At 37.7% G+C, this 111,708-nt stretch carries 102 protein-coding genes, 1 pseudogene, 1 riboswitch and 1 other annotated feature; of the genes and pseudogenes, 68 read left to right on the top strand and 35 right to left on the bottom strand.

Translation table 11 applies throughout. The features are described 5' to 3' along the window. Positions 1–301: 301 nt before the first annotated feature. From uxuA to KS419_RS18940, 14 genes and pseudogenes are all read left to right on the top strand, one after another. A complete protein-coding gene (gene uxuA / locus KS419_RS19005) occupies positions 302–1,387 on the top strand; it encodes a mannonate dehydratase (RefSeq protein WP_217067962.1) in 1,086 nt (361 codons plus the stop codon). Continuing rightward, on the top strand, positions 1,374–2,222 hold the full coding sequence (locus KS419_RS19000) for an SDR family oxidoreductase (protein WP_217067961.1): 849 nt from the start codon (positions 1,374–1,376) through the stop codon (positions 2,220–2,222). The genes uxuA and KS419_RS19000 overlap by 14 nt, the downstream gene beginning before the upstream one ends. Positions 2,223–2,317: 95 nt before the next feature. Next, the gene (locus tag KS419_RS18995) at positions 2,318–3,271 is read left to right on the top strand and encodes a sugar kinase (protein ID WP_217067960.1); all 954 of its coding nucleotides are present in this window, start codon (positions 2,318–2,320) and stop codon (positions 3,269–3,271) included. 42 nt (positions 3,272–3,313) lie between these two features. Continuing rightward, the gene (locus KS419_RS18990) at positions 3,314–3,952 is read left to right on the top strand and encodes a bifunctional 4-hydroxy-2-oxoglutarate aldolase/2-dehydro-3-deoxy-phosphogluconate aldolase (RefSeq protein ID WP_217067959.1); all 639 of its coding nucleotides are present in this window, start codon (positions 3,314–3,316) and stop codon (positions 3,950–3,952) included. 46 nt (positions 3,953–3,998) lie between these two features. After that, positions 3,999–5,411 carry a glucuronate isomerase gene (gene uxaC / locus KS419_RS18985; RefSeq protein ID WP_217067958.1) on the top strand — a complete coding sequence of 471 codons (1,413 nt, stop codon included), beginning with the start codon at positions 3,999–4,001 and terminating at the stop codon, positions 5,409–5,411. Between the two features lie 174 nt (positions 5,412–5,585). Continuing rightward, on the top strand, positions 5,586–5,915 hold the full coding sequence (locus KS419_RS18980) for a hypothetical protein (RefSeq protein ID WP_217067957.1): 330 nt from the start codon (positions 5,586–5,588) through the stop codon (positions 5,913–5,915). 341 nt (positions 5,916–6,256) lie between these two features. Further along, positions 6,257–6,844, top strand: a complete 588-nt coding sequence (locus KS419_RS18975) for a glycerol-3-phosphate responsive antiterminator (protein WP_246594276.1) — start codon at positions 6,257–6,259, stop codon at positions 6,842–6,844. A gap of 101 nt (positions 6,845–6,945) precedes the next feature. Further along, on the top strand, positions 6,946–7,416 hold the full coding sequence (locus tag KS419_RS18970; protein ID WP_217067956.1) for an MgtC/SapB family protein: 471 nt from the start codon (positions 6,946–6,948) through the stop codon (positions 7,414–7,416). Positions 7,417–7,598: 182 nt separating this feature from the next. Next, on the top strand, positions 7,599–8,297 hold the full coding sequence (locus tag KS419_RS18965; protein WP_217067955.1) for an HAD family hydrolase: 699 nt from the start codon (positions 7,599–7,601) through the stop codon (positions 8,295–8,297). A gap of 20 nt (positions 8,298–8,317) precedes the next feature. Next, positions 8,318–9,367 carry an aldose epimerase family protein gene (locus tag KS419_RS18960; RefSeq protein WP_217067954.1) on the top strand — a complete coding sequence of 350 codons (1,050 nt, stop codon included), beginning with the start codon at positions 8,318–8,320 and terminating at the stop codon, positions 9,365–9,367. 33 nt (positions 9,368–9,400) lie between these two features. Next, positions 9,401–9,827, top strand: a pseudogene (locus KS419_RS18955) (GntR family transcriptional regulator); the annotation flags it as partial. A gap of 497 nt (positions 9,828–10,324) precedes the next feature. Continuing rightward, positions 10,325–10,969, top strand: a complete 645-nt coding sequence (gene fsa / locus KS419_RS18950; protein WP_217067953.1) for a fructose-6-phosphate aldolase — start codon at positions 10,325–10,327, stop codon at positions 10,967–10,969. 22 nt (positions 10,970–10,991) lie between these two features. Continuing rightward, entirely contained in the window at positions 10,992–12,992 is a 2,001-nt protein-coding gene (tkt, locus tag KS419_RS18945; RefSeq protein WP_217067952.1) for a transketolase, read from the top strand. A gap of 160 nt (positions 12,993–13,152) precedes the next feature. Further along, entirely contained in the window at positions 13,153–14,433 is a 1,281-nt protein-coding gene (locus KS419_RS18940) for an ATP-binding protein (RefSeq protein WP_217067951.1), read from the top strand. A gap of 112 nt (positions 14,434–14,545) precedes the next feature. On the opposite strand, the gene KS419_RS18935 is transcribed toward KS419_RS18940, so the two are convergent. From KS419_RS18935 to glgB, 5 genes are all read right to left on the bottom strand, one after another. Next, entirely contained in the window at positions 14,546–16,969 is a 2,424-nt protein-coding gene (locus KS419_RS18935; RefSeq protein ID WP_343215093.1) for a glycogen/starch/alpha-glucan phosphorylase, read from the bottom strand. Between the two features lie 48 nt (positions 16,970–17,017). Beyond that, the gene (gene glgA, locus KS419_RS18930) at positions 17,018–18,442 is read right to left on the bottom strand and encodes a glycogen synthase GlgA (protein ID WP_217067950.1); all 1,425 of its coding nucleotides are present in this window, start codon (positions 18,440–18,442) and stop codon (positions 17,018–17,020) included. A 61-nt stretch (positions 18,443–18,503) separates the two neighbouring features. After that, positions 18,504–19,610, bottom strand: a complete 1,107-nt coding sequence (gene glgD, locus KS419_RS18925) for a glucose-1-phosphate adenylyltransferase subunit GlgD (RefSeq protein ID WP_217067949.1) — start codon at positions 19,608–19,610, stop codon at positions 18,504–18,506. Between the two features lie 84 nt (positions 19,611–19,694). Then, positions 19,695–20,837, bottom strand: coding sequence for a glucose-1-phosphate adenylyltransferase (locus tag KS419_RS18920; protein WP_217067948.1), 1,143 nt, complete (start codon positions 20,835–20,837; stop codon positions 19,695–19,697). 15 nt (positions 20,838–20,852) lie between these two features. Beyond that, the gene (gene glgB / locus KS419_RS18915; protein WP_217067947.1) at positions 20,853–22,754 is read right to left on the bottom strand and encodes a 1,4-alpha-glucan branching protein GlgB; all 1,902 of its coding nucleotides are present in this window, start codon (positions 22,752–22,754) and stop codon (positions 20,853–20,855) included. Positions 22,755–23,192: 438 nt separating this feature from the next. Here glgB and pulA point away from each other — a divergent pair, with 438 nt between their 5' ends. The 5 genes from pulA to KS419_RS18890 all read left to right on the top strand — a co-directional run bounded on the left by pulA (position 23,193) and on the right by KS419_RS18890 (position 31,280). Beyond that, a complete protein-coding gene (gene pulA / locus KS419_RS18910; protein ID WP_217067946.1) occupies positions 23,193–25,304 on the top strand; it encodes a type I pullulanase in 2,112 nt (703 codons plus the stop codon). A 341-nt stretch (positions 25,305–25,645) separates the two neighbouring features. After that, a complete protein-coding gene (locus KS419_RS18905) occupies positions 25,646–27,361 on the top strand; it encodes a PucR family transcriptional regulator (RefSeq protein ID WP_343215094.1) in 1,716 nt (571 codons plus the stop codon). A 186-nt stretch (positions 27,362–27,547) separates the two neighbouring features. Then, positions 27,548–28,756, top strand: coding sequence for a M24 family metallopeptidase (locus KS419_RS18900; protein WP_217067945.1), 1,209 nt, complete (start codon positions 27,548–27,550; stop codon positions 28,754–28,756). A gap of 15 nt (positions 28,757–28,771) precedes the next feature. Then, complete coding sequence (locus KS419_RS18895; protein ID WP_217067944.1) at positions 28,772–29,842, top strand: homoserine dehydrogenase; 1,071 nt, start codon at positions 28,772–28,774, stop codon at positions 29,840–29,842. Beyond that, positions 29,832–31,280: an aldehyde dehydrogenase family protein gene (locus tag KS419_RS18890; protein WP_217067943.1), complete on the top strand. Its 1,449-nt coding sequence runs from the start codon at positions 29,832–29,834 to the stop codon at positions 31,278–31,280. The genes KS419_RS18895 and KS419_RS18890 overlap by 11 nt, the downstream gene beginning before the upstream one ends. 113 nt (positions 31,281–31,393) lie before the next feature. Here KS419_RS18890 and thrB read toward each other — a convergent pair whose 3' ends face one another. The 3 genes from thrB to KS419_RS18875 are packed head-to-tail and all read right to left on the bottom strand — an operon-like array spanning position 31,394 to position 34,693. Continuing rightward, complete coding sequence (gene thrB, locus KS419_RS18885; RefSeq protein ID WP_217067942.1) at positions 31,394–32,341, bottom strand: homoserine kinase; 948 nt, start codon at positions 32,339–32,341, stop codon at positions 31,394–31,396. Further along, positions 32,331–33,398 (bottom strand): threonine synthase, encoded by a 1,068-nt coding sequence (gene thrC / locus KS419_RS18880; RefSeq protein ID WP_246594274.1) that lies wholly within the window; start codon positions 33,396–33,398, stop codon positions 32,331–32,333. Before thrC ends, thrB begins: the two co-directional genes overlap by 11 nt. Beyond that, complete coding sequence (locus tag KS419_RS18875; protein ID WP_217067941.1) at positions 33,395–34,693, bottom strand: homoserine dehydrogenase; 1,299 nt, start codon at positions 34,691–34,693, stop codon at positions 33,395–33,397. Before KS419_RS18875 ends, thrC begins: the two co-directional genes overlap by 4 nt. A 425-nt stretch (positions 34,694–35,118) precedes the next feature. Here KS419_RS18875 and KS419_RS18870 point away from each other — a divergent pair, with 425 nt between their 5' ends. Beyond that, the gene (locus KS419_RS18870; RefSeq protein WP_343215092.1) at positions 35,119–37,182 is read left to right on the top strand and encodes a cation:proton antiporter domain-containing protein; all 2,064 of its coding nucleotides are present in this window, start codon (positions 35,119–35,121) and stop codon (positions 37,180–37,182) included. A 233-nt stretch (positions 37,183–37,415) separates the two neighbouring features. Here KS419_RS18870 and KS419_RS18865 read toward each other — a convergent pair whose 3' ends face one another. Next, a complete protein-coding gene (locus tag KS419_RS18865; protein WP_343215091.1) occupies positions 37,416–38,276 on the bottom strand; it encodes a 5'-3' exonuclease in 861 nt (286 codons plus the stop codon). Positions 38,277–38,375: 99 nt separating this feature from the next. After that, positions 38,376–39,227, bottom strand: coding sequence for a DegV family protein (locus KS419_RS18860; protein WP_217067940.1), 852 nt, complete (start codon positions 39,225–39,227; stop codon positions 38,376–38,378). Between the two features lie 172 nt (positions 39,228–39,399). On the opposite strand from KS419_RS18860, the gene KS419_RS18855 reads away from it, so the two are divergent. Then, positions 39,400–39,693 carry a hypothetical protein gene (locus KS419_RS18855; RefSeq protein WP_217067939.1) on the top strand — a complete coding sequence of 98 codons (294 nt, stop codon included), beginning with the start codon at positions 39,400–39,402 and terminating at the stop codon, positions 39,691–39,693. 63 nt (positions 39,694–39,756) lie between these two features. Here KS419_RS18855 and KS419_RS18850 read toward each other — a convergent pair whose 3' ends face one another. Further along, complete coding sequence (locus KS419_RS18850; protein WP_217067938.1) at positions 39,757–40,608, bottom strand: DegV family protein; 852 nt, start codon at positions 40,606–40,608, stop codon at positions 39,757–39,759. A 264-nt stretch (positions 40,609–40,872) separates the two neighbouring features. Here KS419_RS18850 and KS419_RS18845 point away from each other — a divergent pair, with 264 nt between their 5' ends. After that, positions 40,873–41,745 (top strand): SDR family oxidoreductase, encoded by an 873-nt coding sequence (locus KS419_RS18845; protein ID WP_217067966.1) that lies wholly within the window; start codon positions 40,873–40,875, stop codon positions 41,743–41,745. Between the two features lie 69 nt (positions 41,746–41,814). Here KS419_RS18845 and KS419_RS18840 read toward each other — a convergent pair whose 3' ends face one another. Together KS419_RS18840 and KS419_RS18835 are read right to left on the bottom strand one after the other, a co-directional pair. Continuing rightward, positions 41,815–41,958 carry a hypothetical protein gene (locus tag KS419_RS18840; protein ID WP_217067937.1) on the bottom strand — a complete coding sequence of 48 codons (144 nt, stop codon included), beginning with the start codon at positions 41,956–41,958 and terminating at the stop codon, positions 41,815–41,817. A gap of 16 nt (positions 41,959–41,974) precedes the next feature. Then, a complete protein-coding gene (locus tag KS419_RS18835; RefSeq protein WP_217067936.1) occupies positions 41,975–43,111 on the bottom strand; it encodes a zinc-dependent alcohol dehydrogenase in 1,137 nt (378 codons plus the stop codon). A gap of 439 nt (positions 43,112–43,550) precedes the next feature. On the opposite strand from KS419_RS18835, the gene KS419_RS18830 reads away from it, so the two are divergent. The 5 genes from KS419_RS18830 (at position 43,551) to KS419_RS18810 (ending at position 49,458) form a co-directional block, all read left to right on the top strand. Then, on the top strand, positions 43,551–44,330 hold the full coding sequence (locus tag KS419_RS18830) for an alpha/beta fold hydrolase (protein ID WP_217067935.1): 780 nt from the start codon (positions 43,551–43,553) through the stop codon (positions 44,328–44,330). Continuing rightward, positions 44,327–45,907, top strand: coding sequence for a UDP-N-acetylmuramoyl-tripeptide--D-alanyl-D-alanine ligase (locus KS419_RS18825; RefSeq protein ID WP_217067934.1), 1,581 nt, complete (start codon positions 44,327–44,329; stop codon positions 45,905–45,907). The genes KS419_RS18830 and KS419_RS18825 overlap by 4 nt, the downstream gene beginning before the upstream one ends. A gap of 12 nt (positions 45,908–45,919) precedes the next feature. Then, entirely contained in the window at positions 45,920–47,116 is a 1,197-nt protein-coding gene (locus tag KS419_RS18820) for a D-alanine--D-alanine ligase family protein (RefSeq protein WP_217067933.1), read from the top strand. A 128-nt stretch (positions 47,117–47,244) separates the two neighbouring features. Then, entirely contained in the window at positions 47,245–48,399 is a 1,155-nt protein-coding gene (locus tag KS419_RS18815; protein ID WP_217067932.1) for a PQQ-dependent sugar dehydrogenase, read from the top strand. A gap of 123 nt (positions 48,400–48,522) precedes the next feature. After that, entirely contained in the window at positions 48,523–49,458 is a 936-nt protein-coding gene (locus tag KS419_RS18810) for a glycerophosphodiester phosphodiesterase family protein (RefSeq protein WP_217067931.1), read from the top strand. A 137-nt stretch (positions 49,459–49,595) separates the two neighbouring features. Here the strand turns inward: KS419_RS18810 and KS419_RS18805 are convergent, their stop codons facing one another. Beyond that, a complete protein-coding gene (locus KS419_RS18805; RefSeq protein WP_217067930.1) occupies positions 49,596–49,796 on the bottom strand; it encodes a class I SAM-dependent methyltransferase in 201 nt (66 codons plus the stop codon). Between the two features lie 162 nt (positions 49,797–49,958). Between KS419_RS18805 and KS419_RS18800 the strand changes: the two genes are divergently transcribed. Continuing rightward, positions 49,959–50,591 carry a hypothetical protein gene (locus KS419_RS18800; protein WP_217067929.1) on the top strand — a complete coding sequence of 211 codons (633 nt, stop codon included), beginning with the start codon at positions 49,959–49,961 and terminating at the stop codon, positions 50,589–50,591. Between the two features lie 58 nt (positions 50,592–50,649). On the opposite strand, the gene KS419_RS18795 is transcribed toward KS419_RS18800, so the two are convergent. After that, on the bottom strand, positions 50,650–51,426 hold the full coding sequence (locus KS419_RS18795; protein ID WP_217067928.1) for a hypothetical protein: 777 nt from the start codon (positions 51,424–51,426) through the stop codon (positions 50,650–50,652). Between the two features lie 362 nt (positions 51,427–51,788). On the opposite strand from KS419_RS18795, the gene KS419_RS18790 reads away from it, so the two are divergent. Then, entirely contained in the window at positions 51,789–52,046 is a 258-nt protein-coding gene (locus KS419_RS18790; protein ID WP_217067927.1) for a YuzF family protein, read from the top strand. Between the two features lie 83 nt (positions 52,047–52,129). Here the strand turns inward: KS419_RS18790 and KS419_RS18785 are convergent, their stop codons facing one another. Further along, positions 52,130–53,053 (bottom strand): polysaccharide deacetylase family protein, encoded by a 924-nt coding sequence (locus KS419_RS18785; RefSeq protein WP_217067926.1) that lies wholly within the window; start codon positions 53,051–53,053, stop codon positions 52,130–52,132. 274 nt (positions 53,054–53,327) lie between these two features. On the opposite strand from KS419_RS18785, the gene KS419_RS18780 reads away from it, so the two are divergent. From KS419_RS18780 to ytkD, 4 genes are all read left to right on the top strand, one after another. Continuing rightward, positions 53,328–54,122 (top strand): formate dehydrogenase accessory protein FdhE, encoded by a 795-nt coding sequence (locus KS419_RS18780; RefSeq protein ID WP_217067925.1) that lies wholly within the window; start codon positions 53,328–53,330, stop codon positions 54,120–54,122. After that, positions 54,119–54,745 (top strand): molybdenum cofactor guanylyltransferase, encoded by a 627-nt coding sequence (mobA, locus tag KS419_RS18775; RefSeq protein WP_217067924.1) that lies wholly within the window; start codon positions 54,119–54,121, stop codon positions 54,743–54,745. Before KS419_RS18780 ends, mobA begins: the two co-directional genes overlap by 4 nt. 12 nt (positions 54,746–54,757) lie before the next feature. Beyond that, positions 54,758–54,967, top strand: a complete 210-nt coding sequence (locus KS419_RS18770; protein ID WP_217067923.1) for a twin-arginine translocase TatA/TatE family subunit — start codon at positions 54,758–54,760, stop codon at positions 54,965–54,967. 158 nt (positions 54,968–55,125) lie between these two features. Beyond that, positions 55,126–55,629 (top strand): RNA deprotection pyrophosphohydrolase, encoded by a 504-nt coding sequence (ytkD, locus tag KS419_RS18765; protein ID WP_246594273.1) that lies wholly within the window; start codon positions 55,126–55,128, stop codon positions 55,627–55,629. 443 nt (positions 55,630–56,072) lie between these two features. On the opposite strand, the gene KS419_RS18760 is transcribed toward ytkD, so the two are convergent. The 3 genes from KS419_RS18760 to KS419_RS18750 are packed head-to-tail and all read right to left on the bottom strand — an operon-like array spanning position 56,073 to position 58,666. Beyond that, positions 56,073–56,882 carry an ABC transporter permease gene (locus KS419_RS18760; RefSeq protein ID WP_217067922.1) on the bottom strand — a complete coding sequence of 270 codons (810 nt, stop codon included), beginning with the start codon at positions 56,880–56,882 and terminating at the stop codon, positions 56,073–56,075. Next, positions 56,863–57,639, bottom strand: coding sequence for an ABC transporter ATP-binding protein (locus tag KS419_RS18755; RefSeq protein ID WP_217067921.1), 777 nt, complete (start codon positions 57,637–57,639; stop codon positions 56,863–56,865). The genes KS419_RS18760 and KS419_RS18755 overlap by 20 nt, the downstream gene beginning before the upstream one ends. A gap of 25 nt (positions 57,640–57,664) precedes the next feature. Continuing rightward, positions 57,665–58,666: an ABC transporter substrate-binding protein gene (locus KS419_RS18750; protein ID WP_217067920.1), complete on the bottom strand. Its 1,002-nt coding sequence runs from the start codon at positions 58,664–58,666 to the stop codon at positions 57,665–57,667. Positions 58,667–58,851: 185 nt separating this feature from the next. Between KS419_RS18750 and KS419_RS18745 the strand changes: the two genes are divergently transcribed. Further along, positions 58,852–59,169 (top strand): hypothetical protein, encoded by a 318-nt coding sequence (locus tag KS419_RS18745; RefSeq protein ID WP_217067919.1) that lies wholly within the window; start codon positions 58,852–58,854, stop codon positions 59,167–59,169. A 212-nt stretch (positions 59,170–59,381) separates the two neighbouring features. Here KS419_RS18745 and pckA read toward each other — a convergent pair whose 3' ends face one another. Beyond that, positions 59,382–60,971, bottom strand: a complete 1,590-nt coding sequence (gene pckA, locus KS419_RS18740; protein ID WP_217067918.1) for a phosphoenolpyruvate carboxykinase (ATP) — start codon at positions 60,969–60,971, stop codon at positions 59,382–59,384. A gap of 631 nt (positions 60,972–61,602) precedes the next feature. Beyond that, positions 61,603–61,718: riboswitch (SAM riboswitch) on the top strand. Between the two features lie 189 nt (positions 61,719–61,907). Here pckA and metK point away from each other — a divergent pair. Continuing rightward, positions 61,908–63,110 (top strand): methionine adenosyltransferase, encoded by a 1,203-nt coding sequence (metK, locus tag KS419_RS18735; protein WP_217067917.1) that lies wholly within the window; start codon positions 61,908–61,910, stop codon positions 63,108–63,110. 176 nt (positions 63,111–63,286) lie between these two features. On the opposite strand, the gene KS419_RS18730 is transcribed toward metK, so the two are convergent. Further along, positions 63,287–63,823, bottom strand: coding sequence for a gamma carbonic anhydrase (locus tag KS419_RS18730; RefSeq protein WP_217067916.1), 537 nt, complete (start codon positions 63,821–63,823; stop codon positions 63,287–63,289). A 128-nt stretch (positions 63,824–63,951) separates the two neighbouring features. On the opposite strand from KS419_RS18730, the gene KS419_RS18725 reads away from it, so the two are divergent. Both KS419_RS18725 and KS419_RS18720 read left to right on the top strand, forming a co-directional pair. Then, on the top strand, positions 63,952–64,764 hold the full coding sequence (locus tag KS419_RS18725; RefSeq protein WP_217067915.1) for an alpha/beta fold hydrolase: 813 nt from the start codon (positions 63,952–63,954) through the stop codon (positions 64,762–64,764). A 25-nt stretch (positions 64,765–64,789) separates the two neighbouring features. Beyond that, the gene (locus tag KS419_RS18720) at positions 64,790–65,860 is read left to right on the top strand and encodes a tetraprenyl-beta-curcumene synthase family protein (RefSeq protein WP_217067914.1); all 1,071 of its coding nucleotides are present in this window, start codon (positions 64,790–64,792) and stop codon (positions 65,858–65,860) included. Positions 65,861–65,906: 46 nt separating this feature from the next. On the opposite strand, the gene mnmM is transcribed toward KS419_RS18720, so the two are convergent. Genes mnmM through ltaE form a run of 3 tightly spaced genes read right to left on the bottom strand, consistent with a single transcriptional unit; the run spans position 65,907 to position 68,483 of the window. Further along, positions 65,907–66,482, bottom strand: a complete 576-nt coding sequence (gene mnmM, locus KS419_RS18715; RefSeq protein ID WP_217067913.1) for a tRNA 5-(aminomethyl)-2-thiouridylate-methyltransferase MnmM — start codon at positions 66,480–66,482, stop codon at positions 65,907–65,909. Between the two features lie 7 nt (positions 66,483–66,489). Then, a complete protein-coding gene (mnmL, locus tag KS419_RS18710) occupies positions 66,490–67,446 on the bottom strand; it encodes a tRNA modification radical SAM protein MnmL/YtqA (protein ID WP_217067912.1) in 957 nt (318 codons plus the stop codon). 14 nt (positions 67,447–67,460) lie between these two features. After that, entirely contained in the window at positions 67,461–68,483 is a 1,023-nt protein-coding gene (gene ltaE, locus KS419_RS18705; RefSeq protein WP_217067911.1) for a low-specificity L-threonine aldolase, read from the bottom strand. A gap of 235 nt (positions 68,484–68,718) precedes the next feature. Between ltaE and KS419_RS18700 the strand changes: the two genes are divergently transcribed. After that, the gene (locus KS419_RS18700; RefSeq protein ID WP_217067910.1) at positions 68,719–69,924 is read left to right on the top strand and encodes an MDR family MFS transporter; all 1,206 of its coding nucleotides are present in this window, start codon (positions 68,719–68,721) and stop codon (positions 69,922–69,924) included. A 112-nt stretch (positions 69,925–70,036) separates the two neighbouring features. Next, positions 70,037–70,256: a binding site (T-box leader), on the top strand. An 82-nt stretch (positions 70,257–70,338) separates the two neighbouring features. Then, a complete protein-coding gene (gene leuS / locus KS419_RS18695; protein WP_217067909.1) occupies positions 70,339–72,756 on the top strand; it encodes a leucine--tRNA ligase in 2,418 nt (805 codons plus the stop codon). A 203-nt stretch (positions 72,757–72,959) separates the two neighbouring features. On the opposite strand, the gene KS419_RS18690 is transcribed toward leuS, so the two are convergent. Further along, positions 72,960–74,234 (bottom strand): BaiN/RdsA family NAD(P)/FAD-dependent oxidoreductase, encoded by a 1,275-nt coding sequence (locus KS419_RS18690; RefSeq protein ID WP_217067908.1) that lies wholly within the window; start codon positions 74,232–74,234, stop codon positions 72,960–72,962. A 237-nt stretch (positions 74,235–74,471) separates the two neighbouring features. Here KS419_RS18690 and KS419_RS18685 point away from each other — a divergent pair, with 237 nt between their 5' ends. Beyond that, the gene (locus tag KS419_RS18685; RefSeq protein ID WP_217067907.1) at positions 74,472–75,305 is read left to right on the top strand and encodes an alpha/beta fold hydrolase; all 834 of its coding nucleotides are present in this window, start codon (positions 74,472–74,474) and stop codon (positions 75,303–75,305) included. Here the strand turns inward: KS419_RS18685 and KS419_RS18680 are convergent. Then, a complete protein-coding gene (locus KS419_RS18680; RefSeq protein WP_217067906.1) occupies positions 75,302–75,838 on the bottom strand; it encodes a phosphatase PAP2 family protein in 537 nt (178 codons plus the stop codon). The genes KS419_RS18685 and KS419_RS18680 overlap by 4 nt on opposite strands. Before the next feature lie 337 nt (positions 75,839–76,175). Here KS419_RS18680 and KS419_RS18675 point away from each other — a divergent pair, with 337 nt between their 5' ends. From KS419_RS18675 to KS419_RS18650, 6 genes are all read left to right on the top strand, one after another. Further along, positions 76,176–77,318, top strand: a complete 1,143-nt coding sequence (locus KS419_RS18675; protein ID WP_217067905.1) for a glycosyltransferase family 4 protein — start codon at positions 76,176–76,178, stop codon at positions 77,316–77,318. A 23-nt stretch (positions 77,319–77,341) separates the two neighbouring features. After that, entirely contained in the window at positions 77,342–78,481 is a 1,140-nt protein-coding gene (locus KS419_RS18670) for an MGDG synthase family glycosyltransferase (protein ID WP_217067904.1), read from the top strand. Between the two features lie 14 nt (positions 78,482–78,495). Continuing rightward, positions 78,496–79,449: a metal-dependent hydrolase gene (locus tag KS419_RS18665; RefSeq protein WP_217067903.1), complete on the top strand. Its 954-nt coding sequence runs from the start codon at positions 78,496–78,498 to the stop codon at positions 79,447–79,449. 196 nt (positions 79,450–79,645) lie between these two features. Further along, positions 79,646–80,335 (top strand): hypothetical protein, encoded by a 690-nt coding sequence (locus tag KS419_RS18660; protein WP_217067902.1) that lies wholly within the window; start codon positions 79,646–79,648, stop codon positions 80,333–80,335. Positions 80,336–80,545: 210 nt separating this feature from the next. Further along, positions 80,546–81,358 (top strand): pyrroline-5-carboxylate reductase, encoded by an 813-nt coding sequence (gene proC / locus KS419_RS18655; protein ID WP_246594270.1) that lies wholly within the window; start codon positions 80,546–80,548, stop codon positions 81,356–81,358. Between the two features lie 21 nt (positions 81,359–81,379). Then, positions 81,380–81,787 carry a secondary thiamine-phosphate synthase enzyme YjbQ gene (locus tag KS419_RS18650; protein ID WP_217067901.1) on the top strand — a complete coding sequence of 136 codons (408 nt, stop codon included), beginning with the start codon at positions 81,380–81,382 and terminating at the stop codon, positions 81,785–81,787. A 47-nt stretch (positions 81,788–81,834) separates the two neighbouring features. Here KS419_RS18650 and KS419_RS18645 read toward each other — a convergent pair whose 3' ends face one another. Next, positions 81,835–82,773, bottom strand: a complete 939-nt coding sequence (locus KS419_RS18645) for a DUF4349 domain-containing protein (RefSeq protein WP_217067900.1) — start codon at positions 82,771–82,773, stop codon at positions 81,835–81,837. Between the two features lie 385 nt (positions 82,774–83,158). On the opposite strand from KS419_RS18645, the gene KS419_RS18640 reads away from it, so the two are divergent. Beyond that, the gene (locus KS419_RS18640) at positions 83,159–84,808 is read left to right on the top strand and encodes a putative polysaccharide biosynthesis protein (protein ID WP_217067899.1); all 1,650 of its coding nucleotides are present in this window, start codon (positions 83,159–83,161) and stop codon (positions 84,806–84,808) included. Between the two features lie 242 nt (positions 84,809–85,050). Here the strand turns inward: KS419_RS18640 and KS419_RS18635 are convergent, their stop codons facing one another. Together KS419_RS18635 and KS419_RS18630 are read right to left on the bottom strand one after the other, a co-directional pair. After that, on the bottom strand, positions 85,051–85,362 hold the full coding sequence (locus tag KS419_RS18635) for a winged helix-turn-helix transcriptional regulator (protein ID WP_217067898.1): 312 nt from the start codon (positions 85,360–85,362) through the stop codon (positions 85,051–85,053). Between the two features lie 121 nt (positions 85,363–85,483). Further along, positions 85,484–86,569 (bottom strand): ATP-binding protein, encoded by a 1,086-nt coding sequence (locus KS419_RS18630; protein WP_217067897.1) that lies wholly within the window; start codon positions 86,567–86,569, stop codon positions 85,484–85,486. 278 nt (positions 86,570–86,847) lie between these two features. On the opposite strand from KS419_RS18630, the gene ftsW reads away from it, so the two are divergent. The 4 genes from ftsW (at position 86,848) to KS419_RS18610 (ending at position 90,756) form a co-directional block, all read left to right on the top strand. Continuing rightward, entirely contained in the window at positions 86,848–88,059 is a 1,212-nt protein-coding gene (ftsW, locus tag KS419_RS18625) for a putative lipid II flippase FtsW (RefSeq protein ID WP_343215090.1), read from the top strand. Positions 88,060–88,083: 24 nt separating this feature from the next. After that, the gene (locus KS419_RS18620; RefSeq protein ID WP_217067896.1) at positions 88,084–89,271 is read left to right on the top strand and encodes an FtsW/RodA/SpoVE family cell cycle protein; all 1,188 of its coding nucleotides are present in this window, start codon (positions 88,084–88,086) and stop codon (positions 89,269–89,271) included. Positions 89,272–89,369: 98 nt separating this feature from the next. Further along, positions 89,370–90,056, top strand: coding sequence for a hypothetical protein (locus tag KS419_RS18615; protein WP_217067895.1), 687 nt, complete (start codon positions 89,370–89,372; stop codon positions 90,054–90,056). After that, entirely contained in the window at positions 90,043–90,756 is a 714-nt protein-coding gene (locus KS419_RS18610) for a pseudouridine synthase (protein WP_217067894.1), read from the top strand. The genes KS419_RS18615 and KS419_RS18610 overlap by 14 nt, the downstream gene beginning before the upstream one ends. 47 nt (positions 90,757–90,803) lie before the next feature. Here KS419_RS18610 and KS419_RS18605 read toward each other — a convergent pair whose 3' ends face one another. Beyond that, positions 90,804–91,022 carry a DeoR family transcriptional regulator gene (locus tag KS419_RS18605; RefSeq protein ID WP_217067893.1) on the bottom strand — a complete coding sequence of 73 codons (219 nt, stop codon included), beginning with the start codon at positions 91,020–91,022 and terminating at the stop codon, positions 90,804–90,806. Between the two features lie 275 nt (positions 91,023–91,297). Between KS419_RS18605 and pepV the strand changes: the two genes are divergently transcribed. Next, the gene (gene pepV, locus KS419_RS18600) at positions 91,298–92,689 is read left to right on the top strand and encodes a dipeptidase PepV (RefSeq protein WP_217067892.1); all 1,392 of its coding nucleotides are present in this window, start codon (positions 91,298–91,300) and stop codon (positions 92,687–92,689) included. A gap of 44 nt (positions 92,690–92,733) precedes the next feature. Here the strand turns inward: pepV and cysK are convergent, their stop codons facing one another. Further along, positions 92,734–93,675: a cysteine synthase A gene (cysK, locus tag KS419_RS18595; protein WP_217067891.1), complete on the bottom strand. Its 942-nt coding sequence runs from the start codon at positions 93,673–93,675 to the stop codon at positions 92,734–92,736. A 127-nt stretch (positions 93,676–93,802) separates the two neighbouring features. On the opposite strand from cysK, the gene thpR reads away from it, so the two are divergent. The 3 genes from thpR (at position 93,803) to KS419_RS18580 (ending at position 96,287) form a co-directional block, all read left to right on the top strand. After that, positions 93,803–94,351, top strand: coding sequence for an RNA 2',3'-cyclic phosphodiesterase (thpR, locus tag KS419_RS18590; RefSeq protein WP_217067890.1), 549 nt, complete (start codon positions 93,803–93,805; stop codon positions 94,349–94,351). Positions 94,352–94,396: 45 nt separating this feature from the next. After that, a complete protein-coding gene (locus KS419_RS18585) occupies positions 94,397–95,290 on the top strand; it encodes an NERD domain-containing protein (protein WP_217067889.1) in 894 nt (297 codons plus the stop codon). A gap of 199 nt (positions 95,291–95,489) precedes the next feature. Next, entirely contained in the window at positions 95,490–96,287 is a 798-nt protein-coding gene (locus KS419_RS18580; protein ID WP_217067888.1) for a phosphotransferase family protein, read from the top strand. A gap of 254 nt (positions 96,288–96,541) precedes the next feature. Here the strand turns inward: KS419_RS18580 and KS419_RS18575 are convergent, their stop codons facing one another. Together KS419_RS18575 and KS419_RS18570 are read right to left on the bottom strand one after the other, a co-directional pair. Then, a complete protein-coding gene (locus KS419_RS18575; RefSeq protein ID WP_217067887.1) occupies positions 96,542–96,820 on the bottom strand; it encodes a YtzH-like family protein in 279 nt (92 codons plus the stop codon). A gap of 62 nt (positions 96,821–96,882) precedes the next feature. Beyond that, positions 96,883–97,206: a YtzH-like family protein gene (locus KS419_RS18570; protein WP_217067886.1), complete on the bottom strand. Its 324-nt coding sequence runs from the start codon at positions 97,204–97,206 to the stop codon at positions 96,883–96,885. Positions 97,207–97,386: 180 nt separating this feature from the next. Here KS419_RS18570 and trmB point away from each other — a divergent pair, with 180 nt between their 5' ends. Beyond that, positions 97,387–98,022, top strand: coding sequence for a tRNA (guanosine(46)-N7)-methyltransferase TrmB (trmB, locus tag KS419_RS18565; protein WP_217067885.1), 636 nt, complete (start codon positions 97,387–97,389; stop codon positions 98,020–98,022). 39 nt (positions 98,023–98,061) lie between these two features. Beyond that, a complete protein-coding gene (locus KS419_RS18560) occupies positions 98,062–98,913 on the top strand; it encodes a YtnP family quorum-quenching lactonase (RefSeq protein ID WP_217067884.1) in 852 nt (283 codons plus the stop codon). A 157-nt stretch (positions 98,914–99,070) separates the two neighbouring features. On the opposite strand, the gene KS419_RS18555 is transcribed toward KS419_RS18560, so the two are convergent. Then, complete coding sequence (locus KS419_RS18555; protein ID WP_217067883.1) at positions 99,071–99,394, bottom strand: PepSY domain-containing protein; 324 nt, start codon at positions 99,392–99,394, stop codon at positions 99,071–99,073. A gap of 347 nt (positions 99,395–99,741) precedes the next feature. Here KS419_RS18555 and KS419_RS18550 point away from each other — a divergent pair, with 347 nt between their 5' ends. Together KS419_RS18550 and KS419_RS18545 are read left to right on the top strand one after the other, a co-directional pair. Continuing rightward, positions 99,742–100,815: a M42 family metallopeptidase gene (locus KS419_RS18550; RefSeq protein WP_217067882.1), complete on the top strand. Its 1,074-nt coding sequence runs from the start codon at positions 99,742–99,744 to the stop codon at positions 100,813–100,815. A 65-nt stretch (positions 100,816–100,880) separates the two neighbouring features. Next, the gene (locus KS419_RS18545; protein WP_217067881.1) at positions 100,881–101,396 is read left to right on the top strand and encodes a DUF84 family protein; all 516 of its coding nucleotides are present in this window, start codon (positions 100,881–100,883) and stop codon (positions 101,394–101,396) included. A 97-nt stretch (positions 101,397–101,493) separates the two neighbouring features. Here the strand turns inward: KS419_RS18545 and KS419_RS18540 are convergent, their stop codons facing one another. Continuing rightward, positions 101,494–101,940 (bottom strand): YtoQ family protein, encoded by a 447-nt coding sequence (locus KS419_RS18540; protein WP_217067880.1) that lies wholly within the window; start codon positions 101,938–101,940, stop codon positions 101,494–101,496. Positions 101,941–102,110: 170 nt separating this feature from the next. Here KS419_RS18540 and KS419_RS18535 point away from each other — a divergent pair, with 170 nt between their 5' ends. From KS419_RS18535 to murC, 9 genes are all read left to right on the top strand, one after another. Then, entirely contained in the window at positions 102,111–102,629 is a 519-nt protein-coding gene (locus KS419_RS18535; RefSeq protein WP_217067879.1) for a ribonuclease H family protein, read from the top strand. A 78-nt stretch (positions 102,630–102,707) separates the two neighbouring features. Continuing rightward, positions 102,708–103,727: a PTS sugar transporter subunit IIC gene (locus KS419_RS18530; protein WP_217067878.1), complete on the top strand. Its 1,020-nt coding sequence runs from the start codon at positions 102,708–102,710 to the stop codon at positions 103,725–103,727. Between the two features lie 12 nt (positions 103,728–103,739). Beyond that, complete coding sequence (locus KS419_RS18525) at positions 103,740–104,060, top strand: thioredoxin family protein (RefSeq protein ID WP_217067877.1); 321 nt, start codon at positions 103,740–103,742, stop codon at positions 104,058–104,060. Between the two features lie 118 nt (positions 104,061–104,178). Further along, positions 104,179–104,997, top strand: coding sequence for a DUF1444 domain-containing protein (locus KS419_RS18520; RefSeq protein WP_343215089.1), 819 nt, complete (start codon positions 104,179–104,181; stop codon positions 104,995–104,997). A gap of 239 nt (positions 104,998–105,236) precedes the next feature. Then, entirely contained in the window at positions 105,237–107,435 is a 2,199-nt protein-coding gene (locus tag KS419_RS18515) for a DNA translocase FtsK (protein ID WP_217067875.1), read from the top strand. Positions 107,436–107,596: 161 nt separating this feature from the next. Beyond that, positions 107,597–107,785, top strand: a complete 189-nt coding sequence (locus KS419_RS18510; protein ID WP_217067874.1) for a hypothetical protein — start codon at positions 107,597–107,599, stop codon at positions 107,783–107,785. A 46-nt stretch (positions 107,786–107,831) separates the two neighbouring features. Then, positions 107,832–108,941 carry a nicotinate phosphoribosyltransferase gene (locus KS419_RS18505; protein ID WP_217067873.1) on the top strand — a complete coding sequence of 370 codons (1,110 nt, stop codon included), beginning with the start codon at positions 107,832–107,834 and terminating at the stop codon, positions 108,939–108,941. Positions 108,942–109,017: 76 nt separating this feature from the next. Beyond that, positions 109,018–109,674, top strand: a complete 657-nt coding sequence (locus tag KS419_RS18500; protein ID WP_217067872.1) for a hypothetical protein — start codon at positions 109,018–109,020, stop codon at positions 109,672–109,674. Positions 109,675–109,941: 267 nt separating this feature from the next. Next, positions 109,942–111,246 (top strand): UDP-N-acetylmuramate--L-alanine ligase, encoded by a 1,305-nt coding sequence (gene murC, locus KS419_RS18495; protein WP_217067871.1) that lies wholly within the window; start codon positions 109,942–109,944, stop codon positions 111,244–111,246. Positions 111,247–111,708 lie beyond the last annotated feature (462 nt).

Raw genomic sequence — 111,708 nt, 5'->3', positions numbered from 1 at the left:
GGTTTTCTCCTATCAGGCGAGCGACGAGCGCAGCCATTGCCATACAAATAAAAGGAACTGAAAAAGTGGTTTTAAACTTTTTCAGTTGCTTCTTATTCGCTGCGGGGCACTTCGGAAGTGACAACTGAAGTCAAAGAGCAGACTTCTGTTGTCATTCCTCCACTGCCCTACGCTCGTGATCATAGGCGCTTGCGCTTTTCTAATAATTTTAAAAATTTATTTAAAAGATGGGATAATCGTTTATATTCTCTAGAAACAGAAGTAATATGTAATTAAGATCTAGTCTAGGAGTGAAAATAAATTGAAAATGACATTTAGGTGGTTCGGCGAAGGAAATGATACAGTCAGCTTAGATTACATTAAACAAATTCCAGGAGTAGAAGGAATTGTTTGGTCATTACATGACTTGGCTGCTGGTGAAGAATGGCCGTTAGAGAGAATTGAGGAAGTGAAAAGTCAAGCAGATAAGCATGGATTAAATATTGATGTGGTTGAGAGTGTCAATATCCACGAAGACATTAAACTCGGTTTACCAACTAGGGATAAGTACATTGATAAATACAAAAAAACAATTGAGAAGCTAGGAAGAGTTGGTGTAAAGGTTATATGTTACAATTTCATGCCTGTTTTTGATTGGACAAGGACGGATTTATTTAAAGAAATGGGGGATAGTTCCACTGCCCTCTTCTATGAAAAAGCTATCGTTGAAAATATGGATCCAATGGAACTTGTGAATACAATAAGTACTAATCCGGATTTTACAATGCCAGGCTGGGAACCGGAAAGATTGGCTCAATTATCTAAATTATTTGATGCATATAAAGATGTCTCTGAAGATGATTTGTGGAATAATCTCCACTATTTCTTAGAAGAGATAATTCCAGTTGCAGCTGCGAATGATATAAAAATGGCAATACATCCGGATGATCCACCTTGGCCAATTTTTGGTTTGCCTCGGATTATTACTGGACCTGAAAGTTTAAGAAGATTTGTTAAGCTCGTTGACAGTCCTTCTAATGGAATTACTTTATGCAGTGGATCTTTAGGTGCTAATCCCATAAATAATGTCGCTGAGATGATTAGGGAATTTGCTGATAGAATTCCATTTGCCCATATACGAAATTTAAAACGCTATGAAAATGGAGACTTCATCGAAACTTCTCATCGAAGTAAAGATGGTTCCGTCGATATTTTAGAGATTATGAAAGCCTACCATGATGTTGGTTTCATTGGCTATGCCCGTCCAGACCATGGAAGACATATTTGGGGTGAAAAGTGTAGACCAGGATATGGTTTATATGATCGAGGTCTTGGGATTATGTATTTATGGGGTATATGGGATAGCCTTGAGCGATATAAGGGGGAAACTAAAAATGTTATCAATTAATAGTAATCTAAAAGGGAAAGTCGCAGTGATCACGGGAGGCGGTGGCGTCCTTTGTGGTGCAATGGCAAAGGAATTAGGTAGACAAGGTGTAAAAGTAGCCATCCTGAACCGTACTATTGATAAAGGAGAAGCTGTTGCTCAAGAAATTCGTGATGCTGGTGGAGAAGCAATTGCAATCGAATGCAATGTAATGGATGTGGAAAGTGTAAAAAATGCCGAAAAAATAGTTTCTGAAACCTATAATGGTTATGATATTTTAATAAATGGAGCAGGTGGTAATCATCCAAAAGGATCCACTACAAATGAAACGGTTAATCTTGAAGATATTGAAGATAAAAACATTACTTCGTTTTTTGATTTAACGGGAGAAGGGTTTAATTTTGTATTTAGCTTAAATATAGTTGGAACAGTAATACCTTCGCAAATTTTCACAAAAAAAATGATAAATCGAAAAGGAGCCATCGTCATTAATATGTCCTCCATGTCAGCACCTAGTCCCATGACAAAGGTTCCTGCTTATTCAGCAGCAAAAGCTGGTGTAGAAAATTTCACTCAATGGCTTGCTGTACATATGGCACCTGCAGGAGTTCGAGTGAATGCTATTGCACCTGGATTCTTCCTGACAGAACAAAATAGAAGATTGTTAACAAACGAAGATGGATCTTATACGGAGCGTGCAGAAAAAGTAATTGCACATACACCTATGAGAAGGTTTGGAGAACCAGAAGATCTTTTAGGGACATTACTTTGGTTGGTTGATGAAAATATGTCGGGTTTCGTTACAGGTATTTCCATCCCTGTTGATGGAGGATTCATGTCTTATTCAGGTGTTTAGTTCGTTTTATCCAGATGAAAAGGTTGCCCCTAGTACTATATGGCAGCTTTTTCCATTTTTACACCTAAAAGTGATTAATTATAGGGGGTTTTGTGATGGACGTTGTTACGATTGGTGAAACAATGGTGCTCTTTACACCAGAATCTTCCCCGATGTTAAGATATTCACATTCTTTTTCCAGGAAATTTGGCGGAGCGGAAACAAATGTAGCGATTGGACTAACAAGATTAGGGCACCGAGCTGGATGGATTAGCCGGATAGGAAATGATGAATTTGGAAAAGCATTGATTTCCTTTGTAAGGGGAGAAGGAATTGACGTCAGCCAGGTAAAAATTGATAAAACTGCACCAACAGGACTTTATTTCAAAGAGGTCAGAAGCGGTGACCAAGTGAAAGTTCAATATTATCGCAAAGGGTCTGCCGCAAGTATGTTATCTCCAGAAGATCTGGATGAGCGATATATCGCTAAGGCAAAGTATCTCCATATTACAGGTATAACTCCAGCATTAAGTGAAAGCTGTTATCAATCAATCCTAAAAGCTGTTTCATTTGCAAAAAATAACGGTGTGCAAGTTGTATTTGATCCAAATTTACGGAAAAAACTGTGGTCAGAAGAGGAAGCAAGAAAAGTTCTAATCGAGTTATCTGGATTAGCGGACATCCTTTTGCCAGGCGTAGATGAAGGGTCTTTCATGTTTGGAGAAAATAATCCAATAAAATTGGGAGAAAAATTCCTGCAACTAGGTCCTGAATTGGTCATCATTAAAGTAGGGGCTAAAGGAGCGTATTATTTCACGGATGAAGGCTATGGATTAGTTCCAGGTTTTCCCTTAAAAACAGTGATTGATCCAGTGGGAGCAGGGGATGGCTTTGCAGCAGGAATTATATCAGGACTCCTGGATGGGGTTCCGATTGAAAAAGTAGTGGAGCGGGGAAATGGAATGGGTGCTCTCGCCACTCAAGTACCTGGTGATTTTGAAGGGTTAGCGGATCGGAATGAATTGGAAAGTTTTATGAATCGCTCCACTAGGGAAGATATTGATCGTTAATATAAAAAGTTGGAAAGAATTTGAAAGATAGGCGGAGATAACATGAGTTTACTTAACCAAATAAAGGACAGTGGAATCGTTGCAGTCATTCGTGGCGCAAATAAGGACAATATTATACCAATCGCCAAAGCTTTGAGTGCCGGCGGTGTGAAAGCTCTTGAATTAACGGTAGAGACACCTAAAATTCTTTCTTTAGTTGAACTGGTAGCTGATGAATTGCAAGAGGAAGCGATTGTAGGTGTGGGGACAGTTCTTGATCCTGAAACAGCAAGAGCAGCTATTATGTCTGGTGCCAAGTTTGTATTTTCACCAGTTGTGAACGTGGATACAATAAAAATGACAAAGAGGTATGGTGTTCTTAGTGTTCCAGGAGCATTAACCCCTACAGAGATTTTAACAGCTTATGAAAATGGAGCAGACTTAATAAAAGTTTTTCCAGCAAATATAATGGGGCCAGGTTACTTCAAAGATGTTCACGGACCATTACCACATATTCCACTGATGCCTACTGGTGGTATTAATGTATCAAACGTTGGATCATATATTAAAGTAGGGGCAGTTGCAGCAGGGGTTGGAAGCACTCTTGTGAATACAAAAGAGATAATAGATGAGGCTTATTGTGAAAAGCTGACACAATTAGCACAACAATTTGTAAAAGAAGTTAAACGGGCTAGAAGTTAAACCGACAGTTCCTTATGAAAAATACTTTTACTAATGGAGGACCGTAATGAAATCCTTTATAAATGAAGATTTTCTATTAACGTCTGAATCATCGAAAATCCTTTATCATGATTATGCCAAAGAGATGCCCATTTACGACTATCATTGCCATTTAAGTCCTAAGGAAATTGCTGAGAACAAATCATTTAAAAATATTACCGAAATTTGGCTCGATGGTGACCACTATAAATGGCGTGCTCTAAGGGCTCTCGGTATTAACGAAAAGTATATTACTGGAGATGCTGGCGATTATGAGAAATTTAAACAATGGGCAAAATCAGTACCTTATACTATCGGCAATCCGCTTTATCACTGGACACATTTAGAACTAAAGCGCTACTTTCATACAGATGTTTTGTTAAGTGAAGATACTGCAGAGGAAGTTTGGAATCGCTGTAATGGAATGTTAAAAGACCCTACTTTAAGTGCTCAAAAAATTATTGAGAGTTCAAATGTAAAAGTCATAGGAACGACAGATGATCCGGTGGATGATTTGCGTTATCACAAACTTATTAAGGAAGATAAAAACATAAAAACCAAGGTGCTCCCTACGTTCCGTCCAGATTTAGCAATTGAACTTAGAAAACCAGGTTTTATGGACTATGTTACAGAGCTAGGGAATGTTAGTGAAGTGAAAATTACTAATTATTCTACTCTCCTTCAGGCAATTGAAAAGAGAGCATCCTATTTTCATGAAGTGGGATGCCGAATTTCCGATCACGGATTAGAAGTTCTTCCTTTTGAAGAATGTACTGATGAAGAAGCGGCTACTATTTTCTCTAAAGCATTCAATGGAGAAACCATTACAAATATGGAAGAATTAAAATATAAAACCAATATATTAATGTACCTCGGAAGACTATATCATTCTTTAGGTTGGGCGATGCAACTCCACTTAGGTCCACTCCGTGATAACAGTCAACGAATGTTTGCAAGAGTGGGACCTAATACTGGTTTTGATTCTATCAATGATTTTACTTTGGCAAAATCATTGAATGGTTATTTAAATGGATTAGATAGAACAAATGAATTACCGAAAACTATTATTTATTCCTTAAATCCTACTCATAATTATGTGATTGCTACTGCTTGTGGAAACTTTCAGACAGAAGGGATTAGAGGAAAGGTACAATTTGGATCAGGCTGGTGGTTTAATGACCAGAAGGATGGTATGCTTCGTCAAATGACTGATTTGTCTAGTATTGGACTTCTTAGTACTTTTGTTGGAATGCTTACAGATTCAAGAAGTTTTCTTTCTTACACTCGCCATGAATACTTTAGAAGATTGCTTTGTCAATTAGTGGGAGGTTGGATTGATTCTGGAGAAGCACCTAAAGATTATCCTTTGCTGGGGAAAATAATAAAAGATATTTCCTATAATAATGCAACGGAATATTTTGATATTAATGTGGACGCCTAGTAAGTATAGGCTAAATCAATCCAAAATATTATCACCTGCCCCATAAAAGGAATTTCTCCCATTCTTTTATGGGGTTTGCTTTGTTATTTAATGTAAATCTGGTTTGGGTACTGATGTTTTACAGGTTTTACCTTCGGGTAAAGAGAAATAAAAAGAGCAGAAGGGAGCAAGGCAATGAAGAGAAAAATACAGGCATTCTTTGAAAACGAAAATGATGCCTTATCCACAACTGCAAAATTAGAAACATTAAAGATATCAGAAATTAAACTGGATCGTATACCTGAAAGTACAAATTATATTCCCCTATTACCTGCAACTCAATTTGAAATGGTAAGTGGTTCATTAAAAAGGTCGGCGCATGGAGTGTTACCAAATTTAAAGCCTAGAACAAACAAAGAGAGCATGTCTTTTATATTAGAGTTTGAAGTCCGAGAAGAGGATTTTCATGAAGCCTTTTTACTGTTACAGAAATCGGATGCCTTTCTAGATGAAAACTTTTTCTAAAATTTAAATGAGGTTGAAATTGAGAAAGCACCATAGTTTGCCCTATGGTGTTTTTTTCTTAGGCTTTGTTATCGTTCAATGTTGATTTTTGCGAAATTCACTCCCTTTCCGCGGGCGGTTCGGGAGCCTCCTCGGTGTTTCACACCTTGCGGGGTCTCCCCTGAACTCGCTTTTCCCGCAGGAGTATCGTAAATTTCGCTAAAAATCATCCTATTAAAAAATCAACATTAGCCTTTAACATAGCCTTTTCTTAAGAAACCGTTTTAGAATATAAGAGGTTTTCTGTAGGCAGTTCTGAGAAAAAAAGGTATAGTTAGTATAATCCACTAGGGGTGAGTAAATTGACAACAACTATTATAGAGATGGTAGAATCTCAAGTGATTGCTTCCATAGGTAACTCCAATTCTGTCACATATACTAATTTAATAGAAACTGCAATTCATAGTCAGTCTAATATTATTTTTATAATGAAAGGGGATCTCCTGACAACAGGGGACCAAATAAATAAATTAAAGAAACATGGAAAGAAAGTTTTTATTCATTTGGATTTTATTGGGGGATTAGCAAATAATAAAGATGGAATTCGCTATGTAGCAAAAAATTGGAAACCTGAAGGAATTATTACAACAAAGAATCAGTTTATTCCAATGGCAAAAGAGGAGGGATTAATTACGATTCAACGATCGTTTTTAATTGATTCTACAGCTTTTGACCGAACGGTAATGATACCCCACGCTTTAAAACCTGATGCTATTGAAATATTACCTGGAATAATTCCAAGGGCAATTTATGAATTAACCGAAAGAATTGAACTTCCAATTATAGCAGGGGGCTTAATAAAGGAAAAACAAGAGATTTTAGATGCCTTGTCTGCAGGGGCATTGGCAACTTCTGTTGGAAATCCGTCATTATGGAATCTTGGAATTTAAGAAGATTAACTGTCATAATTCAACAGTGGTGATCTTTACTATTGTTGTTTTTTTATTACTGCATAATGTAAACAAAAAATACTTCGAAGGGGGACTAGTTCATGGAGTTTTGGGAATTGTTTCGAGAATTGGAAATCTATTTTAGGATATTGCTAAGCGCTATTATTGGTTTTGTCATCGGACTTGATCGAACTACAAAAAATAAACCGGCAGGGCTTAAAACATATATGTATGTAGCGGTTGCCTGTACGCTGATAACAATTATTTCTATCTATAGTGTAGAGCGGTATGGTTCACAGCAAGAAGGGACTGTTATGGATCCAATGCGATTAGCAGCACAAATTGTTACCGGATTAGGATTTATTGGTGCTGGCCTTATCCTGAAAGACGGATTACAAGTTAAAGGATTAACATCAGCAGCGATGATTTTTTTTGTCGGAGGTGTTGGAATAGGGATAGGTGCTGGATTTTATAGTGTAGTCATTTTTGCAGTAATTATCACATTATTAATTGCAAAGATAGGTAACGTCATTGAAATGAAGGGGATATCACAAAAAGAAACGGATGACTGAATTGAAGATTCACAAAATATTTTAGTTTTGCAAAACACGATGGACTAATTTGTTTTATAATGAAACAAGTAGTTATACGTACGAGTTAAAGAAAGCGATTAACTTATTTATTGTCTGCTTTTGTTTAATGGTGTTTAGAAACGAGACTGGCTATTTAATGTTATGGAGAGGATATAACTTTAATGGAAAAGAAAAAAGCTGTTTTTTTTGATTTAGATGATACATTATATGATCAACTGCTTCCATTTAAGAAGGCCGTTGTACCGTATTTGGAACAGCCTGACAATGGATTTATTGAAAAATTATTTAAAACAGTACGTTACTACAGTGATTTATTATGGATGGAACATACAAAGGGAAGGTTAGCACTACATCAGTTGCGAATCCAAAGGCTAATCAAAGCATTTTTAGAGTATGGTATTATTTTAACGGATAATGATGCAACAGACATCCAAAACACTTATTTACAGAATCAAAAATTAATAGAACCATTTGATGGAGTATATCCATTAATTGAAACACTTCAAGAACAAAATTTTTTCGTGGGAATGATTACCAACGGGCCAGTGGAGCATCAAGTGAATAAAATAAAACAATTGGGTTTGTTAAATGTTATACCAATGAAGTATATTTTTGTTTCCGATGCAGTTGGTATTGCAAAACCTGATAAAAATATCTTCCTACATGTGAATAAAGTAACAGGGAAAATCCCTTCGAACTGTTATTATGTTGGGGATTCATGGACAAATGACGTCATTCCTGCTTCAGAAGCTGGCTGGACGAGTATTTGGTATAACTATCGAAACAGAAATCCATTATCAAAGTTTACTGATTATAGAGAACTGAAAAGCTATACAAATGGAATGAATCTATTCCTCTAACCTTGAAAGGAGTATGGAAAATGAAAATAACTCAATCAAATTTTGGTGAATTAAACGGTAAAGAAGTCATTGCGTACACACTCAAAAATAATAAATCTTTTGAAATGACCTGCTTGAATTATGGTTGCATTATAACAGAGCTATATGTTCCGGATATGGATGGAAAAGTAGAAAATATTGTCCTTGGATTTAACAATGTGGAGGATTACATAAACCATTCTCCTTATTTTGGTGCTACAGTGGGGAGGGTAGCAGGAAGAATTAATAAAGGGGAGTTTTCATTAGAAGGTAGAAAATATCAACTTCCAATTAATGATGGAAATAACCACCTTCATGGTGGAATAGAGGGATTTGATAAAGTATTTTGGGATGTAGAACCCTTTGAAAATGAAGACCAAATAGGTTTAGTTTTTTCTTATTTGTCTCAAGATGGGGAAGAAGGCTACCCAGGTAACGTGAACGTTAAAATAACTTATACTGTGAATACAAAAAATGAATTAACTATTGAATATGAGGGGAAAACAGATCAAAAAACCTTGCTCAACCTTACAAACCACACGTATTTTAACCTTAGTGGCGGATTAAAGCGGGATATTCTTGATCATGAACTTACTATGAAAAGTAGTGGATTTCTTTCATTAACAAAAGAGCTAATCCCAACAGGTGAGGTTGAGTCCGTAAGTAATACTCCATTCGACTTCCGCAAAGGGCGAAAGGTAAAGGATGGAGTAACATCTGATCATGATCAAAATATCCTCGTTGGAAACGGTTATGATCATCCATTCATTTTAGATGAAAATAATAACGGAGAAATCCTTTTAAAAGATGATGACAGCGGGAGAAGTATATTGGTTGAGACTAGTGAACCATGTGTGGTTTTTTATACAGGTAATATGTTGAATAACAATTTTAAATTAGGGGAAATCCAATCAAAAAAATATTTGGGACTTTGCTTGGAAACACAAAAACACCCTGATGCAGTTAACCATCCTCATTTTGATTCTATAACTTTAAGTCCAGGAGAAATATATAAAACAAAGACAAAATACTCCTTTCAGGTGAGTAATTAACAGAGAATATTTTGAGATGAGGTGGGGTGGGAAATGGAAACAAAATACAGCAAAAGTTAAGCGTATTATTAAATCTAGAATATTAGATGGAACATATTCACCTCACCAGAAAATAAGCTCTGAAAACCAGTTATTGAAAGAATTCGGAGTGAGTAGACATACGATTCGCATTGCTATTGGTGAGTTAGTTAGTGAAGGTTGGCTTTACCGTGAACAAGGTTCAGGAACATTCTGCACGGATAGGGATAATGATTGGAAATCAATTAATCAAACTAACAAGACTATAGCTATCATTACAACGTAAATTTCCGATTACATCTTTCCATCCATTATACGTGGAGCGGAATCATATTTAAGCAGTCGAGGCTATCAGGTCAGTTTATACAGTACAAATAATGATCCGGAAAGTGAAAAGCGTATTCTGGAAAATATTCTATCTCAACATGTGGCAGATGTTATGAACCTGAATTAGTTGTACGGTATTCAACCTCTAGGAAAATGTAAAGTTGTATGCAATACTTAAATTTTTTTCATAAACACCTCTTAGGTTATGAGGCCACTGAAAAAGTATCTTACAACTTTTTCAGTTCCTTTTTCAGGATTCTTTAAGATTGCGACGGCTACGCTCTTTGCTTCGAGGGATTGTAAAAGTGGAAAAGCACCACTTTTCAGTGCCTTCTAGGTGATAGGGGTGTTTACTATGGAAATTAACAATCTACTTATATTATTCCCTTTTAGTTCCCTCCAGAAAAGATCATTGTCAGAAGGTTTTTGTTAATAAAAATGACTTATTTTTAACACAAAAACATCTTGTAAAAAAAATGGTTAACGTTTAAGATTATTGTTGTGTACGTACAACTCGTTTGGTGTTATAATGATATGTTTAAATTGTATGTGTGATTCTATAGTTTTTAGGGTTGTGCAAATGATCTTATTACATAAAAAGGAGTGAGTATGATGAAATTCTTCTTGGATACTGGAAATGTGGAAGAGATTAAGAGAATTACTAAATTAGGTTTAGTGGATGGAGTAACAACAAATCCTACACTAATCGCAAAAGAAAGTCGACCTTTTAAAGATATTATTAAAGAAATTTGTGATGTCGTTGACGGACCTGTCAGTGCAGAAGTCATTGGTTTAACAGTTGAAGAAATGGTAAAGGAAGCACATGAACTTGCGGCATGGGCTCCAAATGTTGTAATTAAACTTCCAATGACAGAAGCTGGTCTTGAAGCAACATATGAATTAACAAAACAGGGGATAAAAACGAATGTAACATTAGTGTTTTCAGCAGCACAAGGGTTGATGGCTGCAAAGGCTGGGGCCACTTACATTAGTCCATTTATCGGCAGGTTAGATGACATTGGTACAGATGGTATGATTCTAGTAAAAGACTTAAAAACGATTCTATCAAACTACGGATTTAAAACGGAGATTATTGCTGCGAGTGTTCGAAATATTACACATGTTGAAGAGGCTGCAAAAGCAGGTGCTCATATTGCAACAATTCCAGGTTCTTTACTTCCTTCATTATGGAAGCACCCTTTAACAGATTCAGGTATTGAAAGATTTTTAAAAGATTGGGAAAATGTTCCGAAATAAATAACAGCGGAGGTATTTAAGCATGACAATTGAACAATTGGCAATAAATAGTTTAAGAACACTATCAATCGATATGGTAGAAAAGGCAAACTCAGGTCATCCTGGGATGCCAATGGGTGCAGCTCCAATGGCTTATGAGCTTTGGACAAACCAGATGAAACATAATCCGACGAACCCAAATTTCTTTGATCGTGATCGGTTTGTATTATCTGCAGGACATGGTTCAGCACTACTATACAGCTTACTCCATTTAACAGGGTATGACTTACCAATGGAAGAACTGAAAAACTTCCGTCAACACGGAAGCAAAACACCTGGTCACCCAGAATTCGGTCATACTGTAGGTGTGGAAGCAACGACTGGTCCTCTTGGTCAAGGGATTTCCACAGCAGTAGGTATGGCAATGGGAGAAGCCCATTTAGCAGCAACTTATAATAAAGAGAACTTTGAAATTGTTAATCACTATACGTATACTATTTGTGGTGACGGAGATCTAATGGAAGGCGTTGCATCAGAAGCAGCTTCCATGGCAGGGCACATGGGTCTTGGTAAACTGGTTGTGTTATATGATTCAAATGATATTTCTTTAGACGGAGATTTAAACATGGCTTTCTCTGAAAGTGTAGAAGAGCGTTTTAAATCATATAAGTGGCACTATGTTCGCGTAGAAGATGGAACGGATATTGCGGCAATTGGAAAAGCAATTGAAGAAGCGAAATCTGTAAGCGATCAGCCGACACTTATTGAAGTTCGTACTATTATCGGTCACGGAAGTCCAAATAAATCAGGTAAATCCGCAGCACATGGATCACCGCTTGGTAGTGATGAAGTAGCTTTAACAAAAGCAAGCTATGGTTGGGATCACGAGCCTTTTGAAATTCCTGCCTCTGTCCGTGAGCATTTTGCAAAAATAAAAGTTAATGGTGAGAAAGCAGAAGGAGAATGGAATGCATTATTCCAAAGTTATAAGGAAGCATATCCTGAGCTGGCAGTTCAATTTGAACAAGCAATCTCCAATACGTTACCAGAAGGATGGGATAAGGATCTTGAACTATTCCCTCTCGATGCTCCAAAGATGGCAACGCGGGAATCATCAGGATACTCCATCAATGCAATTGCTAAAAATTTACCAACTGTTTTTGGCGGATCTGCAGACTTAGCAGGATCTAATAATACAACATTAAAAGATTTACCTGTATTCAGTAAAGGGGACTATGCGGGAAGAAACATTTGGTTTGGTGTTCGTGAACATGCGATGGGTGCAGCATTAAATGGTCTTGCTCTTCACGGCGGAGTACGTCCTTACGGTGGAACTTTCTTCGTGTTTTCAGATTACCTCCGTCCATCAATTCGTCTAGCTGCAATGATGAAACAGCCTGTAGTTTATGTTTTAACTCATGATAGTATTGCAGTTGGGGAAGACGGGCCAACACATGAGCCAGTGGAGCAACTTCCAGCTTTACGTGTTATTCCAGATTTAACAGTAATGCGTCCTGCAGATGCAAATGAAACAGTAGAAGCGTACCGTTATGCATTCGAACAAAGGGAAGCTCCTGTTGCAATGGTATTAACTCGACAAAAGTTACCTGTATTAGAAGGATCTGCTGAGCTAGCCAGAGATGGAGTTAGAAAAGGTGCTTACGTTCTTTCCGATTCAGACAAGGAAGCGGATGTCATTCTTTTAGCAACTGGTTCTGAAGTAAGTCTTGCTGTGGAAGCGAAGAAGGTTCTTTCTGAGCAAGGAGTAGCAGTTCGTGTTGTAAGTATGCCTAGCTGGGAATTATTCGAGCAACAATCTGATGAGTATAAGGAGTCTGTATTACCTTCTAGCGTAAAAGCACGCGTTGGTATTGAAATGGCTTACCCTCTAGGTTGGGAAAAATATGTTGGTGACCATGGAACAGTAATCGGAATCTCAACATTTGGTGCATCTGCCCCTGGGGATATTGTGATGAAAGAGTATGGATTCTCTGTTGAGAATGTTGTGGCAAATGTAGAAAAAGTATTAAAGTTAGTAAAATAAATGATTTTAATTATAAAGCTGTCTCACTGAGGTGAGGCAGTTTTTTTCGAACATAAAAATATCGTACCGTTGTGTAATTGAAATACTGTGTTGAAAAAGAGGTGTTTATTAAGGGCAAGGAGAATTATACAACTATGTCGATGAGGTGAGGTGGGACAGGATGATTGGATTACCAGAAGAACTATATGTTTTTCTTTTGAACCTATTTTTCGTTTATTTTTTATTTATTACATACCATAGGTTTATAGAGAGAAGGATCACCGGAATTTCCCATGAAATCTTCATTGGAATCTTTTCAGCTATGGGTATTGTCCTCTGTATGACGTTTCCGATCTCTCCATTTCCAAATTTCATCTTTGATATGAGACAAGTCCCCTTTATTATTGGTGCATTATATGGCGGCCCTAAAGTAGCGTGTTTCTTATTGGCGGTGTTATTAGCCTATCGATTCCATATCGGTTTTGATTCTGGATTTTATGCATCCATTTTAGTGTACGGACCTCTTCTATTTGTTTTGCTTTATTTATATCCCATTTTCACAAGAATTAGTAGAGTGAAGGAAAAGGTGTATCTAGCAGCATTTGCCTCATTTTTAGGTTTATTAATTTTATTTTTGGTTGTTTATGGATATAGCCCAAATGGAAAAATGATAGAACTAATCCCAGTAATTATCCTTTATAGTACAGAGTTCATGGGTATTGTTCTATTTGTTGTTTTTATTGAACGGGCGCGATCTGATCGTATTATTCTGGAAGAGCTCAAAAAGTTAGAAAAACTAAAAGTAGTTAGTGATATTGCTGCGAGTATTTCCCATGAGGTTAGAACCCCACTTACTGTTATACGAGGGTTCCTACAATTATTGAATGAAAAGAATGTTCCAGAAGAAAAGAAGCATTTTTATATAAAGCATTCCATTGAGGAATTGGATCGTGCGCAGGATATCATTTCAGATTATCTCACTTTTGCTAAACCATCACTAGAAAATGTGGAGCTTTTAGAAATAAATGAGGAGTTAGAATATATTGTAAATGTGGTTACACCATATGCTACCCTTCATAATTCCATTATTAGTTTTCAAACGACAGATGAACTTACTGTTGTGGGTGAGCGACAAAAACTTCATCAATGCTTGATGAATATTATAAAAAACGGTATTGAATCCATGCAAAACGGAGGAGAACTATCCATCAGAGTAAGGAAGGTTAACGAAAATGCTGAGATTAAAATTAAAGATAAGGGTGTAGGGATGACCACAGAGCAGATAAACAGGTTAGGTACTCCCTACTATACGACCAAAGACAAGGGAACAGGTCTTGGAACAATGGTTGTTTTTAGTATAATTAAAATAATGCAAGGAACTATTAAAGTAGAGAGTGAGATAGGAAAAGGTACAACATTTACAGTCACTTTTCCCAGTATCATTCAAGAAAACCAATATTGAATGAAAAATGTCATGCAGAAAGCTTTGGGGCACTGAAAAAGTATCTTACAACTTTTTCAGTATCCTCGAAAGTATCCCCAAGACTTGTTTAGAGAAGTATAATCCAATTAAATTAATATTTTTTAAGTTTCCAAATTTCCGAAGCATATTCTTGAATCGTACGGTCACTGGAAAATTTACCAGAATGGGCAATATTCGTGACACTCATGGCATTCCATGCGTTTTTATCACGATAGGCCTGTTCCACTAATTCATGAATTTCCAAATACGGATCAAAGTCTTTTAGAACAAAATATGGATCATTGTGGTACAAGATATTGTAGTAAATATCTTTATACTCGATTTCCTGAGATCCGAAAGCACCTTCGTTTAATTGGTCTAAAATACGTTTCACCCTGTCATCCGTGTTGTAGATATCCCTTGCAATGTAGCCTCCATTTTGATAATAATCCAGTACTTGATCAGCGTTTAATCCAAAAATAAAAATATTATTATTTCCCACAAAATCTCTTATCTCAATATTTGCTCCGTCCAATGTTCCAACGGTTAATGCCCCATTCATCATCATTTTCATATTACCTGTTCCCGATGCTTCCTTACTTGCTGTAGAAATCTGTTCACTAATGTCTGCTGCTGGAATTAATTTTTCCGCTAAACTAACATTATAGTTTTCGAGAAAGACAACTTTCAATTTCCCACGAATATCCTTATCATTGTTTACAATGGAGGCAACTTGATTAATTAATTTTATTACTTCTTTGGCAAGATGATAACTTGGGGCCGCTTTGGCACCAAAAATAAAAGTTCTTGGTGTTATATCAAGGCTGGGATTATCTTTTAGTTCATTATATAAATGAAGGATGTGAAATACATTTAATAATTGACGTTTATATTCGTGCAGTCGTTTAATTTGAATATCATAAATGGAATTCTCATCGATAGTAATCCCGGTCCTGTCGTGAATAAAGTCTGCCAGTATTCGTTTATTTTCATTCTTCACTTGACCAATCTTTTCTAGAAAGGAGCTGTCCTTTGTATAACGTAACAGTCCTATAAGGTCATTTGGACGTTGAATCCATTTCGGTCCTATTACATCTGTTACTAATTTAGCCAGATTCGGGTTTACTTGTAACAACCAACGGCGATGGGTAATTCCATTAGTTTTATTGTTAAAACGTTTAGGAAAGAGGTAGTAAAAGTCTTTCATTTCTTTCTTTTTTAATATTTCTGTGTGTATTCGGGCAACACCATTAATACTAAAGCTTCCTACAATGGCCAGCCTTGCCATATGTACTTGGTCATCTGCTATGATAGCAAGGGCTGGAATCTTATCTCGAAGTTCAGGGTAATCAAACCAGATGCCTTTACAAAAACGTTCGTTTATTTCATCGATGATCATATAAATTCTTGGTAGGAGATCCTTAATCATTCCCTTAGGCCATTTTTCCAAGGCTTCACTTAATGTGGTGTGGTTTGTGTATGCCATAACAGAAGTTGTAATTTTCCATGCTTCATCCCATCCATAACGTTCTTGATCCATTAATATTCTCATTAATTCCGGAATGGCCAGGCTCGGATGTGTATCATTAATTTGGATGACCACTTTATCGGGTAAATACTTGAGTGAACGGCGGTTGTTCTTTTTATATTCTTTAATGATATGTTGAATACTTGCAGAAACAAGAAAATACTGTTGTTTAATACGAAGTGTTTTTCCTTCGAAATGGGAATCATCAGGATATAAAAATCCGGATATTTGTTCAATGGAATGTTTATGATCTAATTGATGATAATAGTGGTCTGTTTGGCTAGTTAAATGATCTGTATCAATTTCTGTTGATTCTGCACTCCATAGCCTCAGACTGTTAACAATGTTGTTTCGATATCCGATAATGGGTATATCATACGGAACAGCCATTACCTTATCCGTATTTTCGTATTTAAACTCCAAGGTCCCATCATTTTTTTCATGCATGTGCACATTCCCACCGAAATGAATTTCAACAGCCTGATCTATTTTTCTTGTCTCCCAAGGGTATTCTTCTTTTAGCCAATAATCAGGTAGCTCAATTTGATGACCATGAATAATACGCTGTTCAAATAGACCATAACGATAACGTATTCCACATCCATGTCCGGGGTATTTTAAGGATGCTAAAGAATCAAGAAAGCAAGCAGCTAATCTACCTAACCCACCATTCCCCAAACCGGCATCATGTTCTTGTTCATAAACTTGTTGTGGTTGAAAGCCTAATTTGAGAAGTGCCTCGTTTGCTCGTTCTAATATACCAGAGTTTAGCAGATTACTTTCTAAGAGGCGCCCAACGAGAAATTCCATTGATAGATAATAAACTTGTTTCTTCTTCTTATATTTGTCCTGTGTAACCATCCAATCTCCATTGACTACGTCATTTACGACGGAAGTTATTACGTAATAAAGATCTTTATTGGAGGCACTTTTAATATCTTTGCCTCTCTCTGTTTTGAGTTTTTTAGTTATTTGGTCCACAAGCCTTTTTGTTGTCAACTCTTGCACGATTACACAACCCCTCACCTTTCAAATAATCCTTAGTCTTTCTGGAATTTATACATTTACCGCAGATAATTGCTGATAAACTTTTGCGTATTCGTGGGCAGAATCTTTCCAGCTAAATTTACTTTTGTTAACATTTTTTAATAGCTGATCCCAGTGTGTGTCATGATAATAAATACTAAGGGAATAACGTAACACAAATAATAAATCATGTGCATTGTAATTAGTAAAACTGAATCCATTACCTTCTCCGGTTTCTTCGTTGTATGGGAATACGGTATCTTTTAAACCACCAGTTTCTCTTACAATAGGCACAGTCTTATATTGTAATGCCATTAGTTGAGATAACCCACAAGGTTCAAATTGGGAAGGCATAAGGAAAAAATCAGCACTGGCATACATTTGTCTTGCCAAACCTTCGTCAAATGTCAGTCTAACTGCTACTTTATCTGGAAATCTTTCTGATAAATGATAAAAATACCCCTCAAACTCAGGATCCCCTGTTCCAAGTACAGCTAATTGAACATTTTCTTGGAGGAACTCATCCAGAACACGTTCCACAAGATATAATCCCTTTTGTTCCACTAATCGAGTAATCATAATATATAGAGGAATTTCTTTATCCACAGGGAGATTTAATTTTTCCTGAAGGAATTCTTTATTTTCCTTTTTCTTAACTCTTGAATGCTTATAATTAACAGAAATGTGTGGGTCCTTCATGGGATTGTAATCATCTGTATCAATTCCGTTGATTACACCAATTAAATCATCAGATCTATCCCATAAGATTTGATGGAGACCTTCGCTGTAATATGGATCTTTTATTTCTTCTGCATAAGAAGGGCTGACAGTTGTAATTTTATCTGCATGATGCAAGGCACTTTTCATGCAATTTAACATCCCTTTCCATTCCATCCCCCCCAAGTGGCTAGGATGAAGGTTAAAGAAATCATGGAAAACATCTGTTGTCATCATTCCTTGATATTTAATATTGTGAATGGTAAATACAGTTTTCATATGCTCAACAGGTTGTGTAATTTTCGCCAATGCAACAGCAATTCCAGCCTGCCAGTCATGTGCATGGAGTATATTTGGTTTAAAATCAATATGATATATCGTTTCCATGACAGCTTGATTAAAAAATACAAAGCGTTCCCCGTCATCGTAATATCCATAAACCCCTTTACGGGTAAAGTAGTAATCATTTGAAATAAAGTAATAAAGTATCCCGTTATGCTCGAGAGTATAGAGACTCGCTTCTTGATTTCGCCACCCTAGAGGAACATTGAAGGTAGTTTGAAACGACATTTGTTTACGCCAATCTTCTGAGATTTCATCATACATAGGGAGAATGACGCGTACCTCCATGTTCTCGTATTCTTTTAAAGCTTGCGGCAGAGACCCGATTACATCTGCGAGCCCTCCAGTTTTAATAAAAGGGGTGCATTCTGAGGCGACAAATAAGACATTTTCCATATCAGATCTTCTCCTTCCGTAATAAATAATATTTTGCTCCCCCAAAAGGTGTATGCAATAACTACATGACTTTCCGTTTGGCAATAACATATGGTTTATCTTGAGAACCAATAAATGTCTGGTCTTTTGTAACATGAACATCCTTATCCAGTATGACATTTTCTAAATGAACACCAGATTCAATAGTACAACGCTGCATAATGACTGCATTCTTGATTTTTGCCCCTTCCTGTACAGTCACTCCACGGAATAAAACACTTCCTTCCACCTCCCCGTCTATGACACAACCATTTGCCAATAATGATTCTTTTACATTAGAATGATCGCGGTATTTAGTTGGTGGTTCGTTACTGATTTTCGTTCGAATGAATGTATTTTTATAAAAAAGAGATTTATAATTCTCGGACTTTAAGAGATTCATGTTATGTCTGTAAAAACTTTCAATAGAGTTGATAAATGCAGAATAACCAACATGTTCATATACCTGTACTTTTAAACGGCTAAGATTCTCCTTGATTCCATGAAAAAAGAAATGGTCTTTGTGATGGGCGATACATTGGTCTACCAGATCAAGCAATAAATCTTTATTTATGATATACACCCCGCTAAAGAGGTGAGGATTTGTTTTTTCATTTGTCAAATCTGAAACATATCCTTCATCGTTTAATTCAATCCGAAGACAAGGATCGTGCTCCCGATCCAACACATCCACTTTTGTGGTGATGAGTGTGACATCCGCCTCACTTTCCAAGTGAGATGTAAAGGCATCTTGATAATCACCGTTTGATATAAACTGACTGCCGCTGATCAGGACATACTTTCCGTTACCCCTGTAGAAAAAGTCTCGGTTATTATGGAAAAAACGTAAGTCACCTTTTGAAATGTCTGTAGGGTCGTTCCAGTCAGGGGGAAGAATAAACAATCCGCCATTACGGCGATCTAATTCCCAGTTGGCCCCAGTGCCAAGGTGATCCATTAAAGAGCGGTATTTATTCCTTGTGAAAATTGCTATTTCCTGAATATTAGTGGACACCATATTCGATAAGGTGAAATCAATAAGACGATAACGTCCTGCGAAAGGAACGGCTGCTCCACAGCGGAAATAGGTTAATTCATGTAAAGAATGTTGTTCGTAATCAAGGTTGATTAATCCCATCAATGTATTCATATATAGACCCTCCATCATGTAAAAAATGGTGAAGCATTAATCTTATGCGGCAGAGCTAATAGAGTAAAGGCAATAATAGATTTTCTAAAGTGTCAACGCCTGTGTTACAGAGTCTTGGTCAATAACAAGTGGTTCTTCAAATGGATTGGAACGAATTTGGATACCATCTGGTATGATAGTATTTTCCATAATTATTACTCGGTCAAGAACAGCATTTTTACCTACTTGAACGCCAGGATGAAGGATGGATTGCTGTATGTTACTTCCTTGATGAACAGTTACATTTTCAAATAGAATCGAATGATCTACTTTCCCACAAATCCATGATCCAGAATTAATGAGGGAATTGTTTATAGAGGCATTTTTCCCGAAAAATTGTGGAGGATAGTTGGAATCGTGTGTATATGTTCTCCATTGACGGTTCGTTAGCGAGAGGGAATGATTTTCTTCTAATAGATCCATGTTCGCTTCCCAATAACTTTGAACAGTTCCAACATCTTTCCAATATCCTTCAAATCGATAAGCAAATAATTGAAGATTGTCTTGAACCATGGAAGGAATTATGTCTTTTCCAAAATCATGACTTGATACGGAATTAGAAGCATCGTCAAGTAAATAGGACTTTAAGGTGGACCAATTAAAAATATAAATCCCCATCGATGCTAAATTACTTTTTGGATTTTCGGGTTTTTCCTCAAATTCATAGATTCTTAGATCATCTGTTGTATTGAGAATACCGAACCGGGAAGTTTCATCCCAAGGAACTTCCATAACCGATATGGTTGCATGGGCACCAATTTTTTTGTGATAATTAAGTAATTTGTTATAGTCCATGTGATAGATATGGTCACCGGAAATAACAAGGACATATTCAGGGTCGTGTTCTTCGATAAAATGAATGTTTTTATAGATAGCATCCGCCGTGCCGGAATACCAATTGCCTCCATCTTTGGCCGTATAGGGAGAGAGAACAGAAACACCATCATTTTGACGATCTAATCCCCAAGGCTTTCCGATACCAATGTGTTTATTTAACACTAGGGGAGCATATTGTGTTAAAACCCCGACTGTATAGATTCCAGAATTAGTACAGTTACTTAATGTGAAATCAATAATTCGATATTTCCCCCCAAAATAAACTGCTGGTTTAGCCAGGTTTTTGGTTAATGTACCTAGACGTTTACCTTCGCCACCAGCTAAAAGCATTGCAACACATTCTTTTTTCATTCCACTTCCCCCTGATCATTTATTATTTTCCACGCATTGGAATATCGTCATAGCTAACGGTGGGACTTTCACTTTAATATGCTGTGTTAACCCGTGCCACTTTTCTGGGAAACTAAAGTGTTTTCCTTCGTTAAGCTGGTTGGAACCACCAAAATCTATTGAATCAGAATTGAAAACTTCCCGATAAATACCTGGCTCAGGTACGCCAATTTTGTAATCAAAAATTACATTTGGAGTAAAATTACAGACAATGATTAATTCCTCATTTGGAGCGGAACTTTTTCTTCGAAAAGCAATGATACTCTGATCCACATTGTGGGGATCAATCCATTCAAATCCTTCTTGTTGGTGGTCTAGTTCATACAAAGATTTATTTGTAAGATAAAAATGATTAATGGATTTTACGAATTGATAAATACCACGGTGTAGGGGATAGTCAAATAAGTGCCAATCCAATTGTTCTTTATCTTTCCATTCAGCATATTGACCAAATTCACCGCCCATAAAGAGGAGCTTTTTCCCTGGGTGTGTCATCTTATACCCTAATAAAAGTCTTAAGTTTGCAAATTGTTGCCATTGATCTCCCGGCATTTTATCCAAAAGAGATTTTTTACCGTGTACGACTTCGTCATGGGATAAAGGTAAGACAAAATTTTCTGAGAAGGTATACATGAAAGAGAAAGTTAATAAATGATGATGCCATTTGCGATACACAGGGTCGTATTTCATAAACCGTAGCATATCGTTCATCCAACCCATGTTCCACTTGTAATTAAAGCCTAATCCTCCTAAATATGTTGGTGCAGTTACGAGGGGAAGATCGGAGGAATCTTCTGCCATCATGAGTGCTTCTGGCTTGTATTTAAAAACGACCTCATTTAACTTTTTGATAAAAGCAGAAGCCTCTAGATTCTCCTCTGTTCCGAAAGAATTATAGATTTTCTCTTCATGATCCCCTCGGTCAAAATTTAAATAGAGCATACTGGCAACGGCATCGACCCTGATCCCATCTAGATGTAATTCCTGAAGCCAGTAAATGGCATTGGAGATTAAAAAACTTTGTACTTCTGGTTTACCAAAATCGAAAGTTAACGTACCCCAAGATTTTTTTTCCGACTTTTGAGGGTCTGCATATTCAAAGAGGGGAGACCCATCGAATAAACGGAGACCGTGATCATCTTTACAAAAATGACCTGGTACCCAATCCATAATTACTCCAATCCCATGTTGGTGACATTGGTCCACAAAGTACTTAAACTCATTTAATGTCCCATAACGTGTGGTAACAGAAAAATAGCCTGTCATCTGATAGCCCCACGAGAGATCGAAGGGATGTTCCCCAAGTGGGAGGATTTCAATATGAGTAAATCCCAATGTTTTAACGTAAGGAATAAGTTCATTTGCTAACTCCAAATAAGTATATAATTCTCCATCCGTTTTTATCTTCCACGTTCCGAGATGAACTTCATATATTACCATTGGAGACTGATGGCTATTCTCTTTTTTCTTTTCTTTTAGCCAATTATGATCTTGCCAATGATAAACCTCGTCATCTGGAGTTAATGATGCAGTAGCAGGTCTAAGTTCCGATTGAAAGGCATATGGGTCTGCTTTTAATATTGAATTGCCATTACTTTGAATAATCAGAATTTTATAACGGCAGCGGAGAGGTAATTCTGAGAAAAAACCAAACCACAAACCTTCGTTGTTTATCCGTTCAAGGGAGTGATATCTTCCATCCCAGTGATTAAAATCGCCGACAATATGAACTTCTTTTGCATTTGGTGCCCATACCCCAAAACGATATCCATATTGGCCATTCCACTTTATTCTGTGGCAACCGAGCATTTGGAACGACTCATAATTGGTTCCTTGATGAAATAAAAAAATGTCTTGTTCTGAGATGTTGTACCGCATTTTATTTCCCCTTTCTTCAGATAACGATGAGGCCCGATAGTGATTAAATATACACTACATAGTTGAAGCATATTTCACATGGGAAGGAACCTCAATGAACTTGTCAGATAATTTAACGCATAATTGTTAATTTTCTTAATATGGTGTTTTTAGAGTAATTCTCTATAGATATGTTGTATCCTCTATTATTGATGATAAAAATTTATTACGAATTTATGAACAGTTGCACGATTTTACAACCAAATGTAAAGTTTGTTATTTAAACATAACATTGTATATATATACTTCTATCATTCGAGGATATTTGACATATGTCAAAAGAATTATTATCTTGATGTTTCCATAATCTTGGTTATAATTAGGTTTGATTCCGAGTAGAAGAAAATAAAAAACAGGATTTTAGAAAACCTACCGGAGTGGCGGAAAGGGAGTTGTCCAATGGAGCAAAATGTAGCCTGGATTGATCATAGTCATGAACTGACAATTAATATGAAGGATAAGGACATCTTGGATGAACTGGACAAAAATGGAAGCGTTCCTTCAATTGCTTTAAAGGATAAGGTAATTTTCCCACAGGTGAATTCTGTGATTGACTTTACGGTAAAAATGAGTGTTGACAACCCTTTGCCACTGGGAGAAGAATTAATTCTCACATGGGGAGAATGGAATATTCCTGTATTTACTGGAGCTGTTGTGAGGACCAAGTGGTTTGATGAGACATATTCAGCAACCGAAGCAGTATTAGGTCCATCTTTTGGAAAGGACGGTACTTTGTTCTCATTGTGGGCTCCAACTGCAACGAGTGTAATAATATCTTTAAATAATAAATTGTATTCTTTAAATCGAAGTGAGAAAGGTGTTTGGTCAACTTATATTGAAGGGAATTGGCATGGGGCAGTGTATGAATTTGAGATCACAATTAATGGAAAAGTAGAATGGGTAATTGATCCTTATGCCAAAGGCCTTTTAGCCAATAGCGAGAAAGGCGTCGTTATAGATCCTGAAAAAACAGTTCCTTTCCACGGGAAACGGATAGATCGTCCAAAAATAGATTCCCTTTTTGATACGATTATTTATGAACTCCATGTAAGGGATGCTACGGTAAGTCAAAGTAGTGGAGTACACAACAAAGGTACGTTTCTTGGACTGACAGAGACCAATACAATGACAAGTGGAGGTTTCTCCACAGGTTTATCTTATATAAAAGAATTGGGAATTACACATGTTCAGTTATTACCGATTAATGATTTTGCAAGAGTGGATGAGTTAAAACCGGAAAATCAGTATAACTGGGGTTATGACCCCCTATTTTTTCAAGTGCCAGAGGGGAGTTACTCCACCATTCCAAATAACCCTGTCTCGAGAATAAAAGAATGTAAACAAATGATTGATGCTTTTCATGAAGAAGGTATTTCTGTTATTTTAGATGTTGTCTTTAACCATGTTTTCATTATGGAAGAATCCCCTTTCGAGAAAATTGTTCCAGGTTATTATTTCCGTTACCATGAGGATGGAACAGTGAGTAATGGAACAGGAGTAGGGAATGATTTTGCTTCGGAAAGAATAATGGGAAGAAAATTCATTTTAGACACTGTAAAGTATTGGCTTCATGAATACAAAGTGGATGGATTTCGTTTTGATCTCATGGGAGCTTTAGATGTATTTACAATGGAAGAAATTCGCGATTTTTGTTCAAAGGAAGAAGATCCCGTAATGTTGTTAGGGGAAGGGTGGGAACTACCAACAGCACTCCCCTCACAACAAAAAGCAACCATATTTCATTCTGATCAGTTACATGGCATTAGTTATTTTAACGATTTTTTCAGAGATACATTAAAAGGTAATTTGTTTGATGGAAATGACCGTGGTTTTGTCAATGGGAATGGGAGGTTTGTGGAGCGTCTCTCAAGACTTTTAACTGGATCTGTGTTAGAAGAATTCGGTCAACCGATGGTAGATGATGTTAAGCAATCAATCAATTATGTGGAATGTCATGATAACCATACCCTTTGGGATAAACTCACCCTCTCCAATTCACAGGATGAAGAACTAGTCAGAAAAAAGATGCATCGTATGGCAACGGGGCTTACTTTACTGAGCCAGGGAATTCCTTTTCTTCATGCAGGTCAAGAATGGTTCCGTTCAAAAAATGGGGATGACAACAGTTATATATCGGGGGATGAGGTCAATCAGTTAGACTGGGAACAAAGGGAGAAAGAACATGAAAGTATTGCGTTTATTCGAGCTCTTATTAAACTCCGTAAAGAAAATAGTGTATTCCGGTTAAAGACAAAGGAAGAGATTAGACGAAGGTTTCATCTCCTTCATGTTCCAGACCCCATTTTAGGTTTTACATTAATTGGTGACCATGAAGATTTCGCCATTTATGGGAATCCAATGAATAGGAAACAGGATATTCATTTACCGTCTCCAGGTATATGGCAGGTTGTTCTATCCAGTGACTTGGAAGGGTGGATGAATTATATCAAGGGAGAATTTGCGGAGCTACAGCCTTATGAATTGGTAGTCATGAAAAAAACAAGAAAATAGTTTGAAAAACTATAAAACGGTCACGGACTTATTACGTGACCGTTTTACTTTCTCATTGGTTTTAAGGTGCAAACAGAAGTGCTTCAACACGAGGCATTCCTTCTATGAGACCGATTACAACTAATGTTTGACACTGGTTTGGTTTCAGTGATACTCCTCTGGCAGTAAAGAACCACATTGTCTGTACACGAAATTCGTATTTCCAGGTCCATTGTCTTTGGATCAATAGTCATATAATCAATTAAAAGCTATATAGCAAGTAAGAAAGCAAATAATCTTTTACTTGCCCTGTGTTGTGAATCTTACTAAAATAGGGTTATTCCTAATTTTTCCCACATAAACTGTACTATTTAGTTCTGATCGGGGGTGGTTTACTTGGGTTAACTGTAAGGGATGTTATTCAATTACCGGTTCTTGAAACTTCAAAAATAAAAAGTGGGAAAAGATATTTGGATCTAAAAAAGATTGACTGGATATCTGTTATTGAAGTCCCTGTTGAAAACTTTGTCAGAAAAAATGAGTTTGTTCTTAGTACGGGAATTGGCTGTGAGGACGATCCAATTCTATTGGAACGCTTTGTTAAGGATGTTATCGAAGCTGGAGCATCCGTTCTCGCATTTGCAACGGGAAGATATATTTATGATATTCCGGAACGGGTGATCCAATTGGCCAGTCATTATGATTTTGTAATCCTTGAAATTCCCTGGGAAGTCAGATTTGGAGATATTCTTCACAGTGTTCTTGAAGAAATAACTAATGACAAACGGTGGGAAAGGCAGCAGGCTGAGGGGGTTAGACAAGAACTAATTGACTGTGTCTTGCAAGAAAAAGGATTACAGGACATTTCAAACATTTTATATAAGCGCATTAAAATCCCTAACGCAATAATAGATTTCTCTGGATCCACAAGGGCTAATAGTCATTTTAATAGAAACCTATTAAATATTATGTCGGGAAAGATTGAAGGACAGCATCAACAAATTCCCCAGTTGGATTTGTTTACAGACCACCCACTGTCCCATTATATGGAAGAATTTATGGTGGACCATCACATGTGTTTTCAGCTGACCATCTCAAGTAACCATAATAAACAAGGATATTTATTAATTCAGCCAAAAGAAAGACAGGAGTTAACATGGTTTGTCATGAATGTGTTGGAACATGCCCTCACTGCGTGTGCTCTTTATTTTGTAAAGGAAAATGCCATAGAGATGACAGAAGTGCGGCTTAGAGATAATTTCATCCTAAATCTTACGAAAAATAACACGGAAGTCACTAATCAATTAATCTCAAAGGGACAACTATTAGGTTATGATTTAACTCGACCTTATATTTGTATCGTAGGAGAAATAAAAAAGGATTCTGACTTGAATAAGACGAAGCGAAAAGATCGACCACCCACCTCCTCCCTGCAAAGTATGAATTATTATATACAGAAGGAAATTACAAAAGCAGGGGATGTTCTTCATAGGAGAACCATGGCAAGCTTTGAAGAAGGGGAAGTCGTAATCTTTCTAGAGGCAGACCATCAGCCATATATGGAAACAGCAAATCAATTTTTAGATCTTGTGGAAAAACGTTTAAATGATTTATTATCGGATATCACTTTGTCATGGGGAATTGCAACTCATAAAGATGGACATTATGCCTTTTTTGACAGTTTCAAAGAAGCAAAGACTGCCCTTGAAATCGGTAAACAGGAATCAGGTTATGGGGGAAGGACATTTTTCAGTGATACTAGAATTAACCGTCTCTTAATGACCCTTTCAGAAGAAAAAGAAATTGAATCCATTGTGAAAGATACGATTCAACCTTTGATAGATTATGATCAAAAACGGAAAGCAGACCTTATATACACGTTTATTGTCTATAATAAATATAAGGGCAATGTTAGTCAGACTGCAAGAGCATTAAATCTCCATCGACAATCACTCCTCCATCGATTAAGGAACATCGAGTCATTAACTCAATTATCGCTAGTGGATTCAGATGACCTCTTTCTTTTAGAATTGAGTGTCCGTTTATGGATGTTGAAAAAGAACAATGATAAACAATAAAGCCAACTGACTTACAATTTTTTGTAGCAGTTGGTTTTTCTTTGTTATTAAGAAAAAAAGACCGTTATATCAATGGTGTATAACGGAAATTGCTAAAGTTCATACAGTTTGAACATTACATTGAACTATAGTTTTTAATACTATAGTACTAACAAAAGATAAATCTGATAAAAGGAGGAGGATCCTATGCTTCCGTTTGATTTGTTTGAATATCAAAGTAGGCTTACAAAAACGAAAAAGCGAATGGAAGAGAAGGGAATTGACGTTTTACTTGTAACGGATCCTGCTAATATGAACTATCTTACAGGTTATGATGCTTGGTCCTTTTATGTGCATCAGATGTTAGCTGTTATTATAGATGAGCCCCAGCCTTTATGGATTGGACGATATCAAGATGCGAAAGGGGCCAGAACGAAAACGTGGCTTCATGAAGAGAACGTGTATGCTTATCCGGATTATTATGTTCATTCAGCTATCCACCATCCAATGGATTATATTGGACAGAAACTCGTTGACTTAGGACACGGAAAAAAAACGATTGGTGTGGAGATGGATAATTACTATTTTTCTGCAAAAGCATTTATACAACTACAAAATAATCTACCGAATGCCAGATTTATAGATGCTGACTTATTGGTAAACTATGTACGGCTTATTAAATCGGAACAAGAGATTAATTATATGAAACGGGCAGCGATGATTGCGGAACACGCCATGTATAAAGGGACAGAAAGTATTCGTGCGGGGATGAGAGAATGTGACATTGCAGCCCAAATTTATTACTATATGCTTTCTGGAACGGAGGAATATGGGGGAGATTATCCTGCAATTGTTCCACTCTTACCTACTGGTGAAAATACAGCTATTCCACATCTGACATGGACCGAAAGATCGTTCCAAGAAGGGGATGCGGTTATTGTTGAATTAGCAGGGTGCTACAAACGATACCATGTACCATTAGCTAGGACTGTATCTATTGGTAATCCTTCAGAAGATTTGCAACGTGTCACACCTATCGTAGTGGAAGGATTGGAAGAAGTTTTGGATGCTGTTAAGCCGGGAATGACGTGTGGAGAAGTGGAAGAAGTATGGCGGAAAAGTTTGAAAAAGCACGGAATTGAAAAGGAGGCCAGGTTGGGATACTCAGTTGGACTAAATTACCCACCTGATTGGGGAGAGCACACCGCAAGTATAAGAGCAAGAGACACGACAGTATTGCAGCCTAACATGACCTTTCATTTAATTCCAGGATTATGGTTTGATAAATATGGTATTGAGATTAGTGAATCATTTCGTGTCACTGAGGATGGATGTGAGACATTTACCAATTATCCAAGGGATTTGATGATCAAAGATCCTTTTATTATTAATCCCCATGGGGGGAAAATAAGTTAGTGGAGGGGATAGGCTATGAAAATAGCATTTGTCGGTTTCGGCGGAGTAGGGCAATCCCTTGCGAAATTGTTAGTGGAACAGAAGAGACAATTAATTGAAGACTTTGGATTTGAACCAGTAATTGTTGCCGTATCTGATGTGATGAAAGGGGCTGTTTATGATCCAAAGGGGTTGGATATACCGCATTTATTAGAGGTGTTGGATGAAACAGGGAATATGGAAAATTACTTTAATACCAGGTCGAAAGTTGTAAAGGGATTGAACAGCTTGGAGACAATAACCGGAACAAATGCGGAAGTCATCGTCGAGGTAACGTATACAAATGTGAAAACGGGTCAACCTGCGATTGACCATTGCAAAGCTGCATTTGAAAACAAAAAAAGTTTAGTGACAACTAATAAAGGACCAGTTGCCCTTCTCTATCAAGAGTTAGGGGAACTGGCTGCCAAAAATGATGTGTTTTGGGGGTTTGAAGGAACCGTAATGAGTGGTACCCCTGCACTTCGAATGCCTGTTTCCACTCTTGCTGGGAATGATATAACGGAAATTAAGGGTATTTTAAACGGAACTACTAATTATATCCTAACGGAAATGGAAGCGGGATCTTCATATGAAAACGCTTTGGCAAAGGCACAAGAACTTGGTTATGCCGAAGCGGATCCGACGAGTGATGTGGAAGGATATGATGCAAGATATAAAGCTGTTATTCTTTCGAACTATTTGATGGGGGGAAATATAACTCCAGATGATGTAGCTTGTCAAGGGATTAGTGGGATTACAGTTGAAAAAATGGAAGAAGTGAAATCTAGGAATAAAACAATACGACTATTAGCAAGGATAAAAAAGGCGAATGGAAAAATAACAGCAAAAGTTCAGCCAGAAGAATTAGAAAAGAATGATCCATTGGCGAGTGTTCAAGGTCCTACGAATGGTATTTTATATAAATGCAACTTAGCTGGACCAATTTTTCTAACTGGTGCAGGGGCTGGCCTCCGGGAAACGGCGTATTCTCTTCTAATTGATCTGATAAATTATCAAAGGGAAAAACGTATGAAAGTTCGGGAGGTGGATTACAATGCAAATTAAAGTGAAAGAAGAAAAAATGTTTATCGCAGGAAGATGGGTGAAGAAAAAGGAAACGTTTCATGTATATGATCCTCAGAATAATCAACTAATCGCAAAAGTTCCATTAGCTACAAAGGAAGATATGGAAAGTGCTATTGAATTGGCAGAAGAGGCATTTCAGAGTATTGAATCATGGCCGGTCCATGAACGGATGAAAGTACTTCGGCGGGCGGCAAATTATATGGAAGAGAATCGGGAGAAATTTGCCCGTACAATAGCATTGGAAGGCAGTAAAACAATTAATGAAGCAAGATCAGAAGTGAAAAGGGCAATTCAGACGATACAATTAAGTGCGGAAGAAGCAAGAAGAATTAATGGGGAAACGATTAATTTTGATCAGAACGAAGGAAGTGAGAACAGGATCGGTTATTATTATCGGTTCCCAATTGGTGTAATAGGGGCTATTACTCCTTTTAATGATCCGTTAAATTTAGTAGCCCATAAAATCGGCCCTGCTATTGCAGCTGGAAATGCGATTGTCGTTAAGCCGGCTTCCGTGACGCCATTGAGTGCTCTATTATTAGCAGAAGCCTTTTACAATGCAGGGATTCCAAACGGTTTTCTGTCTGTAGTCACTGGTTCAGGTAAGGAGGTTGGAGAAACACTCGTTACCCATCCAGCAGTTCGAATGATTACATTTACAGGTGGAGGGGCGGCAGGAGAGAAAATAGCCCATAAAGCAGGAATCAAGAAAGTAAGTATGGAGTTAGGTTCAAACTCCCCTGTAATTGTCATGGGAGATGCTAATCTACCAGATGCTGTTCAATCATGTATTTCTGGTGCATTTTCAGCAGTAGGGCAAAATTGTATTGGTGTTCAGCGTATCTTTGTGGAAAAGAGTGTGTATCGCGATTTTCTCGATCAGTTTGTTGAACGGACAACAGATCTTCGGGTAGGGGATAAGATGGGTGAACTAACCGATGTCGGACCGTTAATTAATGAAAAAGAAGCAAAAAGAGTGGAATCCTGGGTTAGTGATGCACTACTTTGTGGCGGTAATTTACATGCAGGTGGAAAAAGAGATGGTGCATATTACTATCCTACTGTTTTAACGCACGTTCCGGACGAGGCAAAAATTGCAGAAGAAGAGGTATTTGGTCCTGTCGTTTTAATAGATCCAGTAGAAAACTTAACAGAAGCAATAAAACGTTCAAATCGTGTAAATTACGGATTGCAAGCTGGAATATTTACATCTGATATAGAAAATGCCTTCTATACTATTAAGAAACTAAAAGTTGGAGGTATTATGGTTAATGACAGTAGTGATTACCGGATTGATGCCATGCCCTTTGGTGGTGTAAAAGGTTCAGGCTTAGGAAGAGAAGGTGTGCGTTCCTCCATTGAATCTATGACCGAAGAAAAAGTGGTCTGTTTCCGGCTACAGGAAAAACTGCTCTGATTACTGAAAGGTGCGGAACCTAGAACCCCGCACCTTTTTTTAATGATAATTTATAAGTTTTTGGCACCTTCGGACACTGTCCTACGCTCGTGACCATAGGCGCTGCACTTTTTTTATTGTCTAGCTCCAGCGCCTACGCTTTTCATATTGGTAGGTGTCATTCCTGCATCTATGCAAACTCCTTTTTTATCTACTTTTATAAGTTCTATCGCGTATTCTGAATAATAGACTTGAAGTTCCCTTCGAATGGTTTTTCCTTCTCCAATTGGAGCAAAAAACAAAATGATTGGTCCCGCTCCACTTAATGTCACCCCATAAATCCCTAATTTAGATGCAATGGAAAGAGCTTTTTTCAACTCAGGAATGACTTCTTCTCGATAAGGTTGATGGAACAGGTCCTTCATCATCATTTTCCCCATGACATCCCACTGCTTTTGTAATAGGGCAGCAACTAAGACGTTACTGATGGCACTCCCTTTCACAGATTCCTTGAACGTTAAGGTATCAGGCAATAAACTTCTTGACTCCTTTGTTTTTAGTTCGTAATCAGGGATAACTGCTACCATATCAAATTCAGGGGTTCCACCTAAAATCACATCAGTAGCGTCTTCCCGATGATTTCCTATGACTAATCCCCCGTAAACAGATGCGGCAACATTATCTGGATGCCCCTCAAGTAGACTGGCGAGCCGCACTTTCTTTTCAGGAGACAGGTCTAATTCAAGAAGTTGATTAGCTAGCTCAATACCAGCAACGATTGCTGCTGCACTGCTCCCAAAGCCCCTAGATAGGGGGATATCACTAATCATGGATATTTCACATGGGGGAAGATCCAGGTCGAATTCACGGGCAACCGATTCGGCCACTACATATACTAAATTTGTTTTATCTGTTGGAATTCCCGTTAAATTTGTTGATTCTGGGAGAAAGGACCATTTATCACTTGTTTTGACATGGAGCGTTAAATAGCGGTTAACTGCTAATCCAACAGAATCAAATCCAGGACCTAAGTTTGCTGTACTACCAGGAACAGTGATGGAAAATAAATATTTATTTTTCATGTGCCACACGTCCTAAAATATGATCAAATAGAACATTTTCGTTATTTGGTAATTGAATAGGAGAAAAGTTGGCAGTATCAATGGCGCAGTTAGGATCTTTTAAGCCGTTTCCAGTGAGAACGGCCACTACTTTAGACCCTTTTTTAATTTCACCGGAATCAAGGTGTTTTTTTACTCCGGCAAGAGAGGCACAAGATGCCGGTTCAGCAAATACCCCCTCCGTTTGAGCGAGCAATTGGTAAGCATCTAAAATTTCTGCGTCTGTTACTTCATCAATTTTTCCGTTAGAAGTAGTTGCTGCTTCTACTGCTTTATCCCAACTTGCAGGATTTCCAATTCGTATAGCTGTTGCAATTGTCTCTGGATTTTCAATCACTTTGTTTCTTACAATGGCAGCTGCCCCTTCTGCTTCAAAACCGTGCATCTTTGGTAATCCAGTCTTATATAAATCATGATATTCTTGGAAACCTTTCCAGTAGGCTGTGATATTTCCTGCGTTTCCAACAGGAATGGCCAACACATCTGGTGCACTGCCTAATTGATCACATACTTCAAAGGCAGCCGTTTTTTGCCCTTCAATTCGATAAGGATTAACAGAGTTAACAAGGGTAATTGGTGATACTTCACTTAAGTTGCGGACCATTTGCAAGGCATTGTCAAAGTTTCCCTCAATGGCATATATTTCAGCACCATACATTACAGCCTGTGCTAATTTTCCCATTGCAATTTTTCCATAGGGAATTACGATAATACACCTTAATCCAGCCCTTGCAGCATAAGCTGCGGCTGCAGCAGAGGTGTTCCCGGTTGACGCACACATAATAGCTTCACTGCCATCTTCCTTTGCTTTTGCAACAGCCATCACCATTCCCCGGTCTTTGAAGGAACCAGTTGGGTTAGCACCTTCATATTTAACATATAAATCGATTCCCCACTTTTCAGAAAGTGTTTCCAAAGGGATTAATGGTGTATTCCCTTCCTGCAAAGAGAGTTTTGGTGTTTTTTCTGTTACTGGTAATAGCTGACTATATTGATGTATGAGCCCTTTCCATATCATCGATTATCATCCCCTTCCACACGATAACTGCTTTTCACTTGTTCTACCACATCTAGGTCATTTAACTGTTGGATAATAAAGTCATAGTTTCGTTTAGAAACAATATGGGTAACGATGATTATTTCTGCAAGATTCCCTTCATCCAATGGAAGTTGCAATATTTTTTCTAAACTGACCTGATGATTGGAAAAAACGGATGTTAAGGCAGCGAAAGTTCCCGGTTGATCTTTAGCGTGAATCCGTAAAAAGTATTTGGCAAAAATCTCCTCGTCAGATTTTATTTTCTTAGAATACTGTGGCAGGATGACACTGTTTCCATTTACACCTAACCTCATGTTTTTTGCCACTTCTACTAAATCGGAGACTACTGCGGTGGCAGTAGGAAGTTTTCCTGCACCAGGACCATAAAACATCGTTTCCCCAACTGCTTCTCCATAAACGTAAACGGCATTAAACTCATTATGAACTGCCGCAAGGGGATGACTGTGAGGAACAAGTGTAGGTTGAACACTAATCTCGACTTTATCCTCTGTACGGTCCGCGATCCCTATTAATTTCATTGTATATCCCAATTGATGACAATACTCCAGATCCTCTTTTGATACGTTGGAGATACCAGATACAGAGACATCATCTAAGTCTACTTTCATGGAAAATCCTAACGTTCCAAGGATGGCAATTTTTCGTGCAGCATCCAGACCTTCCACATCCGAAGTGGGATCGGCTTCTGCATAGCCAAGGTCTTGAGCTTCGTGAAGAACTTCCCCATATTCTCGACCTTCCTGTGACATTTTTGTCAAAATATAATTTGTTGTCCCGTTCACAATTCCCATCATTTTTTTGATGCGATCCGATGCTAAACCTTCTACTAAGCTACGGAGGATTGGTATTCCTCCAGCAACACTGGCTTCATAAAATAAGTCACACTTGTTTTCTAAAGCCACTTGTAGAAGTTCACTGCCATGAACAGCCATTAAATCTTTGTTGGCTGTAATTACATGTTTTTTATTTTGGAGTGCCTGTAAAATATAGTTTCTAGTATGTTCTATTCCACCCATTACTTCGATAATCACATCGATAGATGGATCATTTAATATATCACTGGGATCATCTGTTAGTCTAGAACCATTGAGGTATATATTCCTATCTTTAGATAATGTTCTCACTAGTATTTTTTTAACACTAACCTTACACCCTACCTGGTGCATCAGTTTATCTTGGTGTTCATCAATAATTTGAACAACACCACTCCCCACAGTCCCTAAACCAAGTAGACCAACCGAAATACTTTCCATCTTTATCCTCGCCCTTCATGTTCGTGTCTATTTATAGAGGACACCTGTTCTTTTATAAGAGACATTATAGATGGTGTGAGATCTTTTTACAAGCCTTAATTCATCAAATTTAATAAAGGGATAAGCTAGCTGAATTCCTATTATGAATGGAATAGTTGTTATATTAGTAAAGAAAGCGCATTCAGTAATCAGCAAGAATATTAAATTATTTTTAAAACATTAAAAAAATATAAAATAATTCATTCCTAGAATAATGCTTATTGAAGCAGACATAAGATGAAATAATATGGATCATAAATTGTTTAAAGTTTTTTATAAATAAGTCCAGTATGGGATACTACCATCTGTATCTATGTTCAAATTATTGTTGATTTTTAATATCCGATGATAAAAATCAATTATGCTTGGGTAAGAGGAGGATACCATTGACATTTCAGACACCTATAGAAGATCCTGTTATTATCTTTGCGTTAACAATGTTAATTTTTTTTATTACTCCCATACTCATGAATAAACTTCGAATCCCAGGAATCATTGGTCCCATCCTAGCTGGAATTATTATTGGACCAAATGGATTAAATATATTAGAGCGGGATCAAACCATTGTTTTATTAGGCACTGTTGGTTTGTTATTTATTATTTTTATTGCTGGTCTAGAATTGGACATTGATGGATTTAAAAAATATCGTCATCGGAGTATTTCTTTTGGTCTCCTATCCTTTTTAATACCATTAGTATTTGGGACGTTCTTTGCTCTTATGCTCGGATATAGTATTGCAGCATCCTTATTAATAGGCTCTATTGTAGGATCGCACACTCTTTTGGGATATCCGATAGCAAGCAGATTGGGTATTTCAAAAAATAAGGCGGTTACGACGGCGGTGGGGGGCACATTACTAACGGACACTCTTGCCCTTTTATTACTTGCAGTTATTGCAGGTGCTGCAATGGGCCAACTAACACCAAATTTTTGGATCACATTATTTATTTCACTGCTTTTATTTTTGATTGTTGTTTTATGGGGTACACCATACTTATCACGATGGTTCTTTCGAAACATCAGTACAGAAGGTACTAATGAATTTTCCTATGTAATGGTTATTCTATTTGGCTCAGGGTTTTTAGCCATTGTAGCAGGAATGCAACCAATAATAGGAGCTTTTTTGGCAGGTCTTGCACTTAATCGATTTATAATTGATCAAGGTCCACTGATGAACCGGATCCGATTTGTTGGGAATGCCCTATTTATTCCATTTTTCTTACTTTCTGTTGGCCTCTTAATGGACTTAAGCGTACTGTTCAGTGATCCAAGATCATGGATTGTGACGCTGCTAATACTTGCAGCGGTTTTTATTGGGAAGGGTCTAGCCCCACTTATCATAAGCAAGATCTATAAGTACAATACTACAGAGACGAAAGTCATGTTTGGACTTTCTATTCCACAAGCTGCAGCAACACTCGCAGCAACTCTCGTTGGATATGACATTGGATTATTGGATCAGGCTACGGTTAATGCAGTCATTATAATGATCTTATTAACGTGTATGCTAGGTCCTTATTTTGTCGAGAAATACGGGAGAAAGTTAGCGGTTAGTGAAGATTTGAAACCCTATGTACGGAAAGAGGGTCCAGAACGGATTCTTATTCCGTTATCCTCCCCTGAAACAATGGAATCATTGTTAGATCTCTCCTTTATCATTAAATCAGAAAAAGACGATCAGCCATTGTATCCACTGACAGTGGTTCAAAAAGAAGTGGGTTATGCAGAAGGGGAAGTGGCCAAAGCTGAAAAGATGTTGGGGCATGCTGTCATGTACGCCTCTGGGGCTGATATGCCAGTCCGTCTATTAACAAAAGTGGATCTCAATGTTTCTGATGGGATTGTAAGAGCGATTGCGGAAGAACGAATTAATATTGTCGTGGCAGGCTGGGATGCGGAAACATCAAATAAGCAATTATTTGGGAGTGTTATTGACCGGTTTATTTACCGTACGAATCAAACTGTTCTCGTTTCGAAAATTGGGCATCCGTTAAATACAACGAGGCGAGTGGTGGTCATTCTCCCCCAAGGGGCAAACTATAAGCCTGGATACCATCAAGGACTTGAAAAAATAAAGATGATAACGAGTAAGTTAAATGTGGGAATGCTTGGGATAGTACTTAATGATTCTACAGATAAATATGTTGATTCCATGAAAGAAGTTAAACCCAATCCACCTACAACGCTAGTCCATCTAGAAGGATGGACAAATTTCTATGACAAGTTTCTGCCTCAATTTAAAGAAGATGATTTGGTTATTATTATGAGTGCCAGAAAAGGAACAATTGCGTGGCATCCGCAACTGGAGAAACTGCCAAGAATGTTAGCGGACAGGGGGCAGGAAAGTTTCATTATATTCTATCTGGCAGAAGAAGAAGAAGTGGATGTCAGAGGGAGCAGAGGAACAGAAATTCCGAAAGAGTTTCTATTTAGCAAGTACGGGGATTAATAGTAAAAAGGAGTTTCAGACGGAGGGATAAAACCTCTGAACAGAAACTCCCTTTTAAAATTAATTATATAACGCTCGTGCCCTTAGGCGCTTGCGCTTTTCTTTGTCTAGCTCCAGCGCCTACTTGCTGCGGGGCACTTCGGAAGTGACAACCGAAGTCAAAGAGCGGACTTCTAGTTGTCATTCCTCCACTGCCCTACGCTCGTGCCCTTAGGCGCTTGCGCTTTTCTTACTTAAATTATTGATTCTAGGTTTTTAAATTCCAATTCTTTAAACTTATCGATCATTTTCTTTCGGTCTATCTCAAAGATAGCCTGTTCTAAAGAACATTGTACTTCCACTTCACAGTGAATTTTTGCTAATTTTCTCGACAAGTGTAACATTTCTAAGTCCTGTTCAATCTTAGACCGTTGACTTTTTGTTAAAGTGCTAAGGTTCTCGAGAATGCCTTCGATGGAATGATGTGCCTTTAGGAGGTTAATAGCAGTCTTTTCTCCAATTCCCTTTACTCCAGGATAGTTGTCACTGCTGTCTCCCATTAATGCTTTCAGATCAACCATTTGCTTTGGGGTAATACCCGTTTCATTTACAAATGTGTCTTCTTGATAGTAGGCATAATTTCCATACCCTTTTTTCAATAAAATCACATGAACGTTGTCATCAATTAATTGTAAAATGTCTTTATCACCCGTTAAAATAAGCACCTCAGAATCTGTTTTAAAGTGATGAGCAAGAGTTCCAATACAATCATCTGCTTCATAACCCTCAAGTCCCACGTTTGGAATATCTAAAGCTTCCACCACATCTTTTACTAAATCAAATTGGGGAATTAATTCCACCGGTGGTTCTCCACGGTTTGCTTTATAATCAGGAAAGATTTCAGTACGGAATGTTTTACTCCCCATGTCCCAACAACAGAGTACATGAGTTGGTTTGTAAGTGTTTACTGCCGTGAATAAATGTTTAATGAATCCGTGAATACCATTAGTGGGAATTCCTTTGCTGTTAATCATATAATAACCGCTAACTGCTGTAGCGTAGAAGGAGCGAAATAAAAGTGCCATACCATCCACTAACATAACTTTATTGTTCACAAGAACACCCTCTTCCTTTTTAGTAATCTTAAATAGTATACCAAAAAGGAGAGGACAGGTGGAAGATTTCCATTATAAACCTTATTCTAAGAAGAACGATTATTCGTTATGCCAGAGAATGGCTAACGTTCCTTCGCCTGCATGGACTGCAATGGTAGAACTAATCTCTCCGATGAAAATGTCCAAATCTGGAAACTGCACTTGTATTAATTCTTTCAGTTCAGCGGCCTTATCGAATACATTTCCATGCATTATCTGAACCTGATGAATGGTGTTTTTTTCATAGGAATTTTTTAACAAATCAATCATTCTGGTTATTGCCTTTTTTTCGGACCGGACCCGTTCGAAAAGTTCAAATTCTCCATTTGTATTAATTCGAATAATCGGCTTTATTTTTAAAATATTTCCCAGTAAGTACTGTGTACCTGACATACGACCGCCCTTATAAAATTGGTCAAGATTTCCCAAGAGAATGTAGTTTTCCCCTCTCTTTGCCGTTTCCCTTAATCTATCAGCGACTTCAGTTGCACTCATTCCTTTATCGGCAAGTTCTATCCCTTTGTAAATTAAGGATGTAATGGCGTGGGACATGGAGAGGGAATCAACTACTTCTACATTAAACTCTGCCATATTTTTCCCAGAAGTGGAACTGTCCAATGTCCCACTGAGTTTACTGGAAATATGGACAGCAATGGCATGCTCATATTCTTCCTTTAACTTTTCATAAAGCTCAGCAAACTTACCAACAGATGGTTGGGATGTTTTGGGTACTTCCTTATCATTTCGGATTCGGGTATATAATTCTTGAACAGACAAATCTACCCCATCCTCAAAGACCTCATTATCAAAAATAATCCCTAATGGGAGGACATAAACATCCGGATTTTCTGCTAACTCTTTTGAAATATAGGCAGTACTATCAGTAACCCATGCTATTTTTTTCTTAGCCAAAAATAACCAACTCCCTTCGCTTTCTATCTAAAGGTTAGGATGTGATGAATACTTTACTTTTATCATTCCTTTAATAGCAGTTTTTGAAACTTATCCAAGTATGATTCGTAGAAGGATATAACACGATTGGGATCGGGGATACTAAGAAAAAATAATCTTTTGGAGGAAATTAATGAATTTTATTAGTGAACATCCTTATATAAGAATGGAACGGGTAGTTACCCCATTGGAACAGACAAATGTGGAAAAAAAATGTTGGCTTAAATTGTATGAGGATCGTGTCGTAACAGAGACGAAAGAGTTTTTATTAAACACAATCATTGATATTTCCTTTAAAATAATCCGTGGACAAGAGGGGTTTTTATATTTACATACAAATCAAGGGGTTTTTACGTATAATGTCAAAGACGATCCAAAGGAATTTATTCAATGTTTTAAAGAGATTCAAAAAAGTAGGGGAGAATAAATTAGAAGTAATTCCCATGAGTTAAGGGAATTACTTCTTTTTAGAAGGTAAGTATAAGTTGCGCTATTGTTTGTGCCAAATGATTCCTAATGTCCCCTCCCCAGCATGAACAGCAATAGATGAACTAATATCTCCTACAACAATATCGAGAGCGGGGAATTGCTCTTGAACTTTTTTCTTTAACTCCTCTGCTTTATATAGGGCGTTTCCATGTAATATTTGTACTTGGTCAATTGTATGCTTTTCGTAGGATAGTTTTAATTGCTCTATTATACGATTGAACGCCTTTTTTTCAGAGCGGACCTTTTCAATTAATTCAATTTCACCCTCTGTACTTATCTGTAGGATAGGTTTAATTTGTAAGATACTCCCAAGAAGGAATTGAACACCATTCATTCTCCCCCCCTTATAAAACTGATCAAGGTTTCCGATTAAAATATAGTTTTCGGAGTTTTTTGTTTCCTTCCTCAAATTAGAAGCTATCTCTTTGGCAGAGAAACCTTGTTTTTCATATTCCATTCCTTTTTTTATTAAGGTAGTCATGGCGTAGGAAATGGATTTAGAATCCACTACTTCCACTTCGAATCCAGCCATGTCTTTGCCTGCTACAGAAGAATCTAATGTCCCGCTTAATTTACTGGAAATGTGCACTGCTATGGCAGTTTCATATTCCGATTTAAGATCTTCGTATAGTTTTGCAAATTTTCCAACTGGAGGTTGGGATGTTTTTGGGACGGTTTTTCCAGTTTTAATCCGTTCATATAAGTCATTCATCGTTATATCTATCCCGTCTTTATAATCCTTTTCATCGAACATGATGACAATGGGTAAAGAGTAAACATCGGGATGATCGATTAAGTCTTGTGTCATAAAAGCTGTACTGTCGGTAACCCAAGCGATTTTCTTTTTTTTCATTTCCCTTGCCCCTTTTCCAGTAATCTATAATTTAATTATATATAGGACCAACAACTAATACCAGATATTTATCCTAGGTACTAATTTTAGGGAAGTGATTGAGTAACTTTTAGAGAACGTTGAAAATCATTTATTTCTCCTTTAACAGTGGTTCTACATTATATAAAGTACTCCCAATAAATATTCCCGAAGCATAATCTGTGGTAAATACCTATTTCATTAGGGGGAGTAAAGGTGAAGTATCCAAAATACCCATATTATAATATGGAAAAACAATGTGAGGATGTTCCTGTTTCATTTTATCCACAACATCAAGAACATCACCCAGGATTGGAATCCATCATGGTACCACGGCCAATTTCAGAAAATCCAAGTTATATTGGCAGTGGAAAGCTAAATGGAAAGGTTGCGATTATTACTGGAGGTGACAGTGGAATCGGTAGGGCAGTAGCGTATGCATTTGCGAAGGAAGGGGCAGATTTAGTTATCCCGTATCTATGTGAACACTCAGATGCAGAAGAAACAAAAGCAAGAGTGGAACAATTAGGTCGAAAGTGTCTTTTACTACCTGGGGACCTTCAAGTGGAATCATTTTCGAGACACATTGTGGAACAGACACTGTCTATGTTTGGGAAAATCGATATTTTAATAAACAATCATGCGGTCCAGTATATCCAAGAAAGTATTCTTGATATTTCTGCAGAACAGTTAGAGCACACTTTCCGGACGAATATTTTTTCCTTTTTTTATTTAACCAAAGCAGTACTACCAAATATGAAAAAGGGGAGTACGGTGATAAATACGACTTCAGTTACAGCCTATGAAGGAAATAAATCTCTAATTGATTATTCTGCAACGAAAGGAGCGATAGTGGCATTTACAAGGTCTTTATCGTTGTCTTTACAGGAAAGGGAAATCCGAGTAAATGCAGTTGCACCTGGTCCCATATGGACTCCTCTCATTCCATCCAGTTTTTCAGCAGATAAGGTCAAGAATTTCGGCGTGGATCGACCAATGAAACGGGCAGGGCAGCCTTTTGAATTAGCCCCCACCTTTGTATATTTAGCTTCTGATGATTCAAAATATGTCTCTGGTCAAGTGATGCATGTCAATGGTGGAGAAGTGGTTGGATCTTAAAGCAGTAATATGATGAGGAAAGGAGCTGTCCTAAATGAATAGATTTATTTGGGACAGCTAGCCATTAGGTTATTCTTTAATTCCTTCTAACCATTCTTTGTAACAATCCATACATAAAGTTTTTTCTACGAAATCGGTAGATTGGACGAAGGAAACATAATGAGTATAGGTATCTTCACCTATCTGATTATCGCAATAGAAACATTGTTCCAATGGAAAGTCTCCTTCCTTAAGGTTTCAAGATAACTTTGATGCAATCATCATGTTTTTCATCAAAGACGTCATATCCATATTCTGCTTTCTCTAGAGGAAGGCGGTGAGTAATAATGTCAGTGGGGTCATATACTTCATCAACAATCTGTTTGTATAACTCAGGTATATAATGAATAACAGGGGCTTGGCCCATCCGTAAGGTAATGTTTCGTGCAAAGAAATCACCGAGCGGGAACAAATTATATCTTGTTCCATACACACCTACTATGCTGACAATTCCCCCCTTGCGGACTGCCTGACTTGCCATAACAATTGGCCCCATTGTTCCTCCCTGTAATTTAAGGGCTGTTTCTACCATTTCAACGGCACTCTTTTTCCCGTCCATTCCTACGCAATCAATAACAGAATCAGCACCACCTTGTGTAATCTCTTTGATATGTGAGCCAAGACCGTCATATTTTGTAAAGTCGAGTACTTCCACATTGTTTGTCCTTTTCGCATGTTCAAGCCGATACTGAACGTAGTCCACAGCAATGACTCTCTTTGCTCCTTTCAGCCATGCAAACTTTTGAGCCAATAATCCAACAGGTCCGCAGCCTAGTATTACAACAGTATCCCCATTTTTAACTTCGGCCTGTTCCACACCCCAATAGGCGGTAGGAATAATATCTGAAAGAAATAGAAGTTTTTCATCTTCTAGTTCACAGTTCTCCGGGACTACAAAAGGTGTAAAATTCCCGTACGGAACTCTGAGTAATTCAGCTTGTCCCCCAGGATAACCGCCAAAGGTATTAGAATAACCGAAATAAGCACCAGCTTCCCCATTTGGATTTGAGTTATCGCATTGGCTCTCTAACTCATTCTTACAAAAAAAACATTCTCCGCAAGCAATGTTAAATGGGATTATAACACGATCCCCTTTTTTTACTTTTGTTACTTCTGGTCCAACATCTTCTACAATTCCCATTGGTTCATGACCAATAATATATTCTTCTGGAAAATTTGGAATCATACCGTGAACTAAATGTAAATCCGAGCCACAGATTGCAGTACTAGTTATTTTCACGAGGATATCATCTTTTTTTTCCAGTTTAGCATCTGGAACCTCTTTCACTTTCACATCTTTTATTCCTTGATATGTTACGGCTTTCATTTGTTTAACTCCTTCTGGAAAGTAGTTGCATACATTTGAATAATGGTATGATTTGCAACTTTGAACCAGAATATGAGGAAAAGACAACTTCAAAATTTTGTAAGTTTGTACTATACGACCACATTATAGAAATTAGTTCAATTAGCATAGTAACAATGGCTGTTTATTGACTATTTTCATAACCCCGTAAGGATTAAAATATGATAAGATGAGATTCGAAGTATTGAAGAACATTGAATTATGGATGCTATTCACATACTTCTCCATTATTGAATAAATAAAAACTAGGCATACAACTACGAAAGGTTTCAGTTTCCATCCTTACTGGTGTAGAATATAAAGGATGGGTAAAAAGTGATTTATAAAGTCTTAAATCTATAGTTAATTCCCAAGCTGTATATCATAAGTACTGAATCTGTAATGGTAAGGGGAGTAAAGAATGTTTATTTCGATAAATGATATGAACTTACACTATAAAATGGAAGGGGAAGGATCTCCAATTATTTTATTACATGGTTGGGGTGCTAATATTCAAGCATTTGCTCCAGTCCATAACCATCTTGCAAAGTTTCATCGAGTTTATACGTTGGATTTGCCAGGGTTCGGGGAAAGTCAAGAACCTCCAGAAGCATGGGGAGTGGAGGATTTTACTGATTTCCTTCATGCTTTTATTGAAAAATTGGATATTAAAAATCCTATACTAATGGGACATTCCAATGGTGGTCGAATTTCTATTTTATACGCTTCGAAATATGGGGGAGTAAAAAAATTAATTTTAGTGGACAGCGCAGGAGTAAAACCAAAACGAAAACCTTCCTATTATTTTAAAGTTTATTTTTATAAAACATGTAAACAGGTTTTGCGTCTTCCAATTTTAAATAGATACCGTGATGATATACTCTCAAAAATAAAAGGAAGAGTTGGATCAACGGATTATAAAAATGCAAGTGGTGTGATGCAGCAGACGATGGTAAAAGTTGTAAATGAAGATTTGCAGCACCTGATGCCTAAAATATCCGTACCAACCCTTTTAATATTTGGGGAGAATGATACAGCAACACCAGTATCTGATGGGAAAATCATGGAAAGATTGATTCCTGATGCGGGTTTGGTTGTCCTAAAAAATGCAGGACATTTCGCCTATTTGGATCAACTCCAACAGTTTTTAGTCATTGTAGATAAATTTCTAGAAAAGGATAGAGAGGGATCGGTTCAATGATTTTTGGATTATCACTTATACTTATATTGGCTTGGATTTTGCCATTAATTGCCTCAGTTACAAAAAGTATTCATATGCTACAGTTGAACTCATATCGAAATGAAAGATACTTACTTTGGATGTCCCGTAATCGTAACAAAGTATTTCAGAAACGCAGTACGTTGATGATTATTCCTATTCTAATAGGCTTGTTTACCAATGCTCATGTCACGTTTATCTCAGGAATTATTATTTTTGTCTGTTTATTTCTTTTCCGTTCCAGAGAAGTGGAGAAAAAGAAACTCGTTTATACACCAAGGGTTAAGCGTTTGTTAACAGCAACATTCGTTCTTTACGGACTCCTTCTCATCGGTGCCATCTCCCTTTACAGGTTCACAGGGGAAATACCGATGTATAGTTTATTGGCAATAAGTTTGGTGCTGGCTTATTATATTGTATTGCTGGCGAATACCATGAATAAACCAATTGAAAACCGTATTAATGAGTACTATTTCAATGATGCAAAAAATATTATTCACTCGATGAAAGATTTAAAAGTTATAGGGATTACCGGAAGTTTTGGGAAAACAAGTGTTAAGCATTTTATGCATGATATTTTAGCTTCGAAATTTAATGTACTAATGACACCGGAAAGTTTTAATACAAAACTTGGGGTAACTAGGACGATAAGGGAAAAGTTAAAGCCTTATCATGATATTTTCATTGCTGAGATGGGAGCCAAACAAAACGGGGATGTTGAAGAGATTTGTGAACTTGTAGATCAACAGTATGGCGTTTTGACAGCAATTGGTGAACAGCACTTAGAAACGTTTAAATCATTGGAGAACATAAAGAAGACAAAATATGAAATCATTGAGACTTTACCGGAGTATGGTTTAGGTATTTTAAATAAAGATGATCCTAACATCATGGCATATGATCCTAAAAACACGTGTCGTAAAGTTTTTTATGGAATTGAAGCGGATGATGTGGATATAAAAGCGAAAGATATTACTTACAGCAGTAAAGGAATGGAGTTTACAGTTTTATTAAGAAACGGGGAAATTCAGTCATACCGGACTAAACTCCTCGGGAAACACAATGTTTATAATATATTAGCTGGGATTTCCATTGGGTTAGAGTTAGGCATGACACTCAGTGATATGGTAAAGCCTATCCGTGGTCTTGAACCAGTTTCCCACAGACTGGAATTAAAACGAACAACTGGGAATATTACGATCATTGATGACAGCTTTAATTCTAATCCTGTTGGTTCTAAAATGGCTGTGGATGTCCTTAGCAGTATGGAAGGGTTTAGGATGTTAGTCACCCCTGGAATGATTGAACTAGGGGAGAAGGAATATGACTTAAATAAAGCGTGGGCTGTATATGCAGCAGATAAGCTGGACTACATCATCCTGGTTGGGAAAAAACAGACAATTCCATTACAGGATGGTCTGAAGGAAGCAAATTTCCCAGAAGCAAAATTGTATGTAGCAGAAAACTTGCAAGATGCCATTCAACAAATGCACAAAGTGGCACAGGAAAAGACGATTGTTCTGTTAGAAAATGATTTACCTGATACTTTTAATGAATAGGAAGGTGTCCGTATGAAGACGAGAGTGGCCGTTATTTTCGGTGGGATGTCTGTTGAACACGAGGTGTCTGTTATTTCAGCCCTCCAAGCAATACAGAACATGGATAAAGAGAGATATGAAATTATTCCTTTATATATTTCAAAAGAAGGTTCCTGGTACACAGGCGAGGAATTGATAGATATTGAGGAGTATAAAAACCTTAAAGGGTTGCTCCAAAAAGCACAGAAGGTTCAGATTTCAAGGACATCTGTCAATCAAGTCGCTATTCATAAAGACCCTAAGCCGAAGTTTGGTAAAAGCTTTATTAATGAAATTGATGTGGCATTTCCAATTGTACATGGAACATTTGTGGAAGACGGAGTGCTTCAAGGATTCTTGGAGCTTTTAAAAATCCCTTATGTCGGTTGCGATGTTGTATCTTCCAGTACGGGAATGGATAAAGTTATCATGAAGAATGTTTACAGGGATTCAGGATTACCAATCCTTGAATACGTATGGTTTTATTCTTCTGAATGGACAGAGGACCAAGATGCTTTGGTGAAAAAGGTAGAGGAAACATTATCTTATCCAGTTATCGTGAAGCCTGCAAACTTAGGATCTAGTGTGGGGATTAGTAAAGCTACTAATCAGGAAGAACTAGAGGAAGCGGTGGAACTTGCCTCCCAATTTGCATTAAAGATAGTGGTGGAAAAAGCAGTTCAAAATTTAACCGAAGTCAATTGCTCCGTGTTAGGAGATTACGAGTCGGTAGAAGCATCCGTGATTGAACAAGTTTTAGGCAGTGATGAGTTTCTGTCTTATGAAGACAAATATGCAGGAGGATCTTCAAAAGATAGTGGTGCAAGTAAAGGAATGGAATCCACCAATCGTATCATCCCTGCAGAAATCGGTGAGGAGAAAACAAAGGAAGTACAGGAGTTGGCAAAACGAGCTTTCCAAGTACTTGGATGCAATGGGGTATCACGGATCGACTTTCTAATCGACAATGATGATGGGAAAAAAGTATATATTAATGAAATTAACACAATCCCAGGATCATTATCCTTCTACCTTTGGGAACCTTCAGGTAAGCCATATCAACAACTTTTAAACGACTTAATTCAATTAGCGTTAAAAAGGGAACGGGAAAGGAATCAACTCATGTTTTCCATCGATTCCAATCTCTTTTCCCTCAGTAAATTAAGTGGTGGAAAAGGTTCTAAACAATAATAATGAATGTATTCAGATAGAAAGAAAGCCTTGGCATATGTTGCTGAGGCTTTTCCTTTGCATTTTATAAGAATTATGGCGACCATTAACAGTAAGAATAGGTTGTAATACTTCAAAGGGGGAATTTGATGAAATATGTTCTGATCATGTTAATGTTTCTTATTGTAGCAGGGTGTCAAGGGGATATGATTGAGACTGAAAACCTAGAAGAAACATCAAGTAATGACAGTGACAGTGATTCAGATCCAGAGGATATCTCTTCTGAAAATGGTGTCTTAAAAAATGAACCTGATATCTCAGAGATTAAAAGTCAAAACTGGGAATTGGAAGTGGTTGCAGATCAATTAAATATCCCATGGGATATCAATATTAATGACAAGTTTGTTGTTTTGACAGAGAGGGAAGGGACTATCGTTGTTATAGAGGAAGGTACCATGACCAGATATCCAATTCATACTTCTGATCCTATAGCCCATCAAGGGGAAGGGGGGCTATTAGGCATGGAGTTGAAGGGGGATTTCAATGAAAGCGGTCAAGCATTTCTATATTACACCTATTCTTCAGAGATTGGGTTAGCAAATAAGGTTGTGGAAGTGCTTTTTGATGGTGAACGATGGGAAGAGACAGATATATTGATAGAAGATATTCCAGGAGACCGCATCCATAATGGTGGTAGGATAGCGATTGGACCAGATGGATATTTATATGTAACAACAGGGGATGCAAATGACCCTGAGCTATCACAGGAAAAAGATAATTTAGCCGGTAGTATTTTACGTTTGGATATTCACGGAAATGTACCAGAGGACAACCCTTTTCAAGATTCTTATCTTTTTTCATATGGACACCGTAATCCACAAGGGCTAGCTTGGGATTCAAATGGAAAGCTTTTTAGTTCAGAGCATGGTCCCACAGCCCATGATGAAATTAACGAGATTGTATCTGGTAAAAACTATGGTTGGCCTATCATAAAAGGTGATGAGGAACAGGAGGGAATGGAACTCCCCCTTATTCATTCTGGCAATGATACATGGGCTCCTTCGGGTATGACATTTTGGCATGACTATTTAGTTGTTGCTGGGTTAAGGGGACAAAGTCTATATGGTTACGATATGGAATCAGAATCCATGGAAATGATATTCTCAACGGAAGGGCGACTAAGGGATGTGGTTCAGTATGATGGAGATCTTTATGTAATTACGAATAATACAGATGGCAGGGGAACACCTTCCAGTGGGGATGACCGATTACTTAGATTAACGTATTTACCTGAAAATAACTAGTTCTTAGCTAATGAAATCCGCGATATAATAAGAAGACAAGCATATTTTATTGAGTATAATTCGAAAACTAGAAATCAATTTTTCAAACAACAGGATTTCATTAATTAACACTGGGGGGAGACAATGCGTATATCGGTAGTTCACGTACCAAAGTCGAGAAAAAGGACATTCTTTAAGACGATAGGAATGATTTTTGGTGTCATTATTATCATCTGGGCAATCATTTTCATTTTTCCTGTCTCAGAACGACCTGAAAAACCGTTTTTTGAAAAAGACCGTCCTTTAGTAATTGCCCATCAAGGTGGTGAGCATTTAGCACCTTCCAATACTATAGAAGCTTTCCAACAAGCGGTGGATATGGGTGTAGATGCACTGGAGTTTGATATTCATATGACTTCAGATGGACATTTGGTGGCTATTCACGATAACACTGTAGACAGAACTACGGATGGCACTGGAAGAGTAAATGATTTGACTTTAGAGGAAATTAAATCCTTGGATGCAGGTCATTATTTTCAAAATTTACATGGGGAGTATAATTATAGAGGAATGGGTGTAACCATTCCCACAGTGATTGAGTTATTTGAGACTTTCCCTGAAGAACGGTGGGTAATCGAAATTAAGGCAACGAATGACCCGGAATTTCATCTTCCAATTAGTGAAAAACTTTGGTCCTTAATTCAACAATATGGGCTGGAAGATAACGTTTTAATTGCTTCCTTTGACCAAGAAATAAACGCCACTTTTTCAGAGATTTCTGATGGAAGAGTCGCAATGAGTGGAGGCCGTTCAGAAATTACGAAGTTCGTCATTTTTCATAAACTATTCCTCAATTCCTTGTACAGACCAAAAGTAGACGCAGTTCAAATTCCAACGGAAGAAAGTATCTTCAATTTAAAGGATAGGAAACTTCTCCGAGGAGCACATCGGAGAGGCATGGATGTTCACTATTGGACAATTAATGATAAAGAAACCATGAAGGAATTAATTGACCTCGGCGCTGATGGAATTATTACGGATCGGCCTGACTTATTAATAGAGCTTTTAGAAGGAAAGTAAGTTCTTTCATCGAAGCGATGGAGAAAAACAATCATATCCTTGAAGGCACTGAAAAAGTTGTAAGATACTTTTTCAGTGCCTTCATATCCTTAGCTATCTTTTTATTTCGTCATCACAATAATTAGTGCAGGAGAATCTTAATCTTCATTGAGATCTGCTGCAATAACGTGATAACCCTCAAATGCTAAATCAATGGCTTCCTCTCCTGTACCGGCACCCAAATCCAATAGCGAAGTGTGATCATCTATTTCCACCAAATGTTTTATCATAGACAAGGCCTTTTTGTTCTTTTGGAAAACCAGATCATAATATCTACTTAATACTGTGTAAAAGTCCATGATTTCCCCCCTTTTGTTTTATTGGAACATATTTATACAGAAGTGGAAGTGATAAACCTCACATAGGAAACAAGTGACGAGGAGAAGCGATGGGATCTGTAACTAAAGTTCAAGTGATATTCTTGTCGAAACATGTATAATAGAGGTTGAGGGGAGATTGGAATGTTCAAAAAGATGTTCAAGAGTTTTATCATCATGTTTTTTATTTCCTTAATAGGACTACTACTAATTCAATATGTATCTGATTCAATGGAAGAGTCAGAAGAAAAAAAGGATGAAATAATATTCACGTTCGAAGATAAAGACTATATTTATTTTTTGAAAGATGACCAAATAGAGCAAATGATTCGAATGGGAATAAGTTCGTTACACACAATTGATAATTTTTTACTTCCAGCACAACAAAATAGTCAACTATTTGATGAAATACTCTTTGCGTATATTGACCCCCCCACATTAAAGGTAATGAACTTGGCGAGACAAACCTTTCATCAATATCACCGGATTATTCATATTACCGAGGCAAAAGCAGTATTATCAGATCAATACCTTCCATTTGTTGTCCGTTTCCATGGTGGTAACAGACAACTATATGATATTCAGTTGGAACAAAATGAAACGTTCTTCTCTGCGGAAGTAATTGAAATCTTAGGAACTGGTGAGGGGATAAGGGCTTACTTTCCCACAGAAATGTTAGATTTTTCGATTTCTGCTGTATTACATGTTACCGATTCTGATGATCCAGAAAACATTATAACTTTCGAGGTTGAATTTGAGAAATATGTTCTTCCATAAGTAAACCACATTTCAGTTTAAATGAAATGTGGTTTTTAAAAATTTTTTCTTCTCTTTATTATTCTTGTAATAACTCAGGATAATTCTCTACTAAATAAGTTGTTATCTCATCTTCAAAAAGCAGATAAAGACGAAATTGATAATCTTCTTCTGACTCATTTCCTTGTTGTGGATTAGATCGTTCAAAATTTCCCTTTACTTCATTCCAAATATATGATTTCAAATATCTTATTTCCAAACCTCTCACATATAAGGAGTGGTCGGTCAATTGTAATTCATTAAGTAATGTCCTTGTTCGCAAATCTTCACCACTGATGTATCCTTCTTGTTCCACATAGGACAAGAATTCCGATTCGGAATAAGAAAATCCTGATGTTTCATCAGCAACGTTCATCCAGGCAGTTAACTCCCTGGCGACCCAGTCCGCATTATTTTCAACTTCTTCCTCCTCAGCCAATTGATTTCCCAGTAGGTTAAAATAATAATCATTTAAAAGGGCCAGTTGGTAAAAAGAATTCTCACTTGGTTCTTGCAGAGTGTCAGTTATCTCTATTGTTTGAATTGCTTCCAAAGCAAAGCCGGTTAATTCTTCCAGATCATATTCCTCATCCCCCTGAGTTGTTTCGGAAGTGGTACCGGAATCTGGGGCAATATGAATATCTTCTGTAATTCCCACAGTTTCTCCTCCGTCATCTGCTTCATTACCATTTTGCGTAATTGGATATTCCTGTTGGATGTGCTCAGGTTCATTTAAGTAAGAGTAAATTAAGATGGAAGAGAAAGTAACTAACATGGCAGCACCGATAATAATTAATATTTTTGTGTTTTTTGTCATGGTTTCACCTCATAAACTAGAAGGTCGAGCACATATGGATTATCTTTATTATAATTCATATTTTAACTAAACGGAATAGTATTCAAAATGGTATACAATAGACTGAATCGAATAGAACTAAACAGAAATATAGTTGGATAGGTTAAAGGATATATGGTTTGTATGGGTACGTCAAGTTGCTTATCATGTGGTTTCACCTTTATTGTTTTTTACATTTTCCTTGATTTAGCATAAAAAATAATAATTCTTTCTCCAAACTGCCTCTATTTCTAATTGAAAGTGTTATTTATGTGGGATATTTGCCCACACCAACTTGTTTTCTGGGCATACAATGACATAGCAGGAAAGAGGAGGGGAAAGTTATGTATGAACAGAATTATGCATACCAAAATCAAGAGAGACATGGACACGGTAGCGAAGTAGAATATGTATCATTATATGATCCTTTCGTCGTACAAAGTTTGCAGAATATTATAGGCAGGGAGATTGTCGTGGAAACAAGTAAAGGAAGTGTCCGTGGTAAATTAGCAGATGTAAAGCCAGATCACGTTGTAGTGCAAACAAAGGAAAGTACTTTTTTTGTTCGCATTCAGGAAGTTGTTTGGGTAATGCCTTGCTAATACGATTGATAGAGTTAGAAAAATGGAGTGGCCATTGCAGCCATTCCATTTTTAAATATTGTTTTATCGCTTGTTTTCTTATCCTATTCTATTAATTCATAATCGGTCAAGTGCACGAATTTAAATCCCCTTTCCTTTAGTAAAGGAATAGCATCAATTACTCCTTGTGCCGTTCCGCTGGAAGGTTGGTTCATGTGGAGGAGTGCAATGGAACCTGGATTAGAATGGATTAGCGCATTTTTTACCTGTTCAGCACTGAAAGTTGCTCCAGCATCTCCTAAGATGTCATAATTTACGGCTTTCATACCAAGATCTTCCACAATTTGAACAGAGATATCATCGTAAAAGGCAGTTCCTGAACGGAAAAAAGACGGATATCTACCAGTAATCTCAAAGATTAAATACTGGTTATCCATTACCTCGTTGATAACTTCATTAACAGAAGTTGTTCCTGAAATTCCCCAGGCTGTTTTTCCATGGATGGATAATGGTAAATGTTCGGTACCATGATTTTCTATAGAAAAAAGTTCATCTTTACTTAAGTCTATAAAGATTTCTTCATTCTCATGGATCCAACGGGCGTTGATAAATAAGGTGGCAGGAATTTGTTCCTCACGCAAAAAGGAAATCAGTTTCTCATCATAACCACTGCCATATGGACCACCACACGCATCAAAAGTTAAGGCAATTACTTTTTGATCTGTGTTCATCCTATTTCTCACCTTAGGTATTTTTTCGCCCCACTCTGAGGCAGTTAATGTTTTTGTGTTCCATTTTTCCTGAATAGCATTCACATCAATCTCTTCCTCCTGATGAAGAATTGGAATGGTAGGATAAAGATTCCTCTCCTCTTTGCTTAACGAAAGGTGATCTCCTGCTGGTCTAGAGAAAGGGGGACTGGATTCCCTTTGGTTAATGTGAAAAAATATGGTTATTAAAATGATAGAAACTACAGGAATCAAAATAAGTATTCTTCTATTTTTATGATGCAGATTGTCACTCCCCATTACAGAAACACACCTCATTCATGGACATCATTTCCTCTTCAACGATATAATAGATCATAGAGTTTCTACTTTTTATAGTAAAGAGTTTTTATCCTTCAAGTAAAGTATAATATGAAAAAGATTAAAATAGTTTGTCGATTGACGAATGCAAGGAATCTATAAACGCCTAAAATATCCTATAATCAAGCCTTAAGAAACTAAATTTTATTCTAAATAACATGGGAAAAATCTTAAATGACTAATTCTAGAAGGTAAATCACAGTGAGGTGTAATGATGGAACCAAATGTAGTGAGTGAAGAATATTTAAACTTACAAACAGGGATTATGGAGGAACAGAAAAAATTTAGAACTTATTTGAAGAAGGATTTGTCTTTGGATGTGGAAAAAGGAGAGCTGAACCTGGAGATTCCTGTTTTGCCACAACTTACCTCTCCACCAGTCACGATTCCTCTGTTTAGGGAAGCGTTAGACCGAATTAGTTTCGTCTTTAAAGATCACCAACCGAAGATTGCAGAAGATATTATTCAAGTTGTGAAGGGGCTTACAGACGAGGAAGTGAAAAAATGGATTAAAGGGAGTATTACTTTTAATATGGATTACTTTACATTGTTTTCCAAAGGTACTCCTATAGAACCATCCCTGCTACATTTTGTTGCAGAACAAGCGTTACGCCCTTTCATGCAAGTACTTGGGGAAAAATGCAGTACCTTTATAAATGAATTAGATGTGATGGGGACATGTCCTTGTTGTGGAGAACCACCACGGCTTGCATTATTAGAAGAAGATGGGGATAAGCATCTTTATTGTCCACGGTGTGAAACTAAATGGAAGCAGAAGAAATTGCAATGTGTCCATTGCGGAGATGATCGTCATGAGAATTTATTTTACGTAACTATTGAAGAGGACGCAACCTCTAAATTAGAAGTTTGCAAAACATGTCAAAATTATTTGAAACTGGTGGTAGAAGATATAAATGGAGAAGAAAAACAAGCCACACTTTTGGATTTAGAGACGATACATTTGGATTTTATTGCTCAACAAGAAGGATTTGGTGATTCTAATTCATGAGGGAAGAACAACTTAGTCCGAATGGAGATATTACAGGAATTATTTTAGCAGGGGGAAAATCAAGCAGAATGGGTAAGAATAAAGCATTACTCCCCATTCAAGGTGTTATTACTATTGAAAGATTGAAGAGAGAATTAGAAAAGACTGTATCTTGTGTTATCGTAGTCGCAAATGATGTTAACCAGTACTCTTTCCTGGAAATTGCTATTGTAGGGGATATTGAAAAAGGGAAGGGACCATTAGGGGGAATCCATTCCGGACTCTCGGCTTCTCATACAGAATGGAACCTCATATCCGCTTGCGACATGCCATTTGTAAATCTAACAATAATAGAAGGATTGAAGCTGGAACTTAAAGAAGAGTACGACGCCATTATTCCTAAAATTAGGGGACAAATTCATCCCCTATTTGGCATGTACCGTAAATCGTCGCTGCCAATAATTAGACAATCTTTAATAGAAAACAGACTTCGGATAATTGATATATTGTCTCAATGGAGAGTAAGATATGTAACAGAAGATGAATTTTTAGGATTAGGTTTAAATGAACTTGAGTTGGAAAAAGCTTTTTATAATATGAATTATCCAGAGGATTATCAAAGGATAATTCAGTCAGAGATGTGAGGGAGTAATTATATGTTATCAAATATTGGTTTACCTGGTCTTATCGTAATTATTGTATTAGCACTGATGATTTTTGGCCCAAATAAATTGCCTGAACTTGGACGGGCCCTTGGAATTTCTATAAAGGAATTTAAGAAGACTACAAAAGAATTCACTGGGGATGTAACAGAACAAATCGATGAGGTTAATAGGGATGTTAAAAAAATTACCGATTTGAAATAAAACAATAAATTGATAGAAATGTTTTCTATGACTTGATCTGTTTATATTTGTTTTACTTGGGTAGTATTAAGGGCAATATAGAACAAATTAGTTAATTTTGTATTTCCATCATTCAGGATAATAGTATGCTACAATTTCCTTAAGGAGGTTGGACGGGCATGGGTATAAAACAATTTACGGATTTCTATAACAATAGAGTGAAATTCTCCACAGAGGATCATCCCTTTTCAACAGATCCAAAGCATGTTTGGGTTGTGTCTCAGTTTCGAGGGAATTGGTTGTTAACCATTCATCCTTCAAGGGGGTTGGAATTTCCTGGGGGGAAAGTGGAAGAAGGGGAATCTGCTGAAGATGCGGCAAGGAGAGAAGTTTTTGAAGAAACTGGCGGGAAAGTAAAGGACTTATTTTATATTGGACAATATCAAGTAGATGGGAAAAGTGAAACAGTTATAAAAAATGTTTACTATGCTATCGTAGATGAAATCGTTACGAAAAGTAATTATTTTGAAACAAAGGGTCCCAAGATAGTGAAGAGCTTCCCGATCGACATTCGAAATAATTACGAATTTAGTTTTATTATGAAAGACCTTGTGCTTGAACTAAGTTTAACAGAAGTCATCCGTCGTTTTCCGCTACATATAAATACGGTCCCTATCAGTTAATAAATGAGAGGGTGTCCCAAAAGTTTGTCTTTTGGTGGCACCCTCTTCTTTATAAGGTAAACTTTACAGTGATTACTCGAAATTGCTACAGGCGGACGCTTTCACACAAGGTACAAGTGCAACATCTGCTCATTCTTCGCAGTGTCTTCTTTGCCGCCGGGCAACGCCTAAGCCTCCTGATAAACCACCCTGCGGGGTCTTCGACTGTTGCTTTTCCCGCAGGAGACGCCGCCTTGCGCATTTCGAGTATATATCATAAGATTGGAGAATTACTATTTTGTTCACACCCTTTTACATTTTTAACAGAAATGAAAAATAAGAAAATCGCTTATAAAACAGTAGAAAAGCAAAAAATAGAGAGGCTCCCCCTCTAAAAGTCATTAATTTAATGACCTTATATGGGACAGCCTCTATTGATCCATGTAGGCATATTATTGGTCGAGTTAGTTTGTATTGTGTCTGCGTATAAGCTTTTTTTCCAGCAATTCCACAAGTTGATACATACATGTGGCAAGAATAGCGATAATAATGAGGGATAACATGACCATTGTGAAATTGAATACTTGGAACCCATAAACAATCATATACCCCAGACCCTGTTTTGACACAAGAAACTCTCCCACAATGACTCCAACCCAGGCTAACCCAACATTAACCTTCAAGGTAGAGATAATGGTTGGATAGGAAGAGGGCAAGATAACTGAAAAAAACGATTGCCTTTTTGTTGCTCCAAAGGAATTAATAACTTTCAAGTAATTGTCATCGACACCACGAAAGGCATTATAAACAACAATTATTGTGATGACAACAGAAATTAATGCCCCCATTGCCACGATCGAAGTAAAACCAGGACCTAGACCCACTATCAATATGGGACCTAAAGCAACTTTAGGCATAGAATTTAAGATGACTAAATAAGGGTCTAATACCTTAGATAAGAAAGGGGACCACCAAAGTATTCCTGCAACAATGGTTCCAATGATTGTACCTAATAGAAACCCTAAAATTGTCTCGAACAAGGTAACAGAAGTATGGGTAATTAAACTTCCATCTTGAATTCTTGTTAGAAAAAGATCCCAGACCCTTGATGGGGAACTAAACAGCAAAGGGTCTAACCATTGTTTTGCTGTAGCTACTTCCCACATCACGAAAAAGAATAGGAGCATACTTACTTGAGTTAACCTTACATAGCGCTTTTCTTTAGATAAATTCTTAACGTATTCTTTGTGAAGTTCATGATTGTGATTGCTCAAAGGATTCCAACTCCTTCCATACCTCTTGGAACCATCCGTTGAAATCAGAATGATTTCTAGCGTCAAATGGCAAACGATCTTTTATTTCGGCAGGAATGGAAAACACTTTTTGAATTACACCAGGTCGGTCACTTAATAGAATTACTCGATCACTCATTGCTATTGCTTCCCCAATATCATGTGTAACTAATAAGGCTGTTTTTTTATGATTTTTTATGGTTGAAAACACTAAATCCTCAAGTTTTAACTTTGTCTGATAATCTAAGGCTGAAAAGGGTTCATCCAGAAGTAAAAGCTTAGGTTCTGTAGACAGCATTCGGACGAGTGCCACCCTTTGCCTCATTCCACCTGAGAGTTCACCTGGATATTTTTTTGTTTTATCCCCTAAGCCCATCTGATCTAATAAATACAAAGCATGATCCCGTGACTCCTTGGTTAGCTTTCCCATTGTTTTTAAACCAAGGGTAATGTTTTCCTCAATAGATAACCAGGGAAATAAATAATCTTGTTGAAGCATATATCCTGTTTCTGGAGTTGGTTTTTTTATCTCTGTTCCATCGAGCTGAATCGAACCACTGGTCGGAAGGATTAGACCAGAGATGAGTGAAAGGAGAGTACTTTTTCCACATCCACTTGGTCCAATTAGGGATACAAATTCTCCCTTTTTTACGCTAAAGGTGATGTCCCTTATTGCTTCTGTATAGGATTCTTTAGAAAAAAATGTTTTCTCCACTTTCTCCAGTTCTAAAAATTCCATGTTAACCTCCTCCTATAGAAGGGGATTATTCATTCATTATTCGTGTTGGAATCTCTGTATTTACTAAATCTTCATAAGAGACTTCCATTGGCAACTCTCCCGCTTCATCCATAATTTCTTGAAGTAAATACCAGGCATCTTCCTGTAATAAAGGGGACTCGGCATAAGAACCCTGATCTCGATAACGGATGACAACCTGTTCAATCGTTTCTAATGATGTGTCTTCAAAAAAGTCTACAATTGATTCTGCCACCACCTCAGCAGGTTGTTCTTGTACCCATAATTGCGCTTTGTGAATGGCCCTTGTGAATCTTTCAATGGTATCTTCATTTCCATCTAAAAAACTTTGTTTTGCCATAAACACAGTATATGGTACATTACCAGATTCGGTTCCGAAGGATTCGATAATGTATCCCACACCATCTTCCTCAAATTGAGTGGCAGTAGGCTCAAATAACTGTACATAATCTCCCGTTCCAGATGCGAATGCAGAAGGAATATTTCCAAAGTCGATATTCTGAATTAACTCAAGATCTTCATGGGGATCTATCCCATTTTGCTTGAGTACATACTCTCCAACCATCTGCGGCATTCCACCTGCCCGTTGACCTAGAAATGTACTACCTTTTAAGTCATCCCAGTCAAAGTCTTCCACAGGTTCCCGAGAGACTAGGAAAGTACCATCGGTTTGAGTTAGTTGAGCAAAATTCACAGCTGGATCATTTGCTCCTTGTGCATAAACGTATATGGAAGTTTCTGCCCCTACTAATGCAATATCTGCTCCGTCAGACAATAGTGTTGTCATGGTGGTGTCCCCACCCCAAGTCGTTGTAAGATCCACGTCTATTCCTTCTTCTTCAAAGAACCCTTCTGAGATTGCAGCATAGAGCGGGGCATAGAAAATGGACCTCGTAACCTCTGCTAAACGAACTTCTGTTTTTTTCTCATCTTGCCCCCCACATGCAGTAAAAAGAATTACTCCTGACAGGGAAACGATAAGTAAGAAAAAGTATTTTACATATTTCATTTTTTACCCTCCTGAAAAAAATAGGTATCTGCTGATGTGATAAGTTATGTAAGTACATAAAAAAGTGTGATAACAATGATATTAGAAAAGCGAAAGCGCCTGAGATCACGAGCGAAGGGCGGTGGAGGAATGACAACTAGAAGTCTGCTCTTTGACTTCGGTTGTCACTTCCGAAGTGCCCCGCAGTGTTTAAGAAGCAACTGAAAAAGTTTAAAACCACTTTTTCAGTTCCATTTATTTATATGGCAATGGCTCCGCTCGTCGCTCGCCTGATAGGAGAAAACCACTCCTATCAAGCTTTTAAAGAATGCGACGGCTACGCTCATGGCTTAGGGACTGTAAAAGTGGAAAACACCACTTTTTCAGTTCCCATGCGAGTAGGCGCTGGAGCTAGACAAAGAAAAGCGAAAGCGCCTGAGATCACGAGCGTAGGGCAGTGCCTCTTCCTCTACAAGCATCTCTCTGAAGTATATCCGTTCATCGGGCAGAACGCCACGTCCTGAGGCAAGCCCGATATTAGGACGTCCTGTCCGTCAATGCAACTCGGAGTCTGCTCAAGGTCAGTATCACTAGCTTACTTTCACCGAAGGAAACGATCGCCGCTGGAGATAGACAGAATAAGAAAACTTATACTTTCTCTCAAAAAAAAGAAAACTCAGCATGGCAGCTGAGTTTTCTTTTAAAAATAATAATCAATTACGACGAGTAATTGACTTTATTGCATAATACTTGGGCCTGCTGAGCGAATATCTCCAGTGATATCTTTATATTTTTTAAAATTTGCATTGAATTTTAAAGCTAATTCTTTTGCTTTTCTGTCATATGCTTCTTTGTCTGACCAAGTTTGTTTTGGTTGAAGGACTTCATCTGGTACTCCCGGACAATTAACTGGAATTTGAAGTCCAAAAATTGGATCTACAACGGTTTCTATAGTAGTTAGTTCGCCGTGGATTGCTGCGTGAATCATCGCTCTAGTAAATCGAAGATTCATTCGTTTTCCTATTCCATATGGTCCACCAGTCCATCCAGTATTAACAAGGAAAACTTCCACATCATGTGCTTCAATCAATTCCCCTAGCATCTCTGCATAAACATTTGCAGGAAGTGGGAGGAAAGGTGAACCAAAACATGTGGAGAAAGTGGCTTGTGGTTCTGTTATGCCACGTTCTGTACCGGCTAACTTACTAGTATATCCTGAAATAAAATGGTACATTGCCTGCTCTTTTGTCAGTTTGCTGATTGGCGGGAGGACCCCAAAAGCATCTGCCGTTAAGAAAACGATTGTATTTGGGTGACCAGCGACACTCGGTAACTGTGCATTTGGAATATGATCTAATGGATAGGCTACTCGTGTATTTTCCGTCATAGAAGAATCAAAGAAGTTCGCTTCTCTTGTATTCTCATCCACTACAACATTTTCCAATACGGCACCATAGCGGATTGCACGATAAATTTCGGGTTCCTTATCTTCGGTAAGGTCAATACATTTAGCGTAGCAGCCACCTTCAAAGTTAAATATTCCGTTGGAGGACCAACCATGCTCATCATCCCCTAATAAAAACCGATGGGGATCTGCTGATAATGTTGTTTTTCCTGTGCCGGATAAACCAAAGAATAAAGCCACATCACCTTCTGTTCCTAGGTTCGCAGAACAGTGCATTGGTAGAACACCTTTTTCCGGAAGGAGATAATTCATAATAGAGAAGATTGACTTTTTCATTTCCCCAGCATATTCTGTACCACCAATTAAAACAGTTCGTTTCTCAAAGGATACGATAATGAAAGCCTCTGAATTTGTGCCGTCAATTAGAGGATCAGCCTTAAATCCTGGAGCAGAAACGATCGTGAATTCAGGGATAATATTATTTAGATCTTCTCTGTTCGGACGGATAAATAATTGTGTAACGAAAAGGTTATGCCAAGCAAATTCATTTACGATTCGAATAGGCAGTTGATGGTTCTCATCTGCACCTGCATAACCGTGATGAACAAATAATTCATCCTTTTCTTCTAAATAATGTAACACTTTTACGTAAAGGTTTTCGAAAATTTCAGATGAGATAGGTTTGTTAACTGCTCCCCATGCAATTTTGTCTTTCGTGGATCTTTCTTCAACGGTGAATTTATCTTTTGGGGATCTTCCAGTATATTTCCCTGTAGTTGCACGGAATGCCCCTGTAGAAGTTAAGTTCCCTTCCTTTCGTTCTAATCCTTTCTCAATGAGTTGAGATACCGACAGATCGTGGTGAACATTGGACCCTCGTAAAACCCTTGTTAATTCGGCTTCAAAATGAATAGTGCTCATATTCATCTTCCTTTCTGTTATGAATTCTATTTGTAGATATTATTCGTATTATCTCTGTAATTAGTATAACACATTAGTACAAATAGTATATACTTATAGGAAGGGGTTTGTGCTTGTCTTAATGATGATACGAATAATATTAAATAGCATAAAAAGATCTTATACATCGCAAAGAAACAGACGAAGAACGTTGTGAAAAGTAAGATAGATTTTGCAAAGAACAAGCTAACGAGAATTTTTTGTGAAGTATTGAGCAAGTTGGAAGATAGAAAAACATACTTAGCTATTAAGTAAGCAGTTCTTTAGGTGTGGTAGTAGACGAGTTTTGTAGTAATAGAAAGAATAAAGGAAAGATCTTCAGGAGGTAATATGATTTTGGCAGGTTCAAACTCATCTAAAATAGATGTGAGGACAAATGTTGCCGAAACTTTTATTTAATGTTATTTTACTCCATTTAATTTTCTATAGGAATAGGTGAGAAGAAAAATTCACCAGATTGTCAATTTTGTGAATTGTTGAACAATGTAATATAATACGACAAAGTGGAGCAAAAAATTCTTTCATTCTCCAATAAAGGCTTATTTTGGTTGACATGTGAATGGAAATCAGTTATTCTTTTTGCGAACGGATACTCTTATCCCGAGATGGCGGAGGGACTGGCCCGAAGAAGCCCAGCAACCATCACTGTGACAATGTGAAACGGTGCTAACCTGCAAGGCATATTTGGTGTGCCTTGATCGATAAGAGGTGAAAAGGCGAATGGGATAAACCTTTTCCTCTATTGGAGAAGGTTTTTTAAATTGTTTATTTTCTATAACTACCGAATTATATATGAATGAACTTCTATTCGTATACCATTTTGCTGGGAGAACGAGTACCGTCAATTCATTATGCATATGCTAAAAGTAATGCAAAAGAACTAAGGAGGTACGTAGAGTGGCTGAAAGACGACGTTTATTTACATCTGAATCAGTAACAGAAGGGCATCCGGATAAAATTTGTGACCAAATTTCTGATGCGATTTTAGATGAGATTATGAAAACAGATCCTAACGCGAGAGTTGCCTGCGAAACATCGGTTAATACTGGTCTCGTTTTAGTTGCAGGTGAAATTACAACATCCACTTATGTGGATATCCCCAAAATTGTTCGTGAAACGGTAAAAGGGATTGGTTACACACGTGCTAAATATGGTTTTGACTATGAAACGTGTGCTGTATTAACATCCATTGATGAACAGTCACCAGATATTGCCCAAGGTGTTAATCAGGCATTAGAAGCACGTGAAGGTCAAATGAGTGAAGAAGAGTTAGACGCGATTGGAGCAGGAGACCAAGGATTAATGTTTGGTTATGCCGACAACCAAACACCAGAACTAATGCCTTTACCAATTTCCCTTTCACATAAATTGGCTCGCCGTTTAAGTGAAGTAAGGAAAAGCGAAACATTAAGTTATTTACGACCAGATGGAAAGACACAAGTAACGGTTGAATATGATGAAAATGATCAACCAGTGCACATTGACACCATTGTTATTTCTACTCAACACCATCCAGAAGTGACATTAGATCAAATTAAGGCTGACTTGAAAGAACATGTCATTAATCCAATTGTACCTGCCCATTTAATTGACGAAACTACTAAATACTTTATTAATCCTACAGGCCGATTTGTTATTGGAGGTCCTCAAGGTGATGCAGGACTTACAGGCCGAAAAATTATCGTAGATACGTACGGGGGATATGCCCGTCATGGTGGTGGAGCCTTTTCTGGAAAGGATGCCACAAAAGTGGACAGGTCAGCTGCTTATGCAGCAAGATATGTGGCTAAAAATATTGTAGCTTCAGGATTAGCTGATCGTTGTGAGGTTCAATTGGCATACGCCATTGGAGTTGCCCAACCAGTTTCCATTGCTATTGATACATTTGGAACTGGGACTGTTTCAGAGGATGTTTTGGTTGAAGTCGTGAGAAACAATTTTGACTTACGGCCAGCAGGTATTATAAAAATGCTTGATCTTCGTCGACCAATTTATAAGCAAACTGCTGCATATGGACATTTTGGCCGAACGGATGTGGATCTTCCTTGGGAACGAACAGATAAGGCAGAAGTGCTAAAACAACAGGCAACTCAAAACTAATAAATTTTTCTTTTAAAAAAGCCGTCTTTACATGGTGATGATTCCATGGGAAGACGGCTTTTATTGTAAGGTAAGAATTTATAAGTTATAGTAGCTTCGGGCAAGTTGCCATTCCTCCAATGACTTTCGCCCGTGACCAAGGCGCTTGCGCTTTTCTTAATTTTTCTTTGCAATTCTTAATCCTTCTTTTTGCCGGATCTTGCCTTCATCACTTCTTTATAATACTGTCCTTTCTCCACGTATTCCCTACGTATCCGATCCATTTCCATCAGATCCTCATCTGTTAACTTGCGGATAACTTTGGCTGGTCTGCCAAAGGCTAGGGTCCTTGGTGGAATTTTTTTTCCCTGGGAAACGAAACTACCGGCCCCAATAAAAGCCCCTTCCCCTATTTCTGCTGTATCTAAGATGGTAGACCCCATTCCAATTAATGCATTTTTCTTAATCACACAACTATGCAAAATGCATTGGTGACCAATTGTTACCCCATCTTCAAGAATTAGTGGATTATTTGGACTTTGATGAAGCACACTGTTGTCCTGAATATTAACATTTTTCCCAATTACGGTTGGTGCCACATCCCCTCGTATGACAGTATTGAACCAGAGACTTGTTTTTTCCCGAATCGAAACGTCCCCCGTTACCACAACACCATCAGCTATAAATACAGTATCATCGATCTGTGGCCATTTATCTTTATATGGATAAATCATTCCTCATTCCTCCTTGGAATAAGTTTACCAAATTCTTACCTTGGAAAGAAATGATGTGTTTACCACTTGACGGTATGGAGAAAGATGTGGAAGATAATAGTAAGTATGGAAGAAGGGGAGGGTTGGAGATGTGGAAGTGGGAAGCATCAGGGCCGAAGAGGAGAGGGGTATTTGTTATTGTACATGGAGCTGGAGAATATCATGTCCGCTATAAGTGGGTAGTGGAAAAACTTAATTCTCTTCATTATCATGTCATTATGGGCGATTTGCCAGGTCAGGGAATGACAGAAGGTCCAAGAGGTCATGTGGATCGGTTTCAGGATTATTTAGATGTGGTCCTTAGTTGGATTCAGGAAGCCAAGAAATATGATCTGCCAGTGATCTTAATGGGTCATAGTATGGGAGGACTTATATCCATCCATTCCTTGCTTCATTTTGAACCTGAGGATTTACCAGATGTCGTCATTCTATCTTCCCCTTGTCTAGGTTTGAAAAATGATCCTCCTGTTTACAAACGGACGTTATCAAGTGTACTAAATCGGGTGACACCTGGGTTTCGGTTACCGTCAGGACTTCCCCCTGGTTCAGGAACAAGGGATGAAGCAATGCGGAAAAGGGATCTGGATGACAGCCGTTTAATTAAACATGTGAGTATTCGGTGGTATAAAGAATTAGTGAAAGCTATGTCTTATGCTCATAAACAAAAAACTGATTTACCAGATATTCCATTGTTAGTAACGCAGTCAGGGAATGATCTAATCGTTAATAAAGAACGGGTTAAGGAATGGTTTAATGGCCTGACCTTAACGGATAAAACATATAAAGAATGGCACAATCTTTACCACGAAGTTTTAAATGAACCAGAAAGAGAAGAAGTTCTGTCCCATTTAATAGGTTTTGTAACCATTCAATTACAGTTGGCAAAAAACAGGCTAAACTGAACTTAAGCTAACGGAGGCAATCAGTGTGAGTATTCCAAGCAGGTCATGGACGTTAATGTATCAAATATATAAAAAAGTTTTACCAAAAGTACACGAATATTTAAGGGAATGGCGAAAGAAGGCCAAAGAAATTCCAAATCCAGAGTTAAGAACACAAGCTTTGGCAAGTATTGACTCAAAAACGTTTCATTGTGAAGGGGGATCAATCTATGGAATACTTGCAAAAAGCAAAAAAGATCAAGTTATTCGATTTATAGTCGCTTATCAGACAATAAGTGATTATTTAGATAATCTATGTGACCGGAGCACATCCCTTGATCCACAGGATTTTCGTGCACTCCATGAATCTATGCCCGATGCTTTAAATCCTGTGGCTGATACTCAAACAAAGGATTATTATCGTTTTCGAGAAGAAAAGGACGATGGGGGTTATTTAAAGGAACTAGTGAAAACATGTCAGGAATGTATTCAGAGCTTTCCAGGGTATAGTTCCGTAATGGAGTCGAATCTGGAATTGGCAAACCTCTATTGTGATTTACAAGTTTACAAACATGTGAAAGTGGAGGAACGTGTTCCAAGATTAACAGCTTGGTTTGACCAACATAAGTCTAGTTTACCAGACATGTCCTGGTACGAGTTTTCCGCATGCACCGGTTCTACTCTCGGAATTTTTTGTCTCACTTCTTATGCTGCGGATAACAGAAATCTGTCTGTTCAGGAGGCAAAGAAAATACAAAAAGGATATTTTCCTTATGTTCAAGGCTTACATATATTAATGGATTATTTTATAGATCAGGAGGAAGACCGTGCTGGGGGTGATTTGAATTTTTGTTTCTATTATCCCAATGAGGATAAAATGATGAATAGGATGGAGCATTTTTATAAAGAAGCGGGAAAATGCATCCGACATTTACCTGACTGGAGATTCCATCAATTGATAACGAACGGATTGTTGGCAATCTACTTAGCAGATGATAAAGTGAAAAATGATCCGGAACTTCGTAAAAAAGGAAAACAGTTTATTCGAGGTGGCGGAGCACCAACATTGTTTTTCTATTTAAATGGATGGCTCTACCGTCGGATAAGTAAAACGTAATAAAGAAGACTTTCGTTAGTCGTTTAACGAAAGTCTTCTATTAGTTTCATTTCCTTTTTTCAATGGCTATTATAAATGGGGGATTATTTCTTTGATTAGTGAAACGGTACTCTAATACATGATATTTTTCTTGAGCTAACGATCGCACAAACGGTAATAATTCATCCCTCTCTACAGCCCCTGCTGGATGACCATGATAAACGACAAGGACTATAATTCCACCCGGTTTTAAGTGAGGTAATATTTGTTCGATGGAAGATATGGTCGTTTCCGGTGTAGTAATGATAGTTTTATCGCTCCCAGGGAGATAACCAAGATTAAAAATTGCTCCATTAATCAGGAAATGGTGTTCCGTTTGCAAATGTTTTTCAACATTTTCGTGACCGTCGTGTATGACCTTGACACGGTTCATGTAACCATGTTCATGAATCCGATTAGTGGTGGCATCAATCGCGTCTTTTTGAATATCAAAACTATAGACGGTACCACATTCGCCAACTAATTTCGCCAAAAAAACTGTATCGTGTCCATTACCTGCAGTACCATCAATGACTACTCCGCCCTTAGGAACGCATCTTTCTAAAAGCATCCTTGCAAATGGCAAGATTCCAGTAAGGTTCATTCCCACTTCACCTCACCTTAGCGGAAACAGTAAATTTCTTGCCTTGCCAGCTGTTACGCCGTTTCAGTTCTTTGTCAATTCCGTTTAACACTTCCCACTTATTTAAACTCCACATGGGACCAATCATTAGATCAGCAGGGCCATCACCAGTGAGACGATGTATGATCATCGATGGGGGAAGAACTTCCAGTTGGTCACATACTAAGTTAATATATTCTTCGGAGCTTATGAATTCCACTAGCCCCTTTTCGTATTGTTTGACCATTGCAGTCTTTTTTAACAGGTGTAGAAGGTGGATCTTAATCCCCTGAACATCGAGTTTTGCAACTTCGTTGGCAGTTTCCATCATCATCCCGTAATCTTCAAGAGGTAATCCGTTGATGATATGGGAGCAGATACGAATGTTATGTTTACGAAGTTTTTTTACTCCATCCATATAACATTGATAATCATGGGCGCGGTTGATTAAATCTGCAGTTCGCTGGTGAACGGTCTGAAGTCCTAACTCCACCCATAAATAGGTTCTTTCATTTAATTCAGCTAAATATTCTACAACATCATCTGGTAAACAGTCAGGTCGGGTTGCGACGGCTAGTCCAACCACATCTTCTTGTTGGAGGATCACTTCAAACATTTCCCTGAGTTCTTCTACAGGGGCGTAAGTATTGGTGTAGGCCTGGAAGTAGCCAATATATTTTCCAGCTTTCCATTTTTGATGAAGCTTTCCTTTTATCGAACGGAACTGAGTAACCAAGTCATCCTTACGATCCCCGGCAAAGTCTCCAGATCCACGTTCACTGCAAAAGGTACAACCTCCACTGGCTACCTTTCCATCCCGGTTAGGACAATCGAACCCCGCGTCTAATGGGACTTTGAACACCTTTTCTCCAAACTCTTCCCGTAAATGCTGATTCCAAGTATAGTAACGTTTCTCCCCAAAATGGGAAGGAATCTGCTCTTCCATCATAAAGAACTCCTTTAAACGTCCAATTTTTTAAGTATTGTGATGACTGATTGAATATCGTCTTTTGAAATGTCCAGGTGAGTTGTCAGACGGATAATGGTAGGTGCGAATGCCACTGCCAAAACTCCCTTTTCATTTAAGAGGGCGAGCCATTCCGAAGCGGATTTTCCCGACTCCTTCGTATCAATCAATACAATGTTTGTTTCCACTGGATGGATAACCTCACATGGGGTAAAGTCTTCCACCGCTTTCGCAAGCATTTTTGCATGCTCATGATCCTCTGCTAATCGGTGTATTCCCGTTTTGAGCCCATGTAGGCCAGGTGCGGCAATTACGCCAGATTGGCGGAGTCCGCCACCCAACATTTTACGTTTTTTTCTGGCGTGAGCGATAAATGTTTCATTACCCACAAGTATGGATCCTACAGGTGCCCCAAGTCCCTTTGAAAGACAAAATTGGACCGTATCAGCACATTGTGCATATTCCTTAACAGATGTATTGCTTCCAACAGCGGCATTAAAAATCCTTGCACCATCAACATGGACAGGAATGTTATAAGCCTTTGCAAGTTCATGGACTTCCCGAACATAGGATAGGGGGAGGATCGAACCACCACTTCGATTATGAGAGTTTTCCAGCCAGATTAATGCCGTTTCAGGAAAGTGGATATCTTTACCCCTAATAGCTTTCTCCAAATCATCGATAGGTATTTGACCACGGTTATGTCTCAACGCCCTAGGTTGAATACCTCCAAAGGCAGATGCACCTGCCCCTTCATATAAAAATACATGGGATTCGTCATCCATAATGACCTCTTGTCCTGGACGAGTATGGGTTAAGATTGCAGCGATATTCCCTTGTGTTCCGCTCGTCATAAATAATGCTTTCTCTTTCCCAAATAAGTTAGCAGCGTATGATTCCAATTCATTAATGGTAGGATCTTCCCCGTAAACATCATCCCCGACAATCGCTTCTGCCATTAGCTGTCTCATTTCAGCAGTTGGCTTTGTTACTGTATCACTACGCAAATCGATCATATCTTTTCCCCACTCTTTCTCACTATTTTCTTTTCACATCCTAACACAGATTTTGTTTGATGTCACAATGGTGCAAGTGGTTAGTTCAACGACTGAAACGGAAGAAGATTGATTGGTGATTCAGTTACTTCATTCGAAAGGGAGAAGATATTAAGAATATCCAATTATATATTGTTGCGAAATTATCTTACATGAACTAGAATTTACTTAGAGAAGCGAAGGAAAGGGGATTTACATGCCAAAAGCAATTTGGATATTAGTCATAGGTATGGCCATCAATATCACTGGGGCCTCTTTTTTATGGCCTTTAAATACGATTTATATGAATCAAATTCTGGGGCAGCCCCTGTCCGTAGCGGGAATTGTACTAATGTTTAATGGTGGAGCGGGGATTCTCGGTAATTTAATTGGAGGGAAACTCTTCGATAAAATTGGAGGATATAAAACCATCATGACTGGTGTATCAATTACGATGACGAGTGCTTTTACCCTCGCTATCCTGCACCAATCCTTTACTGCTTATGTGATCCTCTTAATGGGACTGGGGTTTGGGGCAGGTTTAATGATTCCTTGTATGTATGCAATGGCAGGTTCGCTATGGCCTGAGGGGGGACGAAGACCGTTCAATGCTATATATGTGGCTCAAAATGTAGGTGTAGCAATCGGTGCAGCCATTGGAGGATTTCTTGCAAGTTTTCGATTCGATTTCGTATTCTTTGGAAATGGACTTATGTATTTAGTTTTTTTCATATTGGCGTTTGTTTCTATCCGTAAACTTAAGTTGAATCGTGATGGTGGTTCCACAACTAGTGTTTTTGAACAGAGTCAGTTAATTGAAAATAAAAAGCGATTTAATGCTTTAGTTATTTTATGCTTAGGTTTTCTGATCTGCTGGATTGCTTATGTCCAATGGCAGACAAACATTTCTGTCCATACACAAAACCTAGGAATTCCATTGAATCATTATAGTATTCTGTGGACTGTCAACGGTGCAATGATTGTTTTCTGTCAGCCCGTGATACGCTTTTTTGTGAAAAGATGGTTCCATTCATTAAAAGCACAAATATACGTTGGTGTATCCATCTTTATGATTGCCTATATCATTCTTAGTCAGGCAGAGTTATTTACAGCCTTTTTAGCTGCGATGATTGTGTTGACTATTGGTGAGATGTTTGTTTGGCCGGCTATTCCAACCATTGCACATAAATTAGCACCAAAGGGAAAGGCAGGCTATTATCAAGGGATTGTAAATAGTGTAGGTACAGGAGGAAGACTTCTTGGACCACTATTTGGTGGCATCATCGCAGATCTTTATGGAATGACTATTTTGTTTTATTTGTTAGTTGGGATGTTCCTCATACCAATCTTGACGACCTTCTTATTTGATCGAAAACTATTGGATCAGTCCTTTTCCAGGAGGGATGACACAGAATCTGCATAGAATATTTTTTATTTTGTTTAAACCATTTTTAAATTGTCAAATATAATACTAAAACATTACTTGACAGTTTTGAAAACGATGCATACAATAGCAAGTAATCAGATAGTATTGTCGAAAGATGATGACGGGGAATAGTAATGAATACGTTGTGCCTCAGAGAGTTAGCGGTTGGTGTAAGTTAACCACAACGGTTTATGAACTCGCCTCCGAATTGCTGAGGGGAAGATAGTACCCTTAGACGTTTACCCACGTTACGGGCATCAAGTGAGCGTAAGTATTTATGCTAATGTGGGTGGTACCGCGGGATGTTTTTTCAACCTCTCGTCCCTAGTCGAAACTAGGGGCGGGAGGTTTTTTATATGATACATAGATTCTCTTGTCTCTGATGTACATAACTTAAAGGAGGTTGTCAACATGGCATTCGACCATCAGAAGGTTGAACAGAAATGGCAAAGGTATTGGGAAGAAAATAAAACATTTAAGACAGAGGAGGAAGATGGGAAAGAAAAGTTCTATGCTCTAGATATGTTTCCGTATCCATCTGGAGCAGGGTTACATGTTGGTCATCCAGAGGGTTATACCGCAACAGATATTTTATCGAGGATGAAAAGAATGCAAGGTTATAATGTCCTTCATCCGATGGGATGGGATGCTTTTGGTCTCCCGGCAGAACAATATGCCCTTGATACAGGACGTCATCCACGGGAATTTACGCTAAAAAATATTGATAACTTCCGTCGTCAAATTAAATCTCTAGGATTTTCCTATGACTGGGACAGGGAAGTTAATACAACTGATGAAAACTATGTGAAATGGACCCAGTGGATCTTTCTGAAATTGTATGAAAAAGGTCTAGCATATATTGATGAAGTTCCAGTAAACTGGTGTCCTGCTCTAGGTACGGTGCTTGCTAATGAAGAAGTCATTGATGGGAAAAGTGAACGGGGCGGTCACCCTGTGGAACGTTGTCCAATGAAACAATGGATGTTAAAAATCACTGCCTACGCCGATCGTCTCCTTGAGGATCTGGAGGAACTGGATTGGCCGGAAAGCATTAAAGATATGCAACGGAACTGGATTGGACGCTCAGAAGGTGCGGATGTCCGTTTTGATATCGCGGAAACTGAGCAGTCAGTCACCGTATTCACCACTCGTCCAGACACCCTTTTTGGTGCAACCTACCTCGTCCTTGCACCTGAGCATAAATTAGTAAGTGACATTGTCAGTGATGAGCAGAAAGAAGCAGTGGAAACTTATCAGAAAAAGGTGGCAACAAAAAGTGATTTAGAACGAACCGAGCTTTCTAAAGAAAAAACTGGGGTATTTACTGGGGGATATGCCAACCATCCGGTCACAGGAGAAAAGCTCCCAATCTGGATTGCAGACTATGTTCTAGTAAGCTATGGAACTGGTGCGATCATGGCGGTACCTGGACATGACGAACGGGATTATGAATTTGCAAAGATGTTCCACATCCCAATCGTGGAAGTTGTTTCAGGGGGAGATATTTCCGAGGAAGCCTTCACAGGTGATGGCCCGCACATCAATTCTGATTTCTTAAATGGTCTCAATAACAGGGAGGCCATTTCAAAAATGATCGATTGGCTGGTGAAGAACGGGAAAGGTGCTAAAAAAGTAACGTACCGATTAAGGGATTGGCTGTTCAGTCGTCAGCGATATTGGGGAGAACCGATTCCAATTATTCATTTGGAAGATGGTACCATGAAAGCAGTGCCTGAATCGGATCTTCCACTGACACTTCCAGAATTAGAGGAGTTTAAACCATCTGGTACAGGGGAATCACCACTTGCGAATGCGGAAGAGTGGCTTCACGTTATTGACCCAGAAACTGGAAAAAAAGGACGCAGGGAAACGAATACGATGCCGCAATGGGCAGGAAGTTGTTGGTATTACCTCCGTTATATTGATCCACATAATGAGGAAGCATTAGCAGATGAAGAAAGGCTTCGTAAATGGTTGCCGGTAGACATTTATATTGGTGGTGCCGAGCATGCCGTATTACATCTCCTTTACGCAAGATTTTGGCATAAATTCCTTTACGATATCGGTGTAGTTCACACGAAAGAACCATTCCAAAAGCTTTATAACCAAGGTATGATTCTTGGGGAAAATAACGAGAAGATGAGTAAATCTAAAGGGAATGTTGTGAATCCTGATGATATTGTGGAAAGTCATGGGGCAGACACATTAAGACTTTATGAAATGTTCATGGGACCTCTCGATGCATCTATTGCCTGGAGTAACAATGGGTTGGATGGAGCCAGACGATTCCTCGACCGTATATGGCGGTTGTTTATTACGGATAATGGGGATTTGAACCCGGCAATTAAGGATATTGAAGGTACAAATGAAATGACTAGGACCTATCATCAAACGGTTAAAAAAGTGACAGAAGACTTCGAACACCTTCGATTTAACACTGGTATATCACATATGATGGTCTTTATCAATGAAGCCTATAAGCAGGAAGAACTGTCGCTTGCACATATTAAGGGATTTGTAAAAATGCTGTCGCCGATCGCGCCTCATATTAGTGAAGAACTATGGAACCGTCTAGGTCATGATGAAACAGTTTCGTATGAACCATGGCCAGTCCATGATGAAAGCTGGCTTGTGGAAAACGAAGTGGAGATTGTGGTCCAAGTAAATGGAAAACTCCGTTCGAAACTTGTCATCTCAAAAGATGCTAGCCGTGAAGAGATGGAAGAAAAGGCAAAGGCAATAGACAAGGTGAGAGAAGAGATCGAAGGGAAAACAATTCGAAAAGTTATTGCTGTTCCTGGAAAACTTGTGAATATCGTTGCAAATTAAAAAGGTATATGATGTATAAAAAAATGTTGGACCCCTACTTTGAAGATAGAGGTCCAACGTTTTTTTAGTAAGGAGAAAGAAAATAGCAAACTCCCATCAGAAGAACCCTGCTAACATAGATAGAACTCACCACTGGTGAACCTCCCCACCTAAATCGAAGATTCTAGATGGACTTTGCGCCCCTTTGATCAAGATAATCCCTTCTAATCCTCCCACAAATTCATGGCTGCAGATTGTCCGGCAGTGTAACCGGTAGAGAAGGCAACTGTAATATTATAACCTCCTGTATACCCATGGATATCCAACACTTCTCCACAAAAAAATAAACCTTTCATCAGTTTAGATTCCATTCGTTTCGGGTAAATTTCTTTTACTGAAACACCACCACCAGTAACAAATGCTTTTTCAATTGATAATGTTCCAGTGGCATGAATGGGGAAACTCTTTACTAAATGAGCTAATGATCTCAATTTTTCATTGGAAAGTTCTGCTTTTACCATGGATGGGTTCACTTCTGCAAGGTTGAGAACCACTGGTACGAGACGTTCTGGAATCCAGCCAGTGATTACATTTTTTATCGCTTTTTTTTTCTGTTTATCTAATAGATCCACTAAAGAGGAAAGTATAGAATCCTCCGTTTTCTCAGGGAATAGATCTAACTCCAGTTTTACCCGTTCCACACGATGCTTTTTTTTGGCCTTCACCACATACTGACTGCATCTGAGGACAATAGGTCCTGAAATTCCAAAATGGGTAAAGATCATATCCCCTTCGTGGGCTTTTATTAATTTTCCGGAGCCAGGTTCCAGTACAGAGAGACGAACATCCCGTAGAGAAAGTCCTTGCAGTAGTTTTTTACGAATATATAAGTCGTCAGCAGTAATCGGAACTTCGGTTGGATAAAGTTCAGTTACTGTATGACCGGCTTTTTTCGCCCATGGATAACCGTCCCCTGTACTGCCTGTATGGGGAACCGATTTCCCGCCGACAGCAATGATTACATTTGGAGCATCGACTTTTTCACCAGATTCAAGTTTAATACCTTGAACTCGTTTTTGCTCCAAATCATATCTTACATCAGCAACTTTCAGATTGGTCCGGATGTCCACTTTTAAGGACCTTACCCGGTCCACGAGCGTTTTAACAACAGTAATTGCCTTATCATTAACAGGAAACATCCGACCACGGTCTTCTTCTTTTAATGGAATACCTAAGGTTTCAAAGAAGCCTATGATATCTTCATTATTAAATACAGAAAAGGGACTATACATAAACTTCCCGTTTCCTGGAATGTGTGCAATGATGTTTTCCACATCTGCCCGATTTGTTACGTTACAACGTCCACCACCGGAGATAGCTAGTTTTCTTCCTAATTTACCACCCTTGTCTATGAGAAGAACTTTTGCACCGTATTCCGCTGCTGCTACAGAAGCCATTAAGCCTGAAGGACCGCCGCCGATCACAATGACATCATACATACCTACACCTACCATATCTAACGTAATGTAATTATTTTATCATAATGAATGAACTTGTTAAATTAACGTTCAGTCACCATCTTATATAACTGGTTACGGATTATTACAACTTGCACTCTACATTATACACGCCTGATGCATATACTAATTTATTCCCAAAACACATCCAAAGGACACATGCTAATGCATTTAATAGCAAATAATAGATGTTATGACAAAGAACGAGGGGGAAGTCAAATGAAATCGACTAAACTTTATAAAGAGATGATTACATTGTCAGATGTAAGCATTTATTGTGAGTATTTATTTAATGGTAAACCACCAATTCTCTTAATCCATGGATTTGTATCTTCCACCTATACATTTAATAGGCTCGTTCCACTCTTGGAAAAGCATTTTTCTATTATTGCAATCGATTTACCGGGTTTTGGAAGGAGTGAGAAATCGACATCTTTTGTTTACTCCTTCGAAAATTACGCCAAGGTCGTGGCAGAGTGTATCGACTATTTTGGATTAACAGATGTGTATGTTGTGGGGCATTCTATGGGAGGACAAATTGCCTTATACACAGCAAAATATATACCAGATAAAATTAGTAAGTTAGTGTTATTGTGTAGTTCAGGATATTTAAAAAAAGCGAAAAAACTTCTTGTTTACAGCACGTATCTTCCTTTTTTTCATCTGTTTGTACAACAATATATTCAAAGAAAAGATGTGGAAGAGTATTTGAAAAACGTTTTTTATAATCCCTCTTATATTACAGAAGATCATAAGAAACATTTTGGTAAGCCATTATTAGAGAAGAATTTTTACAAGTCCCTTGGCAGATTATTGAGATACAGGGAAGGGGATCTGTCGTCAGATGAGTTAAAGCGGATTGAAACACCAACATTACTGTTATGGGGGAAAGAGGACAGGGTTGTTCCCATGGATGTTGGAGAAAAGTTAGTGAAAGATTTGCCAAACGCAAAACTAAAGAGTTTTGACTATGCGGGGCACTTAGTGACAGAAGAAAGACCCCTCGATGTGTATAAAGAAATCATTTCATACACTTCCACATCTCCAGTTTAGAAAAAAACAGAACTGCTATAGACAACTAAAACCGAACTCAAGGTCCCGATTAATGCACCGATGATACAGTCGGTTGGGAAATGTAATCCAAGGTACATTCTGGAAAATCCTATTAAGACTGCCAATGGTAATAACAGAATCGCAAGGGCGAGAGAGTACATGGAAAAAACGATAACAATGGAGAAAGCTGCTGTGGTATGGCCGGATGGAAATGAGTAATCTTTTAACGGGCTGGAACTTAAGTTTACATTCTCCAGTTTCCGATAAGGCCTTTCACGGCAGTATGCTTTTTTAATGAAATGAACAATAATATGACTTACTGTTAAGGAAATAAGAGCTTGAATGGCCCAAGACCTTACAATCTCGCCTGATAATAGCATTATAAGGAGTAAAGATGAGATCGTGGAAGTAGCCCCTCCTAGATGTGTGAGCTTTGGAAGAATATAATCAAAGGCTCTGCACCTCATTTGCTGATTTACATAGTGAAAAACATGAGTATCACTTGTTACTAGCCAGCCTACTAAACGATTCATTTAAAATCCTCCCCGTCATTAAATGTAGAAACTTCCTCTCCTAATATAAATGATAAATCGGAATTGTTAAGCTATCGTTAGGGGAATATGTATTTTCTTTTAAGAAAATTTTAATTTTTCAAAACTTCTTAAAACGACTTAGCTCCTATATGTAAAAGGTTTTCTTTTGTGCCATCCCCACAAATCATAGATTTATTAATAAACTGACATAAATTCTCCCCATTCTCCAGAAATTTCTTAATAATTCTTTACATACACTCCATATCGTTTTCACAAAACTCTGTTAAATTTAAGTTGACAATACAGTGGTAAATAATTTGTATAGGAGTGTGTGAACATGCGTATTGCCATCTTTTCTGATACTTACGCACCGGAGATTAATGGAGTTGCACGTACATTAAAGAGATACACCGATTTTCTGGAAAAAAGGGGGATTGAATATAAACTATTTGTTCCAGAGAGCAGTACCCCATTTCCTGCCGTTCCACAAGTGCAGCGGTTTACAAGTATCCCTTTTGTCCTTTATCCTGAATGCCGAATAGCCCTTCCTAATCCAATTCACATCAGACAGACACTTGATGAATTTCAGCCAACTCTCATCCACATCACAACTCCATTTAATTTAGGACTTTTCGGGCACCATTATGGCAGGAAACATCAAATTCCAATGGTAGCTTCCTATCACACCAACTTCGATGAATATTTAGACTATTACCATTTGACATTTATGGAAAAATGGATTTGGAAATATATGAATTGGTTTCACCGTCCTTTTGAGAAGGTTTTTGTCCCTTCTAAACACACGAAAGATAAGCTACTCAAGAAAGAACTTCATTCAAACATCGATATTTGGGGGAGGGGAGTTGACCATACCTTTTTTTCACCTACAAAACGCAGTAATAAAATAAGGGAAAAACATAATATTAAAGAAAAAAATATTCTCCTATTTGTAGGGAGAATTGCTCCAGAAAAGGATATTCATATTGTTTTAGAAACATTTCATGCTTTACCGGAGAATGTTAAGAAGGAAACCCATTTATTGGTAGTTGGTGATGGCCCTCAATTAAAACCTCTATCAGAAGCCAATCACAAACAGATCACATTTACCGGATTTATGGAGGGGGAAGAATTGGCAGAAGTGTATGCGTCATGTGATGCGTTTATTTTCCCTTCGCCGACAGAAACTTTCGGAAATGTTGTATTAGAGGCACAAGCATCCTCCATACCGGTTATTGGTGCGAAAGCAGGAGGTGTCCAAAATTTAATTGAAGACGGAATAAATGGCTATTTATGTTCAGAAAAAAATGTAGAAGAATTTGTTCGCAGTACCACGATTTTATTGGAAGATAAAGTGTTACGAAAATCAATGGGTGAGCGGGCCAGGGAATTTGCTAATTGTCAATCCTGGGACAATATTTTTAATCAATTACTTCATAGTTGTTTATCCGTGCAGGAAAGGATTAAAAGGCATACTGCTTAGAAAAAAATGAGGAGGAATATGTCATGAAATCACCCAAAGTATTGATATTAACTTCAAATTATGGGAATGGGCATCATCAAGTGGCAAAAGCCCTACAGGATGAGTTTATTTATCAAGGAGTATTCAATGTATTGGTTCGTGATTTATATTACGAAACAAGTCCCCGTTTAAATGAATGGACGAGGAAAATGTATTTAAAGAGTTACACTCTCGGTGGAAGACAAATTTACCGGTTATTTTATTACAGCAGCAAAGAACTTTCCAAAAGAAAAAATTTAAAATTATTGTCTTATGGATACTCTAGATTGAAAAAGATAATCGAGGAAGAAGAACCAGACGTTATTATCAATACTTTCCCATCTTTTGCAGTACCATCTTATCGTTCTAAAACAAATACGTGGATTCCAAACTATAACGTTATCACAGATTACTGCCTTCATCATTCCTGGGTTCACCCAGGGATTGATAAATACTATGTGGCCACATCCGAATTGGCTAATGAACTGGTGAAGTCAGGAGTTAGGACAGAAAATATCCTTGTATCCGGAATTCCAATTAAACGGGAGTTTTACGCTCCGTATAACAAAAATCAGCTGGTTGAAAAGTATCACTTATCCAGTACTAAGCCTACGGTATTAATAATTGCCGGGGCATTTGGGGTATCTAAAGGGATGAAAGAAGTTAGCGAGTTATTAAAAGACGATACGGAGCTTCAACTCCTGATTGTCTGTGGAAAAAATGAAGAGCTTTTCAACCAATTACAGCTAAGGTATCAAATGTATAAGAATATTCATGTTTACGGTTTTGTAACAGAGATGGAAGAATTACTGAAAATTGCCGATTGTGTCATCACGAAACCTGGGGGAGTCATTCTATCAGAGGCATTGGCAACGAATACCCCCGTTTTACTTCCAAAAGCAACTCCTGGACAGGAAAGGGAAAACGCCGCTTATTTCCATAAAAGGGGAGGTGCCATTTGGAATGAAAAAGCGGATCAACTAGTGGATCAGACAAAAAAAATAATGAGGGATTCGGAGAAGCTAGATAATATGAAACAATCCCTTTCGTCAATTTGGATTCCACAATCAGCTTCCAGGATAACAAACGATATTTTACAAGACTATAGTAAACGAGTTTCCCCAAAAACTATTTTAAAAGCGTAATGGAGGAAATCCATATGGATACAACTACACACATCGTGACTGGGATTGGAATTGCAGGTTTGTCGTTTCTTGATCCCGTGGTACAGAGTCACCCTGAAATAGTACCTGCTATGTTGGCTTGTACAATCATAGGGTCCAATGCTCCAGATTTTGATTTTATATTTAAATATAAGGGGAATGAAGCCTATGTAAAATGGCATAGGGGAGTAAGTCATTCCATTCCAGCAGTTTTGCTAAGTTCTTTATTCATTGCACTAATCGCTTCATTCCTAAATGGTGGAGTGTTTTTCCTTACCTTTTTCTTATGGACTCTCGTTTCTGTAGTTGTTCATGTTCTTTTTGATTTGTTCAATATTTATGGTACGATGGCCCTTCATCCATTTGTGAAAAGAAAAATTGCCTTTTATTTACTACCAATTTTAGATCCGATTATTCTATTCCTCCATGTAATTGGTTTTTTTATCTGGTGGAGAGGATATCAACCGGGAATCACTTTTCTATTTATTTATTTTGCAATTATTCTATATATAGGGGTCAGATATATTATCCGGCAAAAAGTGATCCGTCTTCTTAATGATCAAAGTGATGGAGAGGTTATCTACACATTAATCCCTTCTACCCGGTTAAACACTTGGAGTATCATTGCCAATCGTGAAGGTCATTATACACTGGGGAAGTATGATAAAGGTGTTGTTAAGTGGTCAAAACAATTGGAGAAGAACAAAGATAATAAAATAATTGATGCTTCAAAAAAAAGTAAGTTTGTAGATTATATCATGCAGCATTCCCATTATCTGCATGCGAAAATCGTAAAAAAATTAGATGGATATGAAGTACATTGGTTTGATTTGCGATATCAATCTCGAATAGATGAACCATTTTTAGCCATTATTCAATTAGATACCAAGTTAAATCTTGTACGGACGAATGTGAAACACGGGCTGATTGCTGCTCCGGAAAAGGCATAGTTGAAATGAATTCAAATAAAATATCACCAAATACGACCATTTATCACTAAATATCAATAAATTCATTCAATATATAGAGAAAAAGGGAAAAATAATATAAAATTTTTCCTTTTTCTCTATTTTATTTCTCTTTTTAATGTGATACACTTCAGTTGGAAAAAAATTTACCATGACTTTTTGAAAGGAGGAGAGGCACATGTTTCAAACATTAATAAGGAAGTTTGAAGCAAAGCAGGCTGTGTGGGCGAAGGAAACACAGCAAAGAATTATGGAATATGCAGAACAGGAACGGATGAGAGCTCTGGAGGAAATGGAACAGGAACAACAACGTCAGCACTTTTTAAACGTAGAGGTTGATAAATATTTGAGGACAGTTCATCCTACATTTCTATTAAAACCAGAAGCATATAAGGCTCTGATGAACATGTTGCTGGCTCGCTCCGAAGGTTTGGTGAGCCTTTCGGTAACAATGACAAAGGAAATGCGTAAAGTATATTCCTTTTACCATAATGAGTTAGTTATTTTCCTTCGATTACTGGAAAAGAAAGGATATCAGTTAGCTGGAAAAGAAGAAGAGTTTTTAACAACCTTCTTAACCAAACTCCGTGAAAACAATTATAAACAATGTTTAGAGCAATACGGTGACTTTGTTCCAGAAAATGCAACAATACTGGAAGCATTTGAATTATATTTTGATGTAGTGGAAGATTTTAAATATGACAGTGGTAATGTGGATTTCTTTGCTACCTATTTAAACACAAAGGGAATTGCAGATTTTACTTGGACGAAAGCCAGGTTAAAGCGAAAGCTAAAACAATATGAAAATGCTAACAAAGATCAATTTAAATTGAAGCAGTTAGAAAAAAGGCTGGAAAATATTAGTTAAGTAAATAATTTCTACTATCTTTATAAAAGACAGGATGTCCAGATTTCGGGCATCCTGTTTTTCTTTCCTTTCATGGTTAATCATTACATGTTATTTTAGTTAAAGGATAATGTTGAATAATTAATTCACTGTTGATTGAAGCGAGGGACTTGAATCGAAAATCAATAACAGAATAAAACAGAGCCTAGTTTAATGAAAAGGAGTGTTATTATGACAAAACTATTAATAATTGGTGCAGGGAGAATGGCAGAAGCTGTCATATCCGGACTTGTAAACAAAAAGAATTCTACCATTCAATGTGATGACATTATGGTTGGGAATAAATCGGATAAAGAAAGACTTCATTATTTAAAAAATACATACTCTGTCAAAATTACAACTGACTGGGAAACGGAAATAGTTCATTCTGATGTTCTCCTAATAGCCTCTCCCCCGGAGACACATGAAACAATGGCATCCATAATAAAGGATAAAATCAGCGGGCAATTAGTGATTACGGTTGCTGCTGGCATAGATCCATCATATCTTGAGAAAAGGCTTGTACCAGGAACACCTGTCTGTTGGATCATGCCAAACACCGCTGCACAATTGGGACAATCCATGTCAATTTATACATGTGGTCAAAATGTATCCTCGGAACATCGAACTATCATTGATATGATCTTATCTTCCATTGGTGAGGCAGAGGAGTTATCAGAACAACAAGTACATGATCTAACTGCTATAACAGGAAGTGCTCCAGCATTTTTTTATACTTTTGTCCAGGCGTTGGAAACAGCTGCTCAAGACTATGGTATTTCAAAGGGACAGGCGAGAAACTTAGTAATAAAAATGGTTCGGGGTTCAGTTACGATGCTTGAAAATGGTGGAGAGCCGGAAGAGTTAATAGCACAAGTGGCATCACCAGGAGGATCTACAGCAAAAGGTCTAGAAGTTCTAGAGGAATCACACTTTAAACGTATTTTGCTTGAATCTGTTAAAGCTACGAATAAACATGCCAGGAGTCAAGGAGATAAAGTATGATATTTCAGGGAGGGATTGTAAATGGCACATCTAAAAAAAGTTACGATAAAGACCAAGAGACGGGACGAGATGATAGATGTAACAAACACGGTGCAGCAGTTTATCCAAGAAGAGGGAATTAACAGTGGTGTCGTTTATGTTTACTGTCCACATACGACAGCAGGAATTACTATAAATGAAAATGCTGATCCTGATGTTAAACATGATATGTTAATGCGGTTAGATGAAGTTTATCCATGGACACATAAAAAATACCTTCATTCTGAAGGGAATTCTGCGTCACATTTGAAAGGGAGTACCGTCGGGACATCTCAGATTGTTATTGTGTCAAATGGGGATTTATTACTTGGGACATGGCAAGGTATTTATTTTTGTGAATTTGACGGACCACGAACCCGTACGATGTTCTTAAAAGTGATAGAAGGTTAATTAAATAGGTGGAACTGGAATAAGCTCCAGTCCCACCTCTATTTAATTTACAGATCTGAATCTGAATTTGATTTCGATCTTTTTCTTCGTTTAACGGTTAGAATAATACCCACTGCTAGCAGTAATGGAATAATGATGGGACTAAGCCCAACTATCATCACAATAATAGTTGAAAAAATGGAGATGATGAAATTCACTGTGTCCATGAATAAACTTTGTGCTTTTTTCCAAGTATTTAATGTATCTGTCTCCTGAAGAGGAGGTACTTTAATGTTTCGTTCCTGTAGATAAATTGTGACTGTGGAATAGGCGACGTGATTTTCTAAATAATTCATTCGACCTTTAATGGTTTCAATTTCCTCTTGGATGTTTCCTAAGTCTTTCGAGATCTTCAATAAATCCTCGGTATTTGATGCTTCTTCCATAAATGCCAGTAAACGTTCCTCTACGGATTCCTTCGACCTTAAACGTGATTCTAAATCTACATATTCCTCTGTAACATCGTTCCCGTATATGGAGCGTTCATGAACCTTTGTACTGGCAGATTCCAGGTCATTTAGAAACGCATCGAAGTTTTTCTGTGGAACTCTCACAGTTAAACTCCCTGACATCTGTGTATCTCCTGAACTATGGAGACTGGATTCAATAATAAAGCCCCCAAATTCTCGGACGAAATTTTGAATTTCTTGATTTGCTTTTTGATAATCAGTAACTTCTAAATTCATGGAAGCATTGTATATTACCATTCTGTTTGCCGCATCAAGATCTATTTCTTCTTGTTCAGATGGATTTGATGTTCCTGTCCTAGTTGAACCATCTGAGCTCTCAGTAACTTCCACGAATCCAGCGCTATCGTCAGCACTGTACATGTCATATTCTGATGCAAGCTCATCAGATGAGTCAAAATCAGAGCTGCATCCAAAAGATAATGTGATAAACAGAAAGACTGTGAGCATAAGAATAATTGATTTTAAAGATAATTTCATTTTAGACACCCCATTTTCTTTTCTTTTAGCCATTAGACGGAATGGATCTTTGAAAAGTTACAGATTCTCAGATTGAGAAATTCTAAGCTTTAGTGTATTTTGGTAAGTAAATTAACTTCAATCAAGGGTGAAGAATAAAAAAAATTAAGTTGGAATATGATGAGGCAATACATGAATTCGTTGCAGGTGGATGGAATGTAAAACCTAATAACACGAATTCCAAGTCTGATTCAGTAAAATTTACTGAGAGAAATGCTCTTTTAATTGAAGTGTGATAAAATGCTAGAAGCGAGCTACACTAGAAGCGGTTACCTATTTGGTGAAGTATCGACTTATACGTAAAACGAAGCACTGTGCTTTGTTTTTAAGGCGGGGTAAGAAAAACATGTCTGATAAACAATTGATTCGTGGGACGATGATTTTAACTGCAAGCATATTCATATCAAAAATGCTTGGTCTTATATACATATTTCCATTTAAAGCGATTGTGGGATTAGATGGTTTAGCCTTATACCAATATGGTTATACCCCCTATACTGTCCTTTTAAGTCTTTCCACGTTAGGTATTCCGTTAGCCGTTTCGAAATTTGTTTCAAAATATAATGCTCTAGGTGATTATCATACTGGGCAGCGATTATTTCGTTCAGGGCTTGTTGTTATGTCAATTACAGGCTTTATAGCATTTATATCATTATTCTTTCTTGCGGATCCGATTGCACGGCAGGTGCTTGATACAAGTTCTTTAGAAGGGAATACAATTGAAGATGCCGTATTTACGATACGTATGGTAAGTGTTGCCCTGTTAATTGTTCCTATCATGTCCTTAATTCGAGGGTATTTTCAAGGGTTTCAATCCATGGGGCCGACAGCAGTTTCGCAAGTAATTGAGCAAATCATTCGAATCATTTTTATATTAGTATTAACATTTCTAATTATTGAAGTTTGGCAAGGAGAATTAGGAACAGCAGTTGGTTTTGCAACGTTTGGGGCGTTTGTCGGTGCCCTTGGGGGAATGGGAGTACTATTGTATTACTGGGTAAAGAGAAAGGGACATATAGCACAACAAGTGGAGGCAAGCACAGTTGATCACCAAATTCCACTGTCCAAGATGTATAAAGAGCTAATCACTTATGCATTGCCAATTTCCCTTGTTGGATTGTCAATTCCCCTTTATCAGACGGTTGATTTATTTAGTTTTAATAATGCTATGAGAAGTATCGGATACGATCAAGATATTATTGATATGTTTTTTGGTGCATTTCAGCAGGCTGCTCATAAGGTAATATTAATTCCTGTTTCTGTTGCAACTGCGATGTCATTAACTATATTACCAACAATAACGAATGCGTTTATTAATAGAGATGAAGAACGTCTGCAAAGACAAATAACGCAAACGTACCAAATTATCCTATTTTTATGTGTCCCAGCATCGCTTGGTTTAGTTTTGTTATCTGATTCTACCTATGCCACGCTGTTCGGTCTAAGTGATATGGATATAGGTGCTCCTATGCTTAAGTATTATGCACCAGTTGCTATCCTTTTTTCTATCTTTGCAGTAACTGCCTCCCTACTCCAAGGGATAAACAGGCAAAAATTTGCTGTTATTGCTTTAGTAGCAGGTATAACATTTAAGGTGATTTTTAACTACCCGTTTATTGTTTGGTTTGATGCATGGGGTGCTGTATTGGCCACGGGAATCGGCTACTCTATCGCTGTTTGTGTAAATATATGGGCTATTGGAAAATATGCAGACTTTAATTACACATTCTTGTTAAAGCGACTACTTCTCATTTGTATTTATGCTATTTTCATGGCAATTGTTGTTGTCCTTGTGAGAACTGGTGTAGGAAGTATCCTGCCGTTAGAAAACAGATTGAATGCCACGATTATTTTGTTTAGTTCTGTCATGTCAGGTCTAGGAATATATATGTATTTGAGTGTTCGATCAGGATTAGCAGGGAAGATTTTAGGACACCGGTTCTCGTTTTTATCTAAAAGGGGCAAAGGGGTTAGGGAAAAGGAACAAGGTAAATAGATAATTTTTGTTGAGGAATGGAAGTATTCTACTTGTATATGCTAAGAAAAGACGGAATGGTTCTTATTTCAAAACTGCAAATGCATTCAAAGTTGTGGGGAGGTTTGTTGCGATAGTTGACACTCTTATTGCAACTATTTATAAGCAAAAATAAAATGGCTCGTTCCAAAATGAACTGAGCCATTTTTAAGTTTTTCACATTTGCTTGGACTAACTCGTCAGCCAAGACCTTCTGCTTTAATTCAATCTATCCACTTTTCAGCCCAAGCTTGAACTTCGTCCATCACTGATTCTAATTCAATTCCTTTTTTTGATAACTGGTATTCAATTCGAACCGGTGTTTCTGGATAGACATTTCGTTCCACCAGTTCAGCTTCTTCTAACTCTTTTAAACGATCCACCAGCATTTTATCACTCATAGTTGGTATGACGGCTGATATATCTTTAAAGCGTTGAGGGCCTTGTAATAATACACGTATGATAAGCCCATTCCACCGTTTTCCTAATAATTGAAATGCTGATTCAAATTTTGGACATATATTCATTTGAACCATTGGCATCATCTCCTTAGAAGTAGTATAGCACATCCTACTTGATTTTTGTAAGTGCCAATAGGTCAGCAGAAATAAAAGAGTATTTTATAAAAGCCTCTGTCATCCAGAAGGTACTGTTCTTTTAAGCCACCACTTGCGCATCTACACTGATGAGTTTCTTTGAAACACTCTTCCAAACCTCTTCTACATGCTCGCTTACAAACGATTTGCCACGGGTAACTTCATATACCATATATCCTAAAAAATCTTCCATTGATATGTCTAACGTCTCAATCATATAAGCTACAGATCCTTTACTGGATAGGGATGGTGTCCCATTCACATCAATGACAAAGAGGTTTCCAAACTGATCCATTTTTAAATCTAAGCGAATCATATCTTTACCTTGTATACCTTGATATACTTTTAATGCAATTTCCGCAATCTCTGATCCTTTTCCCTCATGTGGTGAGAGAAGGCGAAATGAATCCCGCTTTTCGTACTCACCTGCTTTAACTGCATGGCTTCTTACTTGAACATCATTCGGAAATTCAATAATTGGTAATACTGTAGGGGAAGCATTTCCAACCACTGCAACAGTGAATTCACTTCCTGATATATATGATTCCATTAAGATTGGTTGTTCTCCGAATAACTCCTGAAGTTGACCAATCTTTTTTACTAAATCGTTCCGGTTTTCACAGATGGATAATTCATCAATTCCTAAACTGTTTCCACCACCAGCAGGTTTAATAAACATGGGGTAGCCAACAGAGATTTCCGCTTCAATCATTTCTTTTTCAGTCAAATGTGGACTAGAGAATGAGATAAATTTCGGAATCAGTATTTCAGTTTCCCCTAAAATTTTATACGTTAAGTCTTTATTTCGGCAAAACTCCATTGTTTTTGGTGTGGAATGGGTATAGGGGATAGAATAGCTTTCAAGGATTTGTCTAATGGATAGAGCTCCGCTACCATCATATAAGGAACTTGGTTCTGATAAAAACCCTTCCGCAATTACAAATGCACAAGTAATGGGACTATGATATTCGATCGTTTCCCTCAATTGTTGTTCATTCATTAGATTAATACTGATGACATCATATGAAAGTAATGACAATGCATTTTTGATAGTTGATACTGTAATATCAGACGCACATTCTTTAAGTTCCTCTGTCATATTTTGTCGTGAGACGTGATTATAGATAAATAACATCTTGTTGCTCAAAATAACTCCCCATTCCTTACGTATTCTATATAACAAGATGATTATATAGTTCACTTTCCCCCTTTGCAATCTTTTTTTTTTCTATATCAAAGATATTTTTATTTTGTACATTCAGGCAGATTATTCTACATCATTTGAACACGTAAAGATGAGGTTGGAAATATATAAAAATAGCTTAAAAATAGGAAGTGAAGTATCTTTTAGAGTAGGTTTCCATCTGATATAATGTAATAATTGATAGAAGGGAACATCTGTAAAAGATTGGTGGGTGAAGTTCCTTGGAACTGGAGACAGATACAAGCAGGAAGTTGTATATAGATTGGCTCTTAATCACGACAATTACATTATTTGGATTATTTGGACTTATTATGATATACAGCGCAAGTTTCATACAAGGATATGAAACTTTTGGAAATATCTCTTACTTTTTTGAACGGCAGTTAATGTGGTTAATTGTATCCGCTGTATTATTTACTTTTTTTATGTTTTTCCCATATCGACACTATCGGAAATTATCCTTTTGGATTGTCTTGTTTTCTGTCATTTTACTAGTTTTAGTTAAGGTTCCGGGAATAGGACATAGTGTGAATGGAGCAAACCGCTGGATAGTAATTATGGGCTTTCAACTGCAGCCTTCGGAGTTTGTAAAACTGGGATCTATTATTTATTTGGCGTATGTGTACTCCAGAAAGCAGGCTTTTATCAACAAATTCTTCTCTGGAGTATTACCGCCATTACTCGTCGTTGTTGGTTTCTTTTTGCTGATTATGTGGCAACCGGATCTTGGAACTGCAACTTCGATTGTATTAGTTGCAGGTTTAATTGCATTTTGTTCTGGCGCTAGGATGATTCACCTCATCTCATTGGGAAGTTTAGCTGGATGGGCAATTTATCATTACGCCCACTCTGAGACATATCGTTTAAACCGGTTAATTGGTCACAGAAATCCCTTTGAACTGGAAGCATCAGAAGGATTACAGCTTGTACAGTCCTATATAGCCATTGCTCATGGTGGTTTAACAGGTGCCGGCCTCGGGCAGAGTGTTCAAAAATTATTTTATTTGCCTGAAGCTCACACAGATTTTATTTTAGCCATTGTCAGTGAAGAGTTGGGGGTTTTTGGAATTGCTTTTGTGTTCACTTGTATGTTAATTATTATAATCAGGGGTATTGTAATTGGTGCCCGCTGCAATGATACGTTTGGAAGTTTACTTGCTTTTGGAATCGTCTTTCAATTATGTATTCAAATGGTCTTTAATGCTGGGGCTGTAAGTGGGTTGTTACCGATTACTGGTATTCCATTCCCATTTATCAGCTATGGGGGATCTTCGTTGATGGTGACGTTCATTTCAATGGGAATCTTAGCAAATATATCAAGGAAAACAGAGCGAGATCGGCAAGAGAAATATGAAGAGGAAGAAAGTTTTGAGGAAGAAACGGCCGTCACAAATGAGATTGGCGGGAGAACTAGTCTCCGCAGAGTAAGATAATCGGAATATAGTAGGTGAATATAGATGCAGGAACGTAAAACCTCATTTCAACAGTTGGATTTTACATTGTTATTTCTTTTGTTTGTGCTCATGTGTATCAGTTTATTAGCAGTCTATAGCGGGAGTGCTCCATTGACAGCCAGATGGGGGTGGGACCCATTTCATTTTGTTCAGCGTCAAATACTTTGGTTTGGTGTAGGAACTATTTTAATGATAGCGGCAATGAGCATTGACTATGAATTATTTAAGAATTTCTCGATTCCTTTATATGCCCTTGGGATGATTTTACTCTTACTTGTTGAGTTTACACCGCTTGGGATTGAGGTAAACGGTGCGAAAAGGTGGCTAGGGATTGAAGGGGTATTTCGGTTTCAGCCATCCGAGTTTGTTAAGATATTTGTTCTTATTACGTTAGCGCATGTCTTGTATAATATTACAAAGAACCCCATGGTAAAGTCGTTTCGTTCTGACGTGATTGTAGTTGGAAAAATACTTGGGGTTGGATTACCTCCATTTGCTTTGATTCTAATTCAGCCGGATTTAGGAACGGCTCTTGTAATAGGGGCTGTCATGTTTAGTATGATCGTTATGTCTGGTGTGACGTATCGGATGATTGCTCTATTAACGACACTTGCTTTATCGGGTATTGGCTTGTTGGTTTGGCTTCATAATAATTATTTTGAGTTGTTTTCACTTATTATTAAATCCCATCAATTAGATCGAATCTATGCATGGTTAGACCCTCAGGCAGACATTGCGGGGCAAGGGTTTCAATTGTACCAGGCGATTCAGGGAATTGGGGCAGGAAAACTGTACGGCAGTGGTTTAGCTTCGGGAGTTAAGTCTCAGAGTGGAACGATTCCGGAACTTCATACTGATTTTATCTTTACAGTAATTGGCGAAGAGTTTGGTTTTGTGGGGGCAACTGTTTTAATTGTAGTGTACTTCCTGCTACTATACCGCATGGTGATAATAGCCTTTAGTTGTAACAATACATTTGGGACGTATTTAGTTGCTGGTTCTGTGGGGTTATTTGTGTTCCAGATTTTCCAAAATGTCGGTATGACAATTGGTTTAATGCCAATTACAGGGTTAGCCTTACCTTTTATCAGCTATGGTGGAAGTGCGTTAATGACAAGTATGCTTGCAATAGGTATTGTTCTAAATGTCAATATTCGAACAAAACATTATATGTTTGGGGAAGAAGACTAGGGGGAGATTTTATTCAACTCCCTTTTTTTTCTGTATTCTATAAATTTTCAAGTGTTCCGCATCTATCTAGCTATAAATGATTATAAAGGGGGTATGATATGATGATGATTGTGGGATTTGGAAGATTTGCAAAAGCAATCCTTGAACTACTTCCTGAGGAGAAAAGTATAGGTGTATTTTCTCGGTCAAAGGAAAAGGTATTGAAAAATATAAAGGGGAATTTGAGGATCAGTTGGATAAGCCCGGAGTTCTTTTATAAAGAAAAAGAAGTGTGGCTCCTTTTGCCAGCCGAAAGTATTGAACCCTTTTTACAAAATTATGCCTCTTTTTTTTCAGAAGAGACCGTCTTTTTTCTGTGTGCAACGAAAAAAATGGCAAAGGATATTGAATATCTTCTAGAAAATAATCAAAAGGTAATCCCTGTAAAGTTTATCACTCAAGCTGATGAATTAAAAATAGAAAAACGAGGGATGGTTGCTGTACCTCCTGCTCATTTAAACTATCAATCCAAAATAAAGGATATCTTTGGAGGATCCTTAAAAATTGTAGCGGCGAAGGAAGAAGATGTCCTTCACCTCAATCTGGAAGCCACAAGAAAAGGAGTGGAACTGGTGGAGGATTTAAGAAAAGATATGGGAGAGTTGGGAATACCGAAGGAAATGGTAGATCAAGCGGCACAGCAAATTATTCCTGGTGTGATAAGGGGGTATATAAGAGGTGATTTAGGTGGATTCGCTAAACAAATTGTGGAGGATAGGAGGAAAAAGGAAGATGAGAGCGGATAAACTACTTGCAAATATGGGGTATGGTTCGAGGAAAGAAGTAAAGAAACTATTAAAAACCGGGGCTTTAATTGTTAATGGTAATACGATAAAAGATGGAAAAACACATGTGGACCCAAGCATTGATCATATAGAGGTATTTGGAGAAGCAGTGGAGTATAAAGAGTATATTTATTTAATGATGAACAAGCCAAAAGGGGTAATTTCAGCTACGGAAGACGAGACAGAAAAAACAGTATTAGACTTACTAGAACCCGAGGATGCGTTATACGAACCATTCCCCGTTGGAAGATTAGATAAGGATACGACTGGTCTGATGTTTTTGACGAATGATGGTAAATTAGCGCACCAACTAACATCCCCTAAGAAAAAAGTAGATAAAACGTACCGGGTCCACATTGATCTTCCACTATTGAAAGAAGATGAGATTGCCCTAGAAATGGGAGTTGTTTTGGATGACGGTTATAAAACGAAGCCAGCTAAACTTACTTATCCAGATCAAAATCAAGACACAGTTTTACTATTAACGATTACAGAGGGAAAGTTTCACCAAGTGAAAAGAATGTTTCAATCAAGGGGAAGGAAAGTACTTGCCTTGAAAAGGGAGAGAATTGGTCCTTTGCATTTAGACCCAGATTTACATCCAGGTACATACCGGGAATTAACGGATAAAGAAGTTGAACGTCTCCAGAATAGAGAATAAAAGAACCTCCAGGTCTCGGAGGTTCAAGTTCTTCTAACATATGTATATTATGAAACATGTGATTTACGCTTTGTAATATTCCATTTTCCACGGGCAGGACTTTCAACGAGATTATTATATTTTAAGACACTTAGATCCCTTTGAACGGTCCGTTGAGTTATTCCGAATTCTTCAACTAATTCCTTTGTGGAGACACTTCCTCTTTTTTGAATATAAAGGTAGATGGATTTTATCCTTGTCATCATTCGGTCAGTTGAAGGTTTCAAAAAATCACTCCTCATTTATTATAAGTACATACGAACACGGTATTTCACCTAAAGCTAAAATCTTCTACCCTCCCTTTCATGTAATATTCTAGATTAACATGTATTTTACTGCATTCCTGTAAAAACGTAAAGTTATACTTTTGTAAATTTTTTGAAGAGTGAGTAAAATGAATTAATAATATAATTGTTGTCTGGACTTTTCATACTATAGTACATGGTATGAAGGGAATAGGGAAATATGATACATAGGAAAAATGGAAATGGAGGAACAGGATATGAATTGGTTAGGGGAAGTTAAAAAGAGAGAAGCTGATTTAATAAAAGATACACAGTGTTTTTTACGAATAAAAAGTGTTTTGGATGAAAGTAGTGCCAGAAACGGTGCCCCCTTTGGAGAGGGGATAAGGGAAGCTTATGACTGGATTTTGAATCGGGCAAAAAAAGATGGCTTTGTTACAAAGGATGTTGATGGGTACGGAGCGCATATAGAATGGGGAGAAGGGGAGGAACTTGTAGGGATACTCTGTCACATAGATGTTGTACCAGAAGGGGATGGATGGACATCACCGCCGTATTCTGCTGAAATTCGTGATGGGAATATCTACGCCCGTGGCGCGATTGACGATAAAGGTCCAACCATGGCTGCTTACTATGCTTTGAAAATCGTGAAGGAATTAAACATATCGCCTAACAAGAGGGTTCGTTTGATCATAGGAACAGATGAGGAAAGTCAGTGGAGATGTGTTGCACATTATTTTAATAAGGAGGAAATGCCTACTATTGGTTTTGCACCTGATGCAGATTTCCCAATCATAAATGGAGAGAAGGGAATTTGTGATTTGGAGTTTTCCACATTTATTCCTGAAAAGGGAGGAAAAGTGAAATCTTTCTATGCAGGGGAACGATTAAATATGGTCCCTGCCCTTGCCACATGTAAAGTGTCGGGAGTAGAGGAAAAGGAATTGGTACATGAATTTACAGTATTTTTGAATGATAACCACGTTTCTGGTGAGTACCATGTGGAGGAAGACGGTATTGTTTTAAAAATAAGAGGAAAGTCTGCCCATGGAATGGAGCCTGAAAAGGGGGTCAACAGCGGATTAATTTTAGCTCATTTTCTGCTAGCAAAACTTCCACTTGAAGGTCATGAAAAAGATTTTTTTTCCATTCTAAGTGAACTGTTTTTTCAAGATTCACGGGGGGAACGGTTAGGAATAGCTTATTCTGACGTGAAACGTGGGGATGTCACCTTAAACGTCGGGAAATTGGAATTTGAAAAAGGGGGAGAGGGAAAAGTCGGAATTAATTTACGTTATCCTGACGGGGCAGAGTTTTCAACTTTATATGAATCAATATCATCGGCATTTTCTGATTATCATTTTATTGGGAAGATTTTGACACATGAGAAACCACATGCGGTGGATGAAGATCATCCATTAATACAAACATTATCGAAGGTGTATGAGGAACAAACAGGAGAGCCAGCAAAAATGTTATCCATTGGAGGTGGCACTTATGCAAGATCGTTATCAGCAGGGGTGGCATTTGGTCCGATGTTTCCAGGGCAGGAGGATGTTGCTCACCAGTCTGATGAATATATTTCTATAGATAATTTAACGAGGGCAACGGCTATTTATGCACAAGCGATCTATGAATTAGTTAACTAAACCCCCCTATCCATGCTCTTGCATAGGAAAGGGGGGAAATGGGATTATTCAGAAGTGTCAAATTCAAAAAGATCTGTTGATAAATAACGTTCTCCTGTATCACAAGCTATGGCAACAACGATGTCATCCGGTGATAGACGCTTTGCTACTTGAAGCGCTGCATAGCAAGCAGCCCCGGAGGAAGGACCTACTAGAATTCCTTCTTTTTTGGACAACTGTCTTGTAATGTCGTAGGCATCTTCATCAGATATACAAAAAATCTCTCCATAAACTTCCTCGTTCAAGATAGGTGGAATAAACCCTGGGCTTGTTCCCACTAGTTTATGCGGTCCTGGCTTTCCGCCAGAAAGAACAGGAGACCCTTTTGGTTCAACGACATGTGTGGTCATACTAGGGTATATTTTTTTAAGTTCCTCGGCAGTGCCAGTGATGGTACCGCCAGTACCTGATGTAGCAACAAAGGCAGAGAGAGATTTTCCTAATTGGTTCATACCATCCACAATCTCTTTCGCAGTGGTGTGACGATGTGCGTCAGGGTTAGCGGCGTTCTCAAATTGCATGGGCATGTAACTATTAGGAATTTCTTTTACAAGTTCATAAGCTTTTTCAATAGCTCCAGGCATTTTTTTATCCCCTGGACTTAAAACCACTTCTGCACCGTAAGCCTTTAACAAGTTAATTCTTTCTTGGGACATAGTATCTGGCATAACAAGAATGGAACGATATCCTCTTGCTGCTGCATTCATTGCTAAACCGATTCCTGTATTACCTGAAGTTGGTTCTATAATAACGGAATCACTGTTCAACAATCCATCCTTTTCAGCCTGAGCAATCATGTTAAAGGCAGCACGGTCTTTTACACTTCCACTGGGGTTCATAAATTCAAGCTTTAAATAAACCTCTGCTCCATTTGGATCAGCAATTCTTTGAAGTTTTACAAGTGGTGTGTCACCGATAAGTTCAGCCATATTATTAACAACACGCATTCCTTCACTTCCTTCCTGAAAATTTTTATTGTTATAATTAGTTGAAATCAGATTGATGAACTCGGAATTATTGCTTTTCTATTGTACCATACACTCTGTTACAGAAAAAAGTAAGTTGGAGGTTTCCATGAATCATTCACACTATTTTATTGGATTACCAATACCGGAACAACTTCAAGATGAATTGGAGCTCGTTCAAAGACAATTAAATACGGGAAACTATTTTAAAAAAGTAACTTATCCAAAGGATTTTCATATTACTCTTCTATTTTTGGGAGGGTGGGATCCGGAAAAAATAAGGGAACTATGGCTAAGATTAGAGAATCAGTCTTTGAATATGAGAGAAACTGAACTCAAATTAAAAAATATAAGTTTTTTTGGTAAAGAGGATACTCCAAGAGTGCTTTGGACGGGAGTAGAACAAAATCAGGAACTGTTCCAATTACATGAATTGGTAATAAAGGAAGCAGCGGGCCTAGGTTTTTCACTGGAGAAGAGGCCCTTTCGACCTCATATAACACTAGGAAAAACTTTTATTTCCCAAGAAAAATTCCCGAAAATTAATATAGATTTGCCCCCTATACGATGGAAAATGAATGAATTATCTCTATTTAAAGTAAAACCAGGTAAAAAGCCTATGTATGAGTCTGTTTCCACAATTACTTTTATAGAGTAAAATAAGATAATAAAATGAACGCCTCCTGGAATGGGGATGATGTTAATGGCACAATTAGTAAAATTATCTGACTATGTTTCTAGATATGAGACAGATATATATAGGTATCCAAGTAGGTTTGTCAGGTTAAAAAAGGAACGGTGGCAACGGATTCTGACAGAATGGGAGCGACAAGAAGTCACGAGCAATCATAATCATGAGAAGGAAACTGTTAAAAAGGGAAAGGGGATTTGGCCATTTAAAAGAAAGGTTGATAAAGAGGAGGTAACATTTCATCCTTTCATAAAGTCCAGTACTACTAAAACGTTAGAAGAAGTGAAAGAAGGTTTTCAAAAGGAACTACATTCCTTTAAGGTAAATTGGGCTTCCTCAACTGTTTCCGAAATTTCCAGTGTACAAAGAAAACATTATTATGATAACCTTCTTATAACTTTATTAAGGGATTTACCAGACTCTAACCTTTTGTTTTATTATCCTGCCATTCTCCACAAGAAAGCCCCTGTGGATTTAGATATTTTATTACTTACTCCCTCGGAACTATGGCTAATTACACCTTTAGGGGGAAATGATAAAACGATATATCGGCCACAGGCAGACAGATTTTGGGAGAAGGTGCAAGGACATAATCAGGAGAAGATTCTTAACCCTGTTATATCCTTAAAACGAATGAGAACAGTAATGGAAACGATCCTATTAGAGAAGAATTTGTCTGTCACTATAAAAACGCTTATTCTGGCAAAAGACAGTTACATTGATGTATCGCATAAGCGTATAACTACAATTGATAAACGGACATTTACGGAGTGGAAACAATCGTTAGTGAAAAACGTTGCACCTATTAAACACCAGCAATTAAAAATTGCAGAGGCAATCCTGTCTCAAACGATTACTATCTCAAGAAAACGGCAAGAGTTTGTAGATGGAACTATAAATGACTAGTGAGATCTTTATTAATGTTATAATAAAATAGTTTGTTTTGTGATTATTACAGGTGAATGAATAAATTTCCATCTTTTACTTATGTAATATGTAATCTTTAAGTTGAATAAACTAGGAATCTTTTTTACAATTAATAAAGGCAAAAAAACTTGATATAAAATGGACTTATAATTCAGTTAGGAAATAGAGGGTGAAATGATTGGTACACTTCATGGGAGAAGAGTGGGAATTACATCCTGCTGGCGGTGCAACCGGAGAGGCGTACATTGCTGAGCATGGGGATCAAAAAATATTTATAAAAAGAAACTCTTCTCCTTTTCTTGCCGTTCTTTCTGCAGAAGGAATTGTTCCTAAGTTATTGTGGACGAAAAGGTTAGAAAATGGAGATGTGATTACAGCGCAGCAATGGATTAATAGCCGGGAGTTAAAATCACCGGAGATGAAGCAAAATCGTGTTGCAAAGTTATTAGGTAAAATACATCGTTCAAATGAATTATTGGATATGTTCAAACGTATGGGGAATAGCTCTCTTGTTCCAAATGAGCTTTTTATTGAACTGCAGGAAAAAATAGAGCAAAGTAAATTAAAAAATATCCTTCTAGAAAATGCCATGAAGTGGCTGGAGCTAAACGTAAGTGAAATTAATACCGTGGAACATGTCGTCTGTCATTCAGATGTCAACCATAATAACTGGATATTATCCGGAGACGACAGTTTGTATCTCATAGACTGGGATGGTGCAATTGTTGCTGATCCTGCACTTGATTTATCACAACTCCTTTATATGTATGTACCAAAAGGGGAGTGGAGGCAATGGTTGATGGACTATGGTGTTACAATGACAGAGAATTTGGAAAAAAGATTAAGATGGTACATGGTTGCACAAAGTGTAGAAGGTATTTTATGGTGTCATCAACGGGAAAATATAAATGAAGGGCAAAAATGGTCTTTTTTACTAAGTGAAGTTTTAAATGAATCGGAGTTATACTCCTCATAAGATAGAAAAGTGAGGGTGTCCCATGGGACACCCTCACTTTTCTTTATCTCTGTCTAGATCTAGCGAAGACTTAGGCGTTTGTGCTTTTCTTAAGGATAAGAATGTAAAAGTACTGGCACCTTCGGGCAAGTTGTCTAGCTCCATCGCCTACTCGCTGCGGGGCACTTCGGAAGTGACAACCGAAGTCAAAGAGCGAACTTCTAGTTGTCATTCCTGCACTGCCCTACGCTCGTGACCATAGGCGATTACGCTTTTCAATTAATGTCATCTACTTGAGAGAGTTGAATCTGTTGCACCCACTGTTCTATTTCTGAAGAGGAAACATTTCCCCTCTGTCCGTCTTTATCATGCTGGTATGCATATTGCTCAATTCCCATTATCGTTGATTTAATCTGATGGGGAACGTTAGGATCTTGCAACAAGGAACTAATTAAACTACTAATCTGTTCGTATTCATCATGGGTGCCGTAATTTTCATCTTCCTGATTCTTTAGAATATCAATAAGTAATTCAAGCTGATGATGATAATTCATTAAGTGCCACATCCTTCACTGTATAATAATCTAGGATGTGAAAATATAAAAGATTTATTCCATTATATTTCTCTTCCTTTCCGATCATCATAATCTATGGTGACCGCTCCACCGCCACTTTCTAACATCTCCAATTCCTCTACCCAACGAGATATATTTAATTTATGATGACTAATATGGCTGTAAGGGTTAGGGTGAAACTGACCATCATTAACGTAAATATGAATTTCTTGAAGAGTACCCTTAAAGTTGTCATTAATGGTACCTGTCCTTAATGTTTTTACTATATCACTCATTTTTTTAAAATAGATGCTTGTCCCATTTTTACCCTCTTTTTGCTCTTTTAGGAGTTTTTTTAGCTCATAAATTAAAAAGGTTCTATCCATTTGAAAGCCCTCCTTATCAGATAAAACTTTTGCCCTTTTTCCCCTTTTCCCGAAAATGGGATATGTTACACATTAAATCCATATAAAACTCTGTTTTTGTATGTAATGCATGGGAAAAATATTTGTGATATGTTATCAATAGAACTGGAGAAGGAAAAGTGAAAATGGAGTGAAACATAAATGAGACTAAGGAACAAACCGTGGGCAACAAAAGTAATTGTGGAAAATCCACAGATAGTGGAACCAAACCCACAACAATGGAAAGGAAGTTGGAAGGAGTTATTTGGAAATAACCAACCTATTCATGTAGAGGTAGGGACAGGAAAGGGAAGATTTGTCACACGGATGGGAAAGGCTCATCCAGAATGGAATGTGATTGGTGTTGAAAAATATGACAGTGTTATTATAACTGGAGTAGAACGCCTTAAAGATCAACCACTGAATAATGTCCGTCTGTTAAAAGAAGATGTGACGCAACTGACAGAGTTTTTTGCACCGGGGGAAATTGACCGTATATACATTAACTTCACTGACCCTTGGCCAAAAAACCGACATGAAAAAAGAAGGTTGACCCATGAAGGTTACTTAAAGAAATACAGTCAGGTTCTCAATGAAAGAGGAGAAATTCATATGAAGACAGATAACCAGGGGCTCTTTGAATATTCTTTGGAAAGTTTGTCACAGTTTGGATTTAAGTTAAAGAATATTAGCCTTGATTTACACAATAACAGCATGGAAGGAAATATTATGACTGAATATGAAGAGCGCTTTAATAAAAGGGGTGTGAAGATATACCGTTTAGAAGCGGAACTATAAAGAAGTCATAAATTACTTTCGTGGAAGGTAGGGGAGAATATGGCATTAGAACAGTGGAAAATAAAAGATATGACATTTACTTGGCTAAATGGGGGAGTGACTCACATGGATGGGGGAGCAATGTTTGGTGTTGTCCCAAAAGTGTTATGGTCAAGGAAGTATCCGGTCAATGAAAAAAATCAAATAGAATTACGTACTGACCCTATCTTAATTCAAGTGGACGGCAAAAACCTCTTGGTGGAAACGGGTATCGGGAATGAAAAGTTCTCCGAAAAACAAAAAAGGAACTTTGGAATTACGGAAGAAGCACAAATCGAAGTAAATTTAAAGGAACTTGGTTTAACCTTAAAAGATATTGATCATATTCTTATGACCCACATGCATTTTGATCATGCGTGTGGTTTAGCGAAATGGGAAGGGGATAATCTTGTCCCGACGTTTCCAAATGCAACCATTTGGGTTCAGGAGACGGAATGGGAAGAACTCCGTCATCCGAATATCCGGTCTCGTAACACCTATTTTGAAGATAACTGGAGACCGATTGCAAACCAAGTGAATACATACAAGGAATCAGTGGAACTAGTGGAGGGAATTAAATTAGTTCATACAGGTGGACACAGTGCAGGACATTCCATTCTAATCATCGAACGTGGGGAAGAGAAAATTGTTCATATGGCTGATCTGATGCCTACCCATGCTCATCAGAATAGTTTATGGGTTCTTGCTTATGATGATTTTCCAATGGATTCCATTCGTGCAAAGGAAAAATATTTAGTTCCCGCAATTAAGGAGCAAGCGTGGTTTATCTTTTACCATGATTATAAGTATCGTGTTGTAAAGTGGGATGAGGATGGAAAAGAAGTGATGGAATCTGTAATTAGAAAAATTTAAGAGGCAGGGACACACCTGAAATGTTTTTATCACTCATTGATAAACACTTTTGTCCCAGCCTCTTCTTTTGAAATATAACTTTTCTAATACTAAATTCGCCTGAGCGCCTTCTCACTACCAGACACTACGGAAGTGATAGTTGGCGCTTTGCATATAATCAGTCTTCTTGTTTTTCCAATTTAAGTATAGTCCCTGTTGCTGCATCTACAAAAAACTCGTATGCGCTCATATTACCATCTTCATCTGTACAGGTAATTCCTCCTCGATAGACGTTGTAGACTAATTGGTCCAGTTCAAACTCTTCCGTAATCATATGCACCCAAGAACCATCGATCGAACCGAGATGATTTGCCTTTTTCTTGACCATCTTCAAGGCTTTTTCAGGAGATAATTGTCCTTGGCTTTTGTCAAGTTGGTTCTTAGCCAATAAGGTGACAGCAACCCCAGCACCAACTCCAACTGCAAAACGTTTCCAACCCATTCCTACACCTTCTTTCACATTTAAACTCAATACTATCTTTTCTTGATTTTACTAATTACATTCTGATTTCAGTATAGCGAAGAAAAAAATAATTGCCAATTAAGAATGTAGGATTTCAAAAAGATTCTATGATTAATTCACTTTTTCAGTAATTTTCAATTCCCGAAGTACTGCAGGTAAACTTCCTCACATGAAATGAACATATATAAGGAATTCTATATATAGGGCAAAAAGAGATTGTTAAAAATGCCCCGAACTTATTTCGTTAGTCGAAAAAGTGGAAAGATAGAAAAAGATTCTGTAAAATGGTTTAAGATACATAAGGTTATCTTGAAAGGGGATTTTTTATGAAACAAGATACGTTAGATATGTTTAAAACATTAACCCAAATTCCAGGTGCGCCAGGGTTTGAACATGAAGTAAGAGCTTTTGTCAGGGAAGAATTGAAAAAATATAGTGATGAAATAATCCAAGACCGACTAGGTGGTATTTTTGGTGTGAAGAAAGGGAATGGAACAGGACCAAAAGTAATGGTAGCTGGACACATGGATGAAGTAGGTTTTATGGTTACTTCCATTACGGATAATGGGCTAATCCGTTTTCAAACGTTAGGTGGATGGTGGAGTCAAGTGCTCCTAGCACAGCGTTTACAAATTATAACGGAAAGTGGTCCGGTTGTAGGAGTTATTGGGTCTATACCTCCACACCTACTTGATGAAGAAAAACGTAAAAAACCAATGGAAATTAAAAATATGTACATTGATATTGGGGCCGATGACAAAGCAGATGCGGAGAAACTAGGTATAAAGCCAGGCCAGCAAATTGTACCTATATGCCCCCTTGAAAAAATGGCAAATGAGAAAAAAATTATGTCAAAGGCTTGGGACAATCGCTATGGTGTAGGATTGGCAATAGAATTATTAAAGGAGCTAAAGGACGAGAAGACACCAAATATCTTATATTCAGGGGCAACTGTCCAAGAAGAAGTTGGTCTACGTGGGGCCCAGGTCGCAGCTAACATGATTCAACCTGATATCTTTTATGCCTTAGATGCAAGCCCTGCCAATGATGCATCAGGGGAAAAAGATGCCTTTGGTCATTTAGGAAAAGGTGCACTTGTGCGTATTTTTGACCGTACTATGATTACACATCGTGGCATGCGAGAATTTATTTTAGATACTGCTGAATCGGACAATATCCCTTATCAGTTCTTTATTTCACAAGGTGGAACAGATGCAGGGCGTGTTCATATGTCAGGGAATGGCGTCCCTTCTGCAGTAGTGGGAATATGTTCTAGATACATTCATACATCATCCTCAATTATACATGTTGATGATTATGAAGCTGCTAAGCAATTAATAACGACATTGGTAAGAAAAACAGACCAGTCTACAGTTGAATTAATTCGTCAGAATGTCTAAAAAATTTTTCCCTCTCAGTATATTCTGGGAGGGATTTTCAATAGAAATTAGGGGGAGTTGCGTCCATGATAAGTGAGTTATACTTAGGATCTAATAATCCAGCAAAGAAAAAAGCAGTGGAACATGTTTTTCCAAATGAAGTCATGATTATCACACAAGATGTGCCATCTTTTGTTTCTCCACAACCATTCTCAGATGAAGAAACCCGGAAAGGAGCAATAAACCGGGCCACATACTTGGTAGAAAAACTTGGAGCCTCGTTTGCCATTGGCTTAGAAGGTGGCGTTGTGGAAGACGGGGAGGAAATGCTCCTTTGTAACTGGGGTGCACTAGCAACAAATACTGGAGAATTATATATTGCTGGTGGTGCTAGAATCTATCTTCCACAAGACCTGGCGGATATGATTAGAAATGGATTGGAACTGGGGGAAGCTATAGATAAATGGGCCAATAAAAAGAAAGTAAGGGAAGGGGAAGGGACTATAGGAATATTAACTGATGGAGAAATAACAAGAGATACGATGTTTGAACATGTGGTCAGATTATTATATGGGCAGTGGAAGTTTTTTAAGGGAGAATAACGAGGCAATGTGTCATTCTCCCATATTAAAAAGTAATTTATAAGTTTAACAACTTTCAGACATGTTGTTTAGCCCCAGTGCTTAATGGCTGTGTGGTTTATTTTTCTGCAAATATATAAGCTAACGCCTGTATTGCTTGATCCATGGTTTCTACAGTTACCTGTGATTTTTCAGAGAGTTCCTTTAATGGATGATGTAAGGATTCTGGTCTAATTAATATTAATGGTTTGTTTAGAGCAACGGCTGTTGCAGCGTCCATAGCACTGTTCCATTGTTTATACTTTTCTCCGAAAAGGGCAATGACTATGTCTGATTTGTTGAGCAATACATGAGTTCGAAGGTTGTTGAATTTAGAAGCCGCCTCATCTTTTAAAATTTGGTTGGGCTGTTCTCCAAGGATATCTTCCCCAATTTGGTCGGAACGTTCATGATTCTCCATTGGTCCAACAAATTGGAGAGGAAGTCCCAACGATGTAGCTTTTTCTTTGAAGTCTTTTCGCCAGTTATCATGAATTTGTCCTGCTAAGTAAATTGTTAACTCCATATGTTAATCCTCCTGTAATTTAAGTTTACATTTCCATCTTAACGTAGTCGTAGGAAGAAAGACAAAGATTACAATCTCATTAAAATTAAATGAATCTATTATTACTTGCTTGTTTTACTTATTTTTGAGCTGTATTATGATATAAGACCTAGGCTCGGGAGGGGAAACTTGTGAGTAAAAACATATGGACAAAAGTTGTTTTTTTTGTATCAATACTTTTTGTTATGGGAGCGTGTGCTGTTTCGGAAGAACAGGTCCTTGAATTAGCGCAGGATTCCTTTGAAAAGAAAATGTCACAGGAAAGGAAAGAGCATACATACACAACAGAGGATGAAGTCTCTTTTTATATTCCTAGTTATATGGAAGTTACGGAAATAGATGAATACAACATACTATTACACCATGATGAAAATCTTTTTCTACTTTTTGTAAATGATTTTATTGAATATGATTCTAAAGAAGTACTAATGGAAGAACTTTTGTTAGAAGAAGATCCGTTTATTATCATGTTAGACCAGTTAGAAGGGAAATCAAGTTATCTCGTTGTTACTACTCATTCACAAGATGAATTTCAAGTGGTTGTGGGATATGATGGGGTGAAATTGACAACCATAACTAGTTTAAAGGAAATGATAGACACGGCAGAAATGATGTTTGATATTGCGCAGTCCGTTGACAAAGAAGATTAGGATTAGGGGATAGGAGGGAAAAACCTCTTATCCTTTTTTTATTATTTGCACATAATAAAAAAAAGTGTAGGTGATAATGTGAAAGAATTTTTAGAAAGAAAAGGAGTTAAGCCATCTTTTCGCAAATATTTTGTGGATGCCCTTAGCTATATGGCTTTGGGACTGTTCTCATCCTTAATTATTGGACTAATCATGCAGACTGCCGGTCGGAGAATTCCAATTCCATATTTTTCCTTACTTGAGTCGGTAGGTACAACAGCAATGGGGTTATATGGGCCAGCTATTGGAGTTGCTGTTGCCTATGGTTTAAAAGCACCTCGTCTTGTACTATTTGCTGCTGTAATAAGTGGTGCTGCAGGAGCCCAACTAGGAGGACCAGCAGGGGCATTTATTGCTGCCATCTTATCAACCGAAATAGGCAAAATTGTATCCCAAGAAACAAAGGTAGATATTATTGTAACTCCATTTGTAACGATTATCACAGGAGTTGGAACTGCAACTTTAATAGGCCCAATAATTGCAGATTGGGTCGAAGGATTTGGAAGTGTAATAATGTACTCAACGACACAACAGCCATTTATTATGGGTATACTGGTGGCTGTTTTGATGGGGTTAGCTTTGACAGCACCCATTTCCAGTGCAGCAATTGCAATTATGTTGGGGTTGGAGGGACTTGCTGCAGGAGCGGCTACGGTAGGCTGTGCTTCACAAATGATCGGTTTTGCCACAAGTAGTTTTCGGGAGAATGGTTGGTCTGGATTTATTGCATTAGGGATAGGTACATCGATGCTGCAAATTGCTAACATTATGAAAAATCCTGTTATACTTATTCCCCCAACGGTAACTGCAGCAATTTTAGGTCCTTTTGCAACTTTAGTATTTCAAATGGAGAACAATTATGCAGGTGCAGGGATGGGGACGAGTGGTCTAGTAGGGCAGATTATGACTGTTGAAACGATGGGCAACAGTGGGACAGTGTTCCTATCTATTCTTGTACTTCATTTTCTTGCTCCAGCAATACTAAGTCTGCTATTCTCAGAAGGAATGCGGAAGTTAGGTTGGATTAAATTTGGTGATATGAAAATAGAACAAACATAGGGGGAATTGATAATGAAGGAATTAAAATCAATGACGGAGTTTCAGCAAGCAGTCGAAGATAATGGGAGTGTATTTATGTTTTCGGCAGGGTGGTGTCCAGACTGTGTAGTCATCGAACCACATTTACCGGATTTAGAAAAATCCTTTCCACAATTCACATTTTACAAAGTTAACCGGGATCACTTTATTGATTTATGCCAAGAGTTAAACATCTTTGGAATTCCCAGTTTCCTCGTCTATAAAGATGGAGTTGAGGTTCAACGTTTTGTAAGCAAAGACAGAAAAACGAAAGAGGAAATCGAAGCTTTTTTAAAGGAGGCAACAGAAAAATAAAGGGGTGTAGAGAGGGCGGTCATAGATGACACGTCCTTTTTATACGCTAGGGGAGTTAGTTGCATGCAAGTCCGTTGGTAGTTCCATATTAAAGTGATAAAATAGATAAGGAAGGAAGGTGTTTTCATTGAGACCAATAGAAATAAAACGAGAAATAGAACAAGCTCTTTCGAATATTAATTGGATAACATCCTATGATCGGGAAAGTGAAACATTAAGAATTATTGATAAAAGAGTAAACAAAGGAGTAACAGTTCAACTTTCTCCTTTAAAAAATAAATTTAAGGAAAATAAAGAAAAAGCACTCTCAGATATTGTCCATTATATCTCAGAAGGTTTAACTCTCTTACAGTTGCCAATTGAATTAAAGGGGAATGAGAATAACATCTTTCCTGTTATTCGATCCACCTCATTTCCATTGGAAACGAAGGACGGTAAGAAATTGATTTATTCCGATCATACGGCAGAGACAAGAATTTTTTATGCATTAGACAGGGGTTCCTCGTATTCCCTTATTGATCAAGAAAGTTTGGAGCGGGAAGGGAAAGACTTTTCTGAAATACAGGAAGTAGCACTCTTTAATGTACGTTCTTTGTCACATCAATTAAAAGAGGATGTTGTTGCCGGAAACACATTTTACTTTTTACATTCTGATGATGGATATGACGCGAGTCGGATATTGAATGATTCATTATTAAAATCCATGGATGAAAAGGTAACTGGACAACTGGCAGTGGCAGTTCCCCACCAGGATGTTCTTATTTTAGCAGACATCCAAAACGAAACAGGATATGATGTCCTTGGGCAAATGGTTTTTCAGTTTTTCTCTGAAGGTCGAGTCCCAATTACCGCATTACCGTTTCTTTATGAGAATGGGGAGTTAGAATCCATCTTCATTTTAGCGCAAAAAAAACCAAAATCAGATAAGAAAGAATAAAGTGTTGGGACAGAAGTGATGACTGAAGTCAAAACTGACTTCTAGTCTGCTTCTTCTAGTTCGCTCTGGAACGAGCGTTTACTTCACTTGTTTAGGAAGGGGTACTTGCCCCCATAGTCGATTCCACTTTTCTTGATTACAACAAACAAATGGAAGTGATTTTTTGATATACTCTATTAAACGGTATTCACTACTTTAAAGAAGTCTTGGAACTAGATTAATAGAAAAAGGTGATTGCTATGAGCAAACGTTTCCCCCGTTTTTTTACATATATTAAAGAATGGCTTATACCAGATGTCACCCGTCCTTCTTCCCATAGATTTACTAGTGGAAGGGGCAACAACAATAAAGCATCTCAATTAAGGGATGTAGATGCAAAGGTGATTCATCAGTATCCGAATCAAACGAAGTTTCCTTTTCCCGCTGTGAGGGATGATGAGCAGTTAGGTTACAGTTTTCCCCATTTGGAAAAAGAGAAAAAGAAACTTGCCAATGTTTCCCCTATTCCTAACAGGAAAAGTCAACGGAAGCGAGAAATAAAGGCAACTGGAGAAAGAGAAAATAAGCCCATAGACAGAAAGAAAGAAACTCTTAAAGATTCAGGTGAATTCTTTCAAGGAAAAGGATTTACTTTTCAAAAAAGTCCATCCCCGATTTATGGTCACCGTGTTCAACCTAGGAGAGTAAAAAGCGAAATAAACGTTTATCAAAATCAAGAACGAAAAATAGAAACAACTTCTTCTGAGCTTTCTTTACATGAAGTGGTAGCAAAGGAAGAGCCAACTAAGTCTATAGTATCCTCCCAACAGGAGACGGAGGATACTAATAAAATGACAGATGTTCAAACAGAATTACATTCTGTCGTTCCTGAAAGTGATATGGTAAATCAGTCACCGCGAAAAATAACAAAAAACGTTGTGAAACAAAATCAAAAAAACATTCCATATAATGTACTTATGTTCCAAAGGGATCGAATAAAAGAAAAGGGCAAGCCCATTCATAAAGATAATACCTATTCATTCCCTGCACTTCACTTACTTGATATCCCACCAAGAGAAGAGGGAATAAATAACGAATGGATAACCTATCAGAAAAATAAATTGGACGAGACGTTCCAATACTTTAATATTGGTGCAAAAGTAGTTCACGTAACGGAAGGTCCTACGGTAACTCGTTTTGAAATTCATCCTGAACCTGGTGTAAAAGTAAGTAAAATAACAAACTTAACGGATGATATTAAATTAAGTTTAGCGGCGAAAGATATTCGCATGGAAGCTCCCATTCCTGGAAAAAATATGATAGGAATTGAAGTTCCTAATCGTGTACCTAAAACCGTTTTTCTCAGACAAATACTAGAACATTCTTCTTTTCAAAGGGCTGAATCGCCCCTTACGGTGGGTTTAGGGATGGACATTTCAGGTACTCCAATTGTAACCGATCTACAAAAGATGCCCCATGGATTAATTGCAGGTTCAACAGGTTCAGGGAAAAGTGTTTGTGTCAATTCGATATTATTAAGTCTATTATTTAAATCTTCACCTAAAGATGTAAGATTGTTACTGATTGATCCAAAAGTGGTGGAATTAGCCCCATACAATGCAGTTCCTCACTTAGCCTATCCTGTTATCACCGATCCAAAAGAAGCGACAGAAGGATTAAAATGGGCTGTTTCTGAAATGGAAAAAAGGTATGAACTATTTGCCAAATATGGATCAAGAGATTTAAGACGTTACAATCAAAAAATGAAATTGGATGGCAAAGAAGAAGATGTCCTTCCGTACATTGTTATTATTGTAGATGAACTAGCAGACTTAATGATGGTGTCCCCACAAGATGTGGAAGAGTCAATTTGTAGAATTGCACAAAAAGCAAGGGCATGTGGGATACACTTACTGGTGGCTACACAACGTCCATCTGTGGATGTGATCACAGGTTTAATTAAAGCGAACATCCCTACAAGAATAGCGTTTTCCGTTTCTGCACAAGCTGATTCTAGAACAATCTTAGATGGAAGCGGTGCGGAGAGACTTCTTGGAAAAGGAGATATGCTATTTTTAGAAAATGGTTCAGGGAAACCTGTAAGAATACAGGGTACATTCGTTTCTGATGAAGAAATAGAACGTGTTATGACAAAGATTAGTCAAAATGAAAAGCCACCATATATGTTTGAGAAAGAAATGTTAAAACAGCAACCATTGGATGGAATGATAGAAGATGATCTATTTGAATCAGCCTGTCTATTTGTGTGTGAACAACAAGCTGCATCCGCATCATTGCTACAACGACAGTTCAGAATTGGCTATAATCGGGCTGCTAGAATAATTGATGAAATGGAAGACAAGGGGATCATTTCAGCGGCAAGAGGGAGTAAATCCCGTGAAGTTTATTTGACAAATGAAGAAATAAACGAAAAAATGGAGATGAAAGGGGAATTTTAACTACACAAGGTCTCCTTTTTTTTATAGAATATGGTATAACTATCACGTTAGGAATATTATTCAAAGGGTAGGGGTTTACGTTTAGCTTTCAAGGTGTAAGAAAAGAAGAATTAAATACGTTTCACTTGAGATCGAATCAAAAAAACAGGGGGAGTGTTCACATGCAACAAATTCCTTTAGCAAATTTGGTTCAATATGTATCTCCGAAGTGGCTTCACCTCTTGAAAGAAGAAGAACAATCCCAATGGGTAGTTTTACGAGACGGGATTAAAGAAGTAAATGAAGAAGACTTAGCAGAAATTGTTGAGGCTGTCATTCAAGAACACCAGAAAAACCCTTTTTATCACTAATTAGATCATCTCTGTTATGACTAATGAAAATTGAGGAGTAATGGTAATGGTAACAAAAGAAATTGGATTGAAGTTAGAGGGAAAAATCAAACGATTAACAAACAAAACGTTTAAATTTGACGAACGTGTTGGGGAAGGTTGGTTTTCAGCTGTTTATTTTTTAAAGACAAGACAGATAGCTGAAAGGCAGAAACCAGATAATATAGTTACCATGCAATTTTTTCAAAAGAAACATGCAGTTTTGTGTGGAACGGATGAAGTAATAGCCTTGATCAACACGTTCGCTGCTAATCCAGGGGAATTAGAAATACATTCATTAAAAGATGGAGATAAGATTGAGCCATTTGAGACAGTATTGACCATTACGGGGCCTTACCAGCATTTTGGGTATTTAGAAGGTGTCATTGATGGTATTCTAGCCCGACGAACATCTGTAGCTACAAATGTTTATGAGGTTGTGAAAGCAGCAAAATCTTCAGGAGTGGAAAAACCTGTTATTTTTATGGGAGACAGAGATGATCATTTTACTCAACAGGCAGGCGATGGATATGCTGCGTTTATTGGAGGGTCACAAGCTCAGGCAACACATGCCATGAATGAATGGTGGGGAAAACGGGGAATGGGGACGATGCCTCACGCTCTCATTCAATTGTTTGAAGGGGATGTGGTGGAAGCAACCCATGCGTATCATGAAACATTCCCAGAAGATGATTTATTGGCACTGGTGGACTATAATAACGATGTTATCATTGATTCTCTGAAGGTTGCCAGAGTTTTCGGTAAAAAATTAAAAGGAGTACGTGTGGATACTTCTAATCATCTCATTGACCAATACTTCACACGAAATCCGGATGTTTTAGGTACTTTTGATCCAAGGGGGGTTAATCCTCAATTACTGTTTGCCCTGCGTGAGGCACTTGATAAAGAAGGTTTCAACCATGTTAAGATTGTTGCTTCTGGGGGCTTTGATGCAAAAAGGATTAAAATGTACGAACAAATGAAAGCACCAGTGGACATGTATGGGGTGGGAAGTAGTCTTCTGAAAATTCATATTGGTTTTACAGGGGACAATGTCTTGCTCAATGGAAAGCCTCAGTCTAAGACGGGAAGGAAATATCGTCCTAACCCACGTTTAGAAAGAATAGAACTTGAATAATCGAAGAGACTGTTCAAACGTGAAATGTTGAACAGTCTCTTTATGTATTTTATTAACAGAGAGAGGGGGGCCAACAGTGAATAAAAAACAGATGACATTTCTTGTTGATTTTCAACAAATAAAACAAAATAAGCAACAAGTTATGGAGCAATCATTATCTGAATTATACAGCATGTTTTTTGATTATATGGAACAAAAAGTAAATATACGAGAGAAGATTAGAGCAAAACAAATATTTTTCCACAAAACAAAAAATTCGAGAGAGCAATTTAGTAATGTTATTGCACCACATTTTGAACATTGGTTTGCTTTCGACTATGTCACAGTTATAGGTTCGAGAATGTTTGATATTTTTATTCGTGAGAAAAAAGGAACGTTATCAAAATCGATGCTAGATTTGAGTGGTTTCATGATGTTAATGGCTCTCGAACCGGTGAAGATTCTAGAAGTGAACGGAAAAATAATAAAGTATGAAAAAGTTTTTAACAAATGTAAAGAGACAGCTTCATGTTATCTTTTTCTTCCTGAAGTCAAAAAACAAGATTTAGTTTTTATACGAATATTAACGGTTGGAACAGAAAAGAAAATCATCGGTCCAATATTTGCAATTGATCCACCACGTTGTAACCTGATCATAGAGCAAATAAATAAGGTGAACGAACAAGGTAATTTAAGGAAATACCTTAAAGAATACGGAATTGATTATTTAAGGTATCAAAAAGGGAAAACATAAGAATATAAAAGTCATATTCGAAGTAGTATTATTAATAAGAATAAAATTTGACCGGAATAAGCAATTTTTTTCTAGATAATGGAGATACATTAGAGATTAAAGTGAAAAAAGAAGAAACATTGGTCTCAACAATACTTTTTGTTATAATAGGGGAAGTGTGTAAAATCACAATCGCATTTAGTGAGATCTAGACATATAATTAATACGAAAGAATTGAGGCGTCTATCATATGGCACCTCAGGACCATTGGATTTTGGAGGTTCTACAATGACAATATACCATTTTATTGGAATTAAAGGTTCGGGAATGAGTGCTTTGGCACAAATATTAAGTGATATGAAATACACTGTTCAAGGTTCAGATGTGGATAAAGTATTTTTTACACAAAAACCACTTGAACAAAAAGGAATTCCTCTTTTGCCGTTTCAAAAGGAAAATATTCAAGCAGGGCAAACGTTAATCGCTTCTCCAGCCTATAATGAAGAAAATGAAGAAATTCGAGAGGCGAAATTGAAAGATATTCCTGTATATCAGTATCCGACTTTTCTTGGTGAATTTATTCAAAACTTCACTAGCATTGCGATAACCGGTTCCCATGGAAAAACTTCAACGACCGGTCTACTTGCCCATGTTCTTCAAGAAGCAAAACCAACTTCTTATTTAATCGGAGACGGAACTGGAAAAGGACAAAAGGATAGTGAATATTTTGTTTTTGAAGCATGTGAATATCGTAGGCATTTTTTACATTACAAACCAGATTATGCCCTAATGACTAATATTGATTTTGATCATCCAGATTATTTTAGGAACGTGGAAGATGTATATCAGGCTTTTCAGGAAATGGCTATGCAAGTGAAAAAAGCAATTATTGCCTGCGGTGATGATCAACATTTACAAAAGATTAATGCCCAGGTACCTGTTGTTTATTACGGTTTGAGTGAAGAAAATGATTTTTCTGCAAAAGACATTACAACTGATCAAAACGGAACACATTTTGATGTATTTGTGCGAAGTACCTTTTATAGCTCTTTTTCAATCCCCGGCTACGGAACTCATAATGTCCTGAATGCATTAGGTGTCATCGCTCTCTGCCATTATGAAGAGGTGGATGTGGAAGTGGTAAAAGGCCGTTTGAAAACCTTTGGAGGAGTAAAACGTAGGTTTAGTGAAAAAACAGTTGGAAATCAAATTTTAATAGATGATTATGCGCATCATCCTACTGAAATAAAAGCTACCGTAGAATCTGCAAAGAAAAAATATCCTGATAAAGATGTAGTAGCCGTGTTTCAACCCCATACTTTTTCAAGAACTGTGACATTTCTCGAAGATTTTGCAGAAAGCCTGAAACGTGCTGACCATGTCTACTTATGTGATATTTTCTCCTCTGCAAGGGAGAAGTCAGGAGAATTAACGATCCATGATTTGATTGAAAGAATCCCAGGGGCAAAGCTGATTCAGGAAGAAACGGTCCACCAGCTTAAAAAGCATGAGAACAGTGTCATATTATTTATGGGAGCTGGGGACGTTCAAAAATTCCAAAATGCCTATGAAAATGAACTTCAAGTGAAATAAGTGTATTTCTAATAAAGACCGTCAATTCCGAAAGTTAACAGTTCGGAATTGACGTTTTTTTGAAAGCTCTTTTCGTATATATTGTTGTTTTTAAAACAAAATTTTTGCATGGATACACTTCAGGCGGACGCTTTGCCGCGGGCACGGCCTCGACCTCCTTCGGGAACAACTTGTGAGCCATCTTCCGACCGAAATCCTTCACGGCCTCCCCGTTCGGGAACAACTTGAGCCATCTTCCGACCGAAATCCTTCACGGTCTTCCTGTTCGGGAACAACTTGAGCCATCTTCCGACCGAAATCCTTCACGGCCTCCCTGTTCGGGAACAACTTGAGCCATCTTCCGACCGAAATCCTTCACGGCCTTCCTGTTCGGGAACAACTTGAGCCATCTTCCGACCGAAATCCTTCACGGCCTCCCTGTTCGGGAACAACTTGAGGCATCTTCTGACCGAAATCCTTCAC

Source organism: Evansella tamaricis (genome assembly GCF_019042215.1).
GTDB lineage: Bacteria > Bacillota > Bacilli > Bacillales > Salisediminibacteriaceae > Evansella > Evansella tamaricis.
This window is presented reverse-complemented; position numbering and strand designations above follow the sequence as displayed.

Excerpts from the sequence above, each read along its gene's own strand:
- KS419_RS18780 (WP_217067925.1), top strand. The coding sequence starts at position 53,328 with ATGGAACCAAATGTAGTGAGTGAAGAATATTTAAACTTACAAACAGGG.
- KS419_RS18845 (WP_217067966.1), top strand. The coding sequence starts at position 40,873 with ATGGAAAAACAATGTGAGGATGTTCCTGTTTCATTTTATCCACAACAT.
- ytkD (WP_246594273.1), top strand. The coding sequence starts at position 55,126 with ATGGGTATAAAACAATTTACGGATTTCTATAACAATAGAGTGAAATTC.
- KS419_RS18750 (WP_217067920.1), bottom strand. The coding sequence starts at position 58,666 with ATGAAATATGTAAAATACTTTTTCTTACTTATCGTTTCCCTGTCAGGA.
- KS419_RS18620 (WP_217067896.1), top strand. The coding sequence starts at position 88,084 with ATGCAGGAACGTAAAACCTCATTTCAACAGTTGGATTTTACATTGTTA.
- KS419_RS18770 (WP_217067923.1), top strand. The coding sequence starts at position 54,758 with ATGTTATCAAATATTGGTTTACCTGGTCTTATCGTAATTATTGTATTA.
- tkt (WP_217067952.1), top strand. The coding sequence starts at position 10,992 with ATGACAATTGAACAATTGGCAATAAATAGTTTAAGAACACTATCAATC.
- KS419_RS18940 (WP_217067951.1), top strand. The coding sequence starts at position 13,153 with ATGATTGGATTACCAGAAGAACTATATGTTTTTCTTTTGAACCTATTT.
- KS419_RS18575 (WP_217067887.1), bottom strand. The coding sequence starts at position 96,820 with ATGAATTATCATCATCAGCTTGAATTACTTATTGATATTCTAAAGAAT.
- KS419_RS18570 (WP_217067886.1), bottom strand. The coding sequence starts at position 97,206 with ATGGATAGAACCTTTTTAATTTATGAGCTAAAAAAACTCCTAAAAGAG.
- trmB (WP_217067885.1), top strand. The coding sequence starts at position 97,387 with ATGAGACTAAGGAACAAACCGTGGGCAACAAAAGTAATTGTGGAAAAT.
- mnmM (WP_217067913.1), bottom strand. The coding sequence starts at position 66,482 with ATGAACCTTACTGGAATCTTGCCATTTGCAAGGATGCTTTTAGAAAGA.
- KS419_RS18875 (WP_217067941.1), bottom strand. The coding sequence starts at position 34,693 with ATGGAAAGTATTTCGGTTGGTCTACTTGGTTTAGGGACTGTGGGGAGT.
- KS419_RS18685 (WP_217067907.1), top strand. The coding sequence starts at position 74,472 with ATGAAATCGACTAAACTTTATAAAGAGATGATTACATTGTCAGATGTA.
- leuS (WP_217067909.1), top strand. The coding sequence starts at position 70,339 with ATGGCATTCGACCATCAGAAGGTTGAACAGAAATGGCAAAGGTATTGG.
- KS419_RS18585 (WP_217067889.1), top strand. The coding sequence starts at position 94,397 with ATGGCACAATTAGTAAAATTATCTGACTATGTTTCTAGATATGAGACA.
- KS419_RS18610 (WP_217067894.1), top strand. The coding sequence starts at position 90,043 with ATGAGAGCGGATAAACTACTTGCAAATATGGGGTATGGTTCGAGGAAA.
- KS419_RS18700 (WP_217067910.1), top strand. The coding sequence starts at position 68,719 with ATGCCAAAAGCAATTTGGATATTAGTCATAGGTATGGCCATCAATATC.
- KS419_RS18810 (WP_217067931.1), top strand. The coding sequence starts at position 48,523 with ATGCGTATATCGGTAGTTCACGTACCAAAGTCGAGAAAAAGGACATTC.
- KS419_RS18730 (WP_217067916.1), bottom strand. The coding sequence starts at position 63,823 with ATGATTTATCCATATAAAGATAAATGGCCACAGATCGATGATACTGTA.
- KS419_RS18895 (WP_217067944.1), top strand. The coding sequence starts at position 28,772 with ATGAAAATAGCATTTGTCGGTTTCGGCGGAGTAGGGCAATCCCTTGCG.
- KS419_RS18650 (WP_217067901.1), top strand. The coding sequence starts at position 81,380 with ATGGCACATCTAAAAAAAGTTACGATAAAGACCAAGAGACGGGACGAG.
- thrC (WP_246594274.1), bottom strand. The coding sequence starts at position 33,398 with ATGATATGGAAAGGGCTCATACATCAATATAGTCAGCTATTACCAGTA.
- KS419_RS18790 (WP_217067927.1), top strand. The coding sequence starts at position 51,789 with ATGTATGAACAGAATTATGCATACCAAAATCAAGAGAGACATGGACAC.
- KS419_RS18670 (WP_217067904.1), top strand. The coding sequence starts at position 77,342 with ATGAAATCACCCAAAGTATTGATATTAACTTCAAATTATGGGAATGGG.
- KS419_RS18645 (WP_217067900.1), bottom strand. The coding sequence starts at position 82,773 with ATGAAATTATCTTTAAAATCAATTATTCTTATGCTCACAGTCTTTCTG.
- KS419_RS18850 (WP_217067938.1), bottom strand. The coding sequence starts at position 40,608 with ATGAAAAAAAAGAAAATCGCTTGGGTTACCGACAGTACAGCTTTTATG.
- KS419_RS18965 (WP_217067955.1), top strand. The coding sequence starts at position 7,599 with ATGGAAAAGAAAAAAGCTGTTTTTTTTGATTTAGATGATACATTATAT.
- KS419_RS18665 (WP_217067903.1), top strand. The coding sequence starts at position 78,496 with ATGGATACAACTACACACATCGTGACTGGGATTGGAATTGCAGGTTTG.
- glgD (WP_217067949.1), bottom strand. The coding sequence starts at position 19,610 with ATGAATACATTGATGGGATTAATCAACCTTGATTACGAACAACATTCT.
- KS419_RS18525 (WP_217067877.1), top strand. The coding sequence starts at position 103,740 with ATGAAGGAATTAAAATCAATGACGGAGTTTCAGCAAGCAGTCGAAGAT.
- KS419_RS18545 (WP_217067881.1), top strand. The coding sequence starts at position 100,881 with ATGATAAGTGAGTTATACTTAGGATCTAATAATCCAGCAAAGAAAAAA.
- KS419_RS18825 (WP_217067934.1), top strand. The coding sequence starts at position 44,327 with ATGATTTTTGGATTATCACTTATACTTATATTGGCTTGGATTTTGCCA.
- KS419_RS18970 (WP_217067956.1), top strand. The coding sequence starts at position 6,946 with ATGGAGTTTTGGGAATTGTTTCGAGAATTGGAAATCTATTTTAGGATA.
- KS419_RS18785 (WP_217067926.1), bottom strand. The coding sequence starts at position 53,053 with ATGGGGAGTGACAATCTGCATCATAAAAATAGAAGAATACTTATTTTG.
- KS419_RS18890 (WP_217067943.1), top strand. The coding sequence starts at position 29,832 with ATGCAAATTAAAGTGAAAGAAGAAAAAATGTTTATCGCAGGAAGATGG.
- pckA (WP_217067918.1), bottom strand. The coding sequence starts at position 60,971 with ATGAGCACTATTCATTTTGAAGCCGAATTAACAAGGGTTTTACGAGGG.
- pulA (WP_217067946.1), top strand. The coding sequence starts at position 23,193 with ATGGAGCAAAATGTAGCCTGGATTGATCATAGTCATGAACTGACAATT.
- KS419_RS18555 (WP_217067883.1), bottom strand. The coding sequence starts at position 99,394 with ATGGGTTGGAAACGTTTTGCAGTTGGAGTTGGTGCTGGGGTTGCTGTC.
- KS419_RS18510 (WP_217067874.1), top strand. The coding sequence starts at position 107,597 with ATGCAACAAATTCCTTTAGCAAATTTGGTTCAATATGTATCTCCGAAG.
- KS419_RS18980 (WP_217067957.1), top strand. The coding sequence starts at position 5,586 with ATGAAGAGAAAAATACAGGCATTCTTTGAAAACGAAAATGATGCCTTA.
- KS419_RS18835 (WP_217067936.1), bottom strand. The coding sequence starts at position 43,111 with ATGAAAGCCGTAACATATCAAGGAATAAAAGATGTGAAAGTGAAAGAG.
- KS419_RS18680 (WP_217067906.1), bottom strand. The coding sequence starts at position 75,838 with ATGAATCGTTTAGTAGGCTGGCTAGTAACAAGTGATACTCATGTTTTT.
- KS419_RS19000 (WP_217067961.1), top strand. The coding sequence starts at position 1,374 with ATGTTATCAATTAATAGTAATCTAAAAGGGAAAGTCGCAGTGATCACG.
- KS419_RS18540 (WP_217067880.1), bottom strand. The coding sequence starts at position 101,940 with ATGGAGTTAACAATTTACTTAGCAGGACAAATTCATGATAACTGGCGA.
- KS419_RS18995 (WP_217067960.1), top strand. The coding sequence starts at position 2,318 with ATGGACGTTGTTACGATTGGTGAAACAATGGTGCTCTTTACACCAGAA.
- cysK (WP_217067891.1), bottom strand. The coding sequence starts at position 93,675 with ATGCGTGTTGTTAATAATATGGCTGAACTTATCGGTGACACACCACTT.
- fsa (WP_217067953.1), top strand. The coding sequence starts at position 10,325 with ATGAAATTCTTCTTGGATACTGGAAATGTGGAAGAGATTAAGAGAATT.
- murC (WP_217067871.1), top strand. The coding sequence starts at position 109,942 with ATGACAATATACCATTTTATTGGAATTAAAGGTTCGGGAATGAGTGCT.
- KS419_RS18560 (WP_217067884.1), top strand. The coding sequence starts at position 98,062 with ATGGCATTAGAACAGTGGAAAATAAAAGATATGACATTTACTTGGCTA.
- KS419_RS18795 (WP_217067928.1), bottom strand. The coding sequence starts at position 51,426 with ATGACAAAAAACACAAAAATATTAATTATTATCGGTGCTGCCATGTTA.
- KS419_RS18515 (WP_217067875.1), top strand. The coding sequence starts at position 105,237 with ATGAGCAAACGTTTCCCCCGTTTTTTTACATATATTAAAGAATGGCTT.
- ltaE (WP_217067911.1), bottom strand. The coding sequence starts at position 68,483 with ATGATCGATTTGCGTAGTGATACAGTAACAAAGCCAACTGCTGAAATG.
- KS419_RS18635 (WP_217067898.1), bottom strand. The coding sequence starts at position 85,362 with ATGGTTCAAATGAATATATGTCCAAAATTTGAATCAGCATTTCAATTA.
- KS419_RS18815 (WP_217067932.1), top strand. The coding sequence starts at position 47,245 with ATGAAATATGTTCTGATCATGTTAATGTTTCTTATTGTAGCAGGGTGT.
- KS419_RS18820 (WP_217067933.1), top strand. The coding sequence starts at position 45,920 with ATGAAGACGAGAGTGGCCGTTATTTTCGGTGGGATGTCTGTTGAACAC.
- glgB (WP_217067947.1), bottom strand. The coding sequence starts at position 22,754 with ATGCGGTACAACATCTCAGAACAAGACATTTTTTTATTTCATCAAGGA.
- uxaC (WP_217067958.1), top strand. The coding sequence starts at position 3,999 with ATGAAATCCTTTATAAATGAAGATTTTCTATTAACGTCTGAATCATCG.
- KS419_RS18615 (WP_217067895.1), top strand. The coding sequence starts at position 89,370 with ATGATGATGATTGTGGGATTTGGAAGATTTGCAAAAGCAATCCTTGAA.
- thrB (WP_217067942.1), bottom strand. The coding sequence starts at position 32,341 with ATGAAAAATAAATATTTATTTTCCATCACTGTTCCTGGTAGTACAGCA.
- KS419_RS18725 (WP_217067915.1), top strand. The coding sequence starts at position 63,952 with ATGTGGAAGTGGGAAGCATCAGGGCCGAAGAGGAGAGGGGTATTTGTT.
- KS419_RS18960 (WP_217067954.1), top strand. The coding sequence starts at position 8,318 with ATGAAAATAACTCAATCAAATTTTGGTGAATTAAACGGTAAAGAAGTC.
- proC (WP_246594270.1), top strand. The coding sequence starts at position 80,546 with ATGACAAAACTATTAATAATTGGTGCAGGGAGAATGGCAGAAGCTGTC.
- KS419_RS18640 (WP_217067899.1), top strand. The coding sequence starts at position 83,159 with ATGTCTGATAAACAATTGATTCGTGGGACGATGATTTTAACTGCAAGC.
- KS419_RS18830 (WP_217067935.1), top strand. The coding sequence starts at position 43,551 with ATGTTTATTTCGATAAATGATATGAACTTACACTATAAAATGGAAGGG.
- mnmL (WP_217067912.1), bottom strand. The coding sequence starts at position 67,446 with ATGGAAGAGCAGATTCCTTCCCATTTTGGGGAGAAACGTTACTATACT.
- KS419_RS18920 (WP_217067948.1), bottom strand. The coding sequence starts at position 20,837 with ATGAAAAAAGAATGTGTTGCAATGCTTTTAGCTGGTGGCGAAGGTAAA.
- pepV (WP_217067892.1), top strand. The coding sequence starts at position 91,298 with ATGAATTGGTTAGGGGAAGTTAAAAAGAGAGAAGCTGATTTAATAAAA.
- mobA (WP_217067924.1), top strand. The coding sequence starts at position 54,119 with ATGAGGGAAGAACAACTTAGTCCGAATGGAGATATTACAGGAATTATT.
- KS419_RS18675 (WP_217067905.1), top strand. The coding sequence starts at position 76,176 with ATGCGTATTGCCATCTTTTCTGATACTTACGCACCGGAGATTAATGGA.
- KS419_RS18755 (WP_217067921.1), bottom strand. The coding sequence starts at position 57,639 with ATGGAATTTTTAGAACTGGAGAAAGTGGAGAAAACATTTTTTTCTAAA.
- glgA (WP_217067950.1), bottom strand. The coding sequence starts at position 18,442 with ATGGAAAATGTCTTATTTGTCGCCTCAGAATGCACCCCTTTTATTAAA.
- KS419_RS18805 (WP_217067930.1), bottom strand. The coding sequence starts at position 49,796 with ATGGACTTTTACACAGTATTAAGTAGATATTATGATCTGGTTTTCCAA.
- KS419_RS18900 (WP_217067945.1), top strand. The coding sequence starts at position 27,548 with ATGCTTCCGTTTGATTTGTTTGAATATCAAAGTAGGCTTACAAAAACG.
- KS419_RS18660 (WP_217067902.1), top strand. The coding sequence starts at position 79,646 with ATGTTTCAAACATTAATAAGGAAGTTTGAAGCAAAGCAGGCTGTGTGG.
- KS419_RS18990 (WP_217067959.1), top strand. The coding sequence starts at position 3,314 with ATGAGTTTACTTAACCAAATAAAGGACAGTGGAATCGTTGCAGTCATT.
- KS419_RS18800 (WP_217067929.1), top strand. The coding sequence starts at position 49,959 with ATGTTCAAAAAGATGTTCAAGAGTTTTATCATCATGTTTTTTATTTCC.
- KS419_RS18505 (WP_217067873.1), top strand. The coding sequence starts at position 107,832 with ATGGTAACAAAAGAAATTGGATTGAAGTTAGAGGGAAAAATCAAACGA.
- KS419_RS18550 (WP_217067882.1), top strand. The coding sequence starts at position 99,742 with ATGAAACAAGATACGTTAGATATGTTTAAAACATTAACCCAAATTCCA.
- thpR (WP_217067890.1), top strand. The coding sequence starts at position 93,803 with ATGAATCATTCACACTATTTTATTGGATTACCAATACCGGAACAACTT.
- KS419_RS18690 (WP_217067908.1), bottom strand. The coding sequence starts at position 74,234 with ATGTATGATGTCATTGTGATCGGCGGCGGTCCTTCAGGCTTAATGGCT.
- KS419_RS18855 (WP_217067939.1), top strand. The coding sequence starts at position 39,400 with ATGAATTTTATTAGTGAACATCCTTATATAAGAATGGAACGGGTAGTT.